At 63.8% G+C, this 114,907-nt stretch carries 100 protein-coding genes, 1 tRNA gene and 1 pseudogene (1 of these 102 cut by a window edge); 54 read left to right on the forward strand and 48 right to left on the reverse strand.

Annotation, left to right across the window (positions count from 1 at the left end; translation table 11 throughout):
• Positions 1-197: 197 nt before the first annotated feature.
• From ACERK3_14815 to dacB, 3 genes are all read left to right on the forward strand, one after another.
• Positions 198-788: a response regulator gene (locus ACERK3_14815; GenBank protein MFA9479559.1), complete on the forward strand. Its 591-nt coding sequence runs from the start codon at positions 198-200 to the stop codon at positions 786-788.
• A 125-nt stretch (positions 789-913) separates the two neighbouring features.
• Entirely contained in the window at positions 914-3,223 is a 2,310-nt protein-coding gene (locus ACERK3_14820) for an HDOD domain-containing protein (GenBank protein MFA9479560.1), read from the forward strand.
• A gap of 220 nt (positions 3,224-3,443) precedes the next feature.
• Positions 3,444-4,943: a D-alanyl-D-alanine carboxypeptidase/D-alanyl-D-alanine-endopeptidase gene (gene dacB, locus ACERK3_14825; GenBank protein MFA9479561.1), complete on the forward strand. Its 1,500-nt coding sequence runs from the start codon at positions 3,444-3,446 to the stop codon at positions 4,941-4,943.
• 84 nt (positions 4,944-5,027) lie between these two features.
• Here the strand turns inward: dacB and pyk are convergent, their stop codons facing one another.
• From pyk to ACERK3_14860, 7 genes are all read right to left on the reverse strand, one after another.
• A complete protein-coding gene (gene pyk / locus ACERK3_14830; protein ID MFA9479562.1) occupies positions 5,028-6,563 on the reverse strand; it encodes a pyruvate kinase in 1,536 nt (511 codons plus the stop codon).
• A gap of 181 nt (positions 6,564-6,744) precedes the next feature.
• Positions 6,745-7,401, reverse strand: coding sequence for a hypothetical protein (locus ACERK3_14835; protein MFA9479563.1), 657 nt, complete (start codon positions 7,399-7,401; stop codon positions 6,745-6,747).
• Positions 7,402-7,416: 15 nt separating this feature from the next.
• Positions 7,417-7,956, reverse strand: coding sequence for a type II secretion system protein (locus ACERK3_14840; protein MFA9479564.1), 540 nt, complete (start codon positions 7,954-7,956; stop codon positions 7,417-7,419).
• A gap of 112 nt (positions 7,957-8,068) precedes the next feature.
• Positions 8,069-8,611, reverse strand: coding sequence for a hypothetical protein (locus ACERK3_14845; protein MFA9479565.1), 543 nt, complete (start codon positions 8,609-8,611; stop codon positions 8,069-8,071).
• Entirely contained in the window at positions 8,584-9,273 is a 690-nt protein-coding gene (locus ACERK3_14850) for an RNA polymerase sigma factor (GenBank protein ID MFA9479566.1), read from the reverse strand. Before ACERK3_14850 ends, ACERK3_14845 begins: the two co-directional genes overlap by 28 nt.
• 53 nt (positions 9,274-9,326) lie before the next feature.
• Entirely contained in the window at positions 9,327-10,232 is a 906-nt protein-coding gene (locus ACERK3_14855; GenBank protein ID MFA9479567.1) for a hypothetical protein, read from the reverse strand.
• Positions 10,233-10,298: 66 nt separating this feature from the next.
• Complete coding sequence (locus tag ACERK3_14860) at positions 10,299-12,122, reverse strand: C45 family autoproteolytic acyltransferase/hydrolase (GenBank protein ID MFA9479568.1); 1,824 nt, start codon at positions 12,120-12,122, stop codon at positions 10,299-10,301.
• A gap of 221 nt (positions 12,123-12,343) precedes the next feature.
• Between ACERK3_14860 and ribD the strand changes: the two genes are divergently transcribed.
• Complete coding sequence (gene ribD / locus ACERK3_14865; protein MFA9479569.1) at positions 12,344-13,480, forward strand: bifunctional diaminohydroxyphosphoribosylaminopyrimidine deaminase/5-amino-6-(5-phosphoribosylamino)uracil reductase RibD; 1,137 nt, start codon at positions 12,344-12,346, stop codon at positions 13,478-13,480.
• A 462-nt stretch (positions 13,481-13,942) separates the two neighbouring features.
• Here the strand turns inward: ribD and lon are convergent, their stop codons facing one another.
• On the reverse strand, positions 13,943-16,492 hold the full coding sequence (gene lon / locus ACERK3_14870) for an endopeptidase La (GenBank protein MFA9479570.1): 2,550 nt from the start codon (positions 16,490-16,492) through the stop codon (positions 13,943-13,945).
• A 153-nt stretch (positions 16,493-16,645) separates the two neighbouring features.
• Positions 16,646-17,074 carry an Hsp20/alpha crystallin family protein gene (locus ACERK3_14875; GenBank protein ID MFA9479571.1) on the reverse strand — a complete coding sequence of 143 codons (429 nt, stop codon included), beginning with the start codon at positions 17,072-17,074 and terminating at the stop codon, positions 16,646-16,648.
• A 332-nt stretch (positions 17,075-17,406) separates the two neighbouring features.
• Between ACERK3_14875 and ACERK3_14880 the strand changes: the two genes are divergently transcribed.
• From ACERK3_14880 to ACERK3_14905, 6 genes are all read left to right on the forward strand, one after another.
• On the forward strand, positions 17,407-18,747 hold the full coding sequence (locus ACERK3_14880; protein ID MFA9479572.1) for a porin: 1,341 nt from the start codon (positions 17,407-17,409) through the stop codon (positions 18,745-18,747).
• 103 nt (positions 18,748-18,850) lie between these two features.
• Positions 18,851-19,597, forward strand: coding sequence for a hypothetical protein (locus tag ACERK3_14885; GenBank protein ID MFA9479573.1), 747 nt, complete (start codon positions 18,851-18,853; stop codon positions 19,595-19,597).
• Between the two features lie 64 nt (positions 19,598-19,661).
• A tRNA-Val gene (locus ACERK3_14890) sits at positions 19,662-19,735 on the forward strand.
• 192 nt (positions 19,736-19,927) lie between these two features.
• Positions 19,928-23,053 (forward strand): phosphoribosylformylglycinamidine synthase subunit PurS, encoded by a 3,126-nt coding sequence (locus ACERK3_14895; protein ID MFA9479574.1) that lies wholly within the window; start codon positions 19,928-19,930, stop codon positions 23,051-23,053.
• A 115-nt stretch (positions 23,054-23,168) separates the two neighbouring features.
• Positions 23,169-26,051: a DNA polymerase I gene (gene polA / locus ACERK3_14900; protein MFA9479575.1), complete on the forward strand. Its 2,883-nt coding sequence runs from the start codon at positions 23,169-23,171 to the stop codon at positions 26,049-26,051.
• A gap of 23 nt (positions 26,052-26,074) precedes the next feature.
• Positions 26,075-27,076: an acetylxylan esterase gene (locus tag ACERK3_14905; GenBank protein ID MFA9479576.1), complete on the forward strand. Its 1,002-nt coding sequence runs from the start codon at positions 26,075-26,077 to the stop codon at positions 27,074-27,076.
• Between the two features lie 33 nt (positions 27,077-27,109).
• On the opposite strand, the gene ACERK3_14910 is transcribed toward ACERK3_14905, so the two are convergent.
• Together ACERK3_14910 and ACERK3_14915 are read right to left on the reverse strand one after the other, a co-directional pair.
• Entirely contained in the window at positions 27,110-28,477 is a 1,368-nt protein-coding gene (locus tag ACERK3_14910; GenBank protein ID MFA9479577.1) for a CmpA/NrtA family ABC transporter substrate-binding protein, read from the reverse strand.
• Positions 28,474-29,082 (reverse strand): ANTAR domain-containing response regulator, encoded by a 609-nt coding sequence (locus ACERK3_14915; protein ID MFA9479578.1) that lies wholly within the window; start codon positions 29,080-29,082, stop codon positions 28,474-28,476. Before ACERK3_14915 ends, ACERK3_14910 begins: the two co-directional genes overlap by 4 nt.
• Positions 29,083-29,505: 423 nt before the next feature.
• Here ACERK3_14915 and ACERK3_14920 point away from each other — a divergent pair, with 423 nt between their 5' ends.
• The 6 genes from ACERK3_14920 to ACERK3_14945 all read left to right on the forward strand — a co-directional run bounded on the left by ACERK3_14920 (position 29,506) and on the right by ACERK3_14945 (position 39,785).
• A complete protein-coding gene (locus tag ACERK3_14920; GenBank protein ID MFA9479579.1) occupies positions 29,506-30,873 on the forward strand; it encodes an MFS transporter in 1,368 nt (455 codons plus the stop codon).
• 4 nt (positions 30,874-30,877) lie between these two features.
• A complete protein-coding gene (locus tag ACERK3_14925; GenBank protein MFA9479580.1) occupies positions 30,878-32,650 on the forward strand; it encodes a DmsC/YnfH family molybdoenzyme membrane anchor subunit in 1,773 nt (590 codons plus the stop codon).
• Positions 32,647-34,911, forward strand: coding sequence for a molybdopterin oxidoreductase family protein (locus ACERK3_14930; GenBank protein ID MFA9479581.1), 2,265 nt, complete (start codon positions 32,647-32,649; stop codon positions 34,909-34,911). The genes ACERK3_14925 and ACERK3_14930 overlap by 4 nt, the downstream gene beginning before the upstream one ends.
• Positions 34,908-36,713 carry a NirA family protein gene (locus ACERK3_14935; protein ID MFA9479582.1) on the forward strand — a complete coding sequence of 602 codons (1,806 nt, stop codon included), beginning with the start codon at positions 34,908-34,910 and terminating at the stop codon, positions 36,711-36,713. The genes ACERK3_14930 and ACERK3_14935 overlap by 4 nt, the downstream gene beginning before the upstream one ends.
• 111 nt (positions 36,714-36,824) lie before the next feature.
• Positions 36,825-38,486 carry a sulfite reductase subunit alpha gene (locus ACERK3_14940; GenBank protein ID MFA9479583.1) on the forward strand — a complete coding sequence of 554 codons (1,662 nt, stop codon included), beginning with the start codon at positions 36,825-36,827 and terminating at the stop codon, positions 38,484-38,486.
• 270 nt (positions 38,487-38,756) lie between these two features.
• On the forward strand, positions 38,757-39,785 hold the full coding sequence (locus ACERK3_14945) for a Gfo/Idh/MocA family protein (GenBank protein MFA9479584.1): 1,029 nt from the start codon (positions 38,757-38,759) through the stop codon (positions 39,783-39,785).
• Between the two features lie 115 nt (positions 39,786-39,900).
• Here ACERK3_14945 and ACERK3_14950 read toward each other — a convergent pair whose 3' ends face one another.
• Positions 39,901-40,845, reverse strand: a complete 945-nt coding sequence (locus tag ACERK3_14950; GenBank protein ID MFA9479585.1) for a hypothetical protein — start codon at positions 40,843-40,845, stop codon at positions 39,901-39,903.
• Positions 40,846-41,046: 201 nt separating this feature from the next.
• Between ACERK3_14950 and prmC the strand changes: the two genes are divergently transcribed.
• From prmC to ACERK3_14970, 4 genes are all read left to right on the forward strand, one after another.
• The gene (gene prmC / locus ACERK3_14955) at positions 41,047-41,931 is read left to right on the forward strand and encodes a peptide chain release factor N(5)-glutamine methyltransferase (GenBank protein MFA9479586.1); all 885 of its coding nucleotides are present in this window, start codon (positions 41,047-41,049) and stop codon (positions 41,929-41,931) included.
• A gap of 23 nt (positions 41,932-41,954) precedes the next feature.
• Positions 41,955-42,398, forward strand: a complete 444-nt coding sequence (locus tag ACERK3_14960) for a VanZ family protein (GenBank protein ID MFA9479587.1) — start codon at positions 41,955-41,957, stop codon at positions 42,396-42,398.
• 107 nt (positions 42,399-42,505) lie between these two features.
• On the forward strand, positions 42,506-43,333 hold the full coding sequence (locus ACERK3_14965) for an SDR family NAD(P)-dependent oxidoreductase (GenBank protein ID MFA9479588.1): 828 nt from the start codon (positions 42,506-42,508) through the stop codon (positions 43,331-43,333).
• 121 nt (positions 43,334-43,454) lie between these two features.
• Positions 43,455-43,754 carry a 4a-hydroxytetrahydrobiopterin dehydratase gene (locus ACERK3_14970; GenBank protein MFA9479589.1) on the forward strand — a complete coding sequence of 100 codons (300 nt, stop codon included), beginning with the start codon at positions 43,455-43,457 and terminating at the stop codon, positions 43,752-43,754.
• Between the two features lie 17 nt (positions 43,755-43,771).
• On the opposite strand, the gene rfaD is transcribed toward ACERK3_14970, so the two are convergent.
• Positions 43,772-44,752 carry an ADP-glyceromanno-heptose 6-epimerase gene (rfaD, locus tag ACERK3_14975; GenBank protein MFA9479590.1) on the reverse strand — a complete coding sequence of 327 codons (981 nt, stop codon included), beginning with the start codon at positions 44,750-44,752 and terminating at the stop codon, positions 43,772-43,774.
• Between the two features lie 104 nt (positions 44,753-44,856).
• Between rfaD and nrdR the strand changes: the two genes are divergently transcribed.
• Both nrdR and ACERK3_14985 read left to right on the forward strand, forming a co-directional pair.
• The gene (nrdR, locus tag ACERK3_14980) at positions 44,857-45,351 is read left to right on the forward strand and encodes a transcriptional regulator NrdR (protein MFA9479591.1); all 495 of its coding nucleotides are present in this window, start codon (positions 44,857-44,859) and stop codon (positions 45,349-45,351) included.
• Between the two features lie 229 nt (positions 45,352-45,580).
• A complete protein-coding gene (locus tag ACERK3_14985; GenBank protein ID MFA9479592.1) occupies positions 45,581-46,018 on the forward strand; it encodes a CBS domain-containing protein in 438 nt (145 codons plus the stop codon).
• A gap of 90 nt (positions 46,019-46,108) precedes the next feature.
• Here the strand turns inward: ACERK3_14985 and ACERK3_14990 are convergent, their stop codons facing one another.
• Positions 46,109-47,035 carry an FkbM family methyltransferase gene (locus ACERK3_14990; protein ID MFA9479593.1) on the reverse strand — a complete coding sequence of 309 codons (927 nt, stop codon included), beginning with the start codon at positions 47,033-47,035 and terminating at the stop codon, positions 46,109-46,111.
• A 414-nt stretch (positions 47,036-47,449) separates the two neighbouring features.
• Here ACERK3_14990 and acs point away from each other — a divergent pair, with 414 nt between their 5' ends.
• The 3 genes from acs to ACERK3_15005 all read left to right on the forward strand — a co-directional run bounded on the left by acs (position 47,450) and on the right by ACERK3_15005 (position 50,746).
• Positions 47,450-49,447, forward strand: a complete 1,998-nt coding sequence (gene acs / locus ACERK3_14995) for an acetate--CoA ligase (protein ID MFA9479594.1) — start codon at positions 47,450-47,452, stop codon at positions 49,445-49,447.
• Between the two features lie 70 nt (positions 49,448-49,517).
• On the forward strand, positions 49,518-50,306 hold the full coding sequence (locus ACERK3_15000; GenBank protein MFA9479595.1) for a type II secretion system protein: 789 nt from the start codon (positions 49,518-49,520) through the stop codon (positions 50,304-50,306).
• Between the two features lie 143 nt (positions 50,307-50,449).
• Positions 50,450-50,746, forward strand: coding sequence for a hypothetical protein (locus ACERK3_15005; protein MFA9479596.1), 297 nt, complete (start codon positions 50,450-50,452; stop codon positions 50,744-50,746).
• Between the two features lie 52 nt (positions 50,747-50,798).
• On the opposite strand, the gene ACERK3_15010 is transcribed toward ACERK3_15005, so the two are convergent.
• Entirely contained in the window at positions 50,799-51,266 is a 468-nt protein-coding gene (locus ACERK3_15010) for a PTS sugar transporter subunit IIA (GenBank protein ID MFA9479597.1), read from the reverse strand.
• Between the two features lie 169 nt (positions 51,267-51,435).
• On the opposite strand from ACERK3_15010, the gene ACERK3_15015 reads away from it, so the two are divergent.
• The 7 genes from ACERK3_15015 to ACERK3_15045 all read left to right on the forward strand — a co-directional run bounded on the left by ACERK3_15015 (position 51,436) and on the right by ACERK3_15045 (position 58,164).
• Positions 51,436-51,831 carry an arsenate reductase family protein gene (locus ACERK3_15015; GenBank protein ID MFA9479598.1) on the forward strand — a complete coding sequence of 132 codons (396 nt, stop codon included), beginning with the start codon at positions 51,436-51,438 and terminating at the stop codon, positions 51,829-51,831.
• A gap of 210 nt (positions 51,832-52,041) precedes the next feature.
• Complete coding sequence (locus tag ACERK3_15020) at positions 52,042-52,908, forward strand: undecaprenyl-diphosphate phosphatase (protein MFA9479599.1); 867 nt, start codon at positions 52,042-52,044, stop codon at positions 52,906-52,908.
• A gap of 138 nt (positions 52,909-53,046) precedes the next feature.
• Positions 53,047-53,547, forward strand: a complete 501-nt coding sequence (locus tag ACERK3_15025) for an Rrf2 family transcriptional regulator (protein ID MFA9479600.1) — start codon at positions 53,047-53,049, stop codon at positions 53,545-53,547.
• Between the two features lie 107 nt (positions 53,548-53,654).
• Entirely contained in the window at positions 53,655-55,127 is a 1,473-nt protein-coding gene (sufB, locus tag ACERK3_15030; protein ID MFA9479601.1) for a Fe-S cluster assembly protein SufB, read from the forward strand.
• Between the two features lie 258 nt (positions 55,128-55,385).
• Positions 55,386-56,159: a Fe-S cluster assembly ATPase SufC gene (gene sufC, locus ACERK3_15035; protein MFA9479602.1), complete on the forward strand. Its 774-nt coding sequence runs from the start codon at positions 55,386-55,388 to the stop codon at positions 56,157-56,159.
• A 140-nt stretch (positions 56,160-56,299) separates the two neighbouring features.
• Positions 56,300-57,640 carry a Fe-S cluster assembly protein SufD gene (gene sufD, locus ACERK3_15040; GenBank protein ID MFA9479603.1) on the forward strand — a complete coding sequence of 447 codons (1,341 nt, stop codon included), beginning with the start codon at positions 56,300-56,302 and terminating at the stop codon, positions 57,638-57,640.
• Positions 57,641-57,699: 59 nt separating this feature from the next.
• Complete coding sequence (locus ACERK3_15045) at positions 57,700-58,164, forward strand: iron-sulfur cluster assembly protein (GenBank protein MFA9479604.1); 465 nt, start codon at positions 57,700-57,702, stop codon at positions 58,162-58,164.
• 65 nt (positions 58,165-58,229) lie between these two features.
• Here the strand turns inward: ACERK3_15045 and ACERK3_15050 are convergent, their stop codons facing one another.
• The 9 genes and pseudogenes from ACERK3_15050 to ACERK3_15090 all read right to left on the reverse strand — a co-directional run bounded on the left by ACERK3_15050 (position 58,230) and on the right by ACERK3_15090 (position 70,105).
• Positions 58,230-59,324, reverse strand: coding sequence for an ABC transporter ATP-binding protein (locus ACERK3_15050; protein ID MFA9479605.1), 1,095 nt, complete (start codon positions 59,322-59,324; stop codon positions 58,230-58,232).
• Positions 59,325-59,400: 76 nt separating this feature from the next.
• Positions 59,401-60,171 (reverse strand): annotated as a pseudogene (locus ACERK3_15055) (ABC transporter permease).
• Between the two features lie 1,458 nt (positions 60,172-61,629).
• Positions 61,630-62,757, reverse strand: coding sequence for an ABC transporter permease (locus tag ACERK3_15060; protein MFA9479606.1), 1,128 nt, complete (start codon positions 62,755-62,757; stop codon positions 61,630-61,632).
• A 97-nt stretch (positions 62,758-62,854) separates the two neighbouring features.
• Entirely contained in the window at positions 62,855-65,014 is a 2,160-nt protein-coding gene (locus ACERK3_15065) for an ABC transporter substrate-binding protein (GenBank protein ID MFA9479607.1), read from the reverse strand.
• Between the two features lie 143 nt (positions 65,015-65,157).
• Positions 65,158-66,105: an ABC transporter permease gene (locus ACERK3_15070; protein MFA9479608.1), complete on the reverse strand. Its 948-nt coding sequence runs from the start codon at positions 66,103-66,105 to the stop codon at positions 65,158-65,160.
• Between the two features lie 100 nt (positions 66,106-66,205).
• On the reverse strand, positions 66,206-67,060 hold the full coding sequence (locus ACERK3_15075) for a uracil-DNA glycosylase (protein ID MFA9479609.1): 855 nt from the start codon (positions 67,058-67,060) through the stop codon (positions 66,206-66,208).
• 151 nt (positions 67,061-67,211) lie between these two features.
• Positions 67,212-68,012: a PEP-CTERM sorting domain-containing protein gene (locus tag ACERK3_15080; protein MFA9479610.1), complete on the reverse strand. Its 801-nt coding sequence runs from the start codon at positions 68,010-68,012 to the stop codon at positions 67,212-67,214.
• A gap of 307 nt (positions 68,013-68,319) precedes the next feature.
• Complete coding sequence (carA, locus tag ACERK3_15085; GenBank protein MFA9479611.1) at positions 68,320-69,576, reverse strand: glutamine-hydrolyzing carbamoyl-phosphate synthase small subunit; 1,257 nt, start codon at positions 69,574-69,576, stop codon at positions 68,320-68,322.
• A 163-nt stretch (positions 69,577-69,739) separates the two neighbouring features.
• Positions 69,740-70,105, reverse strand: coding sequence for a hypothetical protein (locus tag ACERK3_15090; GenBank protein MFA9479612.1), 366 nt, complete (start codon positions 70,103-70,105; stop codon positions 69,740-69,742).
• A 279-nt stretch (positions 70,106-70,384) separates the two neighbouring features.
• Between ACERK3_15090 and ACERK3_15095 the strand changes: the two genes are divergently transcribed.
• Complete coding sequence (locus tag ACERK3_15095; protein ID MFA9479613.1) at positions 70,385-71,371, forward strand: AEC family transporter; 987 nt, start codon at positions 70,385-70,387, stop codon at positions 71,369-71,371.
• Positions 71,372-71,459: 88 nt separating this feature from the next.
• Here ACERK3_15095 and ruvX read toward each other — a convergent pair whose 3' ends face one another.
• Positions 71,460-71,876 (reverse strand): Holliday junction resolvase RuvX, encoded by a 417-nt coding sequence (ruvX, locus tag ACERK3_15100; GenBank protein ID MFA9479614.1) that lies wholly within the window; start codon positions 71,874-71,876, stop codon positions 71,460-71,462.
• 136 nt (positions 71,877-72,012) lie between these two features.
• Between ruvX and ACERK3_15105 the strand changes: the two genes are divergently transcribed.
• From ACERK3_15105 to ACERK3_15115, 3 genes are all read left to right on the forward strand, one after another.
• Positions 72,013-72,759 carry a TVP38/TMEM64 family protein gene (locus tag ACERK3_15105; protein ID MFA9479615.1) on the forward strand — a complete coding sequence of 249 codons (747 nt, stop codon included), beginning with the start codon at positions 72,013-72,015 and terminating at the stop codon, positions 72,757-72,759.
• Between the two features lie 113 nt (positions 72,760-72,872).
• The gene (locus ACERK3_15110) at positions 72,873-73,355 is read left to right on the forward strand and encodes an Rrf2 family transcriptional regulator (protein MFA9479616.1); all 483 of its coding nucleotides are present in this window, start codon (positions 72,873-72,875) and stop codon (positions 73,353-73,355) included.
• Between the two features lie 106 nt (positions 73,356-73,461).
• Entirely contained in the window at positions 73,462-75,621 is a 2,160-nt protein-coding gene (locus tag ACERK3_15115) for a hypothetical protein (protein MFA9479617.1), read from the forward strand.
• 19 nt (positions 75,622-75,640) lie between these two features.
• Here ACERK3_15115 and ACERK3_15120 read toward each other — a convergent pair whose 3' ends face one another.
• A complete protein-coding gene (locus ACERK3_15120) occupies positions 75,641-76,957 on the reverse strand; it encodes a hypothetical protein (protein MFA9479618.1) in 1,317 nt (438 codons plus the stop codon).
• A 251-nt stretch (positions 76,958-77,208) separates the two neighbouring features.
• Here ACERK3_15120 and ACERK3_15125 point away from each other — a divergent pair, with 251 nt between their 5' ends.
• The 3 genes from ACERK3_15125 (at position 77,209) to ACERK3_15135 (ending at position 79,393) form a co-directional block, all read left to right on the forward strand.
• On the forward strand, positions 77,209-77,931 hold the full coding sequence (locus ACERK3_15125) for a 16S rRNA (uracil(1498)-N(3))-methyltransferase (protein ID MFA9479619.1): 723 nt from the start codon (positions 77,209-77,211) through the stop codon (positions 77,929-77,931).
• 58 nt (positions 77,932-77,989) lie between these two features.
• Complete coding sequence (locus tag ACERK3_15130; GenBank protein MFA9479620.1) at positions 77,990-78,748, forward strand: class I SAM-dependent methyltransferase; 759 nt, start codon at positions 77,990-77,992, stop codon at positions 78,746-78,748.
• A gap of 117 nt (positions 78,749-78,865) precedes the next feature.
• A complete protein-coding gene (locus tag ACERK3_15135; GenBank protein MFA9479621.1) occupies positions 78,866-79,393 on the forward strand; it encodes a ferritin-like domain-containing protein in 528 nt (175 codons plus the stop codon).
• Between the two features lie 97 nt (positions 79,394-79,490).
• Here the strand turns inward: ACERK3_15135 and ACERK3_15140 are convergent, their stop codons facing one another.
• Positions 79,491-80,588 carry a mannose-1-phosphate guanylyltransferase gene (locus ACERK3_15140; protein MFA9479622.1) on the reverse strand — a complete coding sequence of 366 codons (1,098 nt, stop codon included), beginning with the start codon at positions 80,586-80,588 and terminating at the stop codon, positions 79,491-79,493.
• A gap of 144 nt (positions 80,589-80,732) precedes the next feature.
• On the opposite strand from ACERK3_15140, the gene ACERK3_15145 reads away from it, so the two are divergent.
• The 3 genes from ACERK3_15145 (at position 80,733) to thpR (ending at position 83,607) form a co-directional block, all read left to right on the forward strand.
• The gene (locus tag ACERK3_15145; GenBank protein MFA9479623.1) at positions 80,733-81,443 is read left to right on the forward strand and encodes a chlorite dismutase family protein; all 711 of its coding nucleotides are present in this window, start codon (positions 80,733-80,735) and stop codon (positions 81,441-81,443) included.
• 103 nt (positions 81,444-81,546) lie between these two features.
• Positions 81,547-82,989 carry a UTP--glucose-1-phosphate uridylyltransferase gene (locus tag ACERK3_15150; GenBank protein MFA9479624.1) on the forward strand — a complete coding sequence of 481 codons (1,443 nt, stop codon included), beginning with the start codon at positions 81,547-81,549 and terminating at the stop codon, positions 82,987-82,989.
• Between the two features lie 12 nt (positions 82,990-83,001).
• A complete protein-coding gene (gene thpR / locus ACERK3_15155; GenBank protein ID MFA9479625.1) occupies positions 83,002-83,607 on the forward strand; it encodes an RNA 2',3'-cyclic phosphodiesterase in 606 nt (201 codons plus the stop codon).
• On the opposite strand, the gene ACERK3_15160 is transcribed toward thpR, so the two are convergent.
• The 10 genes from ACERK3_15160 to ACERK3_15205 form a co-directional block, all read right to left on the reverse strand.
• The gene (locus ACERK3_15160) at positions 83,590-84,780 is read right to left on the reverse strand and encodes a sugar MFS transporter (protein MFA9479626.1); all 1,191 of its coding nucleotides are present in this window, start codon (positions 84,778-84,780) and stop codon (positions 83,590-83,592) included. The two genes, thpR and ACERK3_15160, sit on opposite strands and share 18 nt — an antisense overlap.
• A 43-nt stretch (positions 84,781-84,823) precedes the next feature.
• Entirely contained in the window at positions 84,824-85,510 is a 687-nt protein-coding gene (bshB1, locus tag ACERK3_15165) for a bacillithiol biosynthesis deacetylase BshB1 (protein MFA9479627.1), read from the reverse strand.
• Positions 85,511-85,539: 29 nt separating this feature from the next.
• Complete coding sequence (locus tag ACERK3_15170; protein ID MFA9479628.1) at positions 85,540-86,733, reverse strand: glycosyltransferase family 4 protein; 1,194 nt, start codon at positions 86,731-86,733, stop codon at positions 85,540-85,542.
• Between the two features lie 117 nt (positions 86,734-86,850).
• Positions 86,851-87,624: a tRNA pseudouridine(38-40) synthase TruA gene (truA, locus tag ACERK3_15175; GenBank protein ID MFA9479629.1), complete on the reverse strand. Its 774-nt coding sequence runs from the start codon at positions 87,622-87,624 to the stop codon at positions 86,851-86,853.
• 162 nt (positions 87,625-87,786) lie between these two features.
• Positions 87,787-88,029, reverse strand: coding sequence for a DUF6868 family protein (locus tag ACERK3_15180; GenBank protein ID MFA9479630.1), 243 nt, complete (start codon positions 88,027-88,029; stop codon positions 87,787-87,789).
• Between the two features lie 37 nt (positions 88,030-88,066).
• Positions 88,067-88,495 carry a VOC family protein gene (locus tag ACERK3_15185; protein ID MFA9479631.1) on the reverse strand — a complete coding sequence of 143 codons (429 nt, stop codon included), beginning with the start codon at positions 88,493-88,495 and terminating at the stop codon, positions 88,067-88,069.
• Positions 88,496-88,525: 30 nt separating this feature from the next.
• A complete protein-coding gene (locus ACERK3_15190) occupies positions 88,526-89,332 on the reverse strand; it encodes a fumarylacetoacetate hydrolase family protein (protein ID MFA9479632.1) in 807 nt (268 codons plus the stop codon).
• 140 nt (positions 89,333-89,472) lie between these two features.
• Positions 89,473-91,110, reverse strand: a complete 1,638-nt coding sequence (locus ACERK3_15195; protein MFA9479633.1) for a cation:proton antiporter — start codon at positions 91,108-91,110, stop codon at positions 89,473-89,475.
• 114 nt (positions 91,111-91,224) lie between these two features.
• A complete protein-coding gene (locus ACERK3_15200; protein ID MFA9479634.1) occupies positions 91,225-92,952 on the reverse strand; it encodes a M3 family oligoendopeptidase in 1,728 nt (575 codons plus the stop codon).
• A gap of 106 nt (positions 92,953-93,058) precedes the next feature.
• A complete protein-coding gene (locus ACERK3_15205) occupies positions 93,059-94,426 on the reverse strand; it encodes a hypothetical protein (protein MFA9479635.1) in 1,368 nt (455 codons plus the stop codon).
• A gap of 455 nt (positions 94,427-94,881) precedes the next feature.
• Here ACERK3_15205 and ACERK3_15210 point away from each other — a divergent pair, with 455 nt between their 5' ends.
• Positions 94,882-95,343 carry a response regulator transcription factor gene (locus ACERK3_15210; GenBank protein MFA9479636.1) on the forward strand — a complete coding sequence of 154 codons (462 nt, stop codon included), beginning with the start codon at positions 94,882-94,884 and terminating at the stop codon, positions 95,341-95,343.
• Here the strand turns inward: ACERK3_15210 and queD are convergent.
• Positions 95,340-95,699, reverse strand: coding sequence for a 6-carboxytetrahydropterin synthase QueD (queD, locus tag ACERK3_15215; GenBank protein ID MFA9479637.1), 360 nt, complete (start codon positions 95,697-95,699; stop codon positions 95,340-95,342). The genes ACERK3_15210 and queD overlap by 4 nt on opposite strands.
• A gap of 471 nt (positions 95,700-96,170) precedes the next feature.
• On the opposite strand from queD, the gene ACERK3_15220 reads away from it, so the two are divergent.
• Complete coding sequence (locus ACERK3_15220; protein MFA9479638.1) at positions 96,171-96,695, forward strand: flavin reductase family protein; 525 nt, start codon at positions 96,171-96,173, stop codon at positions 96,693-96,695.
• 102 nt (positions 96,696-96,797) lie between these two features.
• Here ACERK3_15220 and ACERK3_15225 read toward each other — a convergent pair whose 3' ends face one another.
• Positions 96,798-97,679, reverse strand: coding sequence for an AsmA family protein (locus ACERK3_15225; GenBank protein ID MFA9479639.1), 882 nt, complete (start codon positions 97,677-97,679; stop codon positions 96,798-96,800).
• A gap of 503 nt (positions 97,680-98,182) precedes the next feature.
• Here ACERK3_15225 and pdhA point away from each other — a divergent pair.
• The 4 genes from pdhA to ACERK3_15245 all read left to right on the forward strand — a co-directional run bounded on the left by pdhA (position 98,183) and on the right by ACERK3_15245 (position 100,921).
• Complete coding sequence (gene pdhA, locus ACERK3_15230; GenBank protein MFA9479640.1) at positions 98,183-99,295, forward strand: pyruvate dehydrogenase (acetyl-transferring) E1 component subunit alpha; 1,113 nt, start codon at positions 98,183-98,185, stop codon at positions 99,293-99,295.
• Between the two features lie 65 nt (positions 99,296-99,360).
• The gene (locus ACERK3_15235) at positions 99,361-99,594 is read left to right on the forward strand and encodes a hypothetical protein (GenBank protein ID MFA9479641.1); all 234 of its coding nucleotides are present in this window, start codon (positions 99,361-99,363) and stop codon (positions 99,592-99,594) included.
• A gap of 11 nt (positions 99,595-99,605) precedes the next feature.
• The gene (locus ACERK3_15240; GenBank protein MFA9479642.1) at positions 99,606-99,788 is read left to right on the forward strand and encodes a hypothetical protein; all 183 of its coding nucleotides are present in this window, start codon (positions 99,606-99,608) and stop codon (positions 99,786-99,788) included.
• Between the two features lie 83 nt (positions 99,789-99,871).
• The gene (locus ACERK3_15245) at positions 99,872-100,921 is read left to right on the forward strand and encodes an alpha-ketoacid dehydrogenase subunit beta (GenBank protein ID MFA9479643.1); all 1,050 of its coding nucleotides are present in this window, start codon (positions 99,872-99,874) and stop codon (positions 100,919-100,921) included.
• Between the two features lie 68 nt (positions 100,922-100,989).
• Here ACERK3_15245 and ACERK3_15250 read toward each other — a convergent pair whose 3' ends face one another.
• Positions 100,990-101,703 (reverse strand): hypothetical protein, encoded by a 714-nt coding sequence (locus tag ACERK3_15250; protein ID MFA9479644.1) that lies wholly within the window; start codon positions 101,701-101,703, stop codon positions 100,990-100,992.
• 37 nt (positions 101,704-101,740) lie between these two features.
• Between ACERK3_15250 and ACERK3_15255 the strand changes: the two genes are divergently transcribed.
• Entirely contained in the window at positions 101,741-102,307 is a 567-nt protein-coding gene (locus ACERK3_15255; protein MFA9479645.1) for a cob(I)yrinic acid a,c-diamide adenosyltransferase, read from the forward strand.
• Between the two features lie 12 nt (positions 102,308-102,319).
• Here ACERK3_15255 and ACERK3_15260 read toward each other — a convergent pair whose 3' ends face one another.
• Positions 102,320-102,694, reverse strand: a complete 375-nt coding sequence (locus tag ACERK3_15260; protein MFA9479646.1) for a hypothetical protein — start codon at positions 102,692-102,694, stop codon at positions 102,320-102,322.
• Positions 102,695-102,779: 85 nt separating this feature from the next.
• Positions 102,780-103,994, reverse strand: coding sequence for a 6-phosphofructokinase (locus ACERK3_15265; protein MFA9479647.1), 1,215 nt, complete (start codon positions 103,992-103,994; stop codon positions 102,780-102,782).
• Positions 103,995-104,124: 130 nt separating this feature from the next.
• Here ACERK3_15265 and ACERK3_15270 point away from each other — a divergent pair, with 130 nt between their 5' ends.
• Positions 104,125-106,344, forward strand: coding sequence for an amylo-alpha-1,6-glucosidase (locus tag ACERK3_15270; protein MFA9479648.1), 2,220 nt, complete (start codon positions 104,125-104,127; stop codon positions 106,342-106,344).
• A 41-nt stretch (positions 106,345-106,385) separates the two neighbouring features.
• Here ACERK3_15270 and ACERK3_15275 read toward each other — a convergent pair whose 3' ends face one another.
• From ACERK3_15275 to ACERK3_15300, 6 genes are read right to left on the reverse strand one after another with little or no spacing between them, the layout of a single operon-like run.
• Positions 106,386-107,897, reverse strand: coding sequence for a hypothetical protein (locus ACERK3_15275; GenBank protein MFA9479649.1), 1,512 nt, complete (start codon positions 107,895-107,897; stop codon positions 106,386-106,388).
• A 22-nt stretch (positions 107,898-107,919) separates the two neighbouring features.
• Positions 107,920-108,348: a hypothetical protein gene (locus ACERK3_15280; protein MFA9479650.1), complete on the reverse strand. Its 429-nt coding sequence runs from the start codon at positions 108,346-108,348 to the stop codon at positions 107,920-107,922.
• Positions 108,345-108,950: a ParB N-terminal domain-containing protein gene (locus ACERK3_15285; protein MFA9479651.1), complete on the reverse strand. Its 606-nt coding sequence runs from the start codon at positions 108,948-108,950 to the stop codon at positions 108,345-108,347. Before ACERK3_15285 ends, ACERK3_15280 begins: the two co-directional genes overlap by 4 nt.
• A gap of 54 nt (positions 108,951-109,004) precedes the next feature.
• Positions 109,005-109,829: a hypothetical protein gene (locus tag ACERK3_15290; GenBank protein ID MFA9479652.1), complete on the reverse strand. Its 825-nt coding sequence runs from the start codon at positions 109,827-109,829 to the stop codon at positions 109,005-109,007.
• Positions 109,816-110,559, reverse strand: coding sequence for an ATP-binding cassette domain-containing protein (locus ACERK3_15295; GenBank protein ID MFA9479653.1), 744 nt, complete (start codon positions 110,557-110,559; stop codon positions 109,816-109,818). Before ACERK3_15295 ends, ACERK3_15290 begins: the two co-directional genes overlap by 14 nt.
• 51 nt (positions 110,560-110,610) lie before the next feature.
• Positions 110,611-111,036 carry a helix-turn-helix domain-containing protein gene (locus tag ACERK3_15300; protein ID MFA9479654.1) on the reverse strand — a complete coding sequence of 142 codons (426 nt, stop codon included), beginning with the start codon at positions 111,034-111,036 and terminating at the stop codon, positions 110,611-110,613.
• A 194-nt stretch (positions 111,037-111,230) separates the two neighbouring features.
• Here ACERK3_15300 and ACERK3_15305 point away from each other — a divergent pair, with 194 nt between their 5' ends.
• From ACERK3_15305 to ACERK3_15320, 4 genes are all read left to right on the forward strand, one after another.
• Complete coding sequence (locus ACERK3_15305) at positions 111,231-112,070, forward strand: helix-turn-helix domain-containing protein (protein ID MFA9479655.1); 840 nt, start codon at positions 111,231-111,233, stop codon at positions 112,068-112,070.
• Positions 112,071-112,345: 275 nt separating this feature from the next.
• Positions 112,346-112,990 carry a pyridoxamine 5'-phosphate oxidase gene (gene pdxH / locus ACERK3_15310; GenBank protein MFA9479656.1) on the forward strand — a complete coding sequence of 215 codons (645 nt, stop codon included), beginning with the start codon at positions 112,346-112,348 and terminating at the stop codon, positions 112,988-112,990.
• Between the two features lie 132 nt (positions 112,991-113,122).
• Positions 113,123-114,532, forward strand: a complete 1,410-nt coding sequence (locus ACERK3_15315) for a deoxyribodipyrimidine photo-lyase (protein ID MFA9479657.1) — start codon at positions 113,123-113,125, stop codon at positions 114,530-114,532.
• Between the two features lie 62 nt (positions 114,533-114,594).
• Positions 114,595-114,907 carry the 5' end (the start) of a hypothetical protein gene (locus ACERK3_15320; GenBank protein MFA9479658.1) on the forward strand. It continues 1,994 nt past the right edge of the window, so only the first 313 of its 2,307 coding nucleotides appear in the window; the start codon lies at positions 114,595-114,597; its stop codon lies beyond the right edge, outside the window.

Here is a 114,907-nt window from a genome sequence, read left to right on the forward strand (position 1 = left end):
CAGGCAAGGTCCGGATAACCGTCGCGCGCGTCGGGCGGGTTGTCGGTGCGCGTTGGAAAGGTGATGGGCACGTCAAGTCCGGGGCATGCTGGCCCGATGTAAAGGTAGAGAAACTGGAGAAACCCTTTCCGCCGTGACGGTCAGGTAAAGCTCCACACCTGAAGGGCGCATACGACATGCTCAAGGGCGGGTGTTCCATGAACAGCAGCATTGAAGAACTGGCGACCAAACAGGTATTCACCACCGGCGAGGCGGCGGAGATCTGCAAAGTCTCACAGCAAACGATCATCCGCTGCTTCGACAGCGGTCGGCTGAAGGGGTTCCGCGTGCCGGGCAGCCGGTTTCGGCGGATACCGCGTGAAGAGTTGATTCGCTTCATGCGGCAGAACGAGATCCCCGTCGATCTGCTGCAGAAAGGCAAGCGGAAGCTGCTGGTCGTGGATGACGACGAGCAGATTCAGGAGTTGTTCGTGGACGTGCTTAGCCGTGACGATCGCTTTGAGATCAAGACGGCGGGGACGGGGTACGACGCGGGGATACTGACCGAGCAGTTCAAGCCGGACCTGATCGTGCTGGACTACATGCTGCCGGACATCAATGGGAACGTGGTGTGCAAGCGTATCCGCGACACGGTGGAGATGCGTCACACGAAGATCATCATTGTGTCAGGCGTGGTGAACCAGGATGAGATTGACGACTTGCTCAAGGCCGGCGCGGACGAGTTCGTGAAGAAGCCTTTCAACGTTGAGAAGTTGCAGCAGCGGATTTATGCGTTGCTGGAGTTGTGAATAAGACTAAGAGGTTCCGGTTAGCCGCGAAGCGCAGCGGAGCGTGCTTCGGATAGAACGGCAGCGCTCCGCTGGCACGGCAGCGCTCCGCGTTGCTTCGCGGCTAACGGGGATGGGAATTAAGTATGGTCGCCACGCAGCCGAGCAAACCGCGACGGATTGAGCTGATCCTGCGTCAGATTGATTCGCTGCCGACGTTGCCCGCCATTGCGACGCGGCTGTTGAGTCTGACGGCGGACGATGACAGTCATGCGCGGGAAGTCATCGAGCTGGTCGCGGCGGACCCGGCGCTGACGAGTAAGGTGTTGTCGCTTTGCCGAAGCGCGGCGCACAACGTGAACGAAGAAGTGCTCACCGTCGAACGAGCGGTGGTGCTGCTGGGGTTTAACGCGATCCGCAACGCGGTGCTGTCGGTGAAGGTCTTCGAGATGTTCGCCGAGGGGCAGGCGGCAGCGGGCAGCGGGCAAGCGACTGCCGAGCGAATGAACGGCACGGCGGCGGCCGACGCGCGATCGACGCAGGCAGAGGCTTCGCAGTTCAATCGGGTGGCGTTCTGGCAGCACAGCCTGGCGGTGGGTGTGACGGCGGAGCTGCTGGCGGCGGGCGATGCGGAGTTGAAGGCGGACGAGGCGTTTGTGTGCGGGCTGCTGCATGACATCGGCAAGTTGGCGATGGATCATGTGCTGCCTAAGAGCTTTAGCCGAGTGGTCGAACTGGCGGAGCTGAATCAGGGCAATATCGCGGAGTATGAACGGCGGATTGTCGGCATTGATCATCACACGGCAGGCAAACGGCTGGCGCAGCAGTGGAACCTGCCGCATCGGTTGATGGACTGCATCTGGCTGCACGGCTCGTCTTACCAGGCGCTGCCGCGCTTGCCGCATTGTCGGCTGATCGGGCTGATCGCGCTGGCGGACCTGATCGCGCGGCGGGCACACCTTGGCTACTCGGGCAACTTCAACGTCAATCAGGATGTGGACGAACTCGCGGGCTTGGTGGGGCTGTCGCCTGCGAAGGTGCGCGATGTGTCGGCCAGGGTGTTCGATGCGGTGGAAGAGCGCAGCCGAGTGCTCGGGCTGGACGAAACGCCGTCGCGAGAGCTGTTTCAGGCGTCGATTCAGCGGGCCAACGAAGCGCTGGGGCGGATGAACCATGTGCTGGAGCTTCGCTCGCGGACGGCGCAAAGCCAGGGGCGGGTGCTGGAGGCGATCACGGGGTTTCACGGCATGGCAGCGCCGGGTCGAAGCGTGCAGGATGTGCAGGACGCGGTGGCGACCTCGGCACGGCAGGTGTTCGGGCCTGGGTTTTATGCGCTGCTGTACCCCGGCGATCCGGAAACGGGGAGTCGGGCCTCGTGGCTGATCTCGCAGTATGGCGCGGGTGGCGGGCCGGCGCGGTCGCAGTGCGTGGAAGCGCCGCCTTACGCGCCGGACATCGGGCAACTGGATGTGCAGCAGTCGGTGGGCCTGAACCTGATGGGGCTGCTGCCCTGGATCGCGGACTTTCTCGTCGAGGCGGAAGACATTCGCAAGGTGAAGCTCATGCCGCTGAGCTGTGGCTGGGGCACGGCGGCGGTGCTGCTGCACGATCGCGAGACGATGCCGGCGTGGTCGCAGCTGGCGGCGCTGTCGAGCACGTGGGGCTCGGCGATCGCGGCGGCGGCGCAGCACGACGGCTCGCGGCGGATGGGCGAAGAACTGGCGGAAGCGAACAGCGCGCTGGCGGAGGTGCAGGATCGGCTGCTGCGGCAGGAGTCGATGGCCCGGCTGGGCGAGATGGCGGCGGGCGCGGCGCATGAGATGAACAACCCGCTGGCGATCATCAGCGGGCGCAGCCAGTTGCTGACGATGACGCTTGCGCCGGGCACGAAGCAGCAGCAGGCGGCGCAGACGATTTTCCGCGAGTCGCATCGACTAAGCGATTTGATCACGGCGATGCACATGCTGGCGGACCCGCCGACGCCGCAGCGTCAGCCGACGGATCTCGGGGCGGTGCTGGACGCGGCGATCAAGAAGGTGCGGGCCCAGTCGGGCAAGGCGGACGGCGGGCCGGCGATCTCGCTGCGGCTGCGGCAGCAGTTGCCGGTGATGCACATCGACGCGGAGCAGATTCGCCTGGCGATGATGGAGCTTCTGTTTAATGCGGTGCAGTCGAACTCGAAGCAGTTGATTGACGTGGTCGCCCAGCTTGAGCCGGGCGGGCAGGCGGTGGTGGTGCAGGTGGTGGACAAGGGGGACGGGATGGACAAGCGGACGCTGGATCATGCGATGGACCCGTTTTTCAGCGCGAAACCGGCGGGTCGGCGGGTGGGCATGGGGTTGCCACGGGCGCAGCAGCTGGTGCGCGGGCATGGGGGGCAGATCGAGCTTCGCAGCAAGGTGGGGGAAGGGACGACGGCGACGATGTCGCTGCCGTTGGGGAGCGTGGAGGGGTGAGGGGGAGGTTGGGGCAATTTTTTTCGAATAAAGCCCAGGTCGGATAAAGCCCAGGCATGGCCATGCCTGGGCGTTGCGGCGGGCTTTGCGGCGGAAAAGGTGGGTCTTTTTACGGGGGTGGGGTGTGATAAACTTCTCTTCAGTTGCTGGTGGGTTGCGGCCGATAATTGATAGATCGGCGCTGGTGCTTCGGGGACTTCAACCTAGGGATTGGAAGACGATGATCGTACGACGCGTGGGCGCGGTAGCGCCGTTGGTGATGTGTGTGCTGCTTTGCCTGTCGGTGGTGACGCCTGCGGCGGCGGTGGAGAATCAGCTTCAGGAGATGATCCGCTCGGCCAACCTTCGCGGTACGAAGGTGTCGGCGATGGTCGTGGACCTGGACCGGGGGCATGTGCTGGCGGCGATCAACGCGGACGAGCCGATGATCCCGGCAAGTAATATGAAGCTGCTTACGACGGCGACGGCGCTGGACGTGCTCGGGACGGACTTCGTGTTCCGCACGAAGCTGGCGAAGCTGACGCCGGAGGACGGCGGTCGGCCGAGCCTGGTGGTGTTGGGCGATGGCGACCCGGCGTTTGGCGATCCGGTGCTGCTGGGTCGGCATGACCCGCCGTTGGTGGTGGAAGACCTGCTTGCGCAGTGGGTGAACGCGGTGGTGGCGACGGGGCAGACGCATTTCGAGTCGCTGCTGCTGGACGACCGGGCGTTGGACCGGGAGTTTCATCATGCGAGTTGGCCTGAGGAGCAGTTGATCAACCGTTGGTGTGCACAGGTGGCGGGGGTGAATTTTCATCAGAATGTGATTGATGTGCAGGCGACGCCGAACTCGCGTTCGGGAGCTTCGCCGCGGGTGGAGATTTTTCCGCCGGCGCCGTTTCTTCAGACGCGCAACCGGGCGCGGACGGGCGACAGCGATGCGTTCTGGATCAGCCGATCGCCGGGCACGAACAACTACACGTTTCACGGGACGGTGCAGGCTCGGCCTTACACGGCGGTGCAGGTGACGGTGCACGATCCGCCGATGTTTTTCGGGCAAGTGCTCCAGGCCCAGTTGAAGGCCAAGGGCATCACGGTCGACCGGGTGGAGCGCGTGGCGGACGATGTGATCATGGGGCCGACCGAGCCGTTGCATGTCGTGCAGACCTCGCTGCCTTTGGTGTTGATCCGGGTGAACCAGAATTCGCAGAACATGTTCGCCGAGGCGTTGCTCAAGCGGATGGGCAGAGCGATGACCGGCGAGCCGGGCAGTTGGGACAACGGCGCTGCGGCGATGCGTTTCGCGCTGCGTCAACGGCTGGGCACGTCGGGCGCTCGCGTGACGATCGCCGACGGCAGCGGGATGAGCCGTGACAATCGCGTCACCGCTCGGCTGCTGGTCGACCTGTTGCATTCGATGCACAACGATGACGATAAGACGAAGGCGGAGCTGTTTCGGGTGAGCCTCGCGCGGGCGGGCGACACGGGCACGCTTCGCAGGCGGATGCGCGACCTCGACGCGGAGGTGTATGCGAAGACCGGCTACATTCGCGGCGTGTCCGGGCTGTCGGGCTACATTCATTTGCCGGAAGAGCACGGCGACGGCCGAACGATCGCGTTCAGCTTCCTGTTCAACGGCTTCGCCCCGCCGCTGCACAACCACCACATGCGAACGCTTCAGGATGAGATGATCGAAGCGATCAAGCAGCGCGTGAAGTCACAATCGCAACTGGGCGGGTAGGCGGGGAATTTCGAATTTCGGATTTGGGATTTGGGATTTGGCTGAGATCGGAAAATCCGAAATCCGAAATTCGAAATCCGAAATTCACTCACCTTCTTTGGCATGCCAGGTGAGTCGGCAGACGTCGCCGACGTAGTGGATGCGGATTTTGTTGGTGACGCCGGGCGTGCCGATGGGTTCGCCCTTGGCGATGACGACGGGCTGGCCCTGCTCGGACCATTTGTTGTTCAGCAGCAGTTCGTCGATCTGGCGGACGAAGACGTTCGAGTCTTCCGGGCGAGGCATCCAGACGGGGGTGACGCCGAACATGAGACACATCTGGCGGAGCGCGACTTCGTTGGAACTGACCGCGATGATGGGCACGGTCATGCGGTTCTGCGAAAGATAACGTGCCCCCCCACCCAACTCGGACCAGGTGACGACGAAGCGAGCGTCGAGGTCTTTGACGATGACGGAAACGCCATGCGCGAGCGCTGCCGTGCGGTAGCGTGATGCTTGCGAGAGCTTGGGCGGTCGGGCGGCGGCGGCGCGGTGGTTGGGGGCGTCGTATTGTTCGGTGACAGCGGCGACTTTTCGCAGGACGGCGACGGCCTGGTCGCCGTGCTTGCCCACGGCGGTCTCGCCGGAGAGCATGAGCGCGTCGGCGCCGTCGAGGATGGCGTTGGCGGCGTCGGAGACTTCGGCGCGGGTGGGCGCGGCGGCTTCGATCATGCTCTGAAGCATCTGCGTGGCGACGATGACGGGTTTACCGTGATGGTGGGCCTCGCTGATGATTCGCTTTTGCACGACGGGGACCTCGGCGAGGTCCATCTCGACGCCCAGGTCGCCGCGGGCGACCATGACGCCGTCGCATTCTTCGAGGATGCCGTTCAGTTCGCGGACGGCCTGGGGGGTTTCGATTTTCGCGATGATGGGCAGGCGGGTGTGGCTGCGGAGGGCGCGGTTGTCACGGCCCTTGCTGCGCAGCTGGTCTTTCAGCAGTTTGATGTCGTCGGCTTTGCGGACGAACGAGAGGGCGAGGTAGTCGACGCCGTGGGCGATGGCCCAGTCGACGCATTGATCATCCCACTCGGTGAGCGAGGGCGCGGAGATGTCGGAGTCGGGGAGGTTGACGCCTTTTTTGCTGCTGAGCGGGCCTGGCTGAATGACGCGACAGACGAGGCGGGGCTTGCCGTCGACGGTGATGCGTTCGGTGGCGAGGGTGCGGATCGCGCCGTCGTCGATGAGCACGCGGTGGCCGGGGTGGACTTCGTTGACCAGCGGGCTGTAGGTGGTGGGGACGATGATGTGGTCGGTATTTTCGTCGCGGTAGGTTTCATCGCCGTGATCGACGAATTCGAGGCAGTCGCCGGTGACGAGGTGGATGACGTTTTCGCGGACGGGTTTGACGCGGATCTTGGGGCCGGAGAGGTCGCCGAGGATGCCGATGGGCGTTTCGGTTTGCCTGGAGGCTTCGCGGATGTTGGTCAGCGCTTTGTGGAAGTCGTCGAAGCTGCCGTGCGAGAAGTTAATGCGAAAGACGTGCGCGCCTTCTTCGATGAGGCGCGCGAGGCTGGTCACGTCGGCACAGGCGGGGCCGACTGTGGCGATGATCTTGGTCAGGACAAAGCTGGCTGGCACGTGGGGATTGTACCGTGGGGGGCGGGGTGACGCGCGCGGGTGTGCGCGCGTGGGTGGTGTTGGTGTGCGCGCGGCGGTGGTCCGGGTGTGCGCGCGGGAGGGGACGTGTGTGCGCACGAGTAAAGCCCAGGCATGGCCATGCCTGGGCTTTGTGGGCGTCGTGAATGTGAGGCGACGTTCGTCAGTTGCGGCGGTGCTGGTGGATGACGTCGCGCATGAGGGTGGTGATCAGGGCGCGCTCGCGGGCGGTGCTGCGCGGGAGCACTTCGTCCTGAAAGAACGCAATCGTGCGGACCTGCCGCTCGGCAGTCATCTCCGGGCGACTTTCTTCACGATCGCGATCGCGGTTGCCACCGCCGCCGCCGCCGCGACGGTCGCCGTCCATGCCCATCATCCGCCACATGCCCATGCGCCCTTCGAGCCATTCGGCGCGGGCTTCGGGCGGGAGGTCTGCGTAGGTTTCCGCTTCGCGGAGCATGAAGTTGCGGGCAAGCTCGATCATCCGCTCGCGCGAGCGGTCGCGGTCGGCGTCGCGCTGCTCGCTGAAGGTTTCCGCGAGTCGGCCTCGCTGGTCGCGGTCCATCGACTGATAGCGGGCCAGCAGCGCGTCGGTGTACGCCCGGCGGTCGACGGAGGACATGCGCTCGAAGTGATCGCTGAAGAAAAAGTCGATGACCACGGCCGCATCGTCGTTGGCCGGGTCGGGCGGGATGGAGGCGATGTAGTCGGCGATCAGCCAGCCGCCGACGGTGAGGCAGACGACGGCGACGGCGCTGCCGAGCGTGTAGCGAACCCAGCGGATGGCCCAGGCGTCTTTGATGCGTTCGAGGATGAGCATGGGGGGAGGTGCCTTTCAGTCATCGCCGGTGACGTGGAACCAGTCGGCCCGGCCGTCGAGGAACAGCGCGTTGGCGCTCGTACCGCCGGGGCCGTTGGGATGCCAGCCGTCGGCGTCGGTGAGGACGGGCATGATCGACTCGATGGCGTGCAGTTCGCGGAGCAGGTCGTTGTAGTCGGCGGAACCCTGGGTGAAGATGAGGTAGTAGCCCATGAAGTATTCGTAGCTGGTGCCGTTCTCGGCGAAGCTGGAGTCGTCGGCGGGGCATTGCCAGATCTTCGCGGCGTCGAGGTAGCCTTCCATGACGTCCATGAGCGAGGGTTCGTCGGGGAGGACGGGCATGGCCTGCACAGCGGGCATGCGGTTGTTGAAGTCGATGCGGTAGGCCTCGAAGCCGATGCCGACTTGCCGAAGGTTGGAGAGGCAGGCGATGCGCTGGCCGGCGGACCGCACCTGGCTGAGCACGGGGAGCATGAGGCCGACGAGCAGCGTAATGATGCTGATCACCACGAGCAGCTCGATCAGAGCGAAGGCGTGCTTGGATGATCGAGGCATGGTGCGGCTCCGGGGGCGAGTGTGCTCACGTGTGTGCGTCGGCGCGGTCCGCAGTGTTATACGCAGGTGGACGGGTTGGGTTACAGGTGAGATGAGACGATTTTGTCAGGCGTTATGGCGAGGGTGTGTCCGGTTCGAAGGCGGCCGGGCCGGCGGCGAAGGCGAGCGGGCCGACGAAGCGGGCGGCGTCCATGCGCAGGTGATTCCACTCGGCTTGCAGTTCGAGTTGAGCCCAGAGGTCGGCGGCTCGGCCGGTGTCCAGCGGATCGGGGAAGCGCAACACGTCGCCGGCCGCGGTGGTGGTGGTTGGGGTGGTGCTCGGCGCGGGGTCGGCGGCGGGCGGCTGGTTGACGAGGGGGATGGCAGTGTCGGGTGCGCGGGTGAGGGACGAGATGGCGACGAACGCGCCGACGAGCACGCACGCGGCGGCGAGGCCGACGGCGGCGAGACGCCAGGGGGTGACACGTCGCGGGGGCCCGGCGGCGGCGGGCGCGGATTCGTGAGCGAGGCGATGCATGATCGCCTGCACGCGCGCTTCGTCGGCAGGCTCGACGAGGGCACGGGCTTCGCGTTGCAGTTGCCGTTCGATAGCGGCGTCGTCGGCGGGGCCGACGGGCGGTTGCTGGCTTAGACGATCGGGGCGGGGTGCAGGCATGGGTGGTCTCCTGAATGCGGTCGGCCGTTGCTTTTCGCGGCGGCGGTTGGGGCGTGGTGGACGGATGGGTCGGCGAGGCCTTGCTTGAGCCGTTGGCGGGCGCGGTGGAGTTGGACTTTGACGTTGGTCCTGGTTCGGCCGACGGCGTGGGCGACCTCGGCGACGGAAAGCTGCTCGGCGTAAAAGAGCCAGAGCATGGTGAACGGCTCGCGGGTGAGCAGTTGGGCGGCCTTGTGCCAGAGGCGCTGGCTTTGCTCGTGATCGATGAGCCGATGCAGCGGGCCGTCGTCGGCGGCGGTGGTGGTGGCGTGGGCGGCGGTTGCCTGCTCCCACGCGGCGGGCCAGTCGACGGGATCGCGACGGCGACGGCGGTCGATGACGAGGCGGGTGGCGATGGTGAACAGCCAGGTGCTGAAGGCCCAGCGTTCGTCGTAGCGGGCGAGGTTTCGCCAGGCGCGGAGGAATGCTTCCTGCACGAGGTCGTCGACGTCGTGCGATCGCCTGCCGACGTGCGGCCGAAGGAATCGACGAAGGCGGGGTTCGTAGTAACGGACCAGCGATGCGAACGCGTCACGGTCGCCTGCCTGCGCGGCGAGCGCGAGCTGCTGGTCGCGCTCGCGCTGCGTGTCGGGGAAGGCGTGCTCGGCGGTCGGTTCGTTCATCACGTGGCTTGCGGGTGTCGGCAGGTCAGCGGGCCGGGGCCGGGGACCGGGGGTCAGCGGACGTAGGCTTCGAGCATGTCGATCACATCGCGAGCGGGGACGGACCAGGTGAACTCGATGTGTTCACCGGCGCGGTGCAGGCGGGCCTGCTCGAACAGGGGCGAGAGCTCCTCGCTTTGCAGCATGGCCATGGCTTTCATGCCGCGCATGGCGTCGTAGAGTTGCTGGGCACGGCGTTCGTCGTCGGCGGTGACGCTGCCTTGCAGGGCAACGCGGCCGTCGTGCTCGACGATGGCCATGCTCATGCGATCGGCGGCCTGCATGAGGTTGGCCTGGCGTTCGTGCATCTGCGAGAGGTCGGTCGCGCCGAACTGGAACATTGCGCCTTCGCGGTCGCCGGCGAGCAGCGGGCTGTCGGCGGGGAGGGGCTCGGCCCGGCCGGTGCGGGTGGCGAGGGCGGTGATGAGGCGGCTGCGGTCGGAGGCGAGGATGAGGCTCGCGTTGTGGAAGGCGAGGTAGAGGTCGCGTTGCGTGTCGCCGGGCAAGGCGATGCGGTGCGTGTCGTTGGCCGGGTCGAGCGACTGGTAGCCGGGCGCGCCCGCGAGGCGGTCGATGATGCGGTCGCGGTCGAAGTCGCCCTGGAAGATGGCGACGCCCTGGCGGTGTTCGAAGTCTGTGCCGTAGATGAGGATGCTGGTGAGTTGTTCGTGCGGTCGCATGCCGGTGTGTCGCTCGATCCAGGCGAGGCGGTCGGCGTGCTTGTCGCCGGTCTGGTGTTCGATGATGTTTCGGCCGAGCGTGCTGCTGCGCATCGCATCGAGGTCGACGTGCAGATACCACTTGGCGTTCGCGGCGAGCTGGTCGTGTTGAAGCTCGTCGGCCGAGGCGACGGCGGCGGGCAGCAGGCAGGCGACGAGCCCCATCGCGATGAGCGGGCTCGAATATTTCGTGCAAGGCATGGGAAACTTCCTTTCCCCGTGCGGGTGTGGATAAAGCGAAACACGTTGGGGCTGTCGCGGTCGGCGTCAGTCGGGGTTGATGGTGATGCCGAGCAGCGCTGCTAAATCATATTCCTCGTAGGGTCGCTCGGCGGCGGGCTGTGAGCCTTGTGCGTGGGAGACGAAGAGGCGGAGCTGTTGGGGGATAAAGAGCACGTTGTGGAGGTTGGACCGCATGGCGACGGGGCGGTCCATGCAGGCGAGGGCGGTTTGTTCGTCGATGCGGCCGTGACTATCGGTGACGCGTTGGCGGAGGGCTTCGAGTCGTCCGCCGGCGGAGAGGACGACGGTGTCGTGGATGCCTTCGCCGAGGCGTGGGTGCGTCTGGCCGGAGCGGATGATTTCGATGTCGTGTGCGGTGGCGGCGACGCCGACGGCGTCGGGGATCTTGCCGTCCGCGAAGACGTAGTAGAACTCACAGGTTCGCGGCGAGTCGGTCCAGAGGGCGATGACTTCGTCGAGGGTGGCGGTTTCTTCGAGGGCGCGTCGCATGAGGGTTGCCATGGGCACGCCGTCCCAGTCGCCGAGGGTGGAGCCGCCCATTTCGCCGAGTGAGATTTGATGTTCGTTCATGCCGGTGACGCTGCCGAGGAAGCCGGCGTAGCCGACGTTGACAAAGTCGTAGTGGTCATCGGGCTGGATGACGAAGACAGCCATGGCGTGTTCGAAGCCGATCTGGGTCATGTAGTCGAGCACACGGCCGTGGTAGAGCGTGCCGTCGGCGGTGGCGGAGCCGAACACGGCGAAGCCGCTGCAATGGAACATTTCGGGGAAGACATTGGCGAGCACAACCCATTCGCGGTCGATGCCGACGGTGTTGGCGAGGGCGGTGAGTTCGCGTTCGTGTCGCTCGGGGAGGAACGGTTGGACGCGTGATTGGATGTCGCGAAGTTCGTCGAGCACCCACTGGCCGGACTCGATGCTTTTGACGAGGCTGACGATGTGGAGGACGGAGTCGACGCAGCGTAGCACTTCGGGGCCGAGCAGTTGGCCGTGGGCCTGGCCGATCTGTTCGGGCGTGCCGCGGAGGGTGACGAGGCGTTGATCGTTTTGCCAGCGCAGCTCGCCGTGGGCGACGCGTCGCGACTGTCGGGCCGGCCGTGTGAGTGCCGGGCCGGGCGCGAGCACTTCGCTGCCTCGCCGCATGCCGCGGACGAGCGAGCGTTCGAGGTCGGCCCGGCTGACGTCGATGGCGTCGGCGTCGTCGGGCGCGGTGAAGCGGTCGCGGATGACGCTGGGGTCGGCGACGGTCCAGGTGAGCTTCATGCCGTTGTGGGTAACGTGCAGGCGTGGGTTGCCTTCGTGTTCGTCGAAGCGGAATGAGGCGTCGCCGAGTTGGCGCGAGCGCCATGTGTTGTCGTTTGCTTTGCGGACGCCTGCGAAGGAGGTGAGCATGGTGGCTGCCATGTTCGCGTCGGCGCGTTGGAGCATGTTGAGGTAGAGGAAGGCTTCGCTGTCTTTGCTGACAAGGCGGGTGAGGAGGTTGGGGCCGTTGAGGTGGTCGTCGGGGTCGGTGGGGCCTTGGCCGACGAAGGTGACGTTGCGGTGCGGGAGGTGCATGCGCGTGTCGTCGGGGCTGCGGAGCAGGTGCATGCTGTAGGTGTCGTGGTCGACGTGGACGAGCCAACGATCATCGCCGAAGCGGGCGAGGTGAGCGGTGATGGCGATGTCGGGGTCGTCGAGCTGAAGCTCGATGGTGGCGGCGGCGGGGCCGTTGGACTGCATGATTTCGAGGAACGGCCGAAGCTGGCGGGCAAGCTCGTCGGAGGCGTGGGCGGCTGGCGCGGCGAGGGTGAGGGTGAGCACGGCAAGCAGGGACATCAGCAGTGCCAAGGGGCGAAACCGTCGCATGGCGATCCTTTCGTGGTGAAGCGAAGCGAATGGAGCAGTAGCGGTGGCGCGGCGGCGGCGCGGCGCGTCTGGAGGTGTTATACGCGAACGGGGGTGAGGTGGTTACAGGGTGGTGAAGATGTTGTTGCGTTGATCGATGAGGTGAGGGGGGAGCCCAAGGACGGCTGTCCCTGGGCTTTGTGGGGCGTCGTGGGTTTGGGGGGTGGCGTATGATGGGGGGTGTGAAGTGGGACGATCAACAATTCATGGCGGCGGCGCTGGGGCTGGCGGCGCGCGGACGCGGGGCGGTCGAGCCGAACCCGATGGTCGGGGCGGTGATCGTACGCGATGGGCAGGTGATCGGCGAAGGTTGGCATGCGCGGTTCGGCGGGGCGCACGCGGAGGTGGAGGCGATCACGAACGCGCGGGGGCGAGGGCAGGATGTGGCGGGGGCGACGATGTATGTCACGCTTGAGCCTTGCTCGCATACGGGCAAGACGCCGCCTTGCGCGGAGGCGGTGATCGAGGCGAAGCTGGCGCGGGTGGTGATCGCGATGATCGACCCGTTCGAACGGGTGGCAGGGTCGGGCGTGCGTCGGCTACGCGAGGCGGGGGTGACGGTGGAGGTTGGGCTTTGCGAGCGGGAGGCGCATGAGCTGAACGCGGCGTTTGTGAAGCGGGTGACGATGGGGCTGCCGTGGGTGGTGCTCAAGTGGGCGCAGACAGTGGACGGGCGGATCGCGACGGCGACGGGGGATAGCCAGTGGATTTCGTGCGAGGCGTCGCGACGGCGGGTGCACGAGTGGCGGGCGCGGGTGGATGCGGTGATGGTGGGCGCGGGCACGGCGGTGGCGGACGATCCGCAACTGACGGCGCGGGATGTGGCGGTGCATCGGCTGGCGCGGCCGGTGGTGGTGGACCCGAACCTGCGGACGCCGACCACGGGGCGACTGGCGACCGCGTCGGCAAAGCGACTGACGCTGGCGGTGGACGAGGCGGTGCTCGCGGCGGGCGGCGAGGCGGTGCAGCAGTGGCAGGCGAAGGGGACGTCGCTGGTGGGGCTGCCGCGGCTGGATGGGAATGAAGGCATGCTCGACCTGCGGCCGCTGCTGCGCGGGCTGGTGGAGCAGCATGATGCGACGAACGTGCTGGTGGAAGGCGGCGCGGGGCTGGCGGGGGCGCTGCTGAGCCAGGGGCTTGTCGATCAGGTGCTCGCGTTTGTGGCGCCGAAGGTGGCGGGCGATGCGTCGGCGCTGGGGGCGGTGCGTGGGTGGACGTTGGGGCGGATGGCGGACGCGCTGCCGCTGCGGCTGCATGATGTGGAGCGGATTGAGGAGGATGTGCTGCTGGATTATCGCGTGGGGGAGGCGCGGGGGTGATGGGTTCCGTCAGTATCGGGTGCGCCGACGCCCACGGCGTCACGCCGTGGGCTTCGATCGCAATCGGGATTGATGTGGGATTCGGGTGCGTGGGCGCATAAAAAACGGCTCGCGTGTTGCGAGCCGCTTGAAAAGCTGGATCACCTCGGCGGACGGCTCGACGACGATTTGCTCGAACCCCAATTGCAGGTGGGTGCGTCGCCGGGGCATCCCGAACTTCCACTCATAGGAGGCCTGCCCATCGTGCCCGATCTTCGCTCCCTTGGGGTTCATAAAGGTTCGAGCAAATGCGGTCGTTCTAGCTCGAAGCCGTGCCAAAGGCGATCTTCACTTGTCTGTCGGACATTATACCTTTCGTGCTCAGGCGAGGCCAGTGTTTCGAGGCGTTGAATTGGGGAAACGTGGGGGCCAGGTGCCCACGGAGGCCATCCGTGGGCTTTGCCGTTTGACCCTGGGGCGCGGTTATTTGGTTACGTGCTTGAGTTTTGTTTTGCCCAGCGCGAAGGCGAGGACGTCGTCGACGTTTTCGACGAACTCGAAGCGGCATTTCTTTTTCACCTGCGTGTCGACCTCTTCCATGTCGCGCTGGTTTTCCTTGGGTAGCACGATGGTCTTGATGCCGACGCGTGAGGCGGCGAGGGATTTTTCCTTGATGCCGCCGACGGGTAGGACCTTGCCGCGCAGCGTGACCTCGCCGGTCATGGCGAGCTTGGAGCGGATGGGCAGGTCGAGCAGCAGCGAAGCGATGGCGGTGTACATCGCGACGCCAGCGCTGGGGCCGTCTTTGGGCACGGCGCCGGCGGGCACGTGAATGTGCAGATCGCGATCGGCGAGTTGCTTCACGTCATAGCCGAGCTCGGGCGCCCGGCTTTTGAAAAGTGACAGCGCGGCGCTGGCGGACTCTTTCATGACATCGCCGATCTGGCCGGTGAGCACGATGTTGCCCTTGCCGGGGTAGGCGGTGGCTTCGACGAAGAGCACCTCGCCGCCGGCGGGCGTGTAGGCGAGGCCCATGGCGACGCCGGGCGCTTCGCGGCGCATCTCAAGTTCGCGGGTGTACTTCTCGGGGCCGAGCATTTCGCGGACGAGCTGGCCGTCGACGATCGACGTGTGTCGGCTGCTCTTCTTGCCGTTCTTTCGTCCGTTGCTCTTCGGATCGCCTGCGACACGAGCGGCGACGCCGCGGCAGACCGCGCCGATCTGTCGTTCGAGTTCGCGGACGCCGGCTTCGCGGGTGTAGTCGTCGATGGCTTTACGCAGGCCGCTGGCACGCCACTGGCATTGCTTTCGCGTGAGGCCGTTTTCTGTCAGTTGACGGGGGACGAGGTATTTGCGGGCGATTTCGACCTTGTCGTGGTCGGTGTAGCCGGCGATGTCGATCACTTCCATGCGGTCGCGCAGCGCGGGGGGCACGGTGCCCATGTAGTTGGCGGTGGCGATGAAGATGACCTGCGACAGGTCGAAAGCGACATCAAGGTAACGGTCGACGAAGGCGTTGTTCTGCCGGGGGTCGAGCACTTCGAGCAGCGCGCTGGAGGGGTCGCCTCGGAAGTCGGCGCCGAGCTTGTCGACTTCGTCGAGCATCATGACGGGGTTGTTCGTACCCGCACGGCGGAGCTCTTGAATGATGCGGCCGGGCATGGCGCCGATGTAGGTTCGACGGTGGCCGCGCACTTCCGCTTCGTCGCGGATGCCGCCGAGGCTCATGCGTGCAAACTTGCGTCCGAGCGCGTCGGCGATTGACTGGCCGAGGCTGGTCTTGCCCACGCCGGGCGGCCCGACGAGGCAGAGGATGGGGCCGCGGCCTTCGGGATTAAGCTTGCGGACAGCGAGGTACTCGATCAACCGCCGTTTGACCTTTTCGAGGTTGTAGTGATCGCGATCGAGGATGCGGCGGGCGCGTTCGAGGTCGAGCTTGTCTTCGCTGGCCTTGTTCCAGGGCAGGTCGGCGAGCAGTTCGAGGTAAGTCGTGATGACCGAGTATTCCGGGCTCGCGGCGGGGATGACGTCGAGGCGGTTCAGCTCACGCTGCGCCTCGTTCATGACTTCCTCCGGCAGGTTGGCTTCTTCGAGGCGATCGCGCAACTGCTGTACCGACTCGCCGGCTTCGCCGTCTTCGCCGAGCTCGCGCTGGATGGCTTTGAGCTGCTCGCGAAGGTAGAGCTTGCGCTGCGACTGGCCGATCGAGCTTTGCACGTCCTGCTGAATTTTCTGCTGCAGGCGGGCCATCTCGAGTTGATTCGTCACGGCCCGCAGCACGGTGCGGACGCGCACTTCGACGTTGGTTTCCTCCAGCAGGTCCTGCTTGGCGGGCACGTCGAGGTCGAGGTTGGACGCGAGAAAGTCGGCGAGCGTGCCGGGCTCTTCGATGTTCATCATCGCGGTCAGCGCCTGCTCGGGCGCGTTGGGCGTGAGCTCGATGAGCTGGCGGGCCTGGTCGCGAAGCTGGTTGACGCTGGCTTCGAAGCGTCGGCTGGTGGCGGACTTTTCGGTCAGCGGCTCGACGGCGGCGCGGAGGTATGGCTTTTCCTGCTTGAGGCGTTTGATCCGCACCCGGCGAAGGCCGTGCACGATGATCGACACGGTGTCGTCCTGCTGGCGGATGAGCTTGAGCACCGTGCCGGCGGTGGCGACGCGATAGAGGTCGTCCATCTCCGGCTCGTCGACATCTTCATCTTTCTGCGCGACGAAGGCGATGATCTTCGACTGCGGCAGCGACTCTTCGAGCATCTGCCGACTCGACGGTCGGCCGACGGTCAACGGCATCACCGTGCCGGGGAACGCGACCGTGCCGCGCAGCGGCAACAGAGGCATCACCTCCGGCAGCTTGGCCTGCGCTTCGTTTTCGTCTGGGTTGTCGCCCGTCCGCGTGGCGGGCACGACGAGTTCCGCCTCGGCCGGGGGATTGACGTTCGCCTCCCCTGCCTGGCGTGCCGGACCGCGCCCGGTCGAACGACGGGTCGGCCGTTTGGTCGACCGCTGCGTCGTGCGCTTGGTCGTGCGCTTGGCCATGCGCTTGGTCGTGCGCTTTGATTGTTTCGCCGACTTACTCAAAAGATCACCTTATCCCTCACGCCACCGCCGCCTGTTGAGGCGGGATAGCGACTGATGTTTCGCCCCACGATACACGCCCCGGCAAATCTCGCGTCAACTGCGGCACCTGCGTCAACTCCGCCTGCCGCGGCCGCGCGTCGGGCGCGTGGGCAGTGTGATGCAGAGCATGCCATCGTGATACGTGCTTTGCACCTTGTCCAACAGTACGTTCATCGGCAGCGGAATCTCGCGACTGAACGGCCCGTCGTCGATCTCCATGTGCACGGTCCGCACGGGCTGCTCGCTCGACGGCGCGGGGTCGGGCGGCTGGCGGATGCCTTCGACCCACAGTCGGCCGGGCTCGACGCGAACCTGCAACCGCTCGCGCGATACGCCGGCGAGCTCGACGCAGATCTGTACGCGATCATCGAGCTCGTACACATTCACCGCCGGCTCCCACATCCGGGCGGAGGTCGGCCGATCGGGCTTCGGCACGCCCCGTTGTCGAATCACTGCTGTGACCTGACCACTGAACGACCACATCGGATTGCGTCGCGCCATAGAGAAACCGCCTTCCAAACCACGCAGAGGTTACGGAGTGCATGGTAGTCCGCCTCATACCGTCGAGCCAGAGGGGGACGCGATGCAGTGCAACTTATATAAGAGGACAACGCGCGTTCCCCCTGGCAACATTCAGCAGCGGTGCTTGCACCGCGCGCTCGAGCCCGCACGACGCAGAGCGCGGTGCAAGCACCGCGGCTAAATGGGGATCGCGAGATCGAAGCTGCGTCGCGGGCCCTAGATTAATGAATTAAAGGCCTGCATATCTTTTATTATCTGCTACATTATCCGCATGAACGCCCCTCCGAGGGGCCTATGTGGAGGTTATTGGCATGATGTCTTCGAAATCCCGGTTGGTGACGTATCGATGGATTGCCCTGTTTGCCCTGCTGCCGACGGCTTTCACGCTGGCGGGCGGCCGCGTGTTGGCGGACGACTTCGACGCGCTGCGCGACGACATGCAGCGGATGCAGCGGCAGCTCGACGCACAGCAGGCCGTGATCGAACGGCAGCAGCGCGAGCTTGAATCGCTTCGGCCGACGGATGCGCAGGAGCGCTGGCTGGACGAGGCCCGCTCGGAGCAGGTGCGTCAACTGGCGGCGGAGGTGATCGCGGACGCGGACGCTCGCGACACGCGTCGGCCTTGGGCGGGACATGATGGCACCTTTTCACTGCGGTCGGCCGACGGACGGTTTCGATTGAACATCGGGGCGCTGTTGCAGCCTCGCTACGTCTACACGCACCGGGCCGGCGACGCGGAGGACAGCTCGACGTTTACGATCAACCGCGCGCAGCTCGACTTCGCGGGGCATGTGTTCGACCCGCGGTTCACGTTTCGGCTGATGCCCGAGTTCGCTCGCGATCCGGAGATGCTCGACGCGTGGGTGAACTTTGCCTTCATGGATCAGTTGCAGGTGCGAGCAGGCCAATTCACTGTGCCGTTTCAGTGGCATCGTGTGATCACGCACCGCAGACAGCATTTTTCGCAGCGCGGCCTGGCGTCGGAGACGTTCGGCGTGCCGGGCGGGTATGACATCGGCCTGATGGTGCACGGCCGAGGCTCGCAGCGCGACTGGGATTACGCGCTGGGCTTCTTCGGCGGCGAGGGGCGAAACGTGGGCATCACCGAGGGTACGGGGCATATGGCGGTCGCGCGGATGAGCTACGCGCTCATGGGCACGCTGCCGACCGCCGAGTCGGACATCACCACCATGGACGGGCCGGGCCTGAGCGTCGGCGGCGGTCTGCTGGGCGCGTGGGACAACACGCTGCGCGACTGGGACCGCGGCCAGTCGCTGGTCGGCGACACGGCCGGCGACTGGCTCGCCGCCACCGCCGACGTGCACTACCGCTGGCTGGGCATCAGCCTCGCGGCCGACGGCTACTGGCGGCATGTCTCGCCAAGCGACTCGGCGGTGGCGTCGTACGACGGCTGGGGCTTCGGCGTCTCGGCGGGCTACACGTTCATGCCGGAACTCTACGAAGTGGTCGCCCGCGTCGGCCAGGCGATGGCGGACACGAACGTCGGCGACACCCGGCAGCGCGAATACGGCATCGGCCTGAACATCTACCACGAGGGGCACGCCTGGAAAACCCGCCTGAACTACCTCTACCTCGACACTCCCCTGGGCGACTCAGGCCGATTCATCCTCGAACACCACCTGGACTTTTGATTTGCCGCCGGGCTGAGCGACTGAAGTCGCTCAGCCTCACGCCCCAAGCCTCAAGCCCCACTGCCTCACGCCCCACGCCCACCGCGCGGTATAATGCCGCGTCATGCCGCGACTGCTTTCCATCACCGCCGCCCTGCTGCTTCTCGCCGCGCCTGCGGTGCACGCCGACTCGACGGTGGTTGGCCCGGTCGATCCGAATACCGCGTTCGGCCCGATGACGATCGACCAGGGTGTGGGCGATCTCGACCCGGTGGGCACGAGCCTTCGCCGACTCGAGCCGGGCAACGCGATGCACAGCACGCGCGTCCGCCTGCATCGCCAGCCGGGTGCGGGCGATAACCCCGGCCAGCCGCAGATCGACCCGACAACGGGCCTGGCCTTGCCGAGCATGTACCGTTACAGCGCGCCGGGGGTCAATGCGTTGTTCGATCGGCCGGACTATGTGATGAAGACCGGCACGGGCTCGCGCGACATGGCGCGTAACGTGGCGGCTCGGCCGGACGGCGCGTTTATTGAGGCCGTGCCTGCGGGCACGATTTTCGACCTTCGGCCGGAGTCGGCGTATCAACATCTGATGGCGCCGTTTCACACCCACACCGAGCCGGAAGACTGGCAGGACATGCGGGTGGACCATCGCTATCGCATAGACGGCCGAGCGAACCTCGGCGGCGGCGAGCGTGGTGATCGGGGTGAGCAGTTTGATCGCAGCCGACATCCGCACATTCCGCCGGACACGGAGATTCCCGCGCGTCTGCCACGGCGTTTTGATCCGGAACCGAAGCCCGAGCCGACCGCGGCGTCGGAGTCAGAGTCGGCATCTGAGTCGACGTCGGATCGTGAGCGGGAGTAGTTGGCGGCCCGCGTCGGCGTGGGCAGCCGCTGGTGTCGGCATGTCGCTATAATGCGGCCGATCGGGGCGATTAGCTCAGTTGGCTAGAGCGCTTCCCTTACAAGGAAGAAGTCACAGGTTCGAGTCCTGTATCGCCCATTTCTGCCGGCGCGGTCGCATGGCGGGGAGTGCGGGTCCGAGGGGGTGGGTCCGGGGGTGGGTCCGAGGGTGCGGCGCGGGGTGGGTTGATCCGTAGCGATCGTTTCGAGCATTGTGTTTTCGCCGACGGGCCGACGCCTGTCGGGTGTTGATGTATTTTTGCCGTTTTTTGCCCATTGCCGAGGCCGCGCCATGACCGCCACGCCGACGACTGTTGCCGACTCGCCCGCCGCGGTGAGCCGAGTGTTCCGATTTGAAGTGCGCGCCGTGGAAGGGCAGGTGGACCCGCACGCCGAGACGGTGCATCGCGAGGCGGCGTCGGCGTTCGCGGGCGAGCCGAGCGTTGAGCGTGTGTTGGCAGCGCGGGTGTACCTGATCGAAGCGGCGGTGGATGGGTCGACCCTCGAGCCGGCGGCGCGGGAACTGCTGGGCGATCCGGTGGCGCAGGCGGTGCACGTGGGCGTTGGGCCGACGGCGGAGCGGGCGGCGACGGTGGAGGTGCACTACCAGCCGGGCGTGATGGACCCGGTCGCGCAGTCGACGCGCGAGGCGTTGGTGGAAGCGCTGCCGAGCCTGTCGCTGGAGCAGGTGGACGTGCGGACCGGCTGGCGGTTTGACCTGGTGTTCGCTGAGGGCGCGGCTCGGCCGAGCGAAGCGGACCTGCGCGGCTTTGCCGAGCGAGCGCTGGCCAACCCGGTCATTCAAGAGATTCACCTTTCGCCTTTCCATCCCGACGCGTTCCCGCACGGCCACGCGTACAAGCTGCACCTGACCAACGTCAACATCCGCGACCTCGACGACGCGGGCCTGATGAAGCTCTCCCGCGAAGGCCACCTCTTCCTCTCGCTCGATGAGATGCAGGCGATCCAGCATTACTACCGCGAGGCCGACCGCGAGCCAACCGACATCGAACTGGAAACCCTCGCCCAGACCTGGTCGGAACACTGCGTTCACAAAACACTCAAAGCCACCATCGATTACAAATCCGAAATTCGAAATCCGAAATCCGACATTCGCTTCGAAGGTCGCCCGGGCCACGAAGTGCACGAAGACGGCACGGTGACGATTCACAACCTGCTCAAGTCCACCGTCGCCGCGGCGACGCATGAGCTGATGAGCAAGGAACCGCACAGCACCTGGTGTGTCAGCGTCTTTGAAGACAACGCGGGCATCGTTCGCTTCGACGACGAAGACGGCGTGTGCATCAAAGTCGAAACGCACAACCACCCGTCCGCCATCGAGCCCTACGGCGGCGCGGCGACAGGCATCGGCGGCTGCATCCGCGACATTCTCGGCACGGGCCTCGCCGCCATGCCCATCGCCAACACCAACACGTTCGCCGTTGCTCCGCCGGATACGACCGACCTGCCGCGCGGCGTGATTCACCCCAAGCGCGTCCTCCAGCAGGTCGTCGCGGGCGTACGCGACTACGGCAACCGGATGGGCATCCCCACCGTCAACGGCAGCGTCTACTTTCACAACGACTACCTTGGCAACCCGCTGGTGTTCGCCGGCTGCATCGGCCTTATCCCGCTGGACAAATGCTTCGGCAGCGCTCGGCCGGGCGATCGCATTATCGCGCTCGGCGGCGCGACGGGCCGCGACGGCATTCACGGTGCGACCTTCTCCAGTGCCGAGCTGACCGACACGCACGCGGACGAATTCAGCCATGCGGTGCAGATCGGCAATCCGATCACGCAGAAGAAGACGGCCGACGTGATCCTCAAAGCCCGCGACTGGGAAGATGGTCCGCTGTTCAGCGCGATCACCGACTGCGGCGCGGGCGGCTTTTCCAGCGCGGTCGGCGAGATGGGCGAAAAGGTCGGCGCCTATGTCGAACTCGAAAAAGCGCCGCTGAAATATGCGGGCTTGAGCTACACGGAGATCTGGATCAGCGAGGCGCAGGAGCGTATGGTGCTCGCCGTGCCCGCGGAGAAGGTGGACACGCTTCGCGCGTTGTGCGAATCGGAAGACGTAGGCTTCAGCGACCTCGGCGCGTTCGGCTGCGGCACGGACGGCGCGACGCATGAGCAGCCTGACGAGCCGACGCTGATTCTGACATACGAAGGCACGCAGGTCGGCCAACTCACGATGCACCTGCTGCACGACGGCATCCCGACGCCCACGCGACAAGCGGAGTGGGGGTCGCAGAAGGTTTCTGGTTCCTCGTCTCTCGTTTCTGGTTCGGGAAGCAAGCAACTCGAAACGCGAAACTCGAAACTCGAAACGCTGCTATCGCACCCCAACATCGCGAGCAAGCATTGGATTGTTCGGCAGTATGACCACGAAGTGCAAGGCGGGTCGGTGGTCAAGCCGTTGGTCGGGCCGGAGCAGGACGGGCCCAGCGATGGTGCGGTTGTTCGGCCGAAGCTTGATAGCCGAAGGGGTGTGGCGCTGGCGAGCGGGATGGCGCCGCATCTGTCGGAGAAGGCGACCGGCGAAGGGCTTGCGGTGGATGGCGATTCGTATTGGGCCACGCTCGCCGCGATCGACGAAGCGGTGCGCAACGCGGTGTGTGTCGGGGCCGACCCGGCGCGGATTGCGATACTGGACAACTTCTGCTGGCCGAAGTGTGACGACCCGCAACAGCTCGGCTCGCTGGTTCGCGCTGCCGAGGCGTGCTACGACGGGGCGATGGCCTACCGCACGCCGTTCGTGTCGGGCAAGGACTCGCTGAGCAACCAGTTCACGACCGACACGGGGCGGGTGATCACCATTCCGCCGACGCTGCTGGTGACGGCGATGGGCATCGTGGACGACGTCGCCCGCAGTCGCACGATGGACGCCAAGGCCGCGGGCAACGCCCTGCTGATCGTCGGCCAGACAAGCCCCGCGCTCGGCGGCTCGCATTACACCGCAATGGGCTTCGCCAACGAAGGCGACAACCTCACCATCCCGCGCCTCGACCTCAAGCAGGGCCCGCGCAACGCCCGCGCGGTCGCGAGCCTGATTGCAGATGGGTTGATCGCGTCGGCCCACGACTGTTCGGACGGCGGGCTGCTCGTCGCCGCGGCGGAGATGGCCTTTGCCGGCCGCATCGGTCTGCAACTGGACCTCACCCACCTGCCCGTCACGCGCGAGCTGGACATTGACACCGCCTGCTACGCCGAGACGCCCAGCCGATACCTGCTGGAAGTCTCGCCCGCGAAGCTCGACCAGGTGCTCAAGAAGCTGCTGGAAATTGACGCGCCGTTCGCACAGATCGGCACGTTCAACGACAGCGATCAGCTCACCGTCCGCACGGACCGCGAAGGCCAAACCTTCGACGCCACGCTGGATGAGCTTCGCAACGCCTGGCTTGCGCCGTTGGACTGGTGACCACCATTAGCCGCGAAGCGCAGCGGAGCGCGGTTTGTACCATCGCGGTCGTTACCATCGCGGTCGCACAAACCGCGCTCCGCTGCGCTTCGCGGCTAACACCTATAATCCCCTCATGCCCCGCGATACACCTGACAACACGCTTTACCTGATCGACGGCCACGCGCAGATTTTCCGCGCCTACTACGCGATCCGTACGAGCATGACCAGCCCCGTCACCGGCGAGCCGACCAACGCGGTGTTTGCCTATACGGGGATGCTGCTGAAGCTGTTCAACCAGTTTCGCCCGCATTATGTGGCGATGGCGATCGACTCGCCGGGCAAGACGTTTCGCGATGAGTTGTATGAGGATTACAAAGCGCAGCGCGAAGCTCCCCCGGAGGATTTCGCCCAGCAGATTCCGCGCATTCTCGAAATCACTCGGCTGTTCGGCATTCCCGTGCTGGGTCAGGAAGGCGCGGAGGCGGACGACCTGATCGCCACCATCACGCAGCGGATCCTCGACGACGCGGGCCACGCGGACGTGAAGCTCCGCCTCGTTTCGAAGGACAAAGACCTCGAACAACTGCTCGGCGATCGCGTGACGATGTTCGACATTCACACGGACACGACCATCGACACCGACTGGCTGATGGAGAAACGCGGCATCACGCCCGAACAGGTCATCGACCTGCTCACCCTCACCGGCGACAGCGTGGACAACATCCCCGGCGTCAAAGGCATCGGCCCGAAGACTGCCAGCGCGCTGCTGCAACAGTACGGCTCGATCGACAGCCTTTACGAACATCTCGACGAGATCAAAGGCAAGCGCAAGGAGAACCTCGTTGCGGCAAGAGAGTTTCTCCCGACCGCGAAAAAGCTCGTCACGCTCGACCGCGATGTTGATATCCCCTTCAACCTTGAAGACGCAAGAGTGGGAGGTATTGACGCTCAGACGCTGCGCGTGCTGTTCAAGCAGATGGGCTTTAATCGCCACGTCGACGAGCTCGACCGCCTGATCGCCAACGGCAGCGGCGGCGTCCCGCAGACCACCAGCGGGCCGACGTCAACCGGCGGCAGTGTCGCCAAAGCCGCTGCATCGAAGCCCGCCGACCCGCAGCAGCCCGGCCTGTTCGACACGGGCGAGCCGGACGCGAGCGCCGACGCAGCGCCAAGGCCCGACCTTTCGCGAGCCGAGCAATACGACTACGCCGCCATCACCACGCGCGAGCAGCTTGATGATCTGGTGGCCACGCTCAAGCAGCAGAAGCTCATCGCGGTCGACACGGAGACGATCGGCCTCGGCCACAAGACGCAGCTTTGCGGCATCTGCCTCGCGTGGCGGGCGGGCCAGGGCGTGTACGTGCCCGTGCGATCGCCCGAGCCTGGTAAGCATCTCGATCCGACGACCGTGCTCGATGCGCTTCGGCCGGTGCTTGAAGATGATGCGCTGCCCAAGTGTGGCCACAACCTCAAGTATGACCTGCTCGTACTGCGGCACGCGGGCGTGCAGTTGCGCGGCGTTGCGTTTGACTCGATGGTGGGCGCGTACCTGCTCAACAAGCCGGGCCTGGGCATGGACCACCTCGCGCTGGCGGAACTCCAACACGAGACGATTCCCATCAGCCAACTCATCGGCGCGAAGGGCCGAGGCAAGACGCAGAAGACGATGGACCAGGTGCCGCTGGATGTGATCACGCCTTACGCGGCGGAAGATGCGGACCTGTCGCTGAGGCTGGCGGAGAAGATGCGGCCGGAGCTTGACGAGCTTGGCATGTCGGCGTTGCTGGACACGATCGAAACGCCGCTGGTCAGCGTGCTCGCGGAGATGGAGCATCACGGCGTGTTGGTCAACCCGGCGGTGCTGGACGAGCAGCGAAAGAAGCTGGACGAGCGCATTATCGAATTGCGCGACGCGATACACGACGCGGCGGGCGAGCCGTTCAACATTGATTCGCCCAAGCAACTCGCGGAAGTGTTGTTCACAAAGCTGAAGCTGCCGGTGGGCAAGCGGACAAAGACCGGGCCTTCGACCGATGTGGAAGTGCTTGAAAAGCTTTGCGACAACGAGGAACTCACCGATGAGCAGCGGGCCGTGCCGAAGCTGATGGTGGAGTATCGTCAGTTGACGAAGCTGGTGGGCACGTATCTTGAAAGCCTGAAGGAAGCGATCGACGAAAAGTCGAAGCGCATCCACGCAAGCTTTCACCAGACGGGCACGACCACGGGTCGGCTGTCGTCCAGCGGGCCGAACCTCCAGAACATCCCCATCCGCACGGACATCGGCAGGCAGATCCGAAAAGCATTCATCGCGGACCCGGACCATGTGCTGCTGTGTGCCGACTACTCGCAGATCGAGTTGCGCATTCTCGCGCATCTGAGCAATGACGAAGCACTCATCGATGCGTTTGAGAAAGACCAGGACATTCACGCGGCGGTCGCGGCGCAGGTGTTCGGCGTTGACCTTGACGCGGTGACCAGCGAGCAGCGCGGGCATGCGAAGACGATCAACTTCGGCATCGTCTACGGCGTTACGGCGTACGGGCTCGCGCGGCGGATTGAAAACCTCGACGTTGATGCGGCGAAAACGCTTATCGCTGACTACCGCGCGCGCTTCACCGGCATCGACCGTTTCCTGGCGGAGTGCATCGCGCACGCGGAGCAGCACGGCTACGTCAAGACCATGCTCGGCCGACGGCGACCGATCCCGCAGATCAGCTCGACCAACGGCAACCAGCGCGCCCTCGGCGAACGGCTGGCGATCAACACCGTCGTGCAAGGCTCGGCCGCCGACCTGATCAAGCAGGCGATGGTCAACCTGCATCGCCGAATCGAACGCGACAAGCTGCCGATGCGCATGCTGCTTCAGATTCACGACGAACTCGTGCTCGAAACGCCCGGCAGCGAAGCGGCAGCGATGGGCAAGATCGTCCGCGAAGAGATGGAGCAGGCGATGTCGTTGAAAGTGCCCTTACGCGTCGACCTCGGGCAAGGCGCGAACTGGTTCGACGCGAAGTGATTCCACGTTGCAAGTTGCTGCCCATGAAACACGACTACGATTTCGATCCCACGTATGGCTACGACCTCGACGCGCTGCTGCAGGTTGGCGCGCCCGACGCGCCGGCGGACTTTGAAGCGTTCTGGCGGGAGACGTATGAGCAGGCGATGGCGGTGCCGCCTCGGCCGACGGTGACGCAGATCGATCAGACCGATCGGCTGACCGTGTACGAAGTCGACTTCGACAGTTGGGGCGGCGTTCGGCTGGGCGGGTGGTTGACCGTGCCGCGCGAGGGCGATGTCATGCGCGGCATCGTGTTCGGCCACGGCTACGGCGGTCGCGATAAACCCGACCTCAACGTGCCCGGCCCGCCGGCGGCGGTGCTGTTTCCGTGCATACGTGGCTTTCATCGCTCGGCGAAGCCCGACCTGCCGAGCACGGCCGCGCGGCATGTGATTCACGGCATCAAGTCGCGGGAGACGTATCTACATCGCGGCAGTGTGGCCGACGTCTGGGCGGCCGCGAGCGCGCTGGTCGAGCTGTACCCCGGCGCGGCGGACTGCCTCGACTTCATCGGCGGCAGCTTCTGTGGCGGCATTGGCGCGCTGGCCTTGCCATGGGACGACCGCTTCCGTCGCGCGGCGCTTCGCGTGCCGAGCTTCGGCAACCATCCGCTGCGCGTGACGCTGCCTTGCCGTGGCAGCGGCGAAGCGGTGCGGGCGTATATTCGTCATCACTCGGCCGACGCGGTGCTCGATGTGCTCGCGTATTTCGATGCGGCCGTCGCGGCGCGCTGGCTGGAGAAGCCGACGTTGTGTCAGTGTGCGCTCTTCGATCCGAAGGTGCCCCCGCCGGGCCAGTTCGCGGTGTACAACTGCCTGGCCGGCGCGCGGTCAATGCTGGTTCGCAAGGCCGGTCACTTCGACTACCCGGAGCAGGCGGAGGAAGATCGCATGTTGCACGAACACACCGCCGCGTGGTTCGCAGCGTCGGACGTGACGAGTCTGGCGGACGCGCGCGACGAAACATCGGTCAATGAACGTTAGTCGTGGCGTGCGGGCCCCCTGCCGCGCTTAGTCTCATCGCGTCATAAACAAACCGTCGGCCTCGGCGGTGCGCGTGACGTCGAAGTCTGCCAGGTACGCCATCGGCCGACGCGGGTCGAACGCGCTGTCATCGAAAAACGTGTCCGCGCCCAACGCCACCGGCGGCGTGCCCGACAACGTCCACGGCTGCGCGTGCGTGCCTTCGCATTTGTAATCCACCGCTGGGCATGGCAGCGCGAGGTCTTGCGCCGCGGCGCGGTACACCTCCGGCCGATAGACCTCGCGGGCGATCTGTTCCATGTCTACCCGCGGATCGAGTTGGCCCCAGCGGATCATCTGCGTCAGCGTCCACATCGCATGCGACCGCCAGGGGAAGTTTGCCGCGTGTCGGTGAAACACGAAAAAGTCCGGCGTGTTTGTCGTCGGCTCGCCGGGGCCGTATCGAAACTGCCCCGTCAGCGCCGCCGCGACCGCTGAGGGCGATGCATCAACATAGCCTGGCTGCGCGACAAGCTGCGCCGCCTCCTCGCGGTTGTCGGGGTGATCTAACCAGGCGCACGCTTCAAGCAGCGCGCGAATCAGAGCGCGATGCGTGTTGGGGTGACGCAGGGCCCAATCTGCGCGGACGCCGAGCACTTTCTCCGGGCTATTGGACCACAGTTCATGCTTGGCAATCAGCACACGGCCCACGCCGCGCTCGACGGCGACGCTGTTCCAGGGCTCGCCGACGCAGTAGCCGTCGATCTCGCCGCGCGACAGTGCGGTGACCATGCCCGGCGGCGGCACGACGATCAGGCGAACGTCGCGGTCCGGGTCGATGCCCGCCGCGGCGAGCCAGTAGCGCAGCTCGTAGTGATGCGACGAAAAAGGAAACACGGACGCGAACGTCAACGGCTCACGGCCCGCTGCGGCGTTGAACTCGATGACCTTGCGCAACGGCTCGGCAGTGATCGGCCGACGACGCATCGCTTCGGGGTCGACGGCGGTCATCTGCGCGTGCAGCTTGTTGGAGACGGTGATGGCGTTGCCGTTAAGGTCGAGGCTCATGCCGGTGATCATCGGGCACGGCAGGCCGGTGATGCCCAGCGTGGCGGCGAGCGGGATGGCGGCGAGCATGTGGGCGGCGTCGAGTCGGCCGCAGGCGAGCTTGTCGCGGATCGCAGACCACGACGGCTCGCGCGTGAGGGTGACGTCGAGGCCCTGACGTTCGAAGCAGCCTTTATGTCGAGCAACCACCAGCGGCGCGCAGTCGCTCAGCGGAATGAAACCAAGGCGCAGTTCGCGCTGCTCCGGCTCGCCTGCGAGCGGGGTGATGTAAGCCCCCGCGTTCAGCTGACCGTCAGCGGTGGCGCGGTTTGCGTCAGCCTGGGGTGTGTGGTCATTTCGCAACAGCGTGTTCATGGCTTCGCCTCCGCTTCGCTGGACAATAGATGCGCCATGTCAATCACATCCCGGGCGACGTCGACCAGCAGGCGCTTGCGGTCCATCGCGAGCTTTTGCAATGCCCGGTACGCTTCGGGCTCGGTAAGGTTTCGTTGTGACATGAGGATGCCTTTCGCGCGGTCGACGAGCTTGCGCTGGGTTAACGAGGTGCGGGCCTTCTCCAGTTCATCGCGCAATGCCTGGAAGCGGCGGAACTGCGCAATGGCGACCTCGATGATCGGCTGCACCTGTGCACGGTCGATGCGCTCGACGATGTATGCGGACACGCCGGCGTCGATGGCCTGTTCGATGGTTCGGCGATCCTGGTTGGCGCTGAACATGACGATCGGCCGAGGGGCGTCGCGATGGATGGCCTGGACCTGTTCGAGCGTGTCGCGGTCGGGGGCGTCGACGTCGATGAGGACGACGTCGGCCTTAGTCTCGCGGACGCGCTGCGGCAGGAAGTCGCCCGGGCCGGTGCTGCTGACGATGGTGTATCCCGCGCTGCGTAACGCCGACTCCAGCGCCGCTGCGCGGTCGGGATGCTCATCAATCACCATCACTCGCACGGGAGGGTCGGCCATCTGCTATTGCTTTGGGCAAAGCCCGTGCCGCGCGGCCTGCGACTTGTCAGTTGCCGTTCACACCGGCCCGGCCGCGACTTTTTGAGGCAGCAGCCCCGCCGCTGCGCGATTTCTCAACACCGTTGAGCGTGCAATCCCCGCTGAGGCGTGATGAGCGGCTTTGGCATCCGCTTTGCTTCTTCTCTCATCGCCGACCGCGATGGTGCGCCGCTGCTCAATGACGAGCGCGACGCACCTCCCACCCCCGCGCGAGGCTCAGCAAGCCAACGTTGCCTGCTCATCGGACAAGGGTGTCCGTTCCAGCGCCGCTCGACGCGATGACGAACCGATTCGTCATGTGGTCATTGAGCGATCCAGCGCTTCCGCCTTCGGCTCGGCCTGGCCGAGCCGCTGCACACCCGCCCCCGAGAGGAGCCAACGATCATGGAATTAAAAGGCAAAGCGACCCGACTCTGGTCTGATTTTCATCGACTCGACAAGCCACAGATCCGCGCGTTTCACCTGTCATGGTTCGCCTTTTTCCTCTGCTTTTTCGCATGGTTCGGCATCGCGCCGCTGATGCCCATCGTCCGCGATGAGTTGGGCCTGACCGCGCAGCAGATCGGGTGGACGATCGTGGCGTCGGTCGCGATCACCGTGCTCGCCCGCCTGTTCATCGGCTGGGCCTGCGACCGTTACGGGCCGAGGTTGGCGTACTCCGGGCTGCTGGTGTTCTGCGCGTTTCCGGTGATGGGCATCGGCCTGGCGCAGAGCTTTGAAACGTTCCTGATCGCACGCCTGCTCATCGGCGTGATTGGCGCGTCGTTCGTCATCACGCAGTATCACACGTCGATCATGTTCGCGCCCAACCTGGTCGGCACGGCCAACGCGACCAGTGCCGGGTGGGGCAACCTCGGCGGCGGCGTCACGCAGTTTGCCATGCCGGTGGTGTTCGCCTTCTTCGTCACCATCCTCGGCTTCAGCGAGGCGGTCGGCTGGCGGTTAGCCATGGTCTCCGCTGGCGTGGTGTGTCTGCTGGTGGGCATTGCTTACTTTTTCTTCACGCAGGACGCGCCGGAGGGCAACTACCGTGACCTTCGCGCACGGGGCAAGCTGGCTGACGCGAAGAGCACGCGCGGCACGTTCCGGCTGGCGTGCAAGGACCATCGCGTTTGGGCGCTGGCGATCATCTACGCGGCCTGCTTCGGTATTGAGTTGACGATTAACAATGTGGCGGCACTCTACTTCGCTGACTACTTCGGAATGGGCCTGACCACTGCGGGCATCGCGGCAGCGTGCTTCGGGTTGATGAATATCTTCGCCCGCACGCTCGGCGGGATGTTCGGCGACCGGTTCGGATTGAAATGGGGGCTGAAGGGGCGCGTGACCTGGCTGTTCATCGCGCTGTTCGCGGAAGGCATCGCGCTGATGTTCTTCTCGCAGATGACGTGGCTGCCGCTGGCGATCGCGACGTTGATTGTCTTCAGCCTGTTCTGCCAGATGGCGGAGGGGGCGACGTTCGCTGTCGTGCCGTTTGTGAATAAGAAGGCGCTGGGCTCGATCTCCGGCATCGTCGGCGCGGGGGGCAATGTGGGTGCGGTGTCGGCTGGCTTCCTGTTCGCCGGGGCAATCGACTGGTCGACGGCGCTGCTCATCCTCGGCGCGCTGGTGACGTGCTGTTCGTTCCTTGCGTTTGCTGTGCGTTTCTCGCCCGCCATGGAACGCGAAGCGTGGGAAGACCTTCAAGGCGAACTGGCCCGCTCGGAAGCGGACGACGAAAACGCGCCTGCCGGGATGCCGCTGCCTGCGTGATGCCATGACCACCGTTGCCCCCACGAGTTTGACGGTCGAGGGTCGCGAGCTTGTTCAGGACTTCCTGACTGAGCAGCGGCGGATGACCGCGGTCGACCGCTTCAGTCAGCGGTACGATCACGACGATGCGGACGGCGGCGCGCCGGCGCAGGCCCGCTACTACCGCGACCTGATTCCGTTGGCGAAGCCGGAGGCTGGGCAGCAGTATGCGTTCGAGGTTGATCTCGACGCGTGCAGCGGGTGCAAGGCGTGTGTGTCGGCTTGCCATAACCTCAACGGGCTGGACGAAGGCGAAACGTGGCGCGAGGTTGGCCAACTCGTCTCCGGCCCGCTTGATGACCTGCTGCCCGGCGCCTTGGCGGACGAGCACGGTGCATCGTCTAAACTCGAAACTGGAAACTCGAAACTAGAAACCACCATACTTCAACACATCACCACCGCCTGTCATCATTGCCTGGAGCCCGGCTGCCTCGAAGGTTGCCCGGTTAAGGCGTATGACAAAGATCCGGTGACGGGCATCGTCAAGCATCTGGACGACCAGTGCATTGGCTGCCAGTATTGCGTGTTCAAGTGCCCGTACGACGTGCCGAAGTATCACAAAGGCAAGGGCATTGTTCGCAAGTGTGACATGTGCAGCGATCGGCTGGCGGAGGGCGAGGCGCCCGCGTGTGCACAGGCTTGTCCGACGCAGGCGATTCGGATTCGCATTGTTGATGTGGATGAAGTTCGAGCCGACGCGACGGCCGGGCGGTTTCTGCCTGCTTCTCCTTCGCCTGCTGACACGAAGCCGACGACGCGATACCGGACCCGCCGCGATCTTGCGGGCGCGCGTGCCGCCGATGCACATCGACTTGAAGCCGAGCACGCGCATCTGCCGTTGGTGATCATGCTCGTGCTGACGCAGTTGGCGGTGGGCGGCTATCTCATCGGTGCGATCATTGAATGGCTGACAGCGGGGGCGCTGTTCGAACCCGTGCGTTCGCTTCATGCGACGTTGACGCTGGTGTTTGCGGTGGTGGCGTTGGGGGCGAGCACGCTGCATCTCGGTCGGCCGATGTATGCATTTCGCGCGGTGCTCGGCTTGCGGACGTCGTGGCTGAGTCGTGAGATTGTGAGCTTCGGCGGGTTTGCGAAATTGGCGTTCGCGTACGCGGGCGTGAGTTGGTTTGCGGCTGACATGTTCGACGGCGTGCTGGTGCGCGGGCTGGCTGTGATGGTCGCGGTCAGCGGGCTGGCCGGTGTGTTCTGTTCGGTGATGATTTATGTCGACACGCCGCGGCCGTTCTGGCGGGCGAGCGATACGGGGCCGAAGTATCTGTTGACGATGTTGATCCTGGGCGCTGCGGTCACACTACTGTCGGGCGGCGCGGTGGCGGCGGGGTCGTCGACGGTGACGTTTTATGAGTTGATGGCTGGCTGGGGTCGGCCGTTGTGTCTGCTGCTGGCGGGGTTGACGCTGCTGAAGCTCGCGTGGGAGGCGCGCGTGCTGCTTGCGTTGCGCGATATTGAGCAGACGCCGATGAAGCGCAGCGCCCGCCTGCTGGTCGGGCCGCTTGCGCGGGTGACGTTTACGCGCACGCTGACCGGGCTCGCGGGCGGGGTGGCGTTGCCGTTGCTGTTGGTGCAGAGCACGAGCGACCCGGCCGCGCCGCCGCCGGCGTTTCTCACGATCATCGGCATTGCGTTTGTACTGCTGCTGGTGGGCGAGTTGCTGGAACGTTACCTGTTTTTCTCAGCGGTGAGTGCGTTGAAGATGCCGGGAGGGTTGCACGCATGATCAAGCTGCCGACCACCGCCGCGACGTTGACCGACCGGGTGCGCAGTGCGATCCGCAACTGGCATGGTCCGCTGACGCGTGAGCTGCTGCGCGAGCCCGGTCGATTCGGGCTTGGGCAACTGCCCGCGTCGCGCACGCCTGACGCAACGACGACCATGATCTGCGGCTACTGCTCGACGGGTTGCGGGCTCAACATTCATTTGAAAGACAACAAGGCGATCAACCTCACGCCCACCACCGAGTATCCGGTGAACCTCGGCATGGCCTGCCCCAAAGGTTGGGAAGCTCTCAATGTGCTGAACGCGGACGACCGCGCGACAACGCCTTTGCTTCGCGATTCGGCGAGTAACGGCAAGCTTCGGCCGACGGATTGGCATACCGCGCTGACGACTTTCACCGACCGCTTCAAGGCGATTCAACACAAGCACGGGCCGGCGTCGGTGGCGTTCCTCAGCACGGGGCAGATCGTCAGCGAAGAGATGGCGCTGCTGGGCGCGCTGGCGAAGTTTGGCATGGGCATCGTGCACGGCGACGGCAACACGCGGCAGTGTATGGCGACGGCGGTGACGGCGTACAAGCAGTCGTTCGGCTTTGATGCGCCGCCTTACACATACGCCGACTTCGAGCAATCCGATGTGATTGTGCTGACCGGTGCGAACCCGTGCATTGCGCACCCGATCATGTGGGAGCGCATCTGTCGGAATCAGCGGAGTCCGCGCATCGTGGTGATCGATCCCCGCCGAACGGAGACGGCCGTGGCGGCCGAGGCGATGGCGGGCGAGCACTTGCCGCTTCGCCCCAAGAGTGATCTGACGTTGTTTTATGGGCTGGCGAATCTACTGATCGAAGCGGATGCATTGGACCATGACTATATCCGCGAGCACACGACGGATTTTGATGCGTTCGCGAAGCATGTGGCCGACTATTCGCTGGATCGCGTGGCGAACGAAACGGGGTTGCCCGCGCAGCAGTTACGCGCGCTAGCCGAGCTGATCGGCTCGGGCAAACGTGTATCGTTCTGGTGGACGATGGGGGTGAACCAGTCGCATGAAGGGACGCGGGTCGCACAAGCAATCATCAACCTTGCGTTGATGACGGGCAACCTCGGTAAGCCGGGTACGGGGGCGAATTCGATCACCGGGCAGTGCAACGCGATGGGCTCGCGACTGTTTTCCAATACGACCAGCCTGCTTGGTGGGCACGCGTTTACGAATGCTGAACATCGCGAGAAGGTAGCCATGGCGCTGGATATTCCGGTCGATCGGATTCCCAGCGAAGACAGCCTTGCGTATCCGGAGATCATTGAAGCGATCGACAAGGAGCAGATCAAGGGGTTGTGGGTGATCGCGACGAATCCGGCGCACTCGTGGATCGGGCAGCGCGATTTCAAGCGAATCATTGACAAGCTCGACTTTCTTGTTGTGCAGGACATGTATCGCTCGGCCGAGACGGCGCAGCATGCGGACCTTGTGTTGCCCGCCGCGGCGTGGGGCGAGAAGGATGGCACGTTCATTAACTCCGAGCGCCGCATCGGGCTGGTGAAGAAGGTGGCGGAGGCGCCGGGGCAGGCGCTGGCGGACTTCTGGATATTCAAGTTGATCGCGCAGTATTGGGGCTGTGGCGAGATGTTTGCGCAGTGGGAATCGCCGGAGCATGTGTTTCAGTTGCTCAAGCGCGTCACGGCCGACCAGCCTTGCGATATCACGGGGATTGCGGACTACCGCATGATTGATGAATGCAACGGTATTCAGTGGCCGTTCGCGAAGGGGGCGGATTTGAGCAGCGAGCGTCGGCTGTTTGAGGACGGCCGGTTTTATCACGCGGACAGCCGGGCGCGGTTTATCTTTGAGCGCGGGCGGCCGATGCCCGAGCCGGTGAACGAGGCGTATCCGTTCGTGCTGCTGACCGGCCGAGGCAGCAGTTCGCAGTGGCATACGCAGACGCGGACGAGTAAGTCGTCGGTGTTGCGCAAGCTTTATCCGCAACGGGTGTACGTCGAAATGCACCCGGCGGACGTGCGTCGGCTTGGTATTGAAGCGGGCGAACAGGTGTCGGTCGCGTCGCGGCGCGGGGCGTTGCAGGCGATCGCGTTTGTGACGCCAACCGTGCAGCGCGGGCAGGTGTTCGTGCCGATGCACGATGCGCAGACCAATCGGCTGACCGACCCGGTGTTTGATCCGTATTCGCGACAGCCGGCGTACAAGGCGTGCGCGGTGTCGGTTCGGCGTGTGGCGCATTGGGAAAGGCAGGCTATCGAATGAGCAGTGAGCAAGCAGATAACGTTGCGTTGACGATCGAACAACAGCAATACCTGGCCGGCTTCGCGGTGGGTAGCGGCATTGGTGGTTCGCGTGCCGCTGACGGTGGCGGTGGCGGTGACTCGCCAGGATCAACAGAGGCGTATGCGGGGCCGGACGCGATTCATCGCGCGGCGCAGGATCGCACGGTTGCGGCCGGGGGGAAGCTGTGCAAGGAAGAGAAGGCGAAGCGGAAGCAGCATGCGCTGGATATGTGGGACGACCTTGTCGCGCGAGCGAAGCGCGGCGAGTTCCCTAAAGGGACGGATGTGTTGCTGACGAAGTTTCACGGCATGTTTTATGTCGCGCCGGCGCAGGACTCGTACATGTGCCGTATGCGCTTGCCGGGGGGCATCATTCGCAGCGCGGCGTTTCGCGGTGTGGCGGATATCGCCGACGCGCACGCGGGCGGGTATGCCCATGTAACCACGCGGGCGAACCTTCAGATTCGCGAGATCCCCGCCAGCGATCCGGCGCATGTGATCACAAAGCTGCTGGACCTGGGGATCGTGACGCGCGGCTCGGGGGCGGACAACATTCGTAACATCACCGCCAGTCCGACGGCGGGGATTGATCCGCATGAGTTGTACGACACGCGCGAGCTGGCGCGTGAGATGCATCATCACATCCTCAACCATCGCGAGCTTTACGGCCTGCCACGGAAGTTCAACATCGCCTTCGACGGCGGCGGCTGCATCTCCAGCCTCGCCGAGACGAACGACGTCGGCTATGCGGCGGTGCGTGTGGCCGACGAACAGGCAAGCGACGACTTCCCGTCGGGCGTCTACTTCCGCTTGCAACTCGGCGGCATCACCGGCCACGGCGACTTCGCGCGCGATACGGGCATCATGCTTCGGCCGGAGCAGTGCGTGCCGGTGGCGTCGGCGATCGTTCGCGTGTTTATTCAGCATGGCGATCGCACAGACCGTAACAAGGCACGGCTGAAGTACCTGCTTGATGACTGGGGCTTTGACAAGTTCATCGAGCATGTCGAAACGGAGTATGGGGAGGCGCTGCCACGCTTCGCGGTTGAAGCGTGTGAGCCGCGGATGCAGGCGAGGGCTGACGCGCATGTCGGTGTGCATGAACAGAAGCAGGCGGGGTTGCGTTATGTGGGCGTTGTGCTGCCGGTGGGTCGTATTGAAACAGATCAGATGCGGGCAGTGGCGGATATCGCTGAGCGGTACGGATCGGGAACGATTCGGCTGACGGTGTGGCAGAATCTGTTGATCAGTGATGTAAAGGAAACGGACATGCCGGCGGTGCAGGAGGCGCTGCTTGCTGCGAACCTGACATGGCAAGCTAACAGCATCCGGGCCGGGCTGGTCGCGTGCACGGGGAGTCGGGGGTGCAAGTTCGCTGCGGGGGATACGAAGGGACACGCGCTCGCGATTGCTGAAGCGCTCGAAGATAAGCTTGAGCTTGATCAGCCAATCAACATTCACTTGACCGGCTGCCACCATTCTTGTGCTCAACATTACATCGGCGACATCGGCCTGCTCGCGACCAAGGTTGAAAGCAGGCCGGGTAGCGACGAGATGGTTGAGGGGTATCACGTCTATGTTGGTGGCGGGCATGGCGAACAGGCGAACATCGGACGCGCGTTGGCGGCCGACATACCGCACGACGAACTGCCCGCGCTGCTCGAACGGCTGCTTCAAGGTTATATGCGCGAGCGCGAAGGGGATGAATCTTTTTACGCGTTTGCTCGGCGGCATGAGGTTGAACAGTTGAAGGCGATGGTTGAGGGGCAGGTGGTTGGGTGAGGGAGTGATTTGGCGATTTGGTGAGTTGGTGGTTTGGTGATCGGGTGGTTGAGAGAGGGTGGGCCTCACGGATGCAATCCGTGGGCTTTGGTGAGGATGTATTGGGAGTGAATGATGCGACAGGTTCCGACGATTCCAGATAACGCGCCGTTTAATGCGGCGCAGCGCGCCTGGCTTAATGGGTTTTTTGCGGGGCTTGCGGGTGAGGGGGCGGCGAGCGACGCGGGGGCGACGTCGGTTGCGCCTGCCGAACAGGCAGCGGCGGCGCAGACGTGGCGGGATGTGGATGATGAAGATGTTGAGTATGACTGGCATGACCCGGCGATGCCGATGGACGAGCGGATGAAGCTGGCGGCGGACAAGCCGTTGGAGTTGCGGCTGATGGCGGCGATGGCGCAGCTGGATTGCGGGTCGTGTGGCTACTTGTGTCGCAGTTATGCGAAAGCACTGGCAGACGGCGATGACGGTGACATGGGCAAGTGCGTACCGGGTGGCAAGCAGACGGCGCGGATGATCAAACAGATCATGAAAGACGCTGGCGACGAAGCACCTGGCGCGAAAGGCGATGCTGCGGGTAACGTTACGGGCAACGGGCAGGTCGAAGTGCGCAGCCAAGGCAAGGCGATTGTCGATGAGGATGGTCGGCCGAAATATGGCCGGGACCATCCGTTTCCCGCGCCGACGCTTGCGGTGCGAACGCTCACGGGTGAGACGTCGGCGAAAGATGTGCGGTTCGTCTCGCTGAGCATCGCGGGCAGCGGCATGAGCTACAAGGCGGGGGATAGCCTCGGCGTGTTCCCGAAGAATTGTTATGAGTCGGTCGATGCACTGGTACGGCTGACGGGCTTCGGCGGCGGTGAACTCGTGCCGCTGCCCGACGGGCGGGTGATGACGTTTCGCGAAGCGCTCATCGAGTGGTGCGATATCGACAACCCCTCGGATGAGTTGTATGAACTGCTGGCGTCGCATGCGTCGAGCGATGAGGCGAAGCTGCTGAAGCAGGCGAGTGAGGGGTTGGCGGTGGACGGGTTGGTGGACGAGGCGCGGGTGATTGATGTGATGGCGCGGTTTCGTTCGGCGCGGCCGTCGCCGGTGAAGCTGGTTGAGGCGCTGGACCGATTGCAGCCGCGTCTGTATTCGATCGCGTCTTCGCCGAGGCGGTATCCGGATGAGATTCATCTTTGCGTCGGCGTTGTGCGGTATATGCAGGCCGGCCGACGGCGAAAGGGTGTGGCGAGCACGTTCCTGGCGGAGCGGTTGGCGAGCTACGAACCCGTGCCGGCGTATGTGCAGGGTTCGCACGGCTTCGCGCCGCCGAGCGAGGGTGAGCGGGATGTGATCATGGTGGGGCCGGGCACGGGGATCGCGCCGTTTCGCGCGTTTTTACAGGAGCGTGAAGCCACGCAAGCGAAGGGGCGCAACTGGCTGGTGTTTGGCGATCAGCATAGTGCGTCGGACTTTCTGTTTAAAGATGAGCTGGAGCAATATCGCGACGCGGGCGTGCTCACACGGCTGAGCACGGCGTTTTCACGCGATCAGGATGAGAAGATCTACGTGCAGCATCGCATGCTTGAGCATGGCGCGGAGATGTGGCAGTGGCTCGACGGCGGAGCATGCTTTTATGTGTGTGGGGACGCGACGCGGATGGCTGGCGATGTCGATGCGGCGCTGCACGCGATCATCGCGGAGCATGGGCGAATGAGCGAGGCGGAGGCGAAGGCGTATGTGAAGCGGATGACCGATGATCGGCGGTATCTGCGCGATGTGTATTGAAGATGGAGCGGGGGGCGCGCGGCGCAGCGGAGACGCCAAGGGACGCTTTCAATTCGTTTATCGAAAATGATCTTCGACACGAGACCGCGGGCGGCTGAGCGATCAGGCCTTCGCGGTTTTTCGTTCGGCCAATGGCAGAGAGTGACCTCCTGGCTGGATCTTCATGCAGAGCTCGCGAGTTTTTTATAGGCTTGTTTGCGGTGAAGCAGATGGCGCGGCGTCTGGTCGATGGCCGCTGGCTGAATAATGGTCGAACTGAAAGAGAAACACGTGGCTTTAAAAATAGCGATTGCCGGCCTGCGTCATGGCCACATCATGCAAGTGGTCAAGCTCGCACAAGACACCCAGGGCGTGGAACTGATCGCCTGCGGCGAGGACCACGAGCCAACGCGCACCGCGATGGCGGAGCAGGTTTCCATCACGCATGACAACGTGATGCAGATGATCGACGAGGTCGACTGCGATATCGTCGCGATCGGCGATTACTACGGTCGGCGAGGCGCACTGGCGATCACCGCGCTGCAGCGCGGCAGACATGTGCTCAGCGACAAGCCGTTGACCACGAGTCTGGCGGAGCTGAAGCAGATTGCCGACCTCGCCGAGGCGTCGGGCCTGGCGGTGGGTTGTCAGTTGGACATGCCGGAACTGCCGAATTTCGTTCGTCTGCGCGAGTTGGTGCAAGGCGGATCGCTCGGCCGAGTTCATCAGATCGCCTTCGGCGGCCAGCATCCGCTGATGTATGGCACGCGGCCGGGCTGGTACTTCGAGCCGGGCAAGCATGGCGGGACGATCAACGACATCGCGGTGCACGCGATCCACCTGATCCCGTGGATGACAGGCGTTGAGATTGATCGCGTGGTCGCGGCGCGAACGTGGAACGCGTTCGCCGAGGCGGTGCCGCATTTCAAAGATTCCGCGCAGCTGATGCTCCGCCTCTCGGACGGCGCGGGCGTCGTGGGTGATGTGTCGTACGCCATGCCGCGGGAACTGGGCTACAAGCTTGCCCAGTACTGGCGGTTCAGCGTGTACGGCAGCGAAGGCATGGCCGAGACCTCCGCCACGGCTGACCATGTGACGCTCGTCCGGCATGATGATGACAAGCCGCAGCTGCTTGAAGGGCTCGCGCCGAAGCAGCCAAGCTATTTTGAATCGTTCTTGAGCGAAGTGCGCGGCGAGAAGGATCAGGCTGCCATCACCACCGCGGACGTGTTGCGCACCTCGGCGAAGGCGCTTCAGATTCAGGCGTTCGCAGATGAACAAGGCGATAGCGCGGGGCAAGCCCTGGGCTGGCCGATGTGAATCGGTCGAATCGAATTCTTCATCAAACTCGGCGCTGGGGATGAGGGTGACGCCCACGGCGTGACGCCGTGGGCTTCGATCGTACCCCGAGAGTCATGTCCGGTTCGTATCAGAATCAATAGCCCTTCGCCCAGGTGTCTTCGATGTCGGCGGCGACGGTTTCGGCAATGAAGCAATCCGTGCGAAGCGTCTGGTGGATGCTCGATGGCAGGCGAGGTGTTACGGGCCCGTGGTAGCAGAGGCGGGCGATGAGGCGCTGCCAACTCGTGGCGGTGCCGGCGACGCTCAGGGCTGCCATTTCCCAACGATGGCGGGCGGCGATGATTTCTTTCGGGCCGACGGTTGCGGCTTTGGGGGGCACGGCGGAGAGGTCGCCGCTGTAGCCCATGCTGCCGTGCAGTGAGTTTTGCGCGATGGTGAACGGGCTGAGCGTGCAGATGCGTGTGCCCATCTGTTTCCATTCCTCGAGCGAGACATCGCGGTCGCCGCCGAACTCGGGCGCCTCCGGCTCGACGAAGGCGACATGCCCCACCCAGCCGGGGCCGGTGTAGCTGATGTCGAGTCCGCCGGCGTCGTGCATCAGGTCGAGGTAGTGGTCGAGGTTGTCGTTGGTCGGGCCCACCACCTGATTGCGCCGCGGGCGCAGGTCTTCGTCGATCTCGTTCCAGAAGAATCGCAGCAACGAATAGACGAAGCCGCGCTGCCAGTTGTCCGGCGCGACGCGGCCGTCCTGGTCGGCGTACTCGTCCATGGCGAAGAACCAGGCATGCTTGCAGTTCAGCCGAGTGCGGTTGATCCAGCGGGCGAGGTGGCGATAGTCGGGGATGGGGTTGGGCAGCAGCATGACGCAGGGCTTGCCTTCGTCGGCGGTCGCCTTCAGCCGGGCGTACATGTCCGAGTACATGAGATGGAGCAGGTCGCCGTCGGCGATAACGCGAATGCGGAAGTCGGGGTTGTCGTGCTTGTCGATCTCGCTTCGCTTGATTGCCCGGCAGCGAGCGATCACGTCGCGGTCACGAAACGGGACGTGCAGTGATGGTTCGTACTGGAAATCACCCATTGGTTTGGCCTTCCGCTGTCGAACGCTGGGGGGGGGGCGAAGCAGGGTTCGCCCATTCGTTTATTTTTGTGAATTTGTGTTTATATTGAACATGCGAGTAAGTGTCAATCGAATCATGAGCGGAACACCTCGCACGCCCCATGGGCGTGATGAATCTTGCTGCGCACGCGGGGGGCGAGGATCGGCCCTAGAATGTCGGCCATGAATCGCCGGACTGCCGACTCAAACTGGACCACCCGTCGCCTGCTGGAATGGACGGCCGAGCATCTGAAACGGCACGGCGTGGACAGCCCCCGCCTGTCGTCGGAAATGCTGCTGTCGCATGTGCTCGGGGTGCAGCGGCTGAAGCTGTACATGGACCCGGACCGCCCGGCGAGCGAACTGGAGCGGGCGGCGTTTCGCGAGCTGGTCGAGCGGGCCAGCCAGCACGAGCCGGTCGATTACCTGGTGGGCCAGTCGTCGTTTTTTTCGATGATGTTCAAGGTCAGCCCGGCGGTGCTCGTGCCTCGGCCGAGCACGGAGACGGTGGTGGAGCATGTGATTCAGCACGCTCGACGGACGCCGGGCTTTCACAACGCGACCATCGCGGACGTGTGCACCGGCAGCGGCGCGATCGCGGTGGCACTGGCGAAGCACATGCCCCACGCGCGCGTGATTGCCACCGATCTATATGAAGACGCGCTGGCGATCGCGCGGGAGAACGCAAAGCGGCATGATGTGAGCGACCGGATCGAGTTTCGTCATGGCAATCTGCTTGATGCGTTGGGGTCGGATCGTGTGCAGTACCTGGTGAGCAACCCGCCTTACATCAGCGATGAGGAATGGGACGCGGTCGCGCCGAATGTGAAAGACTACGAGCCGGTGCACGCGCTGCGCAGCGGGGTGGATGGGCTGCGCGACCTGCGGGTGTTGATCGCTCACGCGCGGGAGCACCTCGCACGGCCAGGGCAGGTGGTGTTTGAAATCGCGGCGTCGCAGAAGAAGGCAGTGCTCGCGCTGGCGGAAGAAGCGGACGGGCTGACGAACGCGCATGTGCTGGCGGACCACGAGGGGCTGCCGCGTGTGCTGGTGGCCGACGCACGGTAGGCGAGTTGTGAGGAGCGGTAGCTGTGTCGAAGCCGACGAATGATGAGCCCTCGCCGTGGCCGCCGCCGGGCATCGGGCCCTGGGTGCTGGCGTCGATGACGTTGTGGTCGGCGGTGCTGCTGGTGAAGCTGTATCCGTTCTCGTTCGACAGCGCCGGCTCGGGCGGCGAAGGGCTGCTGTCGCTGTCGCCGCGATCGGGGACGACGGTGTTATGGCAGATCGCGATGTTCGTGCCGCTGGGGTTTGTCGAGGCGCAGCTGGCTCGGCGACTGCTGGAGGGCTTTTCCGCTGCGACATTGATGCTGGTGATGCTCGATGCGGGGCTGCTGAGCCTGGTTGGTGAGACGGTGCAATGGTGGCTGCCGACGCGGACGAGTTCGGTGATCGACCTGGCGGCAAACATGATCGGCGGTGTGGCGGGCTATTTGCTCTGCCAGCATCTAAACGACTGGCGGAATCGCGGTTGAACGAAGCGGGCGCGGCGGCTGCGTTTTCGTCGGTCGGCCGGGGCGTGTATCCTGTCGGGTCTGACTTCCCCGTTTCGACGCATTATTGAAGAAAGCGAGACTGTTTCATGCCCGTTTCCACAGAAATGTTCGACCTCACCGGCAAAGTCGCCCTGGTCACCGGCGGGACGAGCGGCATCGGCAAAGCCGTCGCGGCCGCCTTCGTTCAGCACGGCGCGAAGGTGCTGGTGGGCTCACGCAACCAGGAGAAAGTCGACGCCGCCGCGAAGGAACTCGACGGCATTGCCGACGTCTCCGGCGAAGACCCGGTCGCCGCGGGCGTGTCGATCGACGTCGCCAACGGCGGCTCGGTCGATCGCGCGGTCCGCAAAGCGGTCGATCTGTTCGGCGGCCTGCACATCGTGGTCAACTCCGCCGGGCTGATGTGCAAAAAGCCCAGCTTCGACCTGACCGATTCAGATTTCAACGACCTTTACAACATCCATGTCACCGGCTCGCTGCGCGTCGCGCAGTCGGCGGGGCATATTTTCCGCGAGCAGCATGAAGGCTGCATCATCAACCTCGCGTCGATCAGCTCATTTGTCGACCTGGTGGAAGTGGCGGCGTACGCGAGCGCGAAGAACGCGATCCTCGGTCTGACGCGGAGCCTGGCGAACGAGTGGGCGAAGTATGGCATTCGCACGAACGCGATCGCGCCCGGCTTCGTGCCGACGGACATCAACCGCAAGATGATCGAGGGCACGGACCGCGGCCGACGCATCATTGAGCACACGCCGATGGGTCGCTTCGGCGATTCGAGCGAAATCGCAGGCGGAGCGGTGTACCTCGCCTCGCCCGCCGGCCGATTCGTCAACGGCCACACGATCGTGATCGACGGCGGCTACCTCGCCTCGGGCATCGGCGACAGCGTCGCGCCCTGGGAAAAAGACGACTGATTGAAGCAATCCAATCCACATCAAGCCGCCGACGCGTACACCCGCCTAGGGTTGACGTGTCGGCGGCTTTGTTTTGTGATGAAGCCGTGGGCAGGCATCCAACGAAAGAAGGAGCATCATCATGGCAGAGGCAATGACCGACACGCAGATTCAGCAGGCACTGGGCGACCTGCCCGGCTGGTCGTATGAGCAGGGCAAGCTGCAATGCAAGCACGAGTTCGCCGGGTTTAAGGAAGCGATGAGCTTCATTGTCCGCGTCGCGTTTCACGCTGAAGAACAGGGGCATCACCCGGAAATCTTCAACGTCTACAACAAAGTCTCACTGTCGCTGAGCACGCACGACGCGGACGGCAAGGTGACCGAAAAAGACGTGAAGCTGGCAAAGGCCATCGCAAGCTTCGACTGGCGTGCGCCGAAGTGATGAGCGTGCGCAGCCGACTACGCTGAGGCGTTGTGGCGGGCTTTGAGTTCGTCGGCGTATTCGAGGATCGCTTCGTGCGTGGTGTACGCCGGCTCCCAGTCGAGGCCTTCCTTGGTTGCGCTGAGGTCGGCGCAGGTGTAGTCCTGGTAGAAGCTGTAGGGGTTTTGGAAATAGTCGGGCTCGTAGCTTGTGCCCAGTGCTTCGTTCAGTGAGGCGACGATCTGGTTGAAGCTGGTGGCAGTGCCCGTGCCGACGTTGTAGATGCCGCTGACCGCGCCGGCTTCAGCGCCGGCGAGGGTGCACTCGACAACGTCTTTGACGTAGACGTGGTCGCGGGCCTGTTCGCCGTCGTGGAAGATGCGCGGCCGATCGCCTGCGAGCATTTTCTGCGCGAGCTGGTAGATCATGCTGGCCATGTGTTTTTTGTGGCTTTCGCCGGGGCCGAAGACGTTGAAGTAGCGTAGGCCGACGATGTGAGCGCCGGGGTAGTCGCCCATGGTTTGTCGGGCGAGGTTTTCCATGAGCCACTTGGAGAAGCCGTAGACGTTGGCGGGTTGGCCGGCGTCGTTGAGGTGGAAGGGTCGGCGGGCCCGGGTCGCGCCGTTGGCGGTCGTGCCGTAGGTCGCGGCGCTGGAGGCCCAGACGAGCTTGATCTGCATCTCGGCGGCGAGGCTGAGCAGGACGCCGAAGGGCTCGACGTTGTGGGCGATCATCTGCGCCTGGTCGGTGACGGTGGTGTCGGTGATGGAGGCTTCGTGGAAGATGACGGTGGGCTGGAAGTCTTCGACCAGGCCGCCGAGGTCGAGCTCATGCAAGGGGCGGGCGATGACTTCACCGCGATAGCTGAAGCCCTGTCCATGCTCGTCGGCAAGGTTGGCGAAGCTGCCGGAGCGGAAGTCGTCGACGACGAGCAACTCGGCGTCGGGCTGGGTGGATTGGAGCTGGCGGACGAGGTTTGAGCCGACGAAGCCGGCGCCGCCGGTGATGAGGATGTTCATGGGTATCAGTTTCGCGTTTCGAGTTTCTGGTTTCGAGTTTAGGGGATCAGGATACCGCATGATGGGCGGCGGGTGGAAACTGGGTTTATACTGGCGTCACCGTTATGCGATGCCCTTACTGTGGTGAAAACGACGACAAGGTGATCGACTCCCGCGCGGCCGAGGAGGGGCGGGCGATCCGTCGGCGTCGGCGCTGCCTCAAGTGCGAAAAGCGGTTCACCACGTACGAACATATCGAAGCGCTGCGGCGGATGTGGGTGATCAAAAAGGACGGCACGCGTGTGCCTTACGATCGGCAGAAGCTGCTCGTGGGCCTCGAACGGGCCTGCTACAAACGGCCCGTGCCGGTCGAGCAGCTCACGCAAGCTGTCGACGATGTGGAGGAGGAGCTGTTCCGCCGACGCGAGTCGGAGGTGGACGCGGTGGACATCGGCCACATGCTGGCCGAGCGGCTGAAGAAGATCGACCAGGTCGCGTACGTGCGTTTCGCCAGTGTTTACAAGCAGTTCCGCGACCTCGAAGACCTGATCGACGAAGTCCGCGAGGTGATCGAGTCTTCCGACCCCGGGCAGCCGCCGAACCAGGGCAAGCTGTTCTGAATCATGTCTGACGAGTCGGCAAGAATTGGCAATCCGCATTCTCGGGCCTTTTTACCAATTACTCTGTCAAGTCTTAGAAAAAACACTCGCATTTCGGCGGGCGAGGTGTTAGCTTGAAAGGCGTTGGCCATTGTGATCTCGGATCGACACGCGTTCTGCATCGTCGGCCGACCACGCGCGTCGCGGGTCGGCCAAAACTCATGTCACCCGCTGCCAAGGAGTCGTCCCTATGCCCACTGCCCGAGAAGTGCTGAAAAACAAAGGCTCGCACGTGTTCAGCATCGGCCCGCAGGCGACCGCGCACGAGGCCGCGCTGCTGATGAACGAACACAAGATCGGCTGCCTCGTCGTGCTCGACGGCGGCTGTATTGTCGGCATCTTCACGGAACGCGACATGCTCCGCCGTGTCGTTGCGCGTCGGCTGGACCCGGCCGACGCATTGGTCGGCGATGTGATGACGCGCGAAGTGGTCTGCTGTCAGCCGGACGCGACCCTCGACGACGCGCGAAGCGTCATCATGCATCGACGCATCCGGCATTTGCCTGTCGTCGACGATCGCGGACGGCTGAATGGCCTGATCTCCATCGGCGACCTCAACGCCTGGCAGATCACCGGACAGGAAATCGAAATCCAGTATCTGCACGAATACATCCACGGCCGGGTGTGATCGCACGCACCACACCGCCGACCGCTGGAAGAGCAGGGGCAGCGAAGCCCACGGATTCAATCCGTGGGCTTCATGCTTTTGGACGATCAACTATTTCTTCAACGATTCCACCCATTGCCAGAACGCCTCCGCGCTCGGCTGCGGCAGGAAAACCACGTCATACTGAAAGTCCGGCAGCGGCGCGTCCAACGGCCGAAGGCGCGGCACGGTCCGGATTCGCGAATGGGCTGTGATGAGGTAGGGATATAGCTGCCGCGCCCGCATCTGCTCGAACAACGTCGCTGCGGAGCCCTCGGCCCGCCGCAGCCAGGCATCGGTGATCTCCACCTGCACCACCACGCCGCCGGGCGAGCGCAGCAGTTGATCGAAGCCTTGCAACACGCGCTGCTCCAGCCCTTCCACATCCACCTTCAGGTACGTCGGCCGATCGCTTGGCTCGATCAGCGTGTCGCCGCGCACGACCGGCACGCGATGCTCCGTCGCCGCCGTGCCGACTCTCAGCAGGGACGCTCCGCCGATGTTCGAGCCGCGCTGATACAGCGATGCCTCGCCGGCCTGGTCGGACACGGCCACGTCGTGGACGGTCACATTCGCAAATCGGTTGAGCGCGATGTTGCGTTCGAGCAGCTCGCGCGACTCGGGGTTGGGCTCGATGCAGATCACCTCATTGACCAGCGGCGCGGCGAGCGTGGTGTACTTGCCCACGTTTGCCCCGACATCGACAAACCGCCACCGGGGTGCGACCACCTGGCGGACGAAGCGGGTGAGGATGACCTCGTATTCGCCGGTGAAATAGACCCAGCGGTCGGCGGCGTGGCGGAGATCGCAGTAGATTCGCGTGCCGCCGCGCATGCGTGACGGCCGAACGCCGAACCGCTCCCATGTCAGGTCATGGCCCGGCCGAGGGTTGAACCGGTGGAACAGATACCACTTGCCGCGGTCCAGCAGCGGATTTCGCAGAAACGGACGCAGGCCGTAGAGCAACGCATACTGGGCCAGTGGACTGGTGAGCCTCATCCGGACCTCCGTCATGTCGCCCACGCAGCGTCGCAGCCCGCAGGCGGACGCACGGCCGGATCTTAGCGCGCCGACCGCATGGGCAAGTAGCAATCGATGGCGAGATGTTGTTCTTCTGGCCGAGCCCGGCACGCTGATGTTGCTGACGGCGGGCGGGGAAACGGCTGAGCGTAGGGCAGGGCTTGCCCTGCCACCGTCCTCGTCGCTGCTGCGGCTGGGCAAGCCCTGCCCTGCGGGGGACAACTGCCTCTCAGTTTGACCGGGGCAGAGGCGAGGCCGGGCGAACAAGATGCGCCCCACCCCTTGCTGCTGCCCGGCGGTGGTCGTAAGCTACCGGTGATGCGTCCGCGGTCGCGTGGCGCTTGTTTTTCTGGTGATGCGCATTCGATGCTCAGATGCTTTAGGGAGGCCTGCATGTCCGAAGGTAAATCGACAACCGGTGGTGGCGCGGTGGAGTCCGTTCAACAGGAGACGCGGAAGTTTCCGCCGCCGGCAGGCTTTGCCAGCGGAGCGCACATCAACTCGATGGAACAGTACGAGCAGATGCACCGCGAATCGCTGGAAGACCCGGACAAGTTCTGGGGCGAAAAGGCAGCGGAACTGCACTGGTTCAAGAAGTGGTCGCGCGTGCTGGAGTGGAACCTGCCGGACGCGAAATGGTTCATCGGCGGCAAGCTCAACGCCTGCTACAACTGCGTTGACCGCCAGGTCGACGCCGGCCAGGGCGACAAGACCGCGATCGTCTGGGAAGGCGAGCCGATCGAAAATGGTCAGCCGGAGGTTCGCAACCTCACCTACAACGATCTGAAGCGCGAGACGAGCAAGTTCGCCAACGTGCTCAAGTCGCTTGGCGTGAAAAAGGGCGATCGCGTCACCCTGTACATGCCCATGGTGCCGGAACTGGCGATTGCCATGCTCGCGTGCGCCCGCGTCGGTGCAGCGCACTCGATCATCTTCGGCGGGTTCAGCGCCTCGGCCATCAAGGACCGCGTTGAGGACGCGCACAGCAAGGTCATCATCACCGCCGACGGCGGCTGGCGTCGCGGCAAGATCGTGCCCCTGAAGCAGAACGTCGACGATGCGCTTGAAATGACCGACGTGGTCGAAAACGTCGTCACGCTCAAGCGAACCGACAACGAAGTCGCCATGAAGGCCGGCCGAGACCAGTGGTGGCATGAACTGATGGACGGCGCGAGCGACGACTGCCCCTGTGAAGAAATGGACAGCGAAGACCTGCTGTTCATCCTTTACACCTCGGGCACGACGGGTAAGCCTAAGGGCATCATGCACACCACCGGCGGGTACATGGTCTACACGTATCTGACGAGCAAGTACGTGTTCGACCTGCATCCGGAAAATGAAGATGAGCTGTACTGGTGCACCGCGGACATTGGTTGGATCACCGGGCACAGCTACATCATCTACGGCATCCTGCCCAACGCCGTGCCGACGCTGATGTACGAAGGCGGGCCGAACTTCCCTGCGGAAGACCGCTTCTGGGACATCGTCGAACGGCATAAGGTGACGAAGTTTTACACGGCTCCGACAGCGATTCGCGCGTTTATGAAATGGGGCGAAGAGCATGTGAAGAAGCACGACCTGTCGAGCCTGCAACTGCTGGGCACGGTGGGCGAGCCAATCAACCCCGAAGCGTGGATGTGGTATCACCGCATGATCGGCAGCGAGCGCTGCCCGATTGTCGATACCTGGTGGCAGACGGAAACGGGCGGTCACATGCTTACGCCGCTGCCGGGCGCGACGACGGCGGTGCCGGGGTCGGCGACGCGGCCGTTCTTCGGCGCGGACGTGGCAGTGGTGGAGAAAGATGGCACGGAAGTGGGCCCGAACGAAAGCGGGCTGCTGGTGATCCGCAAGCCCTGGCCGAGCATGTTGCGGGGGATCTACGGCGATCGGCAGCGGTTTATCGACACGTACTGGTCGGAAATCGAAGGCTTCTACTTCGCGGGCGACGGCGCGCGGAAAGATGGCGATGGCAACATCTGGGTGACCGGCCGAGTGGACGACGTGATCAACGTCTCCGGCCATCGGCTCGGGACGGCCGAGGTCGAGTCGGCGCTCGTGTCTCACCCCTCGGTCGCGGAGGCGGCGGTGGTGGGCATCCCGCACGAGATCAAGGGCACGGGCATCGCTGCGTTCGTGACGCTCAAGGGCGGGCAGGAGCCCACCGACGCGTTGAAGAAGGAGCTGATTGCCCACGTAGGCAAAGAGATCGGCGCGATCGCCAAGCCCGACCAGCTGCGCTTCGCCGAGGGCGTGCCGAAGACCCGCAGCGGCAAGATCATGCGACGTCTGCTGCGCGAGTTGGCGACCAGCGGCGAAGTGAAGGGCGACACGACCACGCTTGAAGACTTTAACGTCATCGCGAAGCTCAAGGGCAAAGACGAAGGGTAAGACGGGGGCGACTCCCCGGAACGCTCGGAGTTGATGGCCACGCGCGTTACAATCGCCTTTCGGAGGCGACATGCGCGGCAAATGTGGCTTCACCCTGATCGAGCTGCTGGTGGTGATCACGATCATTGCCGTGCTCATCGCGATTTTGTTGCCCGTGTTGCAATCCGCGCGCGACGCGGCGATGCGGCTGCAGAACGGCGTGCACCTGCGCACGATCCACCAGGCCATGGTCGTCTTCTCTCAGGACCACGATGGCTGGTACCCCGGCTTCGATGGGCGGCAGTTCACCGACAGTGAAGACATCCCGTCGGTCAATCCGCCGACGCCGCCCGTGCCGCCGCTGCATGGGTCGACGGCCGAGGCGCGATTCGCCCTGCTGGTGGACCGGCATTACTTTGGCACGCCCTACCTGTTGAGCCCGTTCGACGCGCGCGGCCGAGTGTGGGTGCCCAACGGCGACCAGGCGCTTGGCCCGGGCAGTTACTCGTACTCCATTTTGATGATCAACGACACACCCTCGCGCGAGCCGACGGGCAGTGCCGCCCGGCGGGGCGAGTGGCGGCCGGAGATGGGCGGCGAGAGCCCCGTGCTCGCCGATCGGCTGGATGAAGGCAGCGAGATCAACGACCCCGGCACGTGGCAGAGCATCCACACGGCCACCCCCGGCGACTGGCGCGGCCACGTGGTGTGGAACGACAATCACCTGACGTTCGAGACCAGCCCCATCCTCCGCCGAACGCGCTTCGGCGATGCGATCAACGCGAACGACAACCTCTTCATCCGGCAGCAAGGCGGCGGGATGGACGTGGATACGAACGCGAAGATGGTCGTGCAGGGTGCGGACGACCCGCTGCCATGAAGCAGCCTGATCGATGACCGATGACGGGAATTTGCGGTCTGGTGAAAACTTCAGACGGCTGGGGAAAAGGCCGATAACATACTGCGGAATACCCCGGCTATGGTTAGCGGGGATGATCTTATGGCCAAGCTGGAGTTGAGCCGATGGGCAGTTTGACGTCGGGATTGTCGAGCGTGGATCCGAATGTGTGGATGGTGTCGCTGCCGGTGGTGGTGGCGTTGGTGGCGGTGGCGATGCAGCCTGCGGAGTCGACGCTGCGGCGATGGGGTCGGGAGTTGCTGCGCGCCGACGCGATGGCGTGGGGCATGGTGTCGGGACAGATGGCGGAGGACAAGGCGGGTTGGCCGACGTGGCGGTCGGGGCTGCTGTGTGCGGCGACGACGGCGCTGACGATCGCCACGCTGCTGAGCATGGCCCGCTATGCCGGGCTGTTGGGGTGATTTCTTTTTGCTGCGAGGTCGAGCCGAAGCGTGGGCGTCGGCAGGCGTCGGTTTACACCGCGGCCTTGGCTTCGTGATCGACGATGAGCTGGTAGGCCTGTTCGCCCGTCTCGGCCGCCTTCAGGGCGCTGCGGAACGCGTCGTCGGTGAGCATTCGGCTGATGCGCGCCAGCGCCTGGATGTGCGGGCCTGTCTGGTCCTGCGGCGAAACGAGCAACAAGATCAGATCGACCGGCTTGCCGTCGATGGCTTTGAACTCCAGCGGCTCGGCGGTTCGGGCGATGGCCATGCAGAGCTCGCCCACGCCGGCGCTCTTGCCGTGCGGAATGGCGATCCCGTGCCCGATGCCGGTGGTGCGCGTGGTCTCGCGCTGCCAGACCGCGTTCTTCAACTCGTCGGCATCGGAAATGCCGCGCGTCTCGGCCAGCAGATCGACGAGCGCATTGATCGCCGCCTGCTTGTTCGCCGCCACCAGCGGCACCTTCACGCAATCGGGATGGAGAATGTCGGTCAATCGCATCAGCAGGCCACCTGTTCGGCGGAGGCGGACGTGTCGCCGCACGCCCCGGTAAGAATCTCGCAGAATACCCGTGCACGCTCGGGGATGCAACGCATAGACACCCACAACGGCGTCAAGGGCGTCAACGCCCGCCGGGGCTATCTCTATTATCGGTCATCGCGACATAAACTTGAAATCATTCGCATTAAAGACCACACTGATCACCATGCTCACCTTCTATGGCTACGCCCGCTGCTCCACCTGCCGCAACGCCCGCAAATGGCTCGATGACCACAATCAGCCACACACCTTCATCGACATCACCGAAACACCGCCCCCCAAAGAGCTGCTCCTACGCATCGCTCGAAGCGGTGCCTACCAGTTGCGCCACCTCTTCAACACCTCCGGCCAGGTCTACCGCGAACTGAACGTCAAGTCCCGCCTGCCCGACATGAGCGAAGACCAGGCCATCGACCTGCTCGCCAGCCATGGCAAGCTCATCAAGCGCCCCATCGTCGTCAACGCAGCAGGCGACCGTTTCACCGTCGGCTACAAGGCCGACGTCTTCGAACGCGTCTGGTCGTAGCTGCTCGCACCGCAGGCCTCGGCACGACCGGCCGAACGCGCGGGCCGAACGCGCGGGCCAAGGCCCGCGGCTAAATGAGTGAGGCGTCGAAGCCGGGTTGTCGTGCTAAGCTTGGCCGGCTGTTCCGTCGATGATCTTCAAGCACGCGCCTATGTCGCCGAGTAATATCATCGTCGCATTCAAGGCCACCGCGGAGACGCGCCCACCGCTATGACCATCTTCGAAGCCATCCTGCTGGGCATCGTCCAGGGCGTGTTCATGTTCTTCCCGGTCAGCTCCACCAGCCACCTCGTGCTGATGCAGCACTGGCTGATCAGCAGCGGCTCGACCATGCCCTCGCCCGACAGCGAAGAGATGATCCTCTTCGACCTGGTCGTGCACGTGGGCACGCTGGTATCGATCGTGGTGGTATTTCGCAAAAGCCTTCGCCGATTCCTTGATGATCTCCGCGACGACCTGCAAGCCTGGGTCCGCGGGGAAGCGAGCCTGAACGACGCGCTGCACCTGCGACTCGCCCTGCTGGGCCTGGTCGCCGTCTTCGTCACCGGCACGGTGGGCCTGGCGTGCAAGCCGATCTTCGAAGTCGTGTTCGGCCACCCGCTCGCCATCGCCGGCACGCTCACGATCACCGGCGTGCTGCTCTACTTCACCGACAGCGTCGGCCCCCGCCCGCGCGGGCTCCGGCAGCTGACGCTCTACGTCGCCATCGCCATCGGCCTCGCGCAGGCGTTCGCCCTCGTGCCCGGCTTCTCGCGGTCGGGCCTGACGATCGCCATTGCCCTGTACATCGGCCTGAAGCGGCGCTGGGCCGCCGAGTTCAGCTTCTTCATCGCCATCCCCACCATCCTCGCCGCCACGCTTGTCCAGGCCATGCAGGTCTGGCGCTCCGACACACCGCTGGAGATCGGCTTCGCCCCGCTGTTCACCGGCTTCGTCGTCGCCGCCCTGGTCGGCATCGGAGCGCTGTACCTCGTGCTCACGCTGCTCTACCGGGCCCGGTTTCGCTACTTCGCCTACTACGTCTGGTGCCTCGCCGCGATGGTCGCCCTGTTCGGCATCCGCGAATTGCTCGCCTGACCCATCTGCCCCCCTGCCACGGCCGACTTGCCCCAAATCTGACTGATTTGGACTGATTCTAAAATGCCGGCTTGAAATCGTACCGACTTTGCCCTATTTTTGTTTGACGGGAAGCCACCCTTACAGAGGACGGTTGCCGTGGCCAGATTCGGGCTTAGTCGCAAGGCGGAGTACGCTGTGATTGCCCTCGCTCGCTTGGCGCAGCAGCGTCGATCAGCCGGGGACGATGTGGCGGACCCGGACGAACGGCTTATGAGTGCTCGAGAGCTGTCAGAGGCGGAAAACCTGCCCCTGCCAGTGCTTAGCGGCCTGCTGAAGCAGTTGCAGCGGGCCAATCTGGTCGTGTCCAGACGGGGTGTGCACGGCGGGTACCACCTGCCGACCGACCCGGAACGCATTCGCCTGGCGAGCGTGATCCGGGCAGTGGAAGACGGCGAGCCGGTGCGGTTGGCCCGATGTTGCGGCCCCGAGGCCCATTCGGACCACGCTCACGAGGCCAAGTCGGGCGAGGCCACCACAGCGATGGAGACCTGTCGGATCGCGTGCACCTGCCCGATCCGCCACGCCATCCAGAACCTCGACCGCCAACTGGCCGACTTCCTCGAATCGCTGACACTGGCGGAGTTGATGACAGACTAGAAGTTTCGAGTTTCAAGTTTTGAGTTTCGAGTTGGTCGGCCGATTGCGTTCAACTCGAAACTCAAAACTTGAAACTTGAAACTTCGCGAAGCGAACGCGGAGCGAATATGACCACTACCGAACAGATCGCAACACTTGCCAAGCGCGAGTACAAGTACGGCTTTGTCACTGACATCGAGCAGGACTCGGCCCCCCCAGGCCTGAATGAAGACATCGTGCGCTTCATCTCCGCCAAGAAAAACGAGCCCGACTGGCTGCTCGAATGGCGCCTCAAAGCCTACCGCCACTGGAAGACCATGAAGGAGCCGAACTGGCCCTTCCTGCCCTATGGCTACGGCCCGGTCAAGTACGACGACCTCATCTACTACTCCGCACCCAAGAAAAAGGGCGACGGCCCCAAGAGCCTCGACGAAGTCGACCCCAAGCTGCTGGAAACCTACGAGAAGCTCGGCATCCCGATCCAGGAGCAGAAAGTGCTCGCCGGCGTCGAGGAAGGCACGCCCGCGGTGGCCGTCGACGCGGTGTTCGACTCCGTCTCCGTCGCCACCACCTTCCAGAAAACGCTCGAAGAGAAAGGCGTGATCTTCTGCCCCATCTCCGAAGCGGTGCACAACCACCCGGAGCTCGTGCAGAAGTACCTCGGCTCGGTCGTGCCTTACTCAGACAACTACTTCGCCACGCTCAACAGCGCGGTGTTCAGCGACGGCAGCTTCGTCTACATCCCCAAGGGCGTCCGCTGCCCGATGGAGCTGAGCACTTACTTCCGCATCAACGCGCAGAACACCGGGCAGTTCGAGCGAACGCTCATCGTGGCCGAGGAAGGCAGCTATGTCAGCTACCTCGAAGGCTGCACCGCGCCGCAGCGCGATGAAAATCAGTTGCACGCCGCTGTGGTCGAGCTGGTCGCCGCGAAAGACGCCAGGATCAAGTATTCGACTATCCAGAACTGGTACCCCGGCGACGAGAACGGCAAGGGCGGTATCTACAACTTCGTCACCAAGCGCGGCGCTTGCCGCGGCGACAACGCCCACATCAGTTGGACGCAGGTCGAGACCGGCTCGGCGATCACCTGGAAATACCCCAGCGTGATTCTCCAGGGCGACAACACCGTGGGCGAGTTCTACTCGGTCGCGCTGACCAACGGCAAGCAGCAGGCCGACACCGGCACGAAGATGATCCACATTGGCAAGAACACCAAGAGCACGATCATCAGCAAGGGCATCTCCGCCGGCACGGGGCACAACACGTACCGCGGGCTGGTGAAGGTGCTCAAGAACGCCGCCAACGCCCGCAGCTTCACGCAATGCGACTCGATGCTCATCGGCGACAAGTGCGGCGCTCACACCTTCCCCTACATCGAGGTGAAGAACCCCACCGCCAACGTCGAGCACGAAGCGACCACGAGCAAGATCGGCGAAGACCAGATGTTCTACTGCCAACAGCGCGGCATGGACGAGGAAGAAGCCGTGTCGCTGATTGTCAACGGATTCTGCAAGGAAGTGTTCCGCGAGCTGCCCATGGAGTTCGCCGTCGAGGCGGGCAAGCTGCTGGCGATCAGCCTCGAAGGCAGCGTCGGCTAAGCTCGCGGCAGAGGCACACCGCGACCCTCGGAAGAGGGCCGCGGCCAGAGCGAGGGTTCACCTGCCGAAGGTCTCCAACCCCCTCGCTCGGCCTCTCCCCCTGCGGCGGGGGAGAGGAGATTCCCGCCAAGGAGGGTGGGAAAGTAGAAGAAGAAGCTTAATACCCGCATCGGCCAGAACCGCCGACCGCGTTGAAGAAATACGGATCAACCAACCCGAATCACTCCTACGAGGCGTTAGACCACCATGCCCGAACCGATTCTCGAAATCAAAAACCTGCACGCCAACATCGAAGATCAGCCCATCCTCAAGGGACTCGATCTGACCATCAACGCCGGCGAAGTGCACTCGATCATGGGGCCCAACGGCTCAGGCAAGAGCACGCTCGCCCAGGTGCTCGCCGGCCACGAAGCCTTCGAAGTCACCGAAGGCGAAGTCCGCTTCCATGGCGAAGACATCCTCGAAATGGAAGCCGACGAACGCGCCCGCGCCGGCCTGTTCCTCGCCTTCCAGTACCCGGTCGAGATCCCCGGCGTGAGCACCATGCAGTTCCTCAAAGCCGCCCTCAATGCCCACCGCAAAGAACGCGGCCAGGACGAAATCGGCGCTGTCGAGTTCATGCAACTCGTCAAAACCAAGGCCAAGCTCGTCGAACTCAACCAGGAACTGCTCAAGCGACCCGTCAATGAAGGGTTCTCCGGCGGCGAGAAGAAGCGACACGAAATCTTCCAGCTCGCCCTGCTCGAACCCAGCCTCGCCATCCTCGACGAAACCGACTCGGGGCTGGATATCGACGCTCTGCGCATCGTGGCAGAGGGCGTAAACCAGCTGCGTAAGGAAGGCCGATCGTTCCTCGTCATCACGCATTATCAACGGCTGCTGAACTACATCGTGCCCGACGTGGTGCATGTGCTTGTCAACGGCCGCATCGTCAAGACCGGCGGACGTGAGCTGGCGCTCGAACTCGAAAAGTCCGGCTACGCGGAGCTCGGCGTCGACGAAGAAGCCGAGCAACCCGCCGCCGCACGCTGATGCAGTTGTATCACCAATAGCCCCACGCGGAAGCGTGGGGTTGGCCACGATGAGGTGTGGCCAACTATTGCTCGAACTCAACCCCGCCCTTCCGGGCAGGGCTATTGCCCCAGCCTTTATTCAACGCGAACTTGTCGACCATGCCCACCACCGCCCCCACCGAAGCCATCGCCCACTACGAATCGCTCGCGAAGCAACGCCTCGACCACGGCCCGGCGTGGCTGCGCCCCATCCGCGAGCAGGCCATCGCCCGCCTGGCCGACCTCGGCCTGCCGACGCGCAAGCATGAAGAGTGGCGGTACACCGACCCCGCTCGTCTCACGCAGACGAACTTCACGCTGCCGTCCGATCGCGCGACGGTCACTGCCGAGCAGGTCGCCCGCTTCGCCATCCCCGACCTCGACGCGCATACGCTGGTGTTCGTCAACGGCCGATACGTCGCCGAGCTGAGCCACATCGGCAAGCTGCCCGAGGGCGTGACCGTACTCCCGCTCAACGACGCGCTGGACAAGCATCGCGACCGCATCGAACCGCACTTCGCCGAGGAAGGCGAACCGTCGTCCAAGGCCTTCACCGCGCTCAACGCGGCGCTGTGCGACGATGGTGTGTTCGTGCACATTGCTGAGAACAAGCAGCTCGACAAGCCCGTGTTGCTATTGAACATCATGGCCGGCACGGACGAGCCGACGATCACCAACCCGCGTACGTTTTTCCTCGGCGACGCGAACGCGGAGGGCACGATCGTCGAGCGTTACGTTTCGCTGGATGACAGCGTCTACTTCACCAACGCGGTGGCGCACGTTGAAGCCGGGCAAGGCGCGCATCTGAGCCACTACCTCATCGAAGAGGAAAGCCCGAAGGCGTTCCAGCTTTCCACCCTGCTCACCGAACAGTCGCGCGACAGCAACGTCGACTCGCACACCATGCTCTTCGGCGGCGAACTGGTGCGAAACAACTGCAACCCGCGCCTCAACGGCGAAGGCGGCGACTGCCTGGTCAACGGCCTGTACATGCCCACCGACCATCAGCACATGGACAACCACATGCGCGTCGAGCACAACGCGGCGCACTGCGACAGCCGACAGTTTTACAAGGGTGTGCTCAACGGCCACGGCCGATCCGTCTTCAGCGGCCGCATCCGCGTGGAGATTGACGCTCAAAAGACCGACGCCAAACAGACCAACGCCAACCTGCTGCTCAGCGACGACGCGGACGCGACGACGAAGCCGCAGCTTGAGATTTACGCCGACGACGTGAAGTGCACCCACGGCGCGACGATCGGCCAGATTCAGGACGAAGCGATTTTCTACCTCATGGCCCGCGGCGTTGACCGCACGTCTGCCCGCGCGATGCTGGTCTACGCCTTCGCCGCCGAGAGCCTCGAACGCATGCAACTCGAACCGGTGCGCAACATGCTCGGCAAGATGATCCTCCACCGACTCCCGCAGGGCGACATGCTCGAACACCTGCTCGAGTATTGACCTCCCTCAAGTCAGTCCACCTTAAGGTGCACTGCCTGCCTATGATTGAGAATGCATCAATGCCTGATCCCGCTCCCAATCGTTCCCAGTTGAGCATCGGCCACACCGAGCGAGCCGCACAGGACACAACCGACCCCCGCGCCCGACGGGAAGCCGAAATGGCGGAACAAGAGAAAAAACTCGACGAGGCGGCGAACGCACCTTCAAGCAGCGGCGGCGAAAAGTCGCTCGAAGATCGCATCATCGCGGTGCTCAAGCAGATCTACGACCCTGAGATCCCTGTGAGCGTTTACGACCTTGGCCTGATCTACAACATCGAGATCGACGAAGAGAAAAACGTCACCACCACGATGACGCTCACCACGCCCGCCTGCCCGGTTGCGCAGGAGTTGCCCGAACAGGTTCGCGCTGCTGTGGGTCGCGTCCGCGAGGTCAAGGAATCGCATGTCGAGTTGACCTTCGATCCGCCGTGGTCGCAGGACAACCTCTCGGAAGAAGCGAAGCTCGAACTTGGGTTGATGTAAAAACCAGATTTGATCTGATCTGACTTCGAAGCCCACACCGTCACGGTGCGGGCTTCTGTTTGCGCTCATGCGTCCGTGCCCACCGGCTCGCGTCGGAACGTCACGCGCGGCAACGTCGCTTTCTTGCGTGTTTCTTCGGTGGTTGCTTTGCACAACACCCAGTGCTCCGGCTCGACTTCGTGCAGCTTCGCGTCCGCCCCGCCGTAGTGTTCGCCGGGCGACACTTCCACCTGATGCGGCGCGACGTCGTAGCCTGGCGGAAAATCGTCCGGCGCGGTCGCGCCGTCCCTCACCGTCGGCAGGCGGTCGGCATGTCGGCCCAACACGGGCATCGACTTGAGCAGTTCGTTCGTGTACGGATGCAGCGGCCGTTGGAAGATGCTCATCACCGAACCATACTCAAGCACACGGCCGGAGTACATCACCGCGACTGAGTCCGCGTTTTCCGCAACCACACCAAGGTCGTGCGTGATCAACAGCACGGACATGTCTTTCGTGTTCTGAAGGTGGCGAAGCAGTTCGAGTATCTGTGCTTGAATGGTCACGTCCAACGCGGTGGTCGGCTCGTCGGCGAGCAACAGCCGCGGTTGGCAGGCGAGCGCCATGGCGATCATGACACGTTGCCGCATCCCGCCGGACAGTTGATGCGGGTACTCGCGCAGACGAGCGGTCGGGTCCGCGATGCCCACATCGCTGAGCGCCCGCGTCGCGATGCTCACCGCCTGCTCCCGGCCGACGGCCTGGTGGAGGAGGATGGCTTCGAGAATCTGGTCGCCGATGGTGTAGACCGGGTTGAGGCTGGTCATCGGCTCCTGGAAGATCATCGCGATGTCCTTGCCGCGAATTTTGCGCATCTGCCGATCGCTGAGTTTGAGCAGGTCGGTGGCATCCGAGGCTTCGCTTTGCTCAGCCGTCGGCCTGGCTTGCCAGAGGATCTGCCCGCGTTCGTATCGGCCGGGCGGGATGGGAATCAGTTGCAGCACGCTCATCGCGCTGACTGACTTGCCCGACCCCGACTCGCCCACCACGGCCAGCGTCTGTCGCGGATAGACGGACAGGTTCACGCCGTCGACCGCCATGAATCGCGCAGATCGGCCGGCGGGGAAGCTTACGGAAAGGTCTCGAATCTCAAGAATCGGCTGTGCTTGCGTTTCGCTCATGGCTTCTTTCCGTTTACCGTCGTCGAACAGAACAATCTCGCGGGAGCGCGTCGCAAGCGACGCGGCTAAATGGGAGTCACGTATTGCGGCTTTGTGTCTTCGGGTCGATCGCGTCGCGCAGCGCCTCGCCGATGAGGATGTAGGCGAACACGGTGAGGAAGATCGCCAGCCCCGGCGTGACCGCGATCCACCAGTTGAACGCGCCGCCACGCAGCGCCTGCTCCAGCAGCAGGCCCCAGCTTGATTCCGTGTCGAGCCCGATGCCCAGGAAGCTCAACGTCGCTTCGAAGCCGATCGCGCTCGCCACGCCGAAGCTCGCCGCGACGAGCATCGGTGCAATGCCATTGGGCAACAGGTGGCGAAACAGCACGGACCACAACGGCAGGCCCAGCGCCTGCGCTGCCTGGATAAACTCCTGTTGACGCAGGCGGAGGAACTCGGCGCGGATGAATACCGCATAGCCCACCCAACTCGTCAAGCCGATGATGATCATGATGATGTAAAGGTTCGCACCAAACGCAGCGACAAACGCGAGCAAGAGGAACAGCGTGGGGATGGCGCTGAACATTTCGACGAGGCGCATGCCCAGCAGATCGACCACACCGGAGAAGTAGCCCATCAGTCCGCCGATGAGCAGGCCGATGACGATCGCGATGCCGGTGGAGATGAAGCCCACCGACAAGGCGATCCGCGTGCCGTGGATCATGTTCGCGGCGAGGTCCGCACCGAAGGCGGTCGTGCCGAGGATGTGTCGGCGTTGTCCGAGTTCCGCGTCGGCCATCGCTTCAATCTGCTGGCGCGGCCGAGTCAGGCGGGCCGGCAGTGCGCCGTCTGTCTCATCGAGATATTGCTGGAACATCGCCTCGGCGAACTCGACCGCCATCGCGACACGTGCTTCGCCTTCCGCTTCGTTCAACGCTCGGCGGCCCGCGGCGTCGGTCACATCGTTCAGCGTCAGGTCCGTCGCACGCTCGGCGAGGCGGAGGATGCGGTCCGACACCGTCTGGGCCATCGGGTGCATGCCCGGCCGTTGGAAGCGCATGTTCACCACGCTGTCCGGCATCGTGTCGTCAGGCGAGTAGGGAATCGGCGTGTACCACGCCCACTCGATCTCACCCGCACGCTCCGCCTCACGATACTGCTCCAACACGGGCAACCGCGGCGGCGTCACCGGCGCGTGCACCAGCCAGCCGCCGATCAACAGCCCCGCCGCGAGCATCGTCACGCCCATCACTCGGCCGGACGGCGCCGGCACATCCGCGCCGCGCACCACTGCCAACACCGACACCACCGCCCCGACAATTGCCAGCACCCCCAACACCAACCCGACAAGCCACACCCACACCCCGCCCACGTCCACCAGCCACACCCACGCCCCCACCGCCAGCAGCACCCCCGCCGCCGTCGGCCAGAACACCCACGCCTTCGCCGATCGGCTGGCCGACTGCATCACCACCACCGCCGACGTCGCCACCGTCAACGCCAGCATCATCACCAGCCCCACCCACAACAACACCCACCACACGAACGGCCCGACCGGCGCTCGCGGCGGCACGCCGGCCGTCCGCTCCAAGCCCTCAACCCAGTCTTGCCAATCCTGCAGCCAGGCCGTGTGCCCATCGGTCACAAACGGCCAGAGATGCCGCTGCCACAACCCCAGCACGACCACCAGCCCGCTGAACGCCAGCACCGTCGCCAGCTTCCGCCCGCCACTCACCCCGCCGCGCCAGCCGACCACGACCAGCACGCCCAGCAGCAGGATCGGCAGCAGCACGTCCGGCTCCGTCAGATGCCGCAGCAGCGGGCTCGACCACGTGCCTGCTTCATACCGCACCATCGTCGACAACGGCTCGCCACCCGTGTCCGCCGTCTTCATCAGGATGGGATGACTGCTGGCAAAGAACGGCGCGAACACCGCGCAGATCGTCAGCACCGCCACCCACACCAACCCGACGCGGGCGCTCCAGTACAGCACCAGCTCACCGAGCACGCGCTGCAACATGCTGCGCTGCGCATCGGTCGCCTGCCGTTTGAGCGTCGGCGGCTGCGAGGGCGGTTCAGGTTGTCCGGTCTCAAGCTGCGTCATGTTCGTTTCAGATTTACGCCAAGACGCCAAGTCGCCAAGTCGCCAAGGGAAAAAGGTTCACCACAGTGACACCGAGGCACAGAAAGGAAAGAAAACAATGTTTCTTCCTTTACCGGCGTTCGTTGTATCTCTGTGCCTTGGTGGTTCATTCTGACTTTCTCTTCTTGGCGTCTCTGCGCCTTGGCGTCTTGGCGTTAAAACTCATTCACATCAACACAATCATTCATAACTCACGCGCGGGTCGGCGATCGCATAGCAGATATCGCGGATCAATTCCGCTGTCAGCGCAATCAGCCCCCCCACCAGCGTCACCGCCAACACCACCTCGCGGTCGCGAGCGAGCACTGCGTCCACCGCGAGTCGGCCCATTCCGGGAATCGAGAAAATCTTTTCAATCACCACCGACCCGCTCAACAGCGCCGGCAGAATGCTCGCCGCCACCGTGATCAACGCCAGCAGACTATTGCGGAACACGTGGCGGAACAGCACGTCGCGCTCGCTCACGCCCTTCGCCCGCGCGGTGCGGACGTAGTCGGCTCGCAGGTTCTCCAGCAGCGAGCCGCGCGTCAGCTTCGACAAAAACGCGAAGCCGGCGTAGCTCAAACACACAATCGGCAACACGAGATGCCACAGAATGTCCAGCAGCCAACCACGCTGAAAGCCTGCCTCCGTCCACGTCGGCAGGAACAGGAAGCCGTCCGCACCATGGCTTTGCAGGCCGGAGGTCGGGAACCAGTAGAGGATCTCCTGGTTGGCGAAGATGCCGATGAGCATGACCGCTGCCCAGATGGTGGGCACGGACCACAGCGCCAGCAGCGTAAAGCCCGACCCGATGTCGAACGTCTTGCCCTGGAACTTCGCGGCGAAGATGCCGGTGGTAATACCGATCGCGTAGATCACCGGGATGGTGATGATGTTCAACAGCAAGGTGATCGGCAGCGCCTCGGCGATCATCGTGCCCACCGGCCGTTGGAACTGCATGCTCTCGCCAAGGTCGGGCGCTTTCAGACCCATGTAGCGCGTCTGGTCTTCGCCATCGACTTCGACCGGCCAGGTGATGCCCAGCCGCGGCAGGTCGTCGGCGTCGGCTTCGGTCATCGTGCCCAACGGCGAGATGGCGTTCAGCCACCGCCCGTACTGCACGAGCAGCGGCTGATCGAGGCCGTAGCGCTGCTCGTAGTATTCGCGCAACTGTCGGCCGGCCTCGGTGTCGAGTTGCTGCTGCTCGTCGAGGATGATGCCGCCGATTCCGCCGGGCGCCATGGCCATCACGAGAAAGACGATGAGCGTGATGCCGAACAGCGTCGGCACCATGAGCATCAGTCGTCGAATGATGTATGTGACCATGGACGGTTACTTTCATTTAGCCGCGTCGCTTGCGACGCGCCTTTCGTACATCGGCTGACAGCGCGTCGCAAGCGACGCGGCTAAATGGCGAACAACATCATCGGCGTTGCAACTCCGCGGGCACGTACCACTCCATCGGCGGCGTCAGGCCGATCTGCGTTCGCTTGATGTTGCGAATGCGCTCATCGTAAAACAGCAGGCTCTGGCTGGCGACGAGGAACGTGTAAGGCTGATCCTCATGGAGAATGCGGTGTACCTCATGCCACATCGCCCGCCTTTCGTCCTCGTCGGTCGTCATGCGCGCCTGCTCCATCAGGCGGTCCAGCTCCGGGTTGGAGTAGCTGGTCGCGTTGTCGCCCGGCGGCGGGATCGTGCTGGAGTGAAAGATCTGGAACGGGTCACCTTCAATGCTGCCCGTCCAGCCGAGCGTGATCGCGTCGAAGTCGCGCGTGCTCTTCAGCCGTTCGATGAGCACCTGCCACTCCAGCGGTCGAGCTTCGGCTTCAATGCCCGCTCGGCGGAAGCTGTCGCGTACCGTCATCGCCAGTTGCTGATACGTCTCGCTGCCGGCCGGGTAGTTGAGCGTGAAGCCGAACGGCTCGCCGTTGGGCTTTTGAATCACGCCGTCACCATTGCGATCTTCATAACCCGCTTCGCGAAGCAGCTCGCGCGCCGCGGCGGAATCGTAAGGCCAAGGCTCGATCTCCGGATTCGACTGCGGCGAAAGAATGCTGAACGGCCCGGAAATCACCTGCGCATAACCACGATAAACATCGTCGGCCAACCGCTCGCGATCCAACAGCATCGTCAACGCCCGCCGTACGCGAACGTCGGCGAACGGCGTGTCCTCGCCGCGACGCTGCTGGTTCCAGCCGATGTAGTTGTAGCCGGCGTTCGGCCGAAGGAACTCAAAACGCTGCGAACGCTCGGTGACGCGCTCGTTGTTCCGCAGGCGGTCATATTGCTCGGGCGTCGCGGGGAAGGCGTCGACCTCGCGGTTGAGGAACGCCTGCTCGCGGGCCGAGTCCTGTTCGATCAATCGCCAGATCAGCCGATCGAAGCCGGGCTGTTCGCCCCAGTAACGTTCATTGCGCACCAGTTCGATCGGGACGCCCGGCTGCGGCCGACGCCCTTCCGGGCTCGGCAACCGATACGGGCCCGACCCCATCAGCAACGCCGGGTGTCGGTTGAAATCGCGCGCCGAGAATCGGCTGTAAAAATGCTCGGGCAGAATCTGCATCCCGCCCGCAAAGTCCATCGCCCGGAAGTAAGGCTCGCGGAAGTGGAACGCCACCTCCAGGTCGCTGATCTTCTCCACTTCCTTGATCGGCTCGTAGTACACCCGCAGCCGTGGCGCTTCAACATTCGGATTCATGATCCAGTTGTAGGTGAACACCACGTCGTCGGCAGTCAATGGCTCGCCATCGGAAAAACGCACGCCCTCACGGATGCGGAAGCGGATCGTGATCGCCGCCGGCACATCATCTTCACGCACCACGTCCTCAGCCCGCCGACCTTCTTCAAGCCGACGCTCGACATACTCCGCCTGTGCTTCTTCGTTGCCTTCCAGTTCCGCGAAGCCCGGCTCGGCCCGCACGTCCTCTTCGCTGACCTCGCCGCCAACGCGCTCTTCGACAAACGCCCGCCATTCGTCCGCGTTGTCGATGATCTCCCAGTCCCGCGCGATCAACGGCGTCCACTCCAGCGTGTCCGGATCACGCTCGACCAGCGATTCGAGGACGTAACCCTGAATCATGCTCGCGTACGCGTCGGCGGAGATGATCGGCGTCAGACGGTCCGGCGGCTGGGCGAAGACCTGCATCAGCCGATCGCCATACGCGTAGTCTTCGTTTTGCTTGACCGCCTTGAGCTTCTCGAACGGGTCGACGTCGCCCGCTTCGTACTCGGCGGCCTCGATCGCCGCCTCACCGAAGCCGGCGGTCAGCCGGGCGGCGAGGTCGTCGTCGCCCTCGGCCTGGGTGTCACCATCGCCATCGCCCCGAGTCGGCCGTTCGCCGAGCACGCGGGCCAACTCGCGGGCGATCTCGCTGGGGAGGGCCTGCTGCTGCCGCTCGGCGGTTCGCATGCGGTCGTCCAGCCGGGTGAGGTCGCGCGTCTGGTTGCCCGCGGTTTCATTGAGTCTGGCCAGTCGTTCCTCGATGCGCTGCATCTGGATCATCGCGAGGATGACCGTGACGATGAACGCCACGAGCATGACGCAGAACACGAAATCGCGGAAGCCGAAGCGGTTGTCCATAAAGCCGACACCTTTGCTTGGATCACGTCGAGTCACACGGGTAAACCACATCAGTTAGCCGCGAAGCGCAGCGGAGCGGGTTGCGTGGCCATACACCCGCGCGAAGCGCTCCGCTGCGCTTCGCGGCTAAACCTTGTCACGCGTCACGCGCGTGTGCTGCGGGGGTCGAAGCGTTCGCGGAGGGCGTCGCCGACGAAGTTCAGCCCCATCAGCGTCAGCCCCAGCAGCAGGCAGGGGAACAGTAGCACCCACCACTCCACGTTCGAACTGCCCATCGCCAGCGCGTGCAGCGCCCGCAAGCCGTCCGACGCGAGATTGCCCCAGCTTGGCAGCGGGTCCTGAATGCCGATACCCAGGAAGCTGAGGAACGATTCCTGCAGAATCGCTGCGGGAACCGTCAGAGTACTATAGACGATCATCGGACCGATCAGGTTCGGCAGTAAATGAATTCCCATCAAGCGCATAGGGCCCGCCCCCACCGCCCGCGCCGCCTCGATGAAAGGTTGTCCCCGCAGGCTGAGTACCTGCCCCCGGATGACCCGCGCCATGGTCAGCCAGCTCACTGCCCCGATCGCCAGCATCAGCGTGACCACTCGGCCGAGGCCGGTGGCGATGTCGGCGGCGAACACCAGCCGGGCCGCCGCGACCAGCGTCGGCTGCAACGCCATGTCCACGAGCACGACCAGCAAGATGTAAGGCAGGCCGTAGAGCACATCCACCAGCCGCATCATCGCCGAGTCCACCCGCCCGCCGACGTAGCCCGCCACCGCGCCCCACGCCGTGCCGATCACCATCGCCAGCACCGCAGCGCTCAGCCCCACTCCCAGGCTGATCGCCCCACCGAGCAGGCAACGCCACAGCAGCGGACGCCCCAGCGTGTCCGTACCCATCGGCTCCGCGAAGCTCGGCGGCTGCCGCTGCGCTTCGTCCGTCAACCGTTGAAGATCGTAATATTGCACCGACCACGGCAAGGTCAGAAAGCAAGGCAGCGCGATCGCCGCCAGCAGCACCGCCCCCACCAGCCCCGCCGACAGCCGCGGCCGTCGCAGCCCACGCGCCTTCACCGGCAGTGCATCAGCCACCATCGCCATGGCGGGAGTATAAGAAACAATCCGACATCATGTCATCGAAACACACGGCGGCCGCACAACAAGACGCAAGCCTGTCGGATGACGCCATACTAATACAGCCTCAACCCTTCACATGTTTGAGCACCGCCTGCAAGTCGGACCAGACGCGAGCGCGGTTCTCTTTCGTGTACTGGCGGAGCACGAACGCCGGGTGAAACGTCGGCATCACGGGCACGGGCGGGCTCACGCCTTCGTAGCGATGCCACGTGCCTCGCAGCTTCGTGATGCCCTCCTTCGTATCGAGCACCGCCTTCGCCGCCGGCCCGCCGAGCGTGACGATCGCCTTGGGCTGAATGGTTTCGATCTGCCGACGCAGGTAGTCCCAGCAGGTCGCGACCTCGGCGGGCGTGGGCGTGCGGTTGTTCGGCGGCCGACATTTGACGACGTTCGCAATGAACACCTGCTCGCGCGACAGGCCCATCGCTTCGATCATCTTCGTCAGCAGGGCGCCGGATCGGCCGACGAAGGGGCGGCCCTGCTCGTCCTCGTCCCGGCCGGGGCCTTCGCCGATGAACAGGATGTCCGCGTCGGGGTCGCCTTCGCCGAACACGGTCTGCGTTCGGCCGTGGCAGAGCTCGCATTTCGTGCAGCCGCGCACTTCGTTCTCGTCGAGCGCCTGAAGCAGCCGAACCTTCGTCTTGCGATCCAATGGCTTACTCTCCGTCACCGTCGGCCGAGGCTCGCCCGCCGGCGCTGCTGCGGGGGAACGCGAGGCGGCGGATGTGGGTGCGGGTGTGGGTGAGGGTGTGGGTGCGGGCGGACGTGTCGCCGACGACGTGTCGGCATCGCCCACCGCGTCGACGTCATGGTCGACCACGTGCACCACATCCCCACGCGGCACTGCCTCCGTGCCCAGCAACGCCTCGGTTTTCAGGTGTTGCCGAAGCACACGTTTTCGTCGTTGTGCATTGCTCATGGTTCAGCCGTGGAGCATACCGCCCCCATCGACCGGGTGCACGCACCGCCTGCGCCGACTAAAAAACAAGCCCGTGTCATCGACACAGGCTTGCGGCGGAAAGCAGAAGGTTTCGAAACGCTCAATCACACCAGGATGGCGACCGACAGGCTCAGGCGGCGGCATTCTGGCGGCCGCGGCGATAGAGCATGGCCACCGCGCCACCGGCGAGCAGGATCATCGTGCCCGGCTCGGGAACGCTGGTCACTTCGATGGCAAAGCCCTTCTTGGCGATGAACGCCGCGCCATTCATCGACGCGGTCTGGAGCGTGTTGTCGAGGCTGATCTTGATCGCATCCCCGGCAAACGCGCTCAGGTCCAGTTCAGCCCAGCCGTTCCAAGTCCCCGAACTGGTCGTGGTGAAGTTGGCAGGCAGCCCGCTCACGTTGATGGTCGACTGGCTGCTGTTGGCACCTTCGACGGCAAACAGGCCGCCGCCGACGTTGACAATCGCCTCGCCACCGGACAATACAACGAGGGACCAGTCGCCGAACTCGGTCAGCCGAACGCTCGAAATCGTCTGGCCCGGCTTGGCCTGAAGGGTGAACTTCAACACGCCATCGGTGGTGTCCGCGTTTGCCCCCGTCGAGGTAGGCGAGAACGAGGCAAAGTCCGCATCCGGGCTGAACACGAGTTGATCGACCACAGTTGAACCACTCGTGGAGCTGCTGACCGTGATCGGCACACCAGGCTCCTGATAAAGCGGCGGCGTGCTGGTGGATGAATCTTCGCGAACATCGTTGAACCAGACGCCTTGGCCTTCAAAATTGCCGTAGTTGATCGGTGCGGCAAACGTCGCCGAAGCCGTCATTCCGAGCACCATGCAAAAAGCGAGCAACATCACGATTGGCGATCTGCCCGGCCACCCCCGTTTTATACCCGTCACTTTGATACCTTCTTTCCTGCCGGACATGTCAGCCTCCACTGAAATTCTCCCCCACCTCTACCAGCTAACGTAGCTGGCGCCGGTTTTATTTCCCCCTTCGGCTTCTTTCCGCTCAAGACTCGAAAGATGCGATGGCGTCTTGTCCGGTCTCCATTTACGATCCTGGAAGCAAAATCCACCGAGGATCAGCCGAATGTCTTGCCCTTTCCATCCTATCGATACCGATTTCTCAACGCAAGAGTTTTTCATTCAATCGTTATTAAATCAATAGATATAGCGACCTCGACGAGGCCGGGCTCGATGGACGTAGCCGGGGGCATAACGCCTGCTGCAATCAGTCGGCAATCGCGTTCCGCCGTCGCTGAGCGCTGTCCATTTGTTCCCCGGTGGGGCTTTGGCCGGTCCGCATCATTTCGACGAAACAGTCGAACAGGTAGCGGGCGTCGTGCGGGCCCGGGCTGGCTTCGGGGTGGTACTGCACGGCGAAAATCGGCAGATCCTTGTGACGGAAGCCTTCGAGCGTCGAGTCGTTGAGGTTGATATGCGTCGGCTCGCCGCCGGCCTTTTCGAGGCTTTTCGCGTCCACGGCGAAGCCGTGGTTCTGGCTGGTGATCTCCACCTTGGAGGTGTGGAGGTTCTGCACCGGCTGATTGCCGCCGCGATGCCCGAACGGAAGCTTGTAAGTCTTTGCTCCCATGGACAATGCGGTAAGCTGATGGCCGAGGCAGATGCCGAACGTCGGCAGTTTGCCCTTAAGCTTCTTGAGGTTGGCGATGGTGGCGGTCACCGCGGCGGGGTCGCCGGGGCCGTTGGAGACGAACAGGCCGTCGGGCTTGAACTCGAGGATCTTCTCCGGAGAGGTGTCCCACGGCACGAGCGTCACATCGCAGCCAACATCAACCAGATTCCGAACAATGTTCAGTTTCGCGCCGCAATCCAGCGCCACGACCTTGAATCGGCGGTCGGACTTCTCAACCCTGCCTTGGAGCGGCGCCCATTCGCCGAGGTCGCGGTCCCAGACAATCGGCTCGGATCGGCTGACGGACTGAACAAGGTTTCGGCCGACGAGTCCCGGGGCTTTGCGGGCCTGCTCGACGAGCTGTTCGTCGGTGAGGCTGGGGTCGGTGCACAAAACGCCGTTCATCGCGCCTTCGGTGCGGAGTCGGCGGGTCAGGGCACGGGTGTCGATGCCGGTGATGCCGGTGATTTTCTGCTTGGCGAGCCAGTCTTCGAGGCGCTGGGTGGAGCGGTAGTTGGACACGCGGTTGGAAAGTTCGCGGACGACGAAGCCGGCGGGCTGGACGCGGGCGGATTCGAGGTCACCGTCGTTGACGCCGTAGTTGCCGATAAGCGGATAGGTCATCGTGACGATCTGGCCGGCGTAGGAGGGGTCGGTGAGGATTTCCTGGTAGCCGGCGAGACTGGTGTTGAAGCAGACTTCGCCTTCGATGGTGCGTGGCCGCTGGTCGCCGAAGGCTTCACCGGTGAACACGGCCCCGTCTTCGAGCGCGAGGCGGGCGACGACGGGGGTGCTTCCGGGGGTGCTTTCGGGGGCGTTGCTGGAGGGATCGGTTGGGGGGGTGTTGGTCATGGCACGGTCAGTTTAGCGAAGACGAGCCGAGCATGACGGCGGCGGCGTTAGCGAATTGCGCAGCGAAGGTTCGCATGTTGAAGCCGGTTTATAAAAAAGAACCCACGGGCGGCATGGTGGCCCACCCGTGGGTTCGAATTTTGTCTGCTGGGATGACGACTGATCAGTGCTGCGGTTGGTTCGTCTTCGGCTCGTCGTGGGTCAGCACGGCCTGAATGAGGCGTGCGTCGGCATCCGGTCGATTGCCGTTAAGTACTTCGCTCGTATCCAGCAACGTGTTTACGGCCCGCCGCCTGGCTTCGAAGTAGCTGCGGATGGATTTGTCGTGGACCGGTTTGGCGGTGAGCTTGCGGCGAAGCGTCCGCACCACCTTGCCGACTGTGTTCTGTCGAAGGCGATGGCCAACTGTTCCGCCTCCCCCGCGAAACGGCATGTGCAGGGAACGACGCGCCGTTGGCGTTGCCGTTGACGTTGCGGTGTAGGGTGCGTTGATGGTCATGGACTGGCCGACGCTTGACTCTTCCCTCATGTCAATGAACCTCTTTTCGTGGAGCGGAACGCAACTTGATCACGTCCAAAGGCGTGTGATTCTCCCGTGCTCGCCACGACTCGGCGCGGCGTGAAGTCATGTGGGGTACGTTCTTTTTCTTCGGGACGGATGTGCCAGTTGTGAACGCTTCGGCATAATGTCGCAACGTGGAGGTTAGCCTGATGCGGCTGCCGGTACATAGCACCAGACAGGCCTGCGGAGACGGTGGGGGAGCAGGCCGCGGCTTGAAGCGGGACGGTTCAGGTAAACTGCCCGCTTATGCTTTGGGATCTGCTCGTCCAACTTGGAGTGATCGCTTATACGGTGGTGCTGCCGTTGCTGCTGATGATCGGCATCGGCTACGTGGTTCAGCGCGCGCTGGGGCTGGAGATGGCGACGCTCACCCGGCTGAACTTCTACCTCGTCGTGCCGGGCATGGTGTACTTCGTTCTGGTCGACTCCGACGTCGCGTGGGGCGATATCGGCACGGTGGTGGGCTTCAGTCTGCTGGCGATGATCGTGTGGACGGGCATGACGCTGCTGGTCGCCCGGCTAAGGGGGGTGGAGCGCGACCAACGGCGAGCGATGCTCATGTCCGTCATCTTCTACAACGCGGGCAACTACGGCCTGCCGTTGCAGGAGCTGGCCTTCCGGCCCGTCGGCCGAAGCGAACTGGCGATGGGGCTGCAGGTGTTCGTCATGCTGGTGCAGAACCTCACCAGCTTCACGATCGGCATTCTGCTGGCGGCCGGCCGATCGGGTGATGGCATGTGGAAGCGGAACCTGGTTCAGATTCTGAAGTTTCCGCCGATTTACGCGGTGGCCGCTGCCGGGCTGACGATCGCCGTGCGTCACCTGCTGGGCGATCGCAGCGATGACGTCGCTAACGCGCTCGAGCCGTTCTGGGACACGGTGCTTTATGTCAAGGACGGGTTCGTCGTGATTGCACTGGCCACGCTGGGGGCGCAGCTGGCGAACGTGACGCGCGGCCAGGTCTATTACCCGGTGACGACGACGGTCGTGCTTCGGCTGCTGGCGGCGCCGCTGGTGGGGTTCGTGTTGATCTGGCTGATGGGGATTGAGGGGTTGACGGCGCAGGTGCTGCTGATTTCGACCGCAACGCCGACGAGTGTGAACTGCTTGCTGCTGTGCCTGCAGTTTAAGAATCATCCGGACTATGTGGCGCGAAGCGTGTTTTACTCGACGGTGCTTTCGCCGGTGACGGTGACGCTGGTGATTCTGCTGGCACGCGGGGGGGTGGTTTAGTTTGGGGCAGGGGTTTCTGATTTGTGGTTTGTGGTTTCTCGTTTCTGGATGGGCGGGGGGGATGGGGCGAGAGGGAGGGCGGGGTGCGTTATGGGGTGCGTTTTGAATTGAGGAAGTCTTGAAGGATGACTGCGGCGGCGAGGGCGTCGCGGCGGGCTTTTTTCTGCTTGTGCGTCAAGCCTGTCTGAGCCATCTGGCGGTTGGCGGCGTCGGAGCTGAGGCGTTCGTCAACGGGGTGGACAGGAAGATTGAAGCGTTGGGTGAGTTGGTCGGCGAAGGCCTGGGCGTGTTTCGCGGCGGGGCCTGGCGAGCCGTCCATGTTCAGGGGCATGCCGAGGACGAGGGCGTCGGGGCCATGCTCGTCGATGAGTTTGGCGAGGCGGTTGAGTCGCTCGGCGTCGCTGGTGGTGGTGATGACGTCGATGGGCGTGGCGAGGCCGGTGGTGTCGTCGCCGGTGGCGATGCCGGTGCGTTTTGCGCCGAGGTCGATGGCGAGGTATCGCATGGGGGGAGTTTAGCGTAGGGGGTGGTTTTAGTTTCTGGTTTCTGGGTGGGGGACACTCACGGATTCAATCCGTGGGCTTCGGGGCTGGTTTCTGGTTATTGGTTTGTGGTTGGGTTGGGGGGATGGGCTACACTTCATGTCTATGGGTACTGATGTGGATGAACAGACGAAAGAGAAGCGTCGGCTTGGGCGTCAGCTCGGGCCGTTGGGCGTGCTGGCGGGGGCGGCGGCGTTGCTTCCGCCGGTGGGTGGGCTGGTGGTGCTGGGTACGTTGGACGTGGTGGGGCCGTGGCTGGCGGATCGGCCAGCGGTGGGGTTGATGCTTTATGTGACGGGTTTTGTGGTATTTGCGGGTCTGGCGTTGTTGCCGACGTATGCGCAGGCGGTGCTGGGTGGGTGGGCGTTTGGTTTCGTGTGGGGATACCCGGCGGCGTTGGTGGGGTTTGTGGGTGCGTCGTGGCTGGGGTATGCGGTGGCGAGTCGGTTTGCTCGGCCGGGTGCGCAGGCGGCGATTGACGAGCGGCCGCAGTGGCGTGCGATTCAGCGGGCGTTTCTGGGTCAGGGGTTCTGGCGGACGACGGTGCTGGTGGCGTTGGTGCGGTTGCCGCCGGTGTCGCCGTTTGCGATGACGAACATGGTGCTGGCTGGCGCGGGCGTTGGGCGAGGGGCGTACCTGCTGGGCACGCTGGCGGGCATGGCGCCGCGGACGGGGCTGGCGGTGTTCGCCGCGGCGGGGGTGGCGCAATGGCGAGAAGCAGAGATGCCGGGCGACTGGGTGTACGTGCTCGGGGCGGCGGCGACGGTGGTCGTGCTGATCGTGCTGACGTGGATCGGTCGGCGGGCGATGCGGACGGTGAAAGAAGCAGGAGCGGGGGAGGGGTAGGGTTTCTCGTTTCTGGTTTCGGGTTAATGGGGGGAGGGGGGGTGTGGTTATTTGAGTGCGGGAAAGGAGACCTGTAGCTATGATTGTGTTTTACTCGTGGAGGATTGAAAGAGATGATCTATTCCAGTGCCTGTGCCTATGCCATTCGTGCGTTGAGTTGGTTGGCACTGAAGAACCCGCAGGGCTATACGCTGCTGGATGAGCTTTGCGAGCAGACGGACCTGCCGCGGCATTTTCTGGCGAAGGTGTTTCAGGATCTGGTGCGTGCGGGGGTGCTGGTGAGTGCTCGCGGCCGAGGCGGCGGCTTTGCGCTCGCGCGGCCGGCGGACTCGATTCGGCTGATGGAGGTTGTGGAGGCAATCGACGGCACGCAGGCGTTGAAGCAGTGTGTGGTGGGGATGGCGCGTTGTAATGATGAGCAGCCTTGCCCGCAGCACGATCAGTGGAAGCCGTTGCGTTCGCAGATTCGCGCGTTTCTGGATGAGACGACGCTGTTGCGGGCGAGCGAGACGCTGAACCGCAAGCTGGAGTTGATTGGCGCGACGAGCCCCGCCGAGGCGCTGGCTCGCGATATGGGTCCGAAGCGGAAGCGGTGAAATCAGTTTCGAGTTTCGAGTTTCGAGTTGGCGATCGCGTCCCTTGCTCTCAAACTAGAAACTCAAGACTCGAAACTAGAAACTTCCTTCAGGTAGACTGTTTCCCGTGACAGACGTCCCTTCGCCGAGTCTGTATCGGCCGATGATTGGCTTTGCCTTCGCGGTAACGCTGCTGGCGACGATATGGGTCGCGAGCCAGGGCGATGTTGTGCCTGTGCAGCCGTTGGCGTTTGTGGCGGTGCTCGCGGTGGTGATGGAAGCGGCACCGGTGCTGGCGGGGGTGTGGCTGGGCGCGGCGGGGCTGGGGTATGTGCTGCGGGTGGCGCTCGTGCCGACGCTGGCGCGGGGTCGGCTGGTCGTTCAGTTGGGGCTGGGCATGGCGGCGATGCTCGTGCTTGCGTGGGCGCTGGCGTGGGCGGGGCTGTTGCACATGGCGTCGGCGTGGGGGCTTTGCGCGGCGGGGGCGGCGCTGCTGGGGGTCCAATGGATCATGGAACGGCGGGAGACGGCGGCGGCGCTGGCGAGCGACGACGACGCCGGTCCGCCGTTGCGGTTTGAACATGCATGGTCATGGATGGCGTTGTTGTGGGCTTTGCCGACGGGGTTGCTGGTGGTGGCGGCGACGTGTCCGCCGGGCACGTTGTGGCGGGTTGAGGCGTTTGGCTATGACGTGATGAGCTATCACCTTCAGCTGCCGCGCGAGTGGCTCGCGGCGGGCGCGATGGCGGGGCTGGAGCACAACGTTTACAGCTATCTGCCGAGCCTGGTCGAGGCGGGCTACATGCAGTTGGGGGCGATGCACGGCTCGGTCTCGTCGGCGATCTACACCGCCCAACTGTTTCACGCGAGCCTGGCGGTGCTGGCGGCGGCGGGGGTGACGCAGGCGGTGCGGCATTTTGTCGATGCCGGGCCGGCGGTCGCGGCCGGGGCGGTGCTTCTGGCTGTGCCGTGGGTATTGGTGACGGGGTCGCTGGCGTATAACGAGATGGCGGTGCTCGCGTTCATGGCGGTGGCACTGGTGGTGCTGTTCGATGTGGTGAGCGAACGCTGGGGCGGCGCGGCGGTGGTCGGGTTGCTGGTGGGCGCGGCGACGCTGGCGAAGCTCACGGCCGGCTTTTTCGTGGCAGTGCCGCTGGCACTGGTGCTGCTGACAAGATGGAACCATGCGCTGCGCTGGCGGCAGCCACCGCGATGGCAGGTGGGGGTAAAGGCGGCGGCGATCGCGGGCGTGGCGGGGGCGTTGATGCTGGCCCCCTACCTGGTGCGCAACTTCACATGGACGGGCAACCCGGTATTCCCATTCGCGACGGGCATGTTGGGCGCGGGCCACTGGGATGACGACCTGACCCGGCGATGGGACGAGGGACATGGCCTGGCGTGGGACGATGCGAACCGCTTCGAAGCGTTTCATCGGCAATGGCTGCTGAACACCGGCTACGGCGCGCTCGGCGGCGACGACACGCCGGTGGAAACGCAGAACATCGCCCGCTTCGATCAGGAAGGCGGCTTCCCGCTGTTGTGGGTGGTGATGCTCGGCAGTGTAATGTTCTGCGTGACACGGCCGGGGCTGCGGCGGGCGGTTGGGGCGATGGGGCTGGTGCTCGGTGTGCAGTTCGCGTTCTGGCTGTTGGCGACACACTTGCAAAGTCGGTTTCTGATTCCAACGCTCGTGCCGGCGGCGCTGCTGGCGGGCATCGGGTTTGGTCGACTGGCGGTGTTGACGCAGACGCGGGTGGCGTGGCTTTGGCCGTTGACGGCGAGCGTGGTGGTGCTGCTGCTGACGCTGTCGAGTTTGACGACACTGTTCAACCAGACGCAGCGCGTTCGGCTGGACGACGGCCGAGTCGTGCCCGCACCGCTATGGGCGCTGATCGACTCGCGATCAACAGACGATGCGTCGGCGGTCGGCGGCGTGGGCGGACATCCGATCAACGACCTGCCTACACAGTCGCGGACGCTGCTGGTGGCCGACAGCAGTCCGCTGCTGTATCTCGAGCGCCCGTTCGTTTATCACACGGCGTTCGACGCGAGCCCACTGGGTGAGATGATTCGCGAAGCCGAGGGTGACGCTGGGCGTGTGAATAAAAAGCTGCGCGAGGCGGGCATCACGCATATCTGGGTGAGCTGGTCGGAGTTGGATCGGCTGCACGCGACGTATGGACATGATCGTGACGTGACGCGCGAGACGCTTGGCGAGTTGATCGACACGGGCTGGCAACGCGTGTCGGACCACGGGCGGTCAGCGACGTTGTTCGCATTGCCGTGACCGCCGCTGCACTGCGGCGTCAGCTCAGCAGGCCGAAGATGACCACCATCAGGTTCGCGGCGGTCGTAAGGATGGCGGCGTAGCCGACGATGCGGCGGTTCTCGGGGCCGACGTATTCCAGCGGGCGGTTGACCAGAGCGCAACTGTGGCGGGCGACCCATTCCAACCGATCGACCTGGCGCTGCCACGCGGAAGCGGTGATGACGACGTCGGCTTCCGCTTCATCATCCGTCTGATCTGTTGCGGCAGCGGCGGGGCGAGCCTCGGGCTGGTCGTCGAGTTCCGCAGCCACGTCGGCAGCGCTGCCGGCTTCGGCGGTTTCCGCTTCCGGCGGCGACTCGAAAGACCAGTCGTCGTCATCGTCCGCCGCTTCGGCAGCGATGGCGGCGTCCGTGCTGGTGATGTCGTCTTCCAGCAGTTCGTCGGGCGATTCGAAACCGCCCTCTATCTCGTCAGACGCCGCTTCGGCGGTCGCGGTAACCGGGGCGGGGGCAGCGTCGGCAGGCTCGTCGGCACTGGCCGGTTGCTCGGCGGCCGGGGCGGTGGCGGGGGTTGGCTCTGGCTCGACGGCCTGGATGTCGCCAACCGACTCGTCCGCCTGCTCCGCAAGCATTTTGTCGATCTGCTCGATGAGGACGGCATCGTCGGATTCTTCTTCTTCCGCCGCGTCCCCCTCGGCCGAGGCGTCCGATGTCGACGGCGGCATCGCCGACGCTGGTTGTGTTTCGACATGCTGCTGACCGGGGGCCGACGCGGGCTCAGCCTCGCGTGCGGCTGGAGCGGCAGGCTCGGCTGACTCGACAGCCAAAGGCGGCGCAACGCGAGGGGGCGGCTCCGCCTCGGCAGCGTCGGGCTCGGGGCCGGTCTCGGCAGCGGGTTCGGGCGCGGCCTCTGCTTCTGCCTCCAACTGTTGTGGCGATTCAAACGTGCCGGCAAGATCATCGATCTCCGCTGGGTCGGCTTCGTCCAACAGCGATTGAATCTGGTCCGCCAGGTCTGCCCCCAACGCATCAGGCGCGGACGCCGCTGCCGCAGGTTGCTCCGGCTCGACGGGTTCAGCCGGCGGCGAGGGTGTTGGCGGTGATGATGATGGCGATGGCGGTGACGCGGCTTCCAGTGGCGGCGTTGTCGGGGCAGGCTCTGCGATCGTCGACGGTGAGGCGGGGACGGCGGCGGGGGCATTGCCGACCGGGGCATCCGCTTCCTGGGCCAGCAGCGCATCAAGCTGCGCCGCGAGGTCGGAGGCCTCGTCGCGCGTCGCCTGCTCGCCCGGTTTGGCCGACTTGGCCGGCTTGGCCGAGGTCTTGGAGCCCTTGTTGGATGCCGACTGGTTCAAAACGTTCGCTTCCCGTGCGTCGTCCGAATTGACGCCACGCATTCGGACGGGCGACAATCTCACCGGGCATCTGGTCGAACCGTCACGACACGACCGCCCGCTATAGGCTGTTATCGACCAGCGCGGCGAGAAACTCAAGCCCGACCCGCCATAAGCCGATGGATCAGCCAAGCCCCCGGAAGTTTTCCCCCGCCCCACCCCCGATTGCCCCACCCCGGAACACCCCGGAACGCCCGCGCTCGGACCTGCCCATGGCCAACGCCGCTGCCCGATTTTACTGTCCGAACCTGCCACACCCCCGGCTTGCCGGCTCGCGTTGCGAACTCGACGCCCACGAGTCGCATCATGCGCGCAAAGTCTTGCGCCTCAAGCCCGGAGCGCCGGTGGAGCTGTTCGATGGCGCTGGGGGCCTGGCGCGTGGCCGACTGGTCGACTATGACGGGCGGACGGCGTTGTGCGAGGTCAACTCGGTGGAGCGGATTGATCCGCTTCGGCCACAGATCGTTGTCGCCGCGGCGGTGCCCAAGGCCGGCCGCGCCGAGCCAATGGTCAACCAGCTCAGCCAGGTTGGGGCTGACCGGTTTGTGCCGATGATGACGCAGCGCAGCGTCGTCGACCCGCGCGAGGGCAAACTCGAACGCTTCGAGCGGCATGCGATCGAGTCGGCCAAGCAGTGCAGCCGACTGCACGTGCTCACCGTCGAGGCGGCGCAATCGTTTGAAACATTATTAACCGACACGGCCGACGTTCGGCTGCTGGCGGCGCCGGGCGACGGTTCGCCGACGGACTTGCCCGAGCGTGTGCATCGCGCGGCGCGGGTGCTGGTGCTTGTCGGGCCGGAGGGTGGCTTTACCGACGAGGAACTGACGGCTGCGGACAAGGCAGGGTTTGAACGCTGGGCGTTCGGGCCTTACGTGATGCGCATCGAGACGGCGGCGGTGGTCGCGGCGGCAATGCTGCGACAGCTATCGTAAATTTTGCGCTTCCCCGACCGCCAGTGGCAGCTACACTATCGGAACGAGGGAACCAAACATGCCGAACTACGACCAGACGTTCAACGCCCGGGGGAATCTCTACAACGAAGCCATGACCATCTGCCCGGCCGCCCGCGAGCCGGAGCGCGAGCGGCTGCTCGCCCGACTGCAACCCTGCGCCGGCGAAGTGGTCGTCGATGCGCCGGCAGGCGGCGGCTATCTCGCGGAAGGCGTGGCGGCGCGTGGCGCGGAGGTGGTCTGCATCGAGCCGGCGGCGCGTTTCGCCGAGGCGATCGCCGGCCGATTCACGACGCACATCTGCCCGCTGACCGATATGCACCTGCCCGACAGCCAGGCGGACAAACTCGGCAGCCTTGCCGGGCTGCATCACCTGGACGCGGACGAGGTCGGCTGCTTCTTCCAACAGGCGTGGCGAGTGCTCAAGCCCGGCGGCCGCATCGTCGTCGCCGACGTTAAAGCCAACACACCCACGGCCACATTCCTTAACGGCCCGGTGGATGAATGGACCGAGACCGGCCACAAGGGTCGCTTCTTCGACGAGGGCATGTTCACCGAGCACCTCACCGCGGCCGGCTTTGAGCAGATCGAAGAAACATGGGACCAGTTCAGCTGGGACTACCCCGACCACGAGACGATGGTGTGTTTCGCGTGGCATTTGTTCGGCATGACGCGTGCCACCATGGAGATGGTCGAAGCCGCATTGACAGAACACCTCAAGCCATGGACCGATGACGCGGGTACGCATATGCGCTGGTCGCTGATCTATGCTTCCGCGATCAAGCCCGCCTACGCCTGAGTGATCGCCAACAAGACGAACTTTGAAGTGGAGGATGCTCCGATCCACCCATACAATGGGTGCGTAGTTACGTTGGACCCGAATCAAGCGCGATCAATCTGGAAGGATGCATCACCCATGGCTCAAAAGAAAAACGACAACAAAGACCTGCTTGCCTATACGTCGATCGACGACACGCTGCGCAAGAAGATCATCGCCGAGCTTCAAAAGAGCTACAACATGGAACTCGAAACGGTGATGAACTACCTGGCCAACGCCATCTTTCTCGACGGCATGCTTGCCAAGGAAGTCAAGGAAAGCCTCGATGCCGACGTGACCGAAGAGCTTGGCCATGCGCGACAGCTTGCGATGCGCATCAAAATCCTCGGCGGCGATATCCCCGGCTCGCAAGGCCTGAAAATGGAACAAGGCTCCCTCCAGCCGCCAAAGAATACGACCGACGTGATTTCCGTGATCAAAGGCGTCATCGAAGCCGAGACCGGCGCAATCGAGCAGTATCAGAAAATCATCGAAATGACCGGCGACGACACCGACCCCGTCACGCAGGATCTCTGCGTGGAACTCAAGGGCGACGAAGAAGAACACCGCCGTGAGTTCGTCGGCTTCCTCCGCGAGTATGACACGCTCAAGGAAATGCTTAAGTAAATCGGCCGACGTTTAGCGGCAACAACTCAACGGTCACTCGAAGCCCACGGATGGCCATCCGTGGGCTTTATCATTTACATCACGTCCACATCCCCCCCTACAGATACTCATCACCAAAGCGCTCGCCGACCTGTTCGTGCAGCTTCTTGATCTGCTCTGCCTCGCTTGCGCGACATACCAGCGTGGCCTTGTCGGTGTGGATGACAATCAGGTCTTCCACCCCCACGGTCGCAATCAAATGCGCGGCGTCATTCGACGCGATCAGCGTGTTTTTCGAACTGATCATCAAATGGCGACACCCCGCCGCGGCGTTGCCCGCATCGTCTGTCTGGCAGGTCTTGCCGAAGCTCGGCCACGATCCCACGTCCAGCCACTGCAACGGCATCGGCACGGCCGCCACCGTCACCGCCTCGTCGCGCGACGCCGGCTCCATCACCGCATAGTCCACGCTGATTTTCTTCAGCGTCGGATACACCTCGCCCACCACGCGCTGCCAGTCCCGGCCGCCCCACGCCTGTGCACACTTGTCGAGCCCTTCACGATTCTCCGGCGCATACTTCTGTATGCAGTCGAGCAACGTCTGACCGCGCCAGACGAACATCCCGCTGTTCCACAAGTATCGCTCCGGGCCCGCGGCCACGTATTGCTCGGCCGTGGGCGCGTCGGGCTTTTCTTTGAACTGATTGACCGCAAACGCGTCATGCTCGGGCAGTGCATCGCCCAAGTCCAGGTAGCCGAAGCCGGTCGAGGGCTGTGTCGGGCGGATGCCGAAGGTCACCAGCACATCGTCGCGCTGCTCCGCCAACTCGAAGCCGCGCTCGACGATCTGACGAAACTCATCCTCCGGGCGAATGAGATGGTCGGCGGTGAAAATCGCGATCACGGCTCGCGGGTCCTGCTTCGTCAGCACGGCCGTGCCCAGGCCCACCGCGTTGAGCGTGTCGCGGCCCACCGGCTCGCCGATGAACTGCGCTTCGTCGAAGTTCGGCAGCCGATCGAGCATCGCCTGCTTATGCGACTCGCCGGCGCAGATGTAAATCCGCTCGCGCGGCAGCAGGCCTTCCAGCCGATCCATCGCGATCTGCAACAGGCTTCGGCCCTCGATGAACGGAATCAACTGTTTCGGTACGGCCCGGGTCGACATCGGCCACAACCGCGTGCCCGAGCCGCCGGCAATTATTAACGCATAGCGCATCAACCACTCCCTCATTATGATTCGAAACAACCCCTCTTCAGTCAGCATCATCCTAGGCATCTCACGATTCGGCGTCAGCTACATTCAACTTCACGATCTGCTCACACTCGTCCGCCGCGTCGGCATCGGCTAAACTTGTCGGCCATGGAACGTGAAGCCATCGAAAAACCCGACCTCTCCGAAAAGGGCCGTGCCGGCCAAACCCTCGACCGCCGCCTGTTCGTGCAACTGCTCGCCTTTACCGGCAGCGGCCCCACCGACCCGCTCATCGGCGCACTCCAGTCACGCGACGACATCACCGCCACGCTCTACGAAGACGCCACCGACCCCCGCGGCGTCGCCCTGCTGACGCTCAGCGAAGACCCGGCGTTCTTCGTCGGCCCGCTGCGCGATATGCTCAACGTCGGGCCGTGGGCTGCCCTCACCCCCAGACCCGAATTGACCATGTTCGGCCGAACGTACAGCCTCGGCTATGAACCCGACCTCGAAGAAACACTCATCAATCGCCCGCGCAATACCGCACTCAACCCCGACTGGCCGTGGGCGATCTGGTACCCGCTTCGCCGTAGCGGACAGTTCATGCAACTGCCCGAAGACGAGCAGCGCGAGATCCTCATGGAGCATGGCAAGATCGGCTTCGCCTTCGGCCGCGCCGACTACGCCCACGACATCCGCCTCGCCTGTCATGGCCTTGACCGTCACGACAACGACTTCGTCGTCGGCATCATCGGCAAGGAACTGCACCCGCTCTCCGCCGTCGTCCAGGCCATGCGCGGCACGACCCAGACGTCGCTTTACCTCGAACATCTGGGCCCGTTTTTCATCGGTAGAGCCGCCTACCAGACCGCCCCATAAACACCCAAAGGCAGTGCAGCTTAAGCTGCACTGCCCCGCCCGCCCGCTTGAATGCTCGAATGCTTGAATCATCGAACACCTGACATTCTCACACGATCAAACCATGCCTACCACCACGCTCACCGAACGTTACGCCGCCGCGAAACAATCTCTCGAAGCCGTCGACCAGGCCCACGTGCTGCAATACTTCGACGAACTCACCGACGACCAGCAGGACAGACTGCTCGCTCAGATCGAAAGCGTCGACTGGCCGGAAGTGCATCGGCTGATCGAATCTCACGTCCGCCACAAGCCCGAGTTTAAGCTGCCGGACAACGTCGAGCCCGCGCCGTGGTATCCCAACACGCCGCCCGCCGACCTCGAAGCGCGTTACCGTGACGCCCGCGCCGTTGGTGAGCAGCTCATCCGTGACGGCAAGGTGGCCGCCTTCGTCGTCGCTGGCGGCCAGGGCACGCGTCTCGGCTGGGATGGGCCCAAAGGCACGTTTCCGGCGACCCCCATCCGCAAGCTGCCGCTGTTCGCCTGCTTCGCCGAGTACATCCGCAAGACGCAGTCCAAGTTCGGCTCGACCGTGCCGTTCTATGTCATGACCAGCCCGATCAACGACGCGGACACACGTGCGTTTTTCAAAGACAACAACTACTTCGGCCTCGACCCGGCCAACGTCATGATCTTCCCCCAGGGCATGATGCCCGCGATCGATCGCGAGACCGGCAAGGTTCTTCTCGCCGACCGCGACGAGCTTGCCCTTTCGCCCAATGGCCACGGCGGATCGCTTAAAGCCCTCTACAGCAGCGGCGCGATCGCCGACATGCAAAAGCGCGGCATCGAACACATCAGCTACATCCAGGTCGACAACCCGATCGTCAAGGTCATCGACCCGCTGTTCCTCGGCCTGCACGCGCAGGACGAAGCGCAGATGTCCAGCAAAATGCTCCCCAAAGCCTACGCTAAGGAAAAGCTGGGCAACTTCTGCCTCGTCGACGGCAAGATGACCGTCATCGAATATTCCGACCTGCCCGACGCGCTCGCCGAGGCCCGTCAGCCAGATGGCGAGTTGCGGTTCCGCGCCGGGTCGATCGCGCTGCACGCGATGCGCGTCGACTTCGTCGAATCACTGAACAAGGGCGGCGACACCGTGGGCTTCAACTTGCCCTTCCATCGCGCGGAAAAGAAAGTGGCTTACCTCGACAGCGCCACCGGCCAGGCCGTGACGCCCGATCAGCCAAACGCGGTGAAGCTGGAGACGTTCGTGTTCGATGCGCTGCCGATGTGCGATACCTCGATCCTCTACGAGACCGACCGCATCGAGGAGTTCGCACCGATCAAAAATGCCGAGGGCGTCGACAGCCCCGCCAGCAGTTACGAAATTCAGATCGAGCGGGCCGCCCGCTGGCTGGAAGCGCAGGGCGTGACCGTGCCGCGCCGCGACGACAAGCCCGACGCCACGCTCGAAATTTCGCAACTCACCGCGATCGAAGCCAGCGATCTCAAGGACGTCAAACTGCCCGAGAAGATTTCGCCGAAAAGCGAGTTGTTGTTGTAACGGTTTCGCGTCATGGCCACGTTGCGTCTGTTCATCGCCGTGCCGTGCACGCCGTCGCCGGGATTGCGACAGGTGCTCGCTGTGCTGAATGAACATCGGCCGGCGCTGAAGCCAGTGTCGGCCGAGCAGTTGCACGTTACGCTGCGGTTTCTCGGTGAGCAGCCCGAGTCGCACGTACCAGCGATCGCCCGAGCGATGCAGCAGGCCGTGGCCGACGCGGCGGTGTCGAAGGTGACATTGCCGTTTCATGGCCTGATGGCGTTGCCGCCGGGCGGACGTCGCCCGCCGCGTACGTTGTGTGTCGGCTTCAAAGACGCCGAGCCGCTGCAAGCGCTCAGCGCCGCGCTTGATCACCGACTGGCCCGACTCGATCCGCCGATCCCCGCACCAGGCCGGCCGTTCCGCGCACACCTCACACTGGCTCGCGTCAAGTCGCCGCCACGCCGGGGCGACGATGGGGCAACACGCGTTCGTGACCTGCTCGCGCAACATGCATCGACCAACCTCGGCCAGCTTACCGTGGAAACCGTGCAACTGATCGCCAGCCAACTCACACCGCAAGGCCCGGTGCATCGCGTGCTCGACGCCGCCCCGCTGCCATCATCGCTCGACTGTTGACGACGGCCGTTCATTGCCAGGCTTGCCGTCGACCAGCAACGTCACCAGCAGCAGCACGACCATGCCGGGCAGGATGAGGAAGCTCGCGTGCAGGCCGGCATGATCGCCCACGATGCCCATCAGCCAGGCGGTGAACGCGAAGCCGGGGATGCCCGCGCACGAAAGCAGGATGAACAGCGACGTCATATCCACCGACATGCGGTCCACCGCATAAGACTGAATGCTCGGCCAGAAGCAGGCGATCGTAAGCCCGGCGAACGCGAGCATGACGTAAGCCGTGCCCAGGTTCGGCGCCATCGGCACGAGCAGACTCATCACCAGCGCCGCCGCCGCCGAGCCGATCAGCAGCGGCCGCAAGCGATGTTGATGCGCCCACCATCCGCCGCCGATGCGTCCGACGATCATGCCCGCCGCGAAGCAGGCCGTACCAATGCCCCCCGCGCGTGGCAATGCGTCGTAATGCAACTGAAGATAGCTGGCGATCCAGAAGGTGAACCCGCCCTCCACGCCGCCGGCCAGGAACATCGCCACCGCGAACAGCCAGAACTTGCGCGCCAGCAGAATGTCGCGCTTATGGCCGAGCACATGTCGGCTGGTCACGTCCGCCACCACGACCCCGCCGCGCCGAAGGGACAGGTAAAGCAACCCCGCCACAATGCTCATCGCCCCCACGCCCGCGACGACAAATCGCCACGACACGCCTTGCGTCAGCAACTCGCCGCCGATCAAAACGGTCACCAGCACGCCGATGGACCAGAATCCATTGGCGAAGTTCAGGTAGCGACCAGAGTCGTTTGGATGCAGCTCCTGCACGAGCGGGTTGGTGAGCGCTTCGACGAAGCCGCCGCCCACGCCGACCAGCCCCATGGCCAGCAGGATCGTGCCGTACGTCGGCGAGATGGCGTACAGCATCAGCCCGCAGCCGAGCACCAGCGAGCCTACGCCCAGCACGTTGGCCTTGCCCCACCGCGCCGCGGCAAAGGCGGACGTGAGCATGACCGCCAGGATCAGCACCGCACGCATGACCTCCAGCAACCCGCCCGCCGCGAGTCCGAATGACAGTTCGCGGGCGAGGATCAACAGCGCAATCGGCGTCACCACCGCGCTGGACGAATAAGCAAGAAAGCCCATCGCCGCGGCGTAGTCCAGCGGTGCCAGTCGCAAACGTGGCATAAGCGAGGATGATAGGCGATGCCGCCCGCCGCAGCGCGCAAGTCTACATCACCACACCATCAAGCCCCGTCAACCCCAACGGCTCGCGCGTGAAAAACGGCTCGGCGTATTCCGTCCCGATTCGGCTGCCCATGTAGCCGTTCATCTGACGCAGCCATTCGACCACCCGCCGATTCTTCTCCGGCGTCACGAACTGACTCTCATACGCCTTCACCGCGCGTTCCTTCTCATCCATCTGCTCGGTAATGTCCATGCAGAAGCTCGGGTTCGCCACATGACGCAGATGCGTGCAGTAGTAATAGATCAGCCAGCGCGGGTAGATCGGCTCGCCGGGCAGGTCCGTCTTTGTCAGCTTCGCATCGAACCGCGCATCTTCCACGATGCGCGTCGTCGCGATGTGATCCGGGTGCGCGTCTTCGTAATATGGCAGGAACACCACCTCCGCCTGATGCTCGCGCATCACGCCCGCGACAAGATGCCGAGCCTGCAACGAATGTTCCACCTCGCGATTCTTCAGGCCAAGCAGTCGCCGCTTGACGTTGCCGAGGATCTTCGCCGCGGCGGTCCATTCCTTCTCACGCTGCTCCGGCGAGCCAAACGGCGTCGGCTCGCCGTTGGTCATGTCCAGCAACAGCACATCATGCCCCTGCTGCGCGAGGCGAAGAATCGTGCCCCCCATGCCGAGTTCCTGATCGTCCGGATGTGGACCGACGACGAGTATGTTTGCCATAACGCTTCCATCTTTCCTGGTCCGGCCACTTAGTCGGCCACGCCGCTGTTGGAGTCGGTTGATTGCAACTGCCGCTCGTATACCTGCTCGATCATCGCCACCATTCGCCGAGCGTCGAACTGCTCGCGCACATGCGATTGCCCTTTCGCGATCAGCTTCGCTCGCTCATCGGGATGCTCGAACATCCACGCGATCGCCTCGGCCAACGCCGCGCGATCGCCCGGCTCAACGAGTTTACCCGTTTCGCCATCCACACAAATCGACGGCATCCCCCCCACGTTGTACGCCACAATCCCGCAGCCACAAAGCAGCGCCTCAATCAACGTCCGACTCTGCCCCTCCTGGTAGCTGGGCAACGCCTTCACATCCACCGCGGTGAGCAGATGCCCCACCCGGTCATGCGGCACGAGCCCCGTGAGCATCACCTGCTCCCGCCACGGCTTGTCCGCAAGCTGTGCTTCGATCTGCGAGCGATGAAAACCATCGCCAATCAACAACAACCGCAACGTCGGCAGCCGCTCAAGCAATGTGGGCATGATCGCCAGCAGATCGTCATGCCCCTTCAGCGGGTCCAGCCGGGCGACGATGCCCAGCACCGGCACATCATGCGGAACGCCAAGCTCATCCCGCACTGCCGCGCCATGCGAACGGTCGCGCTCAAAACGCGACAGCTCAACGCCCGACGGGATCACCGTAAAACGCTCCGGCCCGGCAATGCCCTTGGCGGTGAACGCATCCACCATCGCCGACGTAATCGCGATCAGGTGATGGCAACGCTTCGCCGCGTATCGCTCCAGCGCGACATACATACGATGCACCCAGCGGGGTTGGTGGTCGTGAAACGGCAGGCCGTGCACCGTATGAATCACCGCCGGCACACCCCCGGAAGCGCCCTCCGCCCACGCCGCCGCTCGGCCGACGATGCCCGCCTTGCTCGAATGCGTATGGACCACATCCGGCCGCAACTCACGAATCAGCCGACGCAACGCAAAGTAACACCGCACATCATCCATCGGCCGAATCGAGCGATGCATGCTCGACACCTCGACCAACTGCGCTCCGCTCGCCCGCGCCTGCTCAAGCAGCGACCCCTCGGGCCCGTAGATCGGCCCATACGCCAACGTCACCTCATGCCCCGCCGCCACCTGCGCTGCGCAGCTCATCACCGTGTTCTGCTGCGCCCCGCCGAGGATCAGCCGCGTGATGATGTGAAGAATCTTCATCTTGAATTTCTAATTTTTAATTGCTGATTGCTGATTGCTGATTGCCGATTGAAACACATACAACCGTGACGGAGGGTTCACCCTTCAATTAGCGATCAGCAATCAGCGTTCAGCGATTCAAAACCGAATCCACTCCAGCCACAACCCCTCCGGGGGTAGCGTTGGCCCGGCAAGGCGGCGGTCCGCCTTTCGCAGGATTTCATCAATCCGCTCCGGCTCGAACAAGCCTCGGCCGACTTCGACCAGCGTGCCCGCGACGATACGCACCATGTTATAGAGAAACCCGTCGCCGGAGATCACCACATGCACCTCCGGACTGTCAGCGGCGCAATCGCGCACCACCTCGCAAGCATGGATCGTCCGCACCGTCGACAGTCGGCCATGCTTCGCGGCTGCGAACCCTGCCACGTCGTGCATCCCCACCAGCCGACGCGCCGCGTCGTTCATGCGATCAAGATCCAACGGTGTCCAGCAATGCCACACGAAATGTCGCCGCTCCAACGGCCGACCCGCCGAGTTCCAGATGCGATACCGATACTGCTTGCTCGTGCAGTCGCCGATGCAATCAAACGTCGCGGGCACAACCTCACAGCTTCGCACATCCACATCGGCGGGCAGTCGACTGTTAAACGCCAACGCCATCCGCTCCAACGGAATCGGACACGCCGCATCAAACTGCGCCACCTGCCCCCGCGCGTGCACCCCCGCATCCGTCCGGCTGGCGCCCATCAACCGGATCGGCTGATGCAACACTTCCCGCAACGTGTCCTCCACCACCTGCTGCACCGTCCGCAACGGCACATCAACACCCGGCGGATGCTGCTTCTGCCAGCCGTGGAAGTTCGTGCCGTCGTAGGCGATGGTGAGTTTGTAACGTTGAGTGATGCACACAGCGCGACCAGTGTACCGCCGACGCCTGATACAACAACGCAGTTCTAACTTTTGAAACATTTAGCCGCGGTGTTTGCACCGCGTTCTTCGCCCCACCACCCGAACGCGCGGACCAAGGCCCGAGGCTAAATGGTGATGCGGAATCGAACCCGCGTGGTCGACCTAGGCGACGATATGCAGCGCAATCCACGGAACAAAATTGAACAGAATATTGCCCACTTTGTAGATCGACATACCCAAGTAGTGCGCAAAGTCGAACCGCTCCGGCGAAAGCCGGAACCATCGGCCGTGCATCCCATATAACCACTCGCGAGCGCCCCAGAAAATGCCAAACCAGAGCATCAGGATGCCAACGTTGATAACGAAACTCCAGATGAGTACATGACGCACGACTTCAATATCCATGATGTCGCTCCTTATTAAAGGATTTTATTCGCGATTATCACGGAATCTGCAAACTCCCATCCTCATTAAACTCAAACGCCCCCCACGCCACTTCCCACAAATAACCATCTGGGTCGGCAAAATACCCGCTATGCCCGCCCCAGAACGCGTCCTGCGCCGGCTTCACAATGCGACCCCCCGCCGCCTCCGCCTCGGCAAGCAATCGAGCTACGTCATCCTTCTCCCGAACGTTGTGCGCCAGCGTGATGCCTGAAAACGGCGGCCGCTCCGGGCGAAACTCATCGCCCACATCCTTCACCAGATCATCAAACGGGTACAACGCCAACCGCGTCCCCTGCGTCTGAAAAAAGATCACGCCCTTGTCCGGCGTCCACGTCGTCGCAAACCCCAAGCCATCGCGATAAAAACGCAGCGACCGTTCGAGATCCTCCACACCGAGCGTCACCAGACTGATGCGCGGTTCCATACCCATCCTCCCCGATAAAAAATAACTTCGTTATGCGTTCACCACCGGATTGACCAGCTTGCCGATGCGCTCGATCTCCACCACCACCTCGTCGCCGTCCGCCAGAAACACCGGCGGCTTCCGCGCCATGCCCACACCCTGCGGCGTGCCGGTCAGTATCACCGTGCCCGGCAGCAAAGTCGTGTCGCGACTCAAAAACGCAATCAGCGTCGCCACGCTGAAGATCATGTCACCCGTCGTGTGCTGCTGCATCACCTTCCCGTTGAGCGTCGTCGAGATATTCAACGCCTGCGGGTCGGCTATCTCATCGGCGGTCACCAGCACCGGCCCCAGCGGGCAGAACGTGTCAAAACTCTTGCCGCGAATCCACTGCCCCCCGCCGCCTTGCTTCTGCCACCGCCTGGCCGACACATCGTTGGCACACGTATAGCCGAGCACATGCTCCAGCGCCCGCGCTTCCGGGATATCGCGTCCCGCTTTGCCGATCACCACCGCCAGTTCGCATTCGTAGTCCACCTCCGGCCCGCGCATCTGCGACGCCGGCAGACGAATCGCCACACCCGGATCGGTCGCCGCGGACGTCGGCTTCATGAACACCACCGGATGCTCCGGAAGCTCGGCGCCCGTCTCCGCAGCATGCTCGCGATAGTTCAGCCCGATGCAGAAAATGTTGCTCGGCTGAATCGGCATCAACACCCGCTTCACCCGATCCTCCGTCCCCTCCACCTCGATCGCCCCCGCCAGGGGCGACCCCCCCAGCCGCCGCGCCCGCCCATCACCGATGTCTTCGCCATACCGCACCACGCCGCCGTCGTCTTCATATCGCATGACCCGCATCGCCAACTCCCTTCAAGTAATTCCTCTCCCCCACGCCGGAGTGAAGCGCGGCGCAACTCCGGATCTTTCCGAAGCCCACGGATTCCATCCGTGGGCGTTACCCGAACTCCAACTCCAAACCACAAACCAGAAACCTTTACCTACGCCACCCCCGCGTCGCGCAATCGTTCGTCCAGTTGCCTGCTCGACTCCGCCTTCGCGTCGATCAAAAAGTCCGTGCCCAGCCGCAATAGGTCGCCGCGCACCGACCGATCAAACGCATGCGCCGCCACCGGCACGCCGAACTGCCTGCAGCGATACACGAACAGGTTGTTCGTATCTTCAATCTGCAACGCCGTGATGGCCAGCTTCGCCTCCGGCAGCCCCGCCTCTTCCAGCACGGAGAGGTAATCGATATGCCCCACCATCGTCTTGCAGGGCAGCCCTGCCAGTTTTCGCGCGTCCGTGTCGATCGCAAGCACCGTCTCGCCGCGCCGATGCAGCTCGCTCGCCAGCCGTCGGCCCATCGCGTTCATGCCCACGACAATCACATGACCGCACAACGGCGGCTCGGCGTTGTCCGCATCTTCCTGCTCACCCGCGCCGAACATGCGCAGCAAGCCAAACCGATGACACACCGCGAACAACGGATGGTTGTAGAGAATCATGTACGACGAAATCGCAATCGTCACCAGCCCCACCACCATCACGATCGAAAGCACACGGTCATCAATCAGCCCGGCCGCCATGCCCATCGCCGCGAAGATGAACGAAAACTCGCTGATCTGCGCCACCGTCACGCTCGTAAGGAAAGACGTCCGCTCGCTGTACCCGCAGCGGGCGATGATCCACATGAAGATAAACGGGTTACCGATCAACACGAACAGCGACAATATCGTCGCCGCGAACCAGTCGTTGATCGCGCCGCTCAAGTCCATCTGCGCCCCGAGCGAGATGAAGAAAATCGCGATGAAAAAGTTCATCAGCGGATGCACCCGTCGCCGCAGATCGTGAGCCACATCCAGTTGCGCCAGACTCAGCCCGGCCAGAAACGCGCCGATCTCCAACGACAGCCCCATCCACTCCGCCGCGACCACGAACGCGAAGCACCACGTCAGCGCCGCGATCACCATCGCCTGCGGCGAAGGCCCCAGCCAGCCAAACGGCCGCGGCAGCAGAAACTTCGACGCCAGCAACGCCGCCACCAGCAACACACCCATCCCCACAAACGCGAGCGCCAGATTCCCCGTCATCGCGCCGATCGACCGCGACGCTTCCTCACCATCCGCCTCCGTACCCAAACCTGCCAGGAACGTCAGCGCGATAATGACCACCAGATCCTGCACCAGGAAGATGCCCACCGCGATCCGCCCGTACAGCGAATGCAGTTCCTTTTTCTGGTCCAGCAGCTTCACTACCACAACCGTGCTGGAAAACGTCAGCGCCGTCGCCAGGAACATCGACTCCATCACCGAGAACTGCAGCACCAGCGAGAGCACAAACCCGCCCGCCGCCGTGAACACCACCTGCCCGATGCCCGCCAGCACCGCCACCTTGCCCACATCGCGAATCTTGTCCAGGCTCAGCTCCAGCCCCACCAGGAACAGCAGCAGCGCGATCCCCAGTTCGGTGAGCACCTCCATCGTCGCTGGGGCATCGTGGTCGCCCGGCGTGTGCACCTCGAAGACAAGCACGCCCAGCATCGGCCCGAGCACCAGGCCCGCGAAAATGTACGCCACGATCGACGGCATCCGCACCAACCGCGCCACCAGCACCAGCGCCGCCGCGGTGACGATCATGATCCCGATCGCGCGTATGAAATCCAACTCAGCCACGGCGGTAAGTTACTGCATGCCGACCTCGTTCACCAGAATGAGCCCCCCATGACGCCCACGGCGTCACGCCGTGGGCGTCTACCCCCGCTCCGGCAGTGCATCGAGTTGGCCCCACAATTCCTGCATCAACGGCTCAAGCGTGTCGCGTGTGAAATCAAACCGCAGCCCCGCCGCCTCGAAAAGCTGCGGCAGCGGCCGTGTGCCGCCCAACGTCAACGCGCTCTGGTAGCTCTGCAACGCCTGCTCGCGATCCTGCTTGAACCGGGCCCAGAGTTGCAACGCACCCAGCTGCGCGATGCCATACTCGATGTAATAGAACGGGTGGTGGAACAAGTGCAGCTGACGATGCCACAGGTGCGCCCGCGCCTGCTCAAAGCCCGACCAGTCAACCACCGGGCTTGTGAACCGCGCCATCAGCGACAGCCAATGTTCCCGCCGCTCGTCCGCTGTATGCCCCGGATTCGTGTACAACCAGTGCTGGAAGCTGTCGATGGTCGCCATCCACGGGAAAAACCGCACGATGCCCTCAAGCATGTTCCGCTGCGCCCGCGCCTGCGACTCGGCGTCGGCATAAAACACATCCAGGTGATGCGAGCCCATCAGTTCCATCGCCATGCTCGCCACTTCGCAAAACTCCAGCGGCGCGTGACGCAGAAACACCAACGGCTCCGCCCGCCACGACCAAAGAAAGTGAAACGCATGGCCGCCTTCATGCAGCAGCGTTTCCACATCCCGCTGCACGCCGGCCGCGTTCATGAAGATGAACGGCTCGCCTGATTCTTCCAGTGCACTCTGGAAGCCGCCCGCCCGCTTGCCCCGGCGGCTCTCCAGGTCCAGGTTCCGCTCGAACGACAGTCGGCCGAACTCTTCCGCCAGCGTCGGCGACACCCGGCCGAACACCTCGCCCGCGCGCCGGACCAGCTCCGACGGGTCGTCCGCATCAAACGGCGACAGCGGCGCTCGGCCCGCCACGTCCACCGCCATGTCCCAAGGCCGAAGCGAGTCCACCCCCAGCTTCGCCTTCCGCTGCTCATCCAACTCACGCACCAGCGGCATGCACACCTGCTCGATCGCATCCGCAAACGCCAGGCAATCCTCCGGCGAATAGTCGAACCGCGCCCGCGCCTGCCAGGTGTACTCGCGATAGTCCGCCTTGTCCGCATTCGTCGCGATCTGCTGCCGCAGGTCCAGCAGCTTATCGAAGGTGGACTCGATCGCGTCGCGATCTTCAAGCCGACGGTTCGCGCTCAGCGTCCACACCTGCTCGCGCACCGCGCGATCGGGCTCTTCGAGAAACTTCGCGAGTTGCTGAAGCGTTCGCTTCTTGCCCTGAAAATCGACCTCCATCGCGCCGATGAGCTTGTCGTAGCTGCTGACCAGCTTCGTGACCTCGGTTTCCAACGGCACGTTGGCCGGTCGAAACAGCTCCACGTCCGCCTGCCACTCGCGCAGCATCACGGCGTAGCGCGGGCCTTCCAACGCCTTATGTCCCGGCGAATCGAGCAGCTTCTTCTGAAGCTCGAAAAAGGCCGGCCGAAGCTTCGGCGCGATCTGCTCGACGTACTGCAAAAACGCCTTCTCGATTTCCGGATCGTCCGTGTGACAAGCCTGGTCGATCCGCCGACGGGCGCCATACTCCGACACCGCCGCCATCAACTCGGACAGGTCCGCCAGCCACTGCTCCACCGCGTCGGGCGAATCCATCTGCCGATCGCGCAACGCGTCGAACAGCGGCTCAAGCTGCGACCAGTCGGACAGATCCACATCAGCGGGTACAAATCGGCGAGTCGTCGTTGTCTTTGCCATTTTCAAAAATCACCATCTCAGGTCGAATATCCACAACCACAAAAAAGTTTAGCCCTCGCGCCCACGCGAGGGCGCGCCCCGCCCCATGCCCCGCTTTCAAACCCCATCACACCCGCTCAAACCCCATCGCCTCCGGATCAACCTCGATTGACGTGCCGAACGGCGCGTCCACCACCGAGTCGATCGCAAGTTCGCCCGCGTCGATTTTCACCGCTGCGTAGCCCTGCTCGTGCGCGTGGTAGAGGTCACCGTGGTGCTTGAGCATCTGCTGCCCGACCGTGTCGGGGAACATGGTCAGTCCCTTGAAGTAGTGATGCCCGTTGCGTTCGACATGGTCCAGACCCAGGGTCGCCATCACTGCCAGGTCCTGCGTCAGCGCGATCGGGCCCACGTTCGACAGGTCTTCCCCGCTGAGTGCGAACGGTCGGCCGGGCTCCTCGCGATGAAGGTGCGCCAGCAGACATGCACCGGCGATGCCCTTGAAAACGCCCTTGCAGTTCTTGTGGCTGGTCCCGGCGTAGCCGCAGTCCAGCGCGCGTGGCAGGCTGTGCAGCGTCGCGTCCGACTCATCGATGATGATCGTCGGGCGATCCTTCCACGCGAGCAATTGCTGCTGTACCTCGTCGCCCAGCGCGATGCGACGATGGAACGGCTGCTCGATGAAAAGCATCCCCTTCATGAACGCCTGCAACGCCTTATCGCTGCAAATCGCGTCTGTCAGTTCGCGGAACGGCTCGACGGCCTGGTAGGTCTCATTGCCGTCCAGCGTAAAGGCGAACCGCCTGCCGTCCTTGCAGATCACGCTGGCCAACCGCTTCAGCCGGGCGAGGTCGTCCGCGGGCTTGCCGACGAGCTTGATCTTGAAATGCGTCAGCCCATACGCCGCGATCGCCTGCTCAAGGGTCTGCGGCAGGCCATCGTCCAGCCGATCCGTGCCGTTGAGATCGCTTTCATCGATCGGGTCCGCCAGCCCGACCGTATGACGCGCCGCCATCCGTCGGCTGGGCTCGGCGGGCAGCAGGTCGGCGGGCGACGCACCGGCCAACGGCTTGTGAATCTCGCCCAGCTCGATGCCCAGCGTGTTGCGGCGCACCGCCTCGGCAAAACAGTCGCCCGTCGCCCGGCAGAACGCGTCGATCACCGCCCGCTCGATCACCGCCACACCCAGGTTCCACAGCAGCGGCGGGTGCGTCGTCGTCTCCGCCCAAAGCGACTGCGTCTGGTACAGCCGATGCCAGAGCGCAAACACACTCGGCGCACTCAACCCCGTGCCCGCCTCGGCTGCATTTCGAATCACCCGCCACAGGTCGGCCAACTCGCGCTCGACCGGCTCGTCCGCATGCTTGGTGAACCACTTCGGCGACAGGCCCTCCGCGGCGTAGCCCACCGCGGTCTGGCCCGCCACACGCACACGCGCCCGAACGATCAGGTGCGGCAGTTCCGTCAACGTAGCGATCCCATAACGAAATGGCATTCGCGTCCGCATCGGACGCTGGAACAATTCAACGGCTTGAAGCTGTATAGACATGCTCGCCAGTATACGTCGACTCGACAATCGACCACAGGCGTCGCGAACCCCCCCAGACGGCCCCGGTTTAAAGGTGGGGCTTCACCTGATTCGCTTCTCGGGCACACTACGCCTCTGCTCGGATTTCGCCCCCGGGTGTACAATCCTCGCGAACGGCGGCCGTGCGCGAAGGCTACATAGTAGTGGCCACAGTAGAGATTTAGATACAATGACGATCAAGCGGACAACCGCCAGCCACAGACGCCACAAAGCCAAAGCTGCCGCCTAAAGTTCCCTTGCCGCCATGCCGAGATGAAACACAGGCTACCCGATCCGGTATGAGCGATATGCTATGTGGCTCATACCGCCGTCCCGCCTCACCTGATGGATCGCAGCGCGTCGGCCGGTGGTTGGATTTAAAAATGGAGCAGACTGACCGACATAACCGTAGCGGGGCGGCCGAAACGCAGCCGAACTCGATGATTCGCGTGCTGGTGGTGGACGATCACGCTGTGGTGCGCGAAGGCTTGCTGATGGTGCTCAAACGCTCGCCGGAGATCGCGGTCGTCGGCGAAGCAGGCGATGGCAAGGCCGCCCTCGTCGAGGCCCGCCGACTCAACCCGGACGTCGTGCTCATGGACGTGAACATGCCCGGGCTCAACGGCCTCCAGGCCACCGCCGCGCTCATGGCGGAAAACAACCACGTCAAAGTCATCGGCCTGTCCATGTACAACGACGACGAGGTCGCCACCCTCATGCGGCAGGCCGGCGCGTCTGCCTACCTCTCCAAAGGCTGTTCCACCGAAGAACTCACACGCACCATCCACAATGTCGTCCGCGACAACGGGGCCGCCGCCGCCCCGCGCAACGACAACGCCAGCTAACCGCGATACTCCGCCTCGCTCGTGCACGTCTCACGCACACGCACCGCCGCCAGCAGCGGCAGCGTCGGCTTCAACTGATCGTAAACCCACTTCGCCAGCAGTTCCGCCGTTGGATTGGACAGGCCTTCGATGTCATTCAGCAGCCGATGGTCCAGCGCGTCGTGAATCGGCTTGAGCGCCGCCTTCACCTCGCCGAAGTCCTGCAGGTAGCCTTTCTCCTCGTCGAGTTCGCCCTCGATGACCACCTCGACCTTGAACGAATGGCCGTGCATCCGCCGGCACTTATGCCCCTCCGGAAACGTGGGCAGGAAGTGGGCCGCTTCAAAATCCATCGATTTGGTCAGGCTGACGCGCATCGCGGTAGTTTCCGGTTTCCCCGGGCAAGTTTCAAGTTCCGCGACGCATCCGCTGGGCAGGTCGATCGCATCTACTCGCTCATGACGCCAAGACGTCAGAAAGAAAGGCAAGCCACGAAGGCACGAAGGGGATGAAGGGGGCACGAAGGGGGAAGCAAGAATTAGAAGGAAGGGGGAGGTGACTGGGAGGGGCAGGTGTTCAGGAACCTATTGAACGCTTCCCTGCCTTGCCAAAACATAATGCTCTGCCTCTCTTCGTGTTTTCTTCGTGTCCTTCGTGTCTTTGTGGCAAGAACGATCTGCTGTCCTTGGCGTCTTGGCGTCTTGGCGTCTTGGCGTTGAAAATCGACGGCTAAATCCGATGCGATGTCCCTGCACCCGCCAGGCCCGCGCTTTATCCCGGCGGGCCGCGTTGGTATCCTCTGAGCACGCATACGAATGGCGATTCATCCCGTCTGCCTTGGAGTAACTATGCCATCACCGGCTCAGCCTAAGGACATTGAAAAAAGCAAGGCCCGTCAACTGGGCATTGCCGAAGCGCTCGGCCGCATCCCTTCGGGGCTGTTCGTGCTTACCGCTCAACACGAAGATCGGCGTCAGGGCATGCTCACCAGCCTGGTGCAGCAGGTCTGCTTCGAGCCGCCGATGGTCTGCGTCTCCGTCGCCAAGGGTCGGCCGATCATGCCGCTCATCAGCGAATCACGCCAGTTCGCCCTCTGTCAGCTTTCGGAAAACGACAAACTCCTGCTGCGCAAGTTCGCAGGCGGCGTCGACCCCTCCGACGATCCGTTCCTCGGCTTCGACCTCGTCAATACCCACCTGCACAACCTGCCCGTGCTCAAGCACGCGCTGGCCTACCTCGAATGTGAGCTTGCCTGCCACCTCGACGTCGAAGGCGACCACGACTTGTTCGTCGGCCGAGTGCACGCCGGCGCCCGCCTCAAAAAGGACGACACCCCGCACATCCACCTCCGCGAAAACGGCCTGAAATACTGATCAGCACGTATCTTGGCGAATGTAGCAGGTGCGGTCGACGCCCACGGCGTCAGCCTCATACACAAAGCCCGCGTTTGACGAAGAATCCGTATCCGCCTGGTCTCAGTCCTCGTTGCCGTTACGACGTTGGCGGTTCAGCAGTCCGCCGAGATTGTCTTCCACGCCCCGGCGGAGCGTTTCCTCGGCTTCTTGACGCAGGTCGCGGTCCGCGGCGTCGCCCGTCACGTCGCCGATGATCCCGCCGAGGTTGTCGGTGATCTTCTCCAGATCGAAATCGCCAAGATCACCCAGCCCAGCCAACGCGCCACGCAGGTCGCCCGCGATGAGGCTCGGCAGCGCGTCGCCCGCCTGCTCGACCACGGCCTGCAGCAGCGCGTTGATGAGGATGCCGCTGAGTTGTTCCAGCAGCACGCCGCCTTCCGTTTCCGAGCCGACGTCCGTCAGGCGGATGTTGTCCAGCCGAATCGTCACTACCCGCGGCTCCTCCCCGCCGAGCGACAGCACCGCCGCCTTGACCACCACGTCGGAGATGACCACCTCGTTGATGATGTACTTCTTGCCGTCGCGCGGCTGCTCCTCGGGCGGGCCCTGGAGCTTTTCCATGTGTTCGAGGATGACGTCGTAATTGTTTCGCCCGTCCCGCCGTTCGATATTCAGGTCAATGCCGCTCAGGTGCAGGCGGGGCACTTGGACCTGGTCGCGCAACAGCGATCGCAGCGTCACCGCCACGTCGCCGTCGCCGAGTTGGAGGAAGTGTGGCGACTCGAAGCCCTCGGGATTGTTGATCTGCAAGGCGTTGAGCTTCAACTCGCCCTGGCGGATGCCAAGGTGAGCCGAGTTGAGCGTCGTCGTCGTGCCGGTCGCGTAGCTCGTGCCACGCTCGATGCCCCGGCGGGTCAGGCCGTCAAGGCTGACGTAAAGCACGACAGCGGCAACCAGTAGAACAACCAGCAGTGCCCCGACACCGGCAAAAAGCCATTTCATAGCAGGTTCCTGTAAGGAAGGTTCGGACGAACCAGAGGTCGGCTACTATATCAAGATCGCGGTTGAAACGGTCAAAACCCCCGTTGATCGACCCTCGCCACGCAGGCCCGGCCTCGCAGGCGGGCGAGCCCTGCTCTACGCTCTGGCAGAAGTCATTTTTCTTAATCATCTTGGCGTCTTGGCGTCTTGGCGTATTGACCGATTTAGTTGCGATCGCTCTGGTCGGGCAAGGTCCCTACTTGCTGGCGACGATCCCGGCCCCTAAACTGATTTGTCCACCTGGACGATGCTTCAGAGCCTTTTGTCGGTGCGCCACGCAGGCCCCACCGGCTTTGCGAGGAACGTACCGTCGGACGACGGGCCCAACCGCCCGCCGACGCCGACTGACTCGTGATCACTGGCCGGGATGCGTCGCTTTGTTTGCGTCAGCCCCGGCCCACCGGGTGAACCCCGGCCATCGGAAACCCGACCCCCTGCCTGCCGTCTCTAACTGAGGAAGCCCCATGCCGACCGCCACTGAGGACAAGGCCAAGGCCCAAGCCCGGCCATCCAGCGAGCTGTCCACCGATAAGCTGCTCGACATGCTCTACATGATGATGCTCATTCGACGCTTCGAAGAGCGCACCATGCAAAGCTACATGCAGCAGAAAATCGGCGGCTTCTGCCACATCTACATCGGACAGGAAGCCGTCGCCACCGGCTCCATCGCCGCACTCAACGACGAAGACCCCGTCATCACCGCCTACCGCGACCACGGCCACGCACTCGCCCGCGGCATGCACCCGAACTACGCCATGGCAGAACTCTTCGGCAAAGCCACCGGCTGTGCCAAGGGCAAAGGCGGCTCGATGCACTTCTTCGACAAGCCCCGCCACATGTACGGCGGACACGCCATCGTCGGCGGACAATGCCCGCTGGGCATCGGCCTCGCCTTCGCCACGCAGTACAACAAGGAAGACAAGACCACCGTCTGCTACCTCGGCGACGGCGCGATCAACCAGGGCGCGTTCCACGAAGCAATGAACATGGCTGCCATCTGGCGGCTGCCGATCCTGTTCGTCGTTGAAAACAACATGTACTCGATGGGCACGCACATCGCCCGCGGCACCGCCGGGGCCGACGACCTCTCCAAGAAAGCCGCCGCCTACGACATGCGCTACGCCGAGTGCAACGGCAGCGACATCCTCGAGGTGTACGACACGTTCAAGACCGAAGGCGATCGCGCCCGCGGCTCGACCGCCAAAGCGCTCGGCCACGATGACGACAAGGGCGACGGCCCCTGCTTCATCAACGTCAAGACGTATCGCTACCAGGGCCACTCCATGTCCGACCCGCAGAAGTACCGGACCAAGGACGAGGTCAAGCAGCAGCAGGAGCAGGACTGCATCAACCTGCTGGTGAACCACCTGATCGAAAAGGGCCTCGCCAACCAGGACAAGATCGACGAGCTGGACCAGAAAGCCAAGGACGCCGCGCAGGACTCGGTGAAATACGCCGAGAACGCCCCCGAACCGAGCATTGACGAGTTGTACACCGACGTGTTCAGCCAGCCGTTCGGGTACTTCAAGGAAGGCGACCTGCCCGCGATGATCAAAAACGACAATAGCGGAGAGTGATCACCGTTTAGCCGCGTGCCCGCAGGGCCGCGTGTTCGGCTTTCATAGCCGGGAAGGGGCGATTCATGGCAGAAGTCAGCATGTCAGACGGCCGAGTGCAGATCTCCAAGGCACAAACGCATCCGACGATTTCGATCGCGGGCACGGTGTGTACCTTTGTTTTCCTGATCGTCGTTATTTTTGCCATCTTCGCCAAAGAGCAGATGATGATCGCCAGCTACATCAGCGGCGCTCTGGCGGCCATGGGCGTCTGCCTCGCACTGATCGCGACGTGGCGGCCCAACGGGAACAAGCAATAGGAAGCACAGCCATGCGCAACATGCGATTGATCGGCTCCCTGTTCCCCGCCCTGCTGATCCTGCTCGGCCTCTGGTATGCGCTATACAGCCTGGCCACTCCTGATGACGCGGGTTCCTACGCGATCGCAGCCGCCATCCTGCTGAGCACCGTGCTGGTCGTAGAACGAATGAGGCAAAAGAACTGGGCGAATTAAGCTGAATGCCGGGTGCCGCGTGCCACACACCATCCCGAAGACGACTTACAGACAGCATTAAGATCGAGCGAGAAATAACCACCATGAGCGCAACCGCGACCGACCGTAAATATCAGTACCGTGAAGGCCTCCGCGAAGCGATGGTCGAAGAGATGCAACGTGACGAGCGCGTGTTCCTCATGGGCGAAGAAGTCGCCGAGTACAACGGCGCTTACAAAGTCAGCCAGGGCATGCTCGACGAGTTCGGGCCCGGCCGAGTGATCGACTCGCCTATCAGCGAGACCGGCTTCTCCGGCCTCGGCGTCGGCGCCGCGATGTACGGCCTGCGCCCCATCATCGAATTCATGAGCTGGTCGTTCTGCCTTGTCGCCGCCGACCAGATCGTCAACAACGCCCCCAAAATGCTCTACATGTCCGGCGGACAGTTCGGCGTGCCTTGCGTGTTCCGCGGCAACAACGGCGCGGGCGGGCAGCTTGGCTCGACGCACTCATGGTCGGTCGAATCGCTGTGGAGCCAGGTGCCAGGCCTGAAGCTGGCTGTGCCCAGCACGCCGCGCGAAGCCAAGGGCATGCTCAAGTCCGCCATTCGCGACAACGACCCGGTGTTCTACCTTGAGTCGGAGCGGATGCTCGGCATGGGCGCTCGCGGCGACAAGGATTTCTCCCGCTACCTCTCAGGCGGCCAGTGGGCACCGCCGGAAGGCGACGACGACTTCACCATTCCGCTGGGCAAGGCCAACGTGGTCAAGCAAGGCAGCGACTGCACGATCGTCACCGCAGGTCGGCCGCTGCACTTTGCGCTTGAGGCGGCGGAAGCGCTGGAAAAAGAAGACATCGACTGCGAAGTGATCGACCTGCGGACCTATCGCCCGCTGGACATGGACACGGTGATCGAGAGCATCAAGAAGACCAGCTACTGCGTGGTGGTCGACCAGAGTTGGCCGTTCGCGTCGGTGGCGTCGGAAGTGTGCACGCAGATTTACGAGAAGGGCATCGACCTGCTGGACAATCAGGTCTATCGCGTAAACAACCACGACGTGCCCCCGCCTTACAACCGCAACCTTGAGCAGGAAATGCTGCCCAACGCGAAGCGGATCATCGAAGCCGTGCGGGCCGCGACGTACAACACCTGATTCGCATCACAGGTTCGCACCACAAGATCAAAAATTCAGCCCCCTCGCCCACGCGGGGGCGACGATGTTCAGTCTTCCATCCGACCCGCCTGCTCCCACGGGTGCAGCGCCTCGGCCAGCGCCGCGAACATCTCGCCAAATGTCTGGTCGGTCAGCCAAGGTGCAATCAGCACCGCCGCGACGTTCATCAACGTGAACCACACGGTCGAGTGGTCCCACCACGACCATTTCTGCTGCCACGGAAAGTCCGGCCCGGCGGCCTCGGCGTCGTGGGCGGGGATGCTGTAATAGTGGTCGACGTTGCGCGTCGCCGTGATACGGCCGGCCATGATCGTCTGCTGCCATGGCAGCGGCAACAGACCGCGCACGCTCTGCATCATCGGGCCCAGACGCAGGCCCATGATGCTCATCCGCCCGGCCCCGCTGAGCCCGGCAATGCCGAACTCCACCTGCGTGTACGCAAGCAATGCAAACGCCCAGATCACCAAAGCCACGTCGAGCTTCATGTCCCACAGCGCCCAACTCACCCGACGCGCGAACCCGCGATGGCCCAGCCAGCCCTGCTTGATCCACTCGAATGCGAAGTGCACCGCCACGACCACCAGTAGCCAGAAGATGCTCACCCAGACGCTCAGCCCCACCGCCAGCGCGATATAGCCGATGGTGAACAGCCAGCTCTGGTCGTGGGCGATGACCCACCGCCGTACGGGCCCGACGGATGTGTCATCCGCCCGCCCCTGCACGCGCCGCACGGGCCGCGTTGTGGTGGAAGTCTGATTCACGCCCACATCTTACCGCATGCGGGCTACCATATAACGTATGAAGCTTTACACCGGCCGAGGTGATGAAGGCCAGACCGACCTGTTCGGCGGGCAGCGAATCGACAAAGACGCGCTGCGCGTCGAGGCGATGGGCGCTGTAGACGAATTGAACGCCTGGCTTGGACTCGCCGCGGCAAAAAACGAATTCGACGACCTTCGCGGTCTGCTGCTCGCCTTGCAAAGTCGGCTGTTCGAACTTGGCGCTGATCTCGCAACGCCACGCACCGGCAGCAAGGGGCAGCCCAATGAGCCCGCCGCGATCCCACGCATCGATCAGGCAAAAATCGAGGACCTCGAGCAGCAGATCGATCGCATCGACGACCACCTGCCGACAATGAAGCAGTTCATCCTGCCCGGCGGCACGGAGCTGGCCGCAAAGCTGCACACTGCCCGCACCGTCTGTCGACGGGCCGAGCGCATCTGCGTCGCCCTCAACCGACACGAACCGGTCGGCGACGAGATCGGCATCTACCTCAACCGCCTCAGCGACCTGCTGTTCGCCATGGCTCGGCGGGCCAACCAGCTCGCGGGCGTACGCGACGTGCCATGGAAAGTGCAACCGTAAAACGCAGGCACGTTACGGCCGAAGCGGTTCCATCGTCTGCGTCGTGGTCATATCACCCATGATCAGCCCGGCCGCCAGCGCCGCCAGCACACCCGGCACGAGCACGATCAGCAAGCGGACCACAAACAGCCGACCCATATACCGCGTCCGAATGTTGGACGGGATCTGCTTCCACAAACGCGGGTCGCCGCCGATCTGCCGCATCACCTTCCGCTTGTCGAGCAACGCCAGCAGCGCCATCAACAACCCGAAGCCGATCGGCAGGTAGAACCGCTCCTGCCAGCTCGGGATGGACACCCCACTCACCACGCCGATGGCCACGTTCACCGCCGCCCAGAACGCCGGCGGCACTTCAAACGACGGGTTCAATGCTGAATAACGGGCCACCACACCACCCTTTCGTCGACCTCAAGTCACAATATTCAAATACAGGTGACAGTCGACTGCCGACCACACCTGCATTCCGCCATACTCAGTTCGTTAACGACTCCACATCGGGCAGTTCGCCGACGATCGGGCCGAGGTACTTCTTGAATTCGTCGCTGATGTTGTTGTCGTTCACGATGTACTTCTTGTCGAGCACCTGCGTCTTCGCCGCGACGTCGGTGAGCTTGATGTGTTTGTACTCAACCTTGTACGGGCTGTCCGAGACACGCTGAATCGCGATCGAGCCGGACGTCTCGCCCGAGGTGGCAAGCTCGGCGGCACATCGGCCGGCGGCGCGGGCCTCAGCGGCGTCGGTCGGCGAAACGCAGCCGGCGAAGCAGCGCTGCAGGTAGCCGAACGTGTCCGCACGCACGCGCGTCTTCGGCCCCAAGTGTTCCTTCACCGCCTTGGAAAGATAGTCGCCCAGCGCCCCCGTGCCCGAAAGCTGCGGGTTGCCGTGCGCGTCGCGCTCGACGTTGCCGTCCTTCTCCGCCAGCTTCACCGCGATCGGCGTGCCGTGCTCGTCGTGAATGCCTTCCGACACGGCGATCAGGCACCGGCTGAGCCGCTTATATGTCGCTTCCACATCTTTCTGAAACTGCTCGATGGAGAACGGCACTTCCGGCACGTAGACCAGGTGCGGCCCGTCGTCTTCATACTTACGGCCGAGCATGCTCGCCGCTGTGAGAAAGCCGGCGTGTCGGCCCATCACCACGTCGATCTTGATGCCGGGCAACGCCTTATTGTCGAGGTTGTCACCCATGAACGCCTGCGCCACGAACTTCGCCGCGCTGCCGAAGCCGGGCGTGTGGTCGTTGAGCACCAGGTCGTTGTCGATCGTCTTGGGCACGTGGAAGGCATGCAACTCATAGTTGTTCGCCGCCGCCTGCTCCTGCACGATACGGCAGGTGTCCGAGCTGTCGTTGCCGCCGATGTAGAAAAAGTAGCGGACGTTGTTCTTCTCGAAAGCGTCGAAAATCTTCTTGCAGTAGTCCGCGTCCGGCTTGTCGCGCGACGAGCCCAGCGCGGCCGAGGGTGTTTTGGCGACGCGGTCGAGCTTGTCCTGCGAAAGATCCTGCAACTCGATGAAGTCGTTTTTGACGATGCCGGCCACGGCGTGATGCGCGCCGAGAATCTTCTCCACCATCGGCTTGCCGCGCAAACCTTCCACAACGCCGACGAGCGACTGGTTGATGACGGCCGTCGGGCCGCCGGATTGACCGATCACAGCGTTGCCGCGTGGGGACTGATTGCTTGCCATGGTGAAACTCCGAGTGGTTATTGGGTAAGCCTGCATTCTAGAGATTTCTCCGCCGTCGGCCAAAGTTGCCCCGCGCGGTCGTCGCCGCGGTGTGTGGCCGGGTATGATGCCACTATCACGAGGGGTAGCCATGAACGACATGAACTGGCGGACACACGACATCGAAGCCGGCGACGATCCGACGAAGCTGATCGACGCCGAGTGGTTGCTGACCAACGGCACGGGTGGGTACGCGATGGGCACGGCCCTGGGCTGCCCGACCCGACGATACCACGGCCTGCTCGTCGCCGCGACGCAGCCGCCGGCCGGCCGTATGCTCGCCGTCAACCAGATGTGGGAGCAACTCGTGCTTCGGCGTGTCGAGGACGCGGACGCGCTGCTGCGCCCGCCGACGGTCGCCCAGCCGCTGGAGTTTTCCACGCTCGCATTCGCGGGCGACGCCGGCCTCGTGTTCGCCCCGCAAGGCCACGCCATGCTCCAGACATTCGAGCGCGGCCTGAGTGTGAAGTGGACCTACCAGTGGGGCCGCATCAGCTTCGAGCGCGAACTGTTCCTGCACTGGAAACAACAGGCGATCACACTCCGCTATCGCATCCGCGGGCTCGACGAAGCCGGCGCACGCGCGACGCTCCGCCTTCAACCGATGCTGACGCTGCGCGACTTCCACGCGACGCTGCGCCGCGGCCACAGCGGAGCGTTCCGCTTCGAAGCCCGACGGGATCGACTGATCGTCCGACGCGATGGCCAGGCCGTCACCTTCGCCTGCCCCGGCAGCCGATTCGAGCCCAACGAGCACTGGTGGTACAACGTGCACTACCCGCTCGACGCGGAGCGCGGCCAGGACTGCCACGAAGACTACTTCGTCCCCGGCCTGATGGAAGTGGAACTCGACGCCACCGCCGAAAGCGAAGTGCTCCTCACCGCCGCCCTAGGCGAACAGCCGGCCAAACCGATGCCCAACGCTGACGCGCGATCGCAACATCTGATGCCGATGCGCGAAAGGGTTTCTGGTTTCTCGTCTCTGGTTTCTCGTTCTGGAAAACCAGAAACCAATAACCAGAAACCAGAAACAACGCTCGCCATCGCCGCGGACGATTTCGTGGTGGATCGCGCGATCGGGGATGAAAAGCTTTCGACCATCATCGCCGGCTATCCGTGGTTCGGCGACTGGGGGCGCGACACGTTTATCGCCCTGCCGGGCCTGCTGCTGGACACCGGCCGATGCGACGAAGCGCGGGCCGTGCTGCGCGCCTTCGCCCGCTCGATCCGCGACGGCCTCGTGCCCAACCGCTTTGACGACTACGACGCCTCGGCAGCGCATTACAACACCGTCGATGCGAGTCTGTGGTTCATCAACGCAGCGCTGAAATATCTCGAAGCTACCGGCGACGACAAGGCCTGGCACGACTGGCTCGCCCACGCCTGCCTCGACATCGTCCACCACTACCAGCACGGCACGGGCGGCGACGTCACGCTCGACACCGGCGAAACGCGCCCGCTCATCGGCATGGACGACGACGGCCTCATCTTCGCCGGCACGAACCACACCCAACTCACATGGATGGACGCGGCCTGCGGCGACGTCGTCTTCACACCCCGCCCCGGCAAATGCGTCGAAATCAACGCGCTCTGGCATCACGCCCTTTGCGCCCTGGCCGACCATCTCGACCAACGCCCGCTCAAGTCGGCGGGCAAGCAAAGCGACGCCACGGCGTCGAACGCCATCTCCCCTGCCGACCTCCGCAAACTCGCCGACAAGGTCAAGCGATCGTTCAACAAGCGGTTCTGGAACGCCGAAGGCAAATGCCTTTACGACCACATCGCCGACGACGGCCACACCATCCCGCGCATCGATACGTCCATCCGCCCCAACCAGGCGTTCGTCGTCGCCTCTGCCTACTGTCCGCTGCCTGTGACCAAGCAGCGGCAGGTGCTCAAAGCCGTCCGCGATCAACTGCTCACCCCCGTTGGCCTGCGCACGCTGCCGGACGACGACCGCGCTTACCACCCGCACTACACCGGCGACCAGTTCCGCCGTGACGAGGCATACCATCAGGGCACGATCTGGCCCTGGCTGATCGGTGCGTACGCCGAGGGCGTGCTGCGTGTCGGCAAATTCTCCGACAAGGCGCGCAAGGAAGCGATGCTGGCCATCGCCCCCCTGCTCGAACATCTGCAAAGCGAAACATCCCCACCCGCGCCCGGCGGCGTCGGCCAACTCGCCGAAATCTACGAAGCCCAGCCCGACAGCCACGCCAACCACCGCCCCGTCGGTTGCCCGGCCCAGGCATGGTCCGTCGCAGAAGTGCTGCGCATCTGCAAACTGGCCTCATCAAAAACAAAGCCCTGACCCCACGTAAATCAGCAATTAGAAATTAGAAATTAGAAATTCTAAGCCCACTGCCTCACCGCCACCGCGCCACTGCCGCGTTCGAGGTTGATGATCATGTAACGCAGCGCATCGCAGGCGTGGTCCGGCCCGTCTTTGACCGGTTCGTTGTTAGCCAGTCGATCCGCATCGAAGTGATACGCCTGCATCGCTTCGATCAGCCGAACGCATCGCGGCGCGATCCGTAGCGTGTTGCGATCCAAGCGTCGGCGGATGCGCTCGATGCCCTCACGGATGGTCGACCGCATCGTCCGCACGCCATAGCCTTCCCGCTTGAGCAGCGCCACATCCGTCAGCCCCGTGTGACTGTTGCGCTGTCGGCCGGCGGGGTCGACACCCAACCACACCGGCCGTGCCCCCGCAGCCGCCTTCGTCTGCTGCTCGATCGCGGCCAGATGCTCGCTCAATGTCCGCCCTGTCTCGATGTATTCATCAACCACATGCACCACCGCCGACTCGCCTTCGCCGACCACGCGCGCCCAAAGCATCACCGTCGGCGATCGCAAGCCGAAGTCCATGCCACCGACCGCCAGCGTTGGCTCATCATCCGTCGGCTCAACCACATGTCGACTCACCGAAAAGTTCGGGTACACGCTGTCGCGGCGCTTGGGGCGATGGCACGCCATCTCCGCGGTCCATGTGTCCGCCGACGTGCGATGCCACTGCCGAATGAGATCATCGATCTGCATGAACCCGCTCGCCTGCTTCGCTCGGCCCCGGCAGTCGCTCCACAAAACGCACGTCTCACACACACGCTCAGCCGGGCAACGTTCGACCACGTCGACCCAGTTCCACCGAAACACCGTGTCGGGCGTGCTTGCATCGTCCGCGCCGCGCGTCAGTCGGCTCATCATCCCGAACGGACGATGCATCGTGCTCAACGCTTCCACTCGGCCGTTCACCCATACACGATGCGCCCCTTCGCCACACCAGCCGCTGCGGGTCACCAGTTGCGCCGCCTGCCAGACTTCGGGGTCGAACTCTTCGACCTCGTCGCAGCGAAGCTTGTGCACGCGAACGCCGCGCACCGATCGCTGCGACTGCGCGAGCACCTGCACCACGCTGCCATGTACCGTCGCTACACGTCGCTGCGTCGGCACGCCGGCGAGCACACCACGCAGGCCCGGCCGGTCGAACAACGTCACCAGATGCTCAAACATTTTCGAGCTCTGTTCCAGTGATCCGCCGAGGATGCGGACCTGCACGCCCGGCTTGAACACCATATCGAGCAACGTCGCGGCCGCGCCGAGCATCGTCTTACCCCCACCGCGGTTCGCCCACACCACACAGTCGCCGAACGTCGTCGACTCGGGCGCAACACGATCAAGCCCCGGCTCGCCCGCTTCAAAAAATGCATCACACAGATATGCGAACGGCGGCGCGTGCCCGGCCGACATCGCTTCGCGCGGCACGTTCAGCCCGAGCACGCGATGCACGAACCGATGCAGTTGCCCCGGCGTGCTCGGCCGAAGGGCGAGTAATGTTCGAACTTCGCGATTCAACTTCGCCACCATGCATCACTCCCGCCTTCCCTCGTTAATCATCCACGCCGTCAAACAACGCCTTACGCAGCGATTCAACATTACCACCGTCGTCCGCGTCGGCTGCGGGGTCTGCTTTGGCTTCCACCTCATTGCTGGCGCTGGCTCGTTTCATTTCCAGTTTGAGCAGATCGACACACGCCCGCCGCGCGACGTCGTCGCTCGTGCCTTCATCTTCCTGCGTGGCGAGACGAATCAGCCGATTGGCTGCAAGCAGGCGATAGCGACTCAGCAGCAACTGCGTCTGGTAGTCCGCCAGCGCACACAGTCCCGCCAGCCGAGACTGGTTCGACCGTTCGCCCGCCCATGCCGCGAGGTCCGCCGGCTTCAAGCCATGCTTATGCGCGAGCGCCACCACATCATGCTCGGCGTTGAATATGTCATGCAGTAGCGCCGTCTGCCGCTTGGATGATATTCGCTTCATTCGATTTCCCTTTCGTCATGCACCAACGTCATGAGCGCCGCTTCACGCTCGCCGCCGATCGCTTTAAGTCGTTGTTCAAGCGTTCGCCGTTCGCTCGGCTTCAAAAAGAAATACACCGCCTGCGGCATCTCGCTCATCGGCTGCGGCGAGCGCGGCGGCGGCGCGGGTCTGGCAAGCGGCAACAGCCGTTGCAACTGATCGCTGCGCTCGGGCAACAGCGTCTTCAACGCTTCCCAGTCACTTCGGTTCGACAGGTCGGTGAGCAGCTTCGCCCGCTTTCGCGGGTCGTCCTGTCCTTCGAGGCGGTTCAGCGTCGTCATCAACAGCAATGCTTCGTCATCGTCCACGGGCCAACTGACGCAGGTTGCTGTCGACCGACCGAGTCGGCGGAGCGCTTCGACGCGATGGTGGCCGTCGAGTATCTGATGTGTCTCGGCGGTCGTGTCGCTCGCGTCGCGCAACAACGGCCGAACGATGATGGGCGGGTAGCGGTCGGATCGTTTGATATGAGCCACGAGCTTCTTCAATAGATACTCGGGCATGACGTTGCTGTTTTGCGGATGTGGCAGCAGGCGGTCGATCGCGATTTCGGTCCATTGCATGCGATAACTCCAACAGGTGATTGGCCGACGGACAGGTCAGGGAAACCGGCACGATCAGGTGTGGCTGTTGTTTTCGTGAGCGTTCGGGCCGATACGTTCAACCGACCGGTTGTCGTGCAGGTAGTAGACGGGTTGGAGCAGCAGGCGTTGCTGGGCAGCGCGCAGATGCGTGCGCGGGTCGCGATTGCGTGTCGCGCTTCGGCCGCCGTTGTTGCGATACCAGCGGTGCAGTTCCGTGACGAGCCAACGGCGCATGTTTTCGGGTTGATGTGTGATGCGTTGCCAGGTGCGGTCGAGCGTGGCGAGGTCGTGGCCGACGATACCGACGCGGGCCAGCGCTGCGAGCAGACGGGCGTCGCACGGATGCATCGGCCGACGGTATGCGGTCATGCCTGCCCGTTCGAAAAACGGGTTGACCCGCCCCATCGCCGCGAGCGCTTCGGTGTAAGGCGTGCACGCATCGGCCAGCGCCGCTTTCACCAGCCGAACCGCCAGCCCGAGCCCGCGCCACTGCGGGTGCACAACCACTCGGCTGATGCAACGAACCTCCCTGTTCAACATACGGCTGCGCTGTGTCGCGGGCAGCCATCGACCGAACCGTTCGTGCAATGCCCAGTTGCGCATCGAACAACTCAAGCTAGGTAACGATTCGACAAGCACGGCCGCGACCTGCCCGGTGTCGCTTCGCCCGACGAACCGCGCGGCGAGCGTCGGCTCGTGCGTGCGATAGATCAGCACGCGCATCGCCGTGGCCGGCTTGTCCGCGCGATAGTGATGCTCGGCAAGCTGCCCGTAGTCGGCAAGCTTGCCACGTTCGAGGTGCAGCGACTCGGCCGGGTGCGGCGCGGGCAGGTTGCGCAGGCGATCAACAAGCTTCATTGTCACCTCCGCGCCGCCAGATGTGCACGGCTTTGCCGAGCGGCTTTTCAATCAACACGTCAGGCTCGAATGGTTCGAGTAGATCGTCGTGCGTCGTCGCGGCAACGAATGCGACCGGCGTCCGCGTGACCCACTTGCGAACGTTGCGGGCAATGACGGTGGCGGTGCGACGGTCAAGCGTCGCGCCGAATTCGTCCGCCAGCACGATGGGAAGTCTGGTGTTTCGAGTTTCGAGTTTCGAGTTTTGAGTTGGGGATGGCTTTATTGAAGCGGACTCGACGGCGGCGATGGTTTGGGCAAGTCGAAGGCGGTAGCGCTGGCCGTCAGACAGTTCGTTGGGCGTGCGCAGCATGACGAATGCGTCGTTGAGGCCGGCGAGACTGAGCCAACGCATGACCTGTTCGAGCGGTGGGTTGCCGAACGAGTTGAACAGGTCGACGAGCGGTTTGTCGGCCGGGGCATTGAGATGATCGAAGCGGATGATGCGAACGTCATCGCGCGTCGTCGCAGCGCTATCGAGCAAGTTGAGCAACGATGACTTGCCGCTGCCGCTGGGGCCGGTGATGAAGGTGAGTTGATGGGGTTCGAGGGTCAGGTTCGTCTGCGGGATGATTTCCAGTTCGTGTTGCTCGTCAATGCCGAGGCCGAACATGGCAGCGACTTCGATGACGTTCGGCGAAGGTGTCACGGCAGTGCGCAGACGACGATGGAGTTTGAAGGTGATGGACATATGTGCCTGGGGTTGTGGTTTACAGATCCGGGTCAGGCGGGCCGACTGGGGTCAGGCGTGGCGGGCGAGGGTGCGGACGGCGTCGAGGTGCTGACGGACGCGGTGGAGCGTGAGGCCGGTGCTTCGCGCGGTGTCGCGAAGAGCTTTGCCTTCGAGCACGACCAGGCGGGCGGTGGTCTGCATGTCGCGAGGCAGCATTTCGAGTCGCCCGGCGACGAAACGGAACAGTGGATCGTTGAGCCGGGTGAGCAGGCGTTTGACGCGTCGTTGGAGCGTTCGCGGCCGATCGTTGAGCAGGCGGGCGACGTCGGCAACGCTGAGGCCGTGGCGGTAGATCTGTTCGAGCAGCAGCCGATCGTGCGGCGCGAGGTATTGAGCACGTTGAAGCAGGCGCTCGGCGGCGTCGCGGCGGTCGAGCACGTTCGCGCGGTCATCTTCGGACGCGCTGCGGGCGAGCGAGGCAGGGCTGGTCATCATCGGCGGTCCCCCTGTTAAATGATCAGTGAACTTTTTCTTGATTCAACCATTTGGTGAACGAGCCGTCAAGAGGTATAGTTGGTGTTTGTTAGGTTCTTGTTGATTGCAGTGCCACGCTGTTGTCAGTCGGATCTGGTCAAGTGTGGCGATCCCGCGGATTCGCGCAGCCCATCCGGGGCCTGGGGAGATGAACCATGCAGACAGTCGGCGAAATCGTGCGAGCACGTCGGGAAGCGTTGGGGCTGACGCTGTCGGCGTTGGCGGAGCGGGTGGGGGTGACGAAGGGGTACTTGTCGATGATTGAGAATCATCGCGTGGCGAACCCGCCGTCGCGAAAGCTGTTGGCGTCGCTGGAGGAGGCGTTGGAGTTGGAGGGGGGCGCGTTGCGTCGGCTTGCCGGGGTGCAGAGCGCTTCGCCGGAGGTTCGCGAGGCGCTGACGAAGCTGGCGGACGATGCGCGACGGGGGCGCGAGTTGGCGGAGTGGTTGAAGCAGAACACGTCGCGTCGGGCCGGGGGCGGGAAGAACCTGGATCGGCTGTACCGCAGTGGGCGTTTGCGTCGGAAGATCAGCGAGACCCTGGAGACGGTGGACGCGACGGACGAGCTTCGGCCGGCGTCGGTCGGGCGTGGTCATGTGCCGTTGATCAACAAGGTGGCGGCGGGTTATCCGACGGGTTTTACGGACCTGGACTACCCCGCGCGGGTGGCGGACGAGACCGTGCCGTTTCCCGGGGCGTCGGGCGTGGAGGATCCGGATGCATTCGCGGCGACGGTGGTGGGCGAGTCGATGCAGCCGGTGTATGGGGAGGGCGACATCGTGGTTTTTTCGCCGATGGCGGATGTGGTGGACGGCAATGATTGTTTTGTGAGGCTTGAGCCGGACCATGAGACGACCTTCAAGCGGGTGTATTTCGATCAGGAAGCGGGGACGGTTCGGCTGCAGCCTTTGAACCCGGCGTTCGCGCCGCAGGTCGTGCCGCGCGAGCAGGTGGCGGGGCTTTACCGTGCGGTGTGGCGGATGTCACGGCTGTGAAATTGAGCCTTTGCGCACTGTTGGGAGGCGGGGTGGCCTGCATGGTGGGGCGGCGCGTCGCGGGTGTGCGCATTGTGCGTTGATGTGATAATGAAATGTCGGGCGCGCTTGTGTTTTTATTGGGAGAACGGGACTCGAAGATGCGATGGCGGTTGAGGTGTGCGTGTGCGCATGCGTGAGGGTTGGGGTGGGTAGAATGGGTGCGAGTCGGGCGTGGCCGACCGGAAAGGTTTTGAAACGAGCAGGGTCGGGGTGGTGCAAAAGGAGCGTGGGCGATGAGCGTATCGGTGACTGAGTTGCGACAGGAATACGATCGAGCGGGACTGCGTGAGGCGGATGTGGCGGGCGATCCGATTGTGCAGTTCGGGCGATGGTTTGATGAGGCGTGCAAGGCGGAGATTGTTGAGCCGAACGCGATGACGCTGGCGACGTGCGGGGCGGATGGCTGCCCGGCGGCGCGGGTGGTGCTGCTGAAAGGTTACGACGCGGCGGGGTTTGTTTTTTACACGAGCTACCTGAGCGACAAGGCAGGCGAGCTGGCGGAGAATCCGCGGGCGTCGCTGGTGTTCTGGTGGGACAAGTTGCAGCGGCAGGTGCGGATTGACGGGACGGTGGTGCGTGTGAGTGATGCGGAGGCGGATGAGTATTTTGCGTCGCGGCCACGGATGAGCCAGGTGGGGGCGTGGGCGTCGCGGCAGAGTGTGGTGATTGGTGGGCATGATGCGCTGGCGGAGGCGTTCGCGGCGCGGGATCGTGAGTTTGAAGGTCGCGACGTGCCTCGGCCGGGGTTCTGGGGCGGGTTTCGGCTGCGGCCGAGGCGGCTTGAGTTCTGGCAGGGGCAGCGGAGTCGATTGCACGATCGGCTGCGGTATGAACGACAGGATGATGGGGGATGGGCAGTGGTGCGGGTGTCGCCTTGATGCGGTGAGCGCGGTGTGGCATCGTTGGCTTTTAGATAGGGGTGAGGGTGGGCAGTGCGACTGAAGTCGCACTGCCTTTTTTTTGGGGGGGGGGCTTTGCGTGTGTGTGTTGGGGGGGAGGAGGAACGGGATATGCGGACTATTCAGGTGGAGCGGTTGGCGGAGTTGAATGAGCAAGCGGTGCGCGGGGGGCGGTATGTGTTGTATTGGATGCAGCAGGCGCAGCGGACGGTGTGCAACCATGCGCTGGAGTATGCGGCGCAGCAGGCGAACGCGTTGGGGCTGCCGGTTGTGGTGGGGTTCGGGTTGACGGATGGGTACCCGGAGGCGAACGCTCGGCATTACCGGTTCATGCTGGAGGGGCTGCAACAGGTCGCGGGCACACTGGAACGGCGAGGGATCGCGTTCGTGCTGCGAAAGGGAGACCCGGCAGATGTGGCGATCGAGCTTGGGCACGACGCGGCGATGATCGTCTGCGATCGCGGCTACCTGCGCGTGCAGAAGCAGTGGCGAGACAGGGTCGCGGACGAGGCGGGGCGGCGAGTAGTGCAGGTGGAAAGCGATGTGGTCGTGCCGGTGGAGGTGGCGTCGGACAAGGCGGAATATGCGGCGAGGACGATTCGGCCGAGGCTTCGTCGGCAGCTTGAGAAGTACCTGGTGAAGCTGGAGCCGACGCCGGTGAAGCGCGACGCGCTGGGGCTGAAGCTGGATGGTGTGTCGCTGGGGGATCTGGACGGATTGCTGGATTCGCTTGATGTGGATCGCAGCGTGCCGCCTGTATCGCAGCATTTTCAAGGCGGGGAGGCGGCGGCGCGGGCGCGGTTGGGGGCGTTTCTGGATGAGCGGTTTGGTGATTATGCGGCGCATCGCAATCGCCCGGAGACGAACGATGTTTCGCATATGAGTAAGTATCTGCACTTCGGGCAGATTTCGCCGGTGCAGCTTGCGCTTCGTGTGCTGGAGCGAGGCGAGGAAGCACGCGATGAAAACGTGGCGAGCTTTATCGAGGAGTTGATCGTTCGGCGGGAGTTGGCGATGAACTTTGTGAATTACACGCCCGGCTACGACAGCTACGCCTGTTTGCCACGATGGGCGCAGCAGACGTTGAAGAAGCATCGCGGCGACGAGCGGGAGCACGTCTATACGCGGAAGCAGTTGGAGGCGGGGGCGACGCATGATGCGTATTGGAATGCGGCGATGAAGGAGATGCGCGAGACGGGCTACATGCACAACTACATGCGGATGTACTGGGGGAAGAAGATTTTGCAGTGGAGCAACACGCCGGAGCATGCGTATCGGGTGGCGCTGGCGTTGAATAACCGGTGGTTTCTTGATGGCCGGGATGCGAACAGCTTCGCGAACGTTGCGTGGGTGTTCGGGTTGCATGATCGGCCCTGGGCGGAGCGGCCGGTGTTCGGCACGGTGCGGTACATGGCGGCGACGGGTTTGGAACGCAAGTGTGATATTCAAGGTTACGTGCGGAAGGTGGAGGCGCTCGGCGGGGATGACGGGGCGGGTCTGACGTCGATTGACGGTGCGTGATGGTCGGGTGTTGTGAGGTGGCGGTCGAAGAAGGCGGGGGGTGGGGCGTAGAATGAGGTGTTATGTGGTTGAAATGGTTGCCATGGCGTTTTGTGGTCTCGCGGCTGGCACGGTCGCGGGGGTTTGTTGATCCGATTCATCTGCTGTCGGTGGTGCACCGGTTTTCGCAGCCGTCGGAAGTGACGGAGCCGGTGGAACTGGTTCGGGCGGGGATGATCTTTCATGCGCGCGGGTTGATTAACTCGCGGGCGATACAGCACAACCTGGACTGGGTCTGGCCACATTGGGTGGAGCGGCAGTTTGACCCGGCGGACAAGGCGTTCGTGCCGCGGGCGTTTTCGCTGACGCATGTGAATCTGACGCATCGCAACTGGA

It is taken from the genome of Phycisphaerales bacterium AB-hyl4 (genome assembly GCA_041821185.1).
GTDB classification, from domain to species: Bacteria; Planctomycetota; Phycisphaerae; order Phycisphaerales; family Phycisphaeraceae; genus Natronomicrosphaera; species Natronomicrosphaera hydrolytica.

What these genes read in the sequence shown, in the direction of transcription:
- pdhA (MFA9479640.1), top strand. Translation starts at nt 98,183, where the DNA reads ATGCCGACCGCCACTGAGGACAAGGCCAAGGCCCAAGCCCGGCCATCC.
- nrdR (MFA9479591.1), top strand. Translation starts at nt 44,857, where the DNA reads ATGCGATGCCCTTACTGTGGTGAAAACGACGACAAGGTGATCGACTCC.
- rfaD (MFA9479590.1), bottom strand. Translation starts at nt 44,752, where the DNA reads ATGAACATCCTCATCACCGGCGGCGCCGGCTTCGTCGGCTCAAACCTC.
- ACERK3_14875 (MFA9479571.1), bottom strand. Translation starts at nt 17,074, where the DNA reads ATGGCGCGACGCAATCCGATGTGGTCGTTCAGTGGTCAGGTCACAGCA.
- ACERK3_14985 (MFA9479592.1), top strand. Translation starts at nt 45,581, where the DNA reads ATGCCCACTGCCCGAGAAGTGCTGAAAAACAAAGGCTCGCACGTGTTC.
- ACERK3_14840 (MFA9479564.1), bottom strand. Translation starts at nt 7,956, where the DNA reads ATGCCTCGATCATCCAAGCACGCCTTCGCTCTGATCGAGCTGCTCGTG.
- ACERK3_14915 (MFA9479578.1), bottom strand. Translation starts at nt 29,082, where the DNA reads ATGGCCGACCCTCCCGTGCGAGTGATGGTGATTGATGAGCATCCCGAC.
- ACERK3_14820 (MFA9479560.1), top strand. Translation starts at nt 914, where the DNA reads ATGGTCGCCACGCAGCCGAGCAAACCGCGACGGATTGAGCTGATCCTG.
- ACERK3_14965 (MFA9479588.1), top strand. Translation starts at nt 42,506, where the DNA reads ATGCCCGTTTCCACAGAAATGTTCGACCTCACCGGCAAAGTCGCCCTG.
- ACERK3_15145 (MFA9479623.1), top strand. Translation starts at nt 80,733, where the DNA reads ATGGAACGTGAAGCCATCGAAAAACCCGACCTCTCCGAAAAGGGCCGT.
- ACERK3_14835 (MFA9479563.1), bottom strand. Translation starts at nt 7,401, where the DNA reads ATGCTCATCCTCGAACGCATCAAAGACGCCTGGGCCATCCGCTGGGTT.
- ACERK3_14815 (MFA9479559.1), top strand. Translation starts at nt 198, where the DNA reads ATGAACAGCAGCATTGAAGAACTGGCGACCAAACAGGTATTCACCACC.
- ACERK3_15290 (MFA9479652.1), bottom strand. Translation starts at nt 109,829, where the DNA reads ATGAAGCTTGTTGATCGCCTGCGCAACCTGCCCGCGCCGCACCCGGCC.
- ACERK3_15275 (MFA9479649.1), bottom strand. Translation starts at nt 107,897, where the DNA reads ATGGTGGCGAAGTTGAATCGCGAAGTTCGAACATTACTCGCCCTTCGG.
- prmC (MFA9479586.1), top strand. Translation starts at nt 41,047, where the DNA reads ATGAATCGCCGGACTGCCGACTCAAACTGGACCACCCGTCGCCTGCTG.
- ACERK3_14885 (MFA9479573.1), top strand. Translation starts at nt 18,851, where the DNA reads ATGCCGCGACTGCTTTCCATCACCGCCGCCCTGCTGCTTCTCGCCGCG.
- ACERK3_14855 (MFA9479567.1), bottom strand. Translation starts at nt 10,232, where the DNA reads ATGCCTTGCACGAAATATTCGAGCCCGCTCATCGCGATGGGGCTCGTC.
- ACERK3_14880 (MFA9479572.1), top strand. Translation starts at nt 17,407, where the DNA reads ATGATGTCTTCGAAATCCCGGTTGGTGACGTATCGATGGATTGCCCTG.
- ACERK3_15200 (MFA9479634.1), bottom strand. Translation starts at nt 92,952, where the DNA reads ATGGCAAAGACAACGACGACTCGCCGATTTGTACCCGCTGATGTGGAT.
- ACERK3_15060 (MFA9479606.1), bottom strand. Translation starts at nt 62,757, where the DNA reads ATGGTCACATACATCATTCGACGACTGATGCTCATGGTGCCGACGCTG.
- ACERK3_14970 (MFA9479589.1), top strand. Translation starts at nt 43,455, where the DNA reads ATGGCAGAGGCAATGACCGACACGCAGATTCAGCAGGCACTGGGCGAC.
- sufB (MFA9479601.1), top strand. Translation starts at nt 53,655, where the DNA reads ATGACCACTACCGAACAGATCGCAACACTTGCCAAGCGCGAGTACAAG.
- ACERK3_15125 (MFA9479619.1), top strand. Translation starts at nt 77,209, where the DNA reads ATGGCCAACGCCGCTGCCCGATTTTACTGTCCGAACCTGCCACACCCC.
- ACERK3_15130 (MFA9479620.1), top strand. Translation starts at nt 77,990, where the DNA reads ATGCCGAACTACGACCAGACGTTCAACGCCCGGGGGAATCTCTACAAC.
- ACERK3_15005 (MFA9479596.1), top strand. Translation starts at nt 50,450, where the DNA reads ATGGGCAGTTTGACGTCGGGATTGTCGAGCGTGGATCCGAATGTGTGG.
- ACERK3_15235 (MFA9479641.1), top strand. Translation starts at nt 99,361, where the DNA reads ATGGCAGAAGTCAGCATGTCAGACGGCCGAGTGCAGATCTCCAAGGCA.
- ACERK3_15110 (MFA9479616.1), top strand. Translation starts at nt 72,873, where the DNA reads ATGATCTATTCCAGTGCCTGTGCCTATGCCATTCGTGCGTTGAGTTGG.
- ACERK3_15255 (MFA9479645.1), top strand. Translation starts at nt 101,741, where the DNA reads ATGAAGCTTTACACCGGCCGAGGTGATGAAGGCCAGACCGACCTGTTC.
- ACERK3_15185 (MFA9479631.1), bottom strand. Translation starts at nt 88,495, where the DNA reads ATGGAACCGCGCATCAGTCTGGTGACGCTCGGTGTGGAGGATCTCGAA.
- ACERK3_15090 (MFA9479612.1), bottom strand. Translation starts at nt 70,105, where the DNA reads ATGAGGGAAGAGTCAAGCGTCGGCCAGTCCATGACCATCAACGCACCC.
- ACERK3_14850 (MFA9479566.1), bottom strand. Translation starts at nt 9,273, where the DNA reads ATGAACGAACCGACCGCCGAGCACGCCTTCCCCGACACGCAGCGCGAG.
- ACERK3_15050 (MFA9479605.1), bottom strand. Translation starts at nt 59,324, where the DNA reads ATGAGCGAAACGCAAGCACAGCCGATTCTTGAGATTCGAGACCTTTCC.
- ACERK3_14905 (MFA9479576.1), top strand. Translation starts at nt 26,075, where the DNA reads ATGAAACACGACTACGATTTCGATCCCACGTATGGCTACGACCTCGAC.
- ACERK3_14895 (MFA9479574.1), top strand. Translation starts at nt 19,928, where the DNA reads ATGACCGCCACGCCGACGACTGTTGCCGACTCGCCCGCCGCGGTGAGC.
- ACERK3_15075 (MFA9479609.1), bottom strand. Translation starts at nt 67,060, where the DNA reads ATGAGCAATGCACAACGACGAAAACGTGTGCTTCGGCAACACCTGAAA.
- ACERK3_15180 (MFA9479630.1), bottom strand. Translation starts at nt 88,029, where the DNA reads ATGGATATTGAAGTCGTGCGTCATGTACTCATCTGGAGTTTCGTTATC.
- ACERK3_14925 (MFA9479580.1), top strand. Translation starts at nt 30,878, where the DNA reads ATGACCACCGTTGCCCCCACGAGTTTGACGGTCGAGGGTCGCGAGCTT.
- ACERK3_14920 (MFA9479579.1), top strand. Translation starts at nt 29,506, where the DNA reads ATGGAATTAAAAGGCAAAGCGACCCGACTCTGGTCTGATTTTCATCGA.
- ACERK3_15160 (MFA9479626.1), bottom strand. Translation starts at nt 84,780, where the DNA reads ATGCCACGTTTGCGACTGGCACCGCTGGACTACGCCGCGGCGATGGGC.
- ACERK3_15195 (MFA9479633.1), bottom strand. Translation starts at nt 91,110, where the DNA reads ATGATCGTCACCGCGGCGGCGCTGGTGCTGGTGGCGCGGTTGGTGCGG.
- ACERK3_15210 (MFA9479636.1), top strand. Translation starts at nt 94,882, where the DNA reads ATGGAGCAGACTGACCGACATAACCGTAGCGGGGCGGCCGAAACGCAG.
- sufD (MFA9479603.1), top strand. Translation starts at nt 56,300, where the DNA reads ATGCCCACCACCGCCCCCACCGAAGCCATCGCCCACTACGAATCGCTC.
- carA (MFA9479611.1), bottom strand. Translation starts at nt 69,576, where the DNA reads ATGACCAACACCCCCCCAACCGATCCCTCCAGCAACGCCCCCGAAAGC.
- ACERK3_15315 (MFA9479657.1), top strand. Translation starts at nt 113,123, where the DNA reads ATGCGGACTATTCAGGTGGAGCGGTTGGCGGAGTTGAATGAGCAAGCG.
- ACERK3_15045 (MFA9479604.1), top strand. Translation starts at nt 57,700, where the DNA reads ATGCCTGATCCCGCTCCCAATCGTTCCCAGTTGAGCATCGGCCACACC.
- ACERK3_15000 (MFA9479595.1), top strand. Translation starts at nt 49,518, where the DNA reads ATGCGCGGCAAATGTGGCTTCACCCTGATCGAGCTGCTGGTGGTGATC.
- ACERK3_15300 (MFA9479654.1), bottom strand. Translation starts at nt 111,036, where the DNA reads ATGATGACCAGCCCTGCCTCGCTCGCCCGCAGCGCGTCCGAAGATGAC.
- pdxH (MFA9479656.1), top strand. Translation starts at nt 112,346, where the DNA reads ATGAGCGTATCGGTGACTGAGTTGCGACAGGAATACGATCGAGCGGGA.
- polA (MFA9479575.1), top strand. Translation starts at nt 23,169, where the DNA reads ATGCCCCGCGATACACCTGACAACACGCTTTACCTGATCGACGGCCAC.
- ACERK3_15020 (MFA9479599.1), top strand. Translation starts at nt 52,042, where the DNA reads ATGACCATCTTCGAAGCCATCCTGCTGGGCATCGTCCAGGGCGTGTTC.
- ACERK3_15010 (MFA9479597.1), bottom strand. Translation starts at nt 51,266, where the DNA reads ATGCGATTGACCGACATTCTCCATCCCGATTGCGTGAAGGTGCCGCTG.
- ACERK3_14860 (MFA9479568.1), bottom strand. Translation starts at nt 12,122, where the DNA reads ATGCGACGGTTTCGCCCCTTGGCACTGCTGATGTCCCTGCTTGCCGTG.
- ACERK3_15170 (MFA9479628.1), bottom strand. Translation starts at nt 86,733, where the DNA reads ATGAAGATTCTTCACATCATCACGCGGCTGATCCTCGGCGGGGCGCAG.
- ACERK3_15190 (MFA9479632.1), bottom strand. Translation starts at nt 89,332, where the DNA reads ATGCGGGTCATGCGATATGAAGACGACGGCGGCGTGGTGCGGTATGGC.
- queD (MFA9479637.1), bottom strand. Translation starts at nt 95,699, where the DNA reads ATGCGCGTCAGCCTGACCAAATCGATGGATTTTGAAGCGGCCCACTTC.
- ACERK3_15305 (MFA9479655.1), top strand. Translation starts at nt 111,231, where the DNA reads ATGCAGACAGTCGGCGAAATCGTGCGAGCACGTCGGGAAGCGTTGGGG.
- ACERK3_15095 (MFA9479613.1), top strand. Translation starts at nt 70,385, where the DNA reads ATGCTTTGGGATCTGCTCGTCCAACTTGGAGTGATCGCTTATACGGTG.
- ACERK3_15245 (MFA9479643.1), top strand. Translation starts at nt 99,872, where the DNA reads ATGAGCGCAACCGCGACCGACCGTAAATATCAGTACCGTGAAGGCCTC.
- ACERK3_14990 (MFA9479593.1), bottom strand. Translation starts at nt 47,035, where the DNA reads ATGAGGCTCACCAGTCCACTGGCCCAGTATGCGTTGCTCTACGGCCTG.
- ACERK3_15150 (MFA9479624.1), top strand. Translation starts at nt 81,547, where the DNA reads ATGCCTACCACCACGCTCACCGAACGTTACGCCGCCGCGAAACAATCT.
- ACERK3_15270 (MFA9479648.1), top strand. Translation starts at nt 104,125, where the DNA reads ATGAACGACATGAACTGGCGGACACACGACATCGAAGCCGGCGACGAT.
- ACERK3_15220 (MFA9479638.1), top strand. Translation starts at nt 96,171, where the DNA reads ATGCCATCACCGGCTCAGCCTAAGGACATTGAAAAAAGCAAGGCCCGT.
- dacB (MFA9479561.1), top strand. Translation starts at nt 3,444, where the DNA reads ATGATCGTACGACGCGTGGGCGCGGTAGCGCCGTTGGTGATGTGTGTG.
- lon (MFA9479570.1), bottom strand. Translation starts at nt 16,492, where the DNA reads ATGGCCAAGCGCACGACCAAGCGCACGACGCAGCGGTCGACCAAACGG.
- ACERK3_15225 (MFA9479639.1), bottom strand. Translation starts at nt 97,679, where the DNA reads ATGAAATGGCTTTTTGCCGGTGTCGGGGCACTGCTGGTTGTTCTACTG.
- ACERK3_14950 (MFA9479585.1), bottom strand. Translation starts at nt 40,845, where the DNA reads ATGGGTGATTTCCAGTACGAACCATCACTGCACGTCCCGTTTCGTGAC.
- ACERK3_15065 (MFA9479607.1), bottom strand. Translation starts at nt 65,014, where the DNA reads ATGGACAACCGCTTCGGCTTCCGCGATTTCGTGTTCTGCGTCATGCTC.
- ACERK3_15140 (MFA9479622.1), bottom strand. Translation starts at nt 80,588, where the DNA reads ATGCGCTATGCGTTAATAATTGCCGGCGGCTCGGGCACGCGGTTGTGG.
- ruvX (MFA9479614.1), bottom strand. Translation starts at nt 71,876, where the DNA reads ATGCGATACCTCGCCATCGACCTCGGCGCAAAACGCACCGGCATCGCC.
- ACERK3_14935 (MFA9479582.1), top strand. Translation starts at nt 34,908, where the DNA reads ATGAGCAGTGAGCAAGCAGATAACGTTGCGTTGACGATCGAACAACAG.
- ACERK3_14845 (MFA9479565.1), bottom strand. Translation starts at nt 8,611, where the DNA reads ATGCCTGCACCCCGCCCCGATCGTCTAAGCCAGCAACCGCCCGTCGGC.
- ACERK3_15285 (MFA9479651.1), bottom strand. Translation starts at nt 108,950, where the DNA reads ATGCAATGGACCGAAATCGCGATCGACCGCCTGCTGCCACATCCGCAA.
- ACERK3_15135 (MFA9479621.1), top strand. Translation starts at nt 78,866, where the DNA reads ATGGCTCAAAAGAAAAACGACAACAAAGACCTGCTTGCCTATACGTCG.
- ACERK3_14940 (MFA9479583.1), top strand. Translation starts at nt 36,825, where the DNA reads ATGATGCGACAGGTTCCGACGATTCCAGATAACGCGCCGTTTAATGCG.
- ACERK3_15080 (MFA9479610.1), bottom strand. Translation starts at nt 68,012, where the DNA reads ATGTCCGGCAGGAAAGAAGGTATCAAAGTGACGGGTATAAAACGGGGG.
- ACERK3_15295 (MFA9479653.1), bottom strand. Translation starts at nt 110,559, where the DNA reads ATGTCCATCACCTTCAAACTCCATCGTCGTCTGCGCACTGCCGTGACA.
- ACERK3_15070 (MFA9479608.1), bottom strand. Translation starts at nt 66,105, where the DNA reads ATGGCGATGGTGGCTGATGCACTGCCGGTGAAGGCGCGTGGGCTGCGA.
- ACERK3_14910 (MFA9479577.1), bottom strand. Translation starts at nt 28,477, where the DNA reads ATGAACACGCTGTTGCGAAATGACCACACACCCCAGGCTGACGCAAAC.
- acs (MFA9479594.1), top strand. Translation starts at nt 47,450, where the DNA reads ATGTCCGAAGGTAAATCGACAACCGGTGGTGGCGCGGTGGAGTCCGTT.
- ACERK3_15265 (MFA9479647.1), bottom strand. Translation starts at nt 103,994, where the DNA reads ATGGCAAGCAATCAGTCCCCACGCGGCAACGCTGTGATCGGTCAATCC.
- ACERK3_15240 (MFA9479642.1), top strand. Translation starts at nt 99,606, where the DNA reads ATGCGCAACATGCGATTGATCGGCTCCCTGTTCCCCGCCCTGCTGATC.
- ACERK3_14930 (MFA9479581.1), top strand. Translation starts at nt 32,647, where the DNA reads ATGATCAAGCTGCCGACCACCGCCGCGACGTTGACCGACCGGGTGCGC.
- bshB1 (MFA9479627.1), bottom strand. Translation starts at nt 85,510, where the DNA reads ATGGCAAACATACTCGTCGTCGGTCCACATCCGGACGATCAGGAACTC.
- ACERK3_15280 (MFA9479650.1), bottom strand. Translation starts at nt 108,348, where the DNA reads ATGAAGCGAATATCATCCAAGCGGCAGACGGCGCTACTGCATGACATA.
- ACERK3_15105 (MFA9479615.1), top strand. Translation starts at nt 72,013, where the DNA reads ATGTCTATGGGTACTGATGTGGATGAACAGACGAAAGAGAAGCGTCGG.
- thpR (MFA9479625.1), top strand. Translation starts at nt 83,002, where the DNA reads ATGGCCACGTTGCGTCTGTTCATCGCCGTGCCGTGCACGCCGTCGCCG.
- ACERK3_15205 (MFA9479635.1), bottom strand. Translation starts at nt 94,426, where the DNA reads ATGCCATTTCGTTATGGGATCGCTACGTTGACGGAACTGCCGCACCTG.